The organism is Nocardia sp. NPDC049737, from assembly GCF_040674755.1.
Taxonomy (GTDB): Bacteria; Actinomycetota; Actinomycetes; order Mycobacteriales; family Mycobacteriaceae; genus Nocardia.
Genome location: NZ_JBFANH010000010.1, coordinates 1 through 115343, shown reverse-complemented (window position 1 = coordinate 115343; position 115343 = coordinate 1). Strand labels below are relative to the sequence as shown.

Here is a 115343-nt window from a genome sequence, read left to right as displayed (position 1 = left end):
GAGGACCTCCATCTCTACCAGCCATCCGTCCTCGATCGGCTCCATGGAGGTGACTCCCTCCACATGCTTCGAGGTCAGTTCCACGAGGATCTCGATCGCCGCGGCCGAGGCCTGCGCCGCGGTGATGGGGGGCGGTTCGTCCGGCGCCGCGTCGACATCCTCGGGGTTTTCCGGAGTGGTCATGCGTGCCACGCGAATCACTCCTTCCGTTTGGTCGCCGTCGCGTCGTCCGAGGACGGGAGTGTGCGATCGAGGACGGCTTGCTGCGCTTGTTTCCGCTCTTCTTCGGACAGGCGACCGGCCGCGGCGGCCTCATCGATCTCCTCGAGTTCGCGCCGCACTGCCGCGGGACTTTGTAGCTGCTGCTCTACCTGGTCCTGGATCAGTTCGCCCAGCCAGATCACGCCGCGCACCGGTGCGAGCGGCAACGACAAGATCGCTGAGACCAGACCCATGGTTCAGCTCTCGGGTGCCTGCTTGGTCACGAAATCGTAGGCTGCCATCGGTCCGAGCAGGGTCAGTTCGACCCGGTCGTCCCAGTCCCTGGCGAGCCGGCGCAACACATCCTCCAGATCGCCTTGCCGACTCGTGTCGACCAGAACCGCGACGTGCACGGCGTCCTCCTCGTGGGTGGGCTGGCGCTGGTTGACGAGCGGGTCGAATTCCTCGAGTTCGGAAATCACCCTGCGGGTGTCCTCGGCGCGTTTGGCTTCGATCGCCTGATTGATCATTTCGCCCAGTGCAATCCGGGCATCGCGGGTGGCGTCTTCGGGTTTGTCGTGGATCTCCTCGCGTAGCCGGGCGACTTCGGCGTTCTCGTCGATGAGTTCACGCAGCACGGCATTCTCGACGTAGCGTCCCTTGATCACGAACTGCGCACGACCCTCCAGTTCCGCCAGCGCGGCACGGAACTCGTCCTCGTGTTCCCCGAGCAGCTCGTTCTCCACCGCCTCCGCATCGGTCATCACCGCGCCGAAGCGCAGCGGCAGCACCGGAACGACGGCCGCCGACTCGTCCAGTAACTTGGCGTGCGCGGCGAGGTCATCGGGATCGCCGAGCCGGCGATCGGTGGCGACGTCACTGACCAGGGCGGCGATCTCGCCGTGTCGCACCACTGCGACATCGCCGGGGGGATCGCCGACACCACTGGCATGCGGCTGCGGCTCCACATCCGCGGGGACGATTCCGTAGACGTATAGGGCGTGGTCGGTAGCCATTATTCCTCCCTGCGCCGCGAAGACCGGGGTGCTGTTTGGCGCTTGTCCTCGACGTCGTCGAGGAAGCCCTTGACCTTCTCGCCCGCCGCTTCGAGCGCACCCTTGGTCTTGTGCTTGCTCGCGCCCTCGGTAACGTCGCCGACGATATCGGTCAAGCCCTTGGGTTCACTGGTGGAAATTTCGAGTCGGTTGACGGCCTCGGCAAAGCGCAGATACGTGTCGACGCTGGCCACGACGACGCGGGCGTCGACGGTCACCAGTTCGATGCCGACCAACGAAACGCGCGCGAACGCGTCGATGACCAGCCCTTTGTCCAGAATCGTGTCCACAACGTCGGCAAGGCTGGAGGAATTCGGGCGCGCCATCGTGCCGGCTCCACCACCGCCACCGCCTGCGGGTTCGATCGTCATGTTCGTGCTCTCCTCTCGCTCGACCGGCGAGCTGCCGTGGTGCGGCGCTGCGAGCCCGATCGACGACGGGGCGGCGCGGGCGCGGTCTGCTCGTCCTCGTCTTGCTCGTCCTCGTCGTACTCGTCGGACTCGTCTTTCCGTTCCTTTTCGTCTCGATCTTCGTTGTCCGCGGTTTCGGCCTCGGCGCTCTCGTCCTGTTCCTCGCGCCGCGCGGTCTCGTCGTCCTTGACGACCTTGCTGTCGTGGATCTCGCCGTGCCAGCCCATGACGTCGTCGGGATGCAGCACAGCCTCGGTCATGACGTGCCGCTCGAATTGCTTCAGTTCCAGGCGGCATCGGCGACCGGCCGCGCGCCACAGGTTGGCTGTCTTCTCGAAGACTCCGTGGGGTCGGTACTCGAGCACCACGATGATGCGGGTGAGATCCGGCGTGATCTCGTGGAAGCTCACCGCCCCGTCGATGTAGCCCTTGGCGCCTGAGGAACGCCAGACAATTCGCTCGAAGGGCACCTGCTCGAGGATCGTGGATTTCCAAGTCCGCCTGGACCAGAACACCTTGCCGGTCCAGGTGAGTTTCTCGTCGGCGACCTGCTCGACCTGCTCGACCTTCTTGGTGAACTTCGGAAAGTCCGCGAACTGGGTCCACTGGTCGTAGGCAAGGTCGATCGGGACCCCGAGATCGAGCTGCTCGACGATATTGGTCGCTTTGCGCTCCTTGCCACCCCCATTGCCTTTGCCGCCGGTCATGGACTCCTTGACCGATTCGAAGTTGTCGCGAACGGAGTGCTTCACCTTCTCCATGCCCGCACTCATCGTCGCTCGCAGCGGCGAGGCGCCTTGGCTGAGTTTTTCCACTCCCGTTATCGCCGAAAGCAGATTTCCCCCACCGTCTTCCGCGTATTGATTAAGCCGGTCGGCGGTCTTCGATACCGTGCCCGAGAGCCCGGAGACCGCGCGTTCAGCCAGGGTTGCGGTGAGATTCTGCACCGATTGCTGCAAGGCGCTGGTCGGGACGGCTTTTTGGGTTTTCCGCTGGATGGTCGATCCCGCACGGGTGGCGGCTTTAGTAGCCCGCCCCGTGGAGTCGGCGGCCTTCTTGCCGACTCCGGTTGTCGCATCACGCAGTGTTCTGGCCGCCATCGGCCTCATCTCCTCGTGCGTCGCACGGGCGCTTCGTCGGATTCGTCGGTATCGACGCGACTACGGCGTCGGCGGGCCGAGGGCGCCTTACGCTCGGCGGAGCGGGGCGCACGGTCCGAGGTCCGAGAGCCCGTCCCACGGGCGGCGGTCCGCGTCCGTCGTGCCCGGGGCCGCGCGCTGGTCTGCTCGGAGTCCTCGTCGTACTCGTCTCGGGTTCGGCCGGAATCGTCCTCGTCGTAGGCGTCCTCGTCGTCTTCGTCCTCGGCGGGTTCTTCCTCAGCCGATTCGCCCTCGGGCCGTTCGTCCTCGGCCAATTCGCCCTCGGGCCGTTCGTCCTCGGCCAATTCGTCCTCGGGCCGTTCTTCCTCGTCTGAATCCGGCTCCTGCGACTCGCCTCGATCCTCCTGCGAGTCGGGTATCGCACGCTGCTGCAACCGGTCGTTGAGCGCGTCGATGCGGTTGCTGGCCGCGGTGACCGCTGCTGAGCGCACAGCGCCCAGCAACTCACCCTTGACGGTATCGGTGATCTGGGTCAGCTCCTGCGACGATTTGAGCAACGATGTCCCCCGCTCGAGCAATTCCCCAGTCATTCCCGTCGACCCCCTCGACATCGCCGCACCCGCCAGCGCCAACGCGAACCGCATCTTGCGCGTGCGCCCCAGCAGGTACCCGACGCCCACCCCTATCGCAATTCTTGCTCCACCTTGCACGGCTCACTCCTTGCTCGCCTCGACATCCGAACGCATCGGCGAAGCCGGGACGTCCGACATACGACGCCCAGAGTGGGATAGATCGGACGCAAAACATTCGGCAACTTCAGCGTATTCCTGGTTACCGGATAGGTCCATGGGTGCGGCCCGCGAAGAGCGGTCGGACTTCGCGGTTCAGGGGACGGCCGTGAACAGTTCGTAGCTGTGGCCATCGGGGTCGCGAACATATACCCCGCGCCCTCCGGCGAGGTGGTTGATATCCCGGTCCCAGCCGTTCTCGGGACCGGAACCGTAATCGACAGCAGGCCAATTCGACAATCGGTGCAGCACTGCGTCGAAGGTTTCGTCATCGACGAGGAACGCGTAGTGCCCTGGTTCGACACTGCCACGGTCGTCGAAGTCGAGAGTCAGATCGTCGTTGACGGTTACCGGCACGAACGGTCCGTTCGGAGCCGACACCGACCGACCCATCAATTCGGCGAAGAACGTGGCCGAGGTCTGCTTGTCGGTCGCGGGCACGATTGTGTGGTTGAGAACGATTGGCATTGCGACCTCCTGTGTTCGACCCGACCCGAGCCAATTTGTATGCGATACGCACATAAATATACGTGTGCATCGCATACAATGTCGAGGGTGAATGTCAGTGCTGCGCGAAATCATGAGACCGCCGAAGGTGGGCCGGCGCTGTTCCGGCTGGTCCGCTTCTGGTCACGGCGCTGGGTCAACCAGGCGCGCACAGATACCGCGGCAGCCCAGGACGACGACATGCGCCAGGTCCAGCACATCCAGGTCGTCGAAGCCGTCACGGCCGGGCTGCGGACTTCCGACGAAGCCACCGTCTCGACAGTCGCCGATCAACTCGGCCTGGACCACTCCGGCGCCAGCCGCATGGTCCGCGACGCCGTCGCGGCGGGCTACCTCACCCGCGTCGACTCCGCCCACGACCGGCGACGAGTGGTCCTGGAACTCACCGACAACGGTCGAGACCTGCTCACCGCATCCCGCGACTGGCAACGCCGATGCTTCGACCGACTGACCGCGTCCTGGCCCGACCGCGACCGCCACCAATTCGCCGCCTACCTGCAACGCCTCGCCGACGAGACCACCCGCAACGGCGCTGAGTAGCGTCGACCGGTATGGCTACACCCCAGCATCCGGTCGCGACGGCGGGTACGCGGAAGTTGGCCGCGGCCTGCCGTGCGGAGATTCCAGTGCTGACCCGGCGGTTGCTGGCGGCGATTTTCACCGATAACCCGGAGTGGACGGATTACACCTCGGTGCCGCGCAAGGAGTTACGAGAAGGCTGTCGGCAATATCTGACCCGGATTTTGGATCTGCTCGGTGGGGCGGCTACCGATCCCGAACACGATGATGTGGCCGCGGCGATCGGTAGGCATCGCGCAGCGCAAGCGGTGCCGTTGGAGGCGATGTTGCGCACATTCCGGCTCGGCGGCGCGATCGTGTGGGAGGCCTTGCTGGACAAGGCCGATGCGATCGACGCCCGGGAAGTCCGCGAGGCCGGCACCGCGATGTGGACGGTGATCGATGGGTTGTCCTCGTCGTTGGTCACCTCCTATCGCAATGCCGAGCTCGAACAAGTGCGCCGCGACGAGCGCCGCAGGCATGCCCTGATCGAGGATCTGCTCGCCGGTCGCGCCCATGATGCGACCTTCGCCGCACGGGTGGCGCGCGAGCTGAACCTGCCCGTCCAGGGTGCGTATCTGGTGGTCGCGGTCCGCGGCGGCGAGGGGCGGCCGCTGCGCACGGGCACCGAAGCCGCGTTGGGCGCGTTGGGGATTCGGTCGGTATGGCATGACCGGGTGGATGCCACGATCGGGCTCGTTTCACTAGCCCGTCACGACAGCGCGACCGTGCTGGCTCATCTTCGTCCCCAGATACGCGGACTGGCCGGTGTCTCGCCGGCTGTCGCGGGACTCGCGGATGTCGATACCGCGCATGCGCTCGCTCTCATAGCGATGCAGACAATGCCCAGGGAGGCAACGGGATTGGTCGCTCTCGACGAGCGTTATCCGGAAGCGCTGCTGGTCCGCTCGCCCGACCTGACCGAGCTGCTGGTCACCCGCACCCTCGGTCCGGTGCTGGCGCTGCCGGTCAAAGAGCGCGACTCACTGCTGCAGACCCTCGCGGTGTGGCTGGCGGAGAACTGCTCGGCGGCCAATGCCGCGCCGCGCCTGCATTGCCACCGCAATACCGTGATCAACCGGCTGCAACGTATCTCGACCCTGCTCGATCGTCCGCTCGAGGGGCAACGCTCCTACCTGGAGCTGTCACTCGCGCTCGCGGCACTCCAACTCGGCGAGTCACACTACCGATAGGCACCGGCGGAATTGGGCGCAGCGCCCATTTTCCAGACCGATTTCCTGGGCTTCGGAGTGATTGTTTGTGCGCAGGGTGGTGACGAGACTCGTCGATGATGACTCGCGCCATACCCGTGTCGAGTCGAAATCGTTCGAGACGAGGAGCACCACGAGTGCCGGACTTCGATCTTCTGGTAGTCGGCGGCGGCCCCGGCGGCTATGTGGCCGCCATCCGCGCGGCCCAGCACGGCTTGACAGTCGCCCTGGTGGAGAAGGAACGGCCGGGCGGGGTCTGCCTGAATTGGGGCTGCATTCCGACCAAGGCCATGTTGCGATCCGCGGAGGTTTTCCAGACTGTCAGCGCCGCAGCGGATTTCGGTATCTACGCCGACAATGTGCGCTTCGACTTCCCGGCCGTGCGCCAGCGCAAGGACGGCATCGTCAAGGAACTCACCGACGGTGTCGCGGGATTGCTCGCGGCCAACGGCGTGACGGTCATCGAGGGCCATGCGCGCTTCATCGATCCCACCACCGTCGAGGTGCACCAGGTGGGTCCCTCCCCCATCGGCCCGGAGGGCCCGCGCTACGCCGCCGCTCCGACCACGCCGATCCGACAGGTCAGTGCGCGTGATGTGATCATCGCGACCGGCTCGGTGCCCGCTCGGCTGCCGATTCCGGGCGCTGATCTGCCGGGCGTGATCACTTCCGATGGCGCGTTCGGGTTGACCGAGGTGCCGAAGCGGCTCGTGATCATCGGCGGCAGCGCGGTCGGCGCCGAATGGGCCAGCCTGTTCGCCACCTTCGGCGCCGAGGTCACGATCGTCGAAATGCAGGACCGGCTCGTTCCCGCGGAAGACGCCGATATCGGGACCGCGCTGGGTCGCTCCTTCAGCAAGCGCGGCATTGCGGTGCTCACCGGTTCGACAGTGAAATCCATTGCACAAGAGTCGAATCGGACACTGCGAGTGTCCGTCGACGGCCAGCGGGCGCGCGAGCTCGATGCCGACGTGGTACTGGTCGGTGTCGGTCGGCGACCCAACACCGCCGACCTGGGCTTGGACATCGCCGCAATCGCCACCGACGACCGCGGATTCATCACTGTCGACGAGCAGCTGCGTACCGGTACCGCGCATGTGTACGCCATCGGCGACGTCACCGGTCGGGCGCTGCTCGCCCACGTGGCCTCCCACCAAGGCCTCACCGCCGCCGACGTGATCGCCGGACGTCAGGCGCATATCGATTACACGGTGATCCCCGCGGCCACCTTCACCCATCCGGAGATCGCCAGCGTCGGACTCACCGAAGCGGCCGCCCGCGCCGCCGGGCACGAGGTGATCACCGCGCGCTTCCCGTTCGCGGCCCTGGGCCGAGCCAAAACCTTCGGCGAGACCGAGGGGTTCGTGAAAATAATCGCCGGGCAACAGCATCAAGAGGTTCTCGGAGTGCACATCATCGGCCCCTCGGCCAGCGACCTGATCACCGAAGGCGCACTGGCGATTTCGCTCGAGGCGACGCTCGACGAGCTGGCCGACACCATCCACGCCCACCCAACCCTCGGCGAGATCGGCATGGAGGCGGCGCTGGCCGGACTCGGACTGCCCGTACACATCGCGCCACGCAAACGCTGAGGAGCCACCGTGACCACGACCACCGCACCCCGGAAATTCACGTCGAAGGCCGCAGCCCGCAAGGCATTCGCCGGCACCGATCCCGACACCCTGCGCAGCTACTTCCGCGACATGCTGTTCGTGCGCCGCTTCGAAGAGCGCACCGCGCAGGGCTACACCCAGGCCAAGATCGGCGGCTACTGCCATCTCAACCTCGGCGAGGAAGCAACCGTCGTCGGACTCGCCGCGGCGATGCGCCCGACCGATTACCTGTTCACCAACTACCGCGAACACGGCTACGCGATCGCCAAAGGCATCGAACCCGGCCGGGTGATGGCCGAGCTGTACGGCCGATCCACCGGCACCTCCAAGGGCTGGGGCGGCTCGATGCATATGTTCGACACCGCGACCCGACTGCTCGGCGGTTACGGCATCGTGGGCGGTCAGTTGCCGCTGGCCGTCGGCGCCGCACTGGCCATCGACTATCGCGGGGGCGACGATGTGGTGGTCTGCCAAATGGGCGACGGCACAACGAATATCGGGGCATTCCACGAGTCGCTGAATATCGCGGCGCTGTGGCATCTGCCCGTGGTGTTCGTGGTGATCAACAACCAGACCGGCATGGGCACCACCGTCGAACAGTCCTCCGCCGAACCCGACCTCTACAAGCGGGCCAGCGCATACCGGATGCGGGGCGAACGAGTCGATGGGACCGATGTACTCGCGGTGCGGGATATCGCCATTGAACTGGTGGAAGCCGCTCGCCGGGAGGGAAAGCCGGCCCTGTTGGAAGCCGTCAGCCACCGACTCAAGGGGCATTCGGTGGTCGATCCCGCGAAATACCGTAGTGCCGAAGCGGTTTCGATCGCGCGCGAATCCGATCCGATCGCGCGGCTACAGCGGGAGCTGATCGCCGCCGGCTTCCTCGACGACGACACCGTTGCCGCTATCGAAGCCGAAGTGGGCGAAGGGGTCGACGCGGCCGTGGCATTCGCCGACGCCAGCCCGCACCCCGAGCCGACGAGCCTGTTCGACTACACCTACGCCACCCCGGTGGCCGGTGAATCTCGACGGCTACCCGCCGATCCGCTGTTCTGAAAACACTTCCCGCGACCGCTGAGGACACCACCGTGCCTGTCATGACCTATCGCGAAGCGCTGCGCGAAACCCTGCGCGAGGAGATGCGTCGCGATGACGACGTCCTACTCATCGGGGAAGAGATCGGCGTCTTCGAGGGCTCCTACAAGATCACCGCCGGACTGCTCGCCGAATTCGGCGACAAGCGGGTCCGCGATACCCCGATCGCGGAAGAGGGATTCGTCGGCGCGGCCATCGGTGCGGCCATGCTCGGCCTGCGCCCCGTCGTGGAACTCATGACGATCAACTTCTCGCTGCTGGCCTTGGACCAGATCGTCAATCACGCGGCCAAGATCTACGGCATGTTCGGCGGACAGACCAGCGTCCCGCTGGTGATCCGCACGCCAGGTGGTGGCGGCCAGCAATTGGGCGCGACGCACTCGCAAAACATCGAGCTGTATTACGCGTTCGTGCCCGGCCTGAAGGTCGTCGCGCCGAGCACTCCGGCCGACGCTCGTGCGCTGCTGCGCGCCGCGATCGAGGACGACGACCCGGTGCTGTTCCTGGAAAACCTCGCCCTCTACAACACCAAAGGCGAAGTGCCCGAGGATCTTCCGCCCGCCCGAATTGGCAAGGCAGCGATCACACGTGCGGGCACCGACATCACACTCATCGGCTACTCGCGAATGGCGACGATCGCCACCCAGGTCGCCGAACGCCTTGCTGCCGAAGGGATCTCGGCCGAGGTCATCGACCTGCGCAGTCTGCGCCCCTTGGATCGCGACACCATTGTCAACTCGGTACGCAAGACCGGCTGCGCCGTGGTGGCCGAAGACGACTGGCTCACCTACGGCATCGGCGCGGAAATCGCCGCCTCCATCTCCGACGGCGCCTTCGACTACCTCGACGCCCCCGTTCGGCGAGTCGCCGCAGCGGAAGTGCCACTGCCCTACGCCAAAACCCTCGAGCAGATCGCGCTGCCGTCCGCCGAATCCCTGTACACCGCCGCCGCGGAGACACTCGCGGCCGTCGGCCGACGCCGCTGAGAGGACATCACATGCCCGACATCATCATGCCCCGCCTGTCCGACACCATGGAGGAAGGCGTCGTCGTCGCCTGGCTCAAGCAGGTCGGCGACAAGATCAGCCGCGGCGATATTCTCGCCGAAATCGAAACCGACAAAGCACTGATGGAACTCGAGGCCTACGAGGACGGCATCCTCGAACAGATTCTCTTCGAGCCGGGCTCACGGGTCCCGATCGGCAACACTATCGCGCTGATCGGCGACGGAACCGGGTCAGCGGCGGGCGGATCGAACTCTGCCGCCGAAAGCGGTGCGGCATCGAGTGATACGGCAAAGGACCGTGCGGCCAGTTTGCCAGCGCAATCGGAACGCACTGGTAGGCAAGATAATCCGATCGAAGCGGGCGGAACTGCGCCCGCCGTTTCGACGACAAGAGGGGTCGGAGCGCACAAGAAGTCCTCACCGCTGGCCCGCAAGATCGCCCGCGAACTCGACGTCGACCTCGCCACCGTAACCGGCACCGGGCCGGGCGGACGGATCACCCGCAACGATGTCGAATCCGCCCACCGCACCATCGCATCCACGCCTGACCTACCGTCAGCAGTCCAGCCCGCGGCATCCGCAACCTCCGCGGCTCCTCCCGCAGGCGACTACGACGAGATCCCGCTCAGCACCATCCAGCAGGTTTCGGCCAAACGTCTCACCGAAAGCAAACAGCAGGCCCCGCACATCTACCTGACCAGCGCAATCGACGTCACCGACCTGCTGGCCTTCCGCGCGGAGATCAACCGCACCCTCGAACAAGCAGGCAAAACCAAGGTCAGCGTCAACGACCTACTCGTCAAGGCGGTCGCCACCACACTGCGCACCGACCCCGCCGTCAACGTCTCCATCGCCGACGACAAACTGCTGCGGCACCGCGGAATTCACCTCGGCATCGCCGTCGCCACCCCCGCCGGGCTCCTGGTTCCGGTCATTCGCGACGCCGACCGCAAAAGTGTCTCCGAAATCGCCACCGAGACCCGCGACAAAGCCGAACGCGCCCGCGATCGCAAACTCCGCGCCGACGAGATGAGCGGCGGCACCTTCACCATCTCCAACCTCGGCATGTTCGGCATCGAACAATTCACCGCCGTCATCAACCCACCCGAATCCGCCATCCTCGCCGTCGGCGCGGCCAAGGACGAACTGAGCCTCGACAACTCCCGGGTCGTGACCCGCAGCATCCTGCGCGTCACCCTCTCCGCCGACCACCGTGCGATCGACGGCGCCACCGCCGCACGGTTCCTCCAGCAGCTGACCGAAGTCCTGGAACACCCCCTGCGCATCATCACCTGACCGGCCTTCTCGCTGAACGGAAGGACCGGGCCACCTCACCGCCCCAACCGGCTACCGTTTTCCGCGTCCACTCCAACGCGACGAAGGAACACCAGTGAACTCACCGCTCATATCACTGGCTCTGCCACTGGCTTTGGCCGTGATCATGTTCGGACTGGGTCTTTCGCTCAGCGTCGACGATTTCACCCGTACCGCGCGCCAACCCAGGACGGTCGCCATCGCGCTGGTATGTCAACTGCTCGTGCTGCCGGTAATCGCGTTCGGTCTGGTCCTGCTCTTCGATCTGCCGCCGACCCTCGCAGTCGGCATGCTGCTGCTCGCGTCATCGCCCGGCGGCACTACGGCCAACCTGCTCAGTCACCTGTTCGGCGGCGATGTCGCACTCAACGTATCGCTCACGGCTGTCAATTCGGTCATCGCGGTCGGAACAGCACCTCTGATAACGAACTTCGCGATCGACTACTTCGAACCCGAAGCCGGTGCGAGCGGACTCGGTCTGCAGTTCGGCAAGGTAGTCCAGGTATTCGCGATGATCCTGATCCCGGTCATCATCGGCATGCTGGTGCGGCGGCTGTCCGCCGATTTCGCCGACCGGATGGACCGGCCGGTGCGCATCGGGTCGGCGCTGACCCTGGTACTAGTCATAGCCGCGAGCGTGATCAGCGGTGCCGCCGACCTGCCGGGATATCTCCTCGATGTCGGCGCGGTCACCTTTGTTTTCTGCCTGCTCAGCTTGTCGGTGGGCTACTTCGTCCCCCGTTGGCTCGGCGTCGATATCCGCCAGGCGATAGCATGCTCGATGGAGATCGGCATCCACAACAGCGCCATCGCCATCACCATCGCCATCAGCGTTCTCGACAGCACCGAAATAAGCGTGCCCGCAGGGGTTTACGGTGGAATTATGCTGCCGGTCGCGGGCGCTGTCGGTTGGCTCATCACCCGACGACACACCGTGGCTCGGACTGAAGAGGGTGCGGGACTCAATCGCCGAATTCGGCATTGAGGCGGTGTAGGAGTTCGGCGAGTGTTGCCAGGTCGGATTCGGGCCAGCTCGACAGTCGTTCGTGCAGCGCTCGACGGCGAGCCGCGCGGGTGGCGTCGAGCCGCTGTTTGCCGAGCGTGGTCAGTGCGAGCAGCTGGGCGCGACCGTCGTCCGGGTCGGGTTGCCGATCGATGAGTCCGAGTTCCTCGAGTGCCGAAAGTTGGCGGCCGGTAGTGGCTTTCCCGATGCGGAAATAGCTGGCCAAGTCGCTGGGACGGCTGGGGCCGATCGCATCGAGCCGCATCAGGAAAGCGTAGGCGGCGGGTTCGAGACCAGGATGGACGCGTTCGGCGGACTCGAACGAGGTCCTACGGCTGCGCCGCAGCGCCACAATGAGCTGTTCCTCGATCTCGTCGATCGTTTCGTTCACCGTCTTACCCACCTCCACAGCGCCGCGTGAAGCATACGGGTTACTCAGCAGTGGCCGACTCTACTCTCGGACGCGGACCCGGCTGCTTCGACTACGGGGTCGGGGGCAATTGTGGTGCGCAGCGGGACCTCCCGGATGAACAGGACAGCGATCAGCGCGAGCACCGCCAGGGGCGCGGTGTAGAGGAAGGCATCGGCGACGCCGTGTCCGTAGCCGTCTTCCACTACGGAGCGGACCGGAGCCGACAGCGCGGGCAAGCTGGGCAGTCTGCTACTCGAATGTGCGCCGCTGCCGGAGATCCCCAGCCGAGCCAACCCCGATTCTGTGTAGCGGGTGATGCTGTTCGCCATGACCGCCCCCAGTGCGGCAACACCGATCGCTCCGCCGAGAGATCGCATGAATGCGACAGTCGCGCTGGCCGCGCCGATCTCGTGGATGCGCACTTGGTTCTGTACGGCGACTACCAAGTTCTGCATGATCATGCCGACCCCGGCACCGACGCAGAACATGTACATGGCCAGCAGACCGTAGGGTGTGTCGGCGCGCACAGTCCCCAACGTGGTGACACCGACGACCATGAGCACACTGCCGATGACGAGGACGATCTTCCAGCGACCGGTCCGGGAAATCAACCGCCCCGACACGATCGACACGATCGCCAGCCCGAAGATCATCGGCAGAGTGAGCAAGCCGGCCGCGGTCGGTGACGCATCCCGGGCGAGTTGAAAGTACTGGCTGAGGAAGGTGGTGCCGGAGTACATGGCTACACCCGCGACCAGGGATCCGATGACGGCAAGCACGATGGTGCGATTGCCGAACAGGTGCAGCGGGATGATCGGGTCACTGGTCTTCGACTCCGTCAGCAGCAACAGCGCGACCAATACCACGGTGCCACCGAGCATCACGCCGGTCTGCCAGGACAGCCAGGCGTACTTGTCACCGGCGAACGAAACCCAGATCAGTAGCAGCGAGGTGGCGGCGGCCACGAAAAACGCACCGAGCCAGTCCACCGTCGTCTGCCGCTTGACCATCGGCAGGTTCATCGTCTTCTGGAGCACGACCAGTGCGACCGCCGCGATCGGGACGCCGATAAAGAAGCACCACCGCCAGCCCAGCCAGGAAGTATCCACGATGGCACCGCCCACCAGCGGTCCGACGACCGTTCCGACGGCGAACAGACCGCTCATGTATCCGCCGTAGCGACCGCGCTCACGGGGCGAGACCATGACCGCCATGATGGTCTGGGTCAGCGCCGTCATGCCGCCCGCGCCGACACCCTGAATCGTCCGCGCCGCGATCAGCTGTCCCGTGTTGGCCGCCAGGCCCGCGATAATCGAGCCGACGACGAAGATGACCAGGCTGATCTGCACCAGTAGTTTCTTGTCGACCAGATCCGACAGCTTTCCCCAGATGGGAGTGGTCACCGTCATGGCGAGCAGGGTCGCGGTGATCACCCAGCTGTAGGCGGTCTGGCCCGCATGCAGATCCGAGATGATCGTGGGCAGCGCGTTCGCCACGATGGTCGAGGACAGGATTGCGACGAACATGCCGCTCAACAGTCCGGCCAGCGTTTCCATGATCTGACGGTGGGTCATCGGGGTGCTGGGCTCGGGGTGCTTGTTCAGGTTCGGTGCGGCGCTCTGCTGGTCGGCGTCCTGTAATGGCTGCTGCGACATGGCAGGCCTCACTCTCTCGCGGCGCTAGTGCACGCGGCACCGAATTGCCCGCTGAGTGGATGTCGCCGCGGACCCCGTCGATAGTTGCTTGGGGCTACCATATCAGATTAGTTGCCCAAGGCAACTAGTCGGAGCCTCTCGTCGGGCCGGCCCGAGGCTTCGAGCTACGACAGAAGCCGTCCGGCTGCGTCGACGACGGGCGTTTCAGCTGCGGCACGTCGGGAGAAATCGGCCGCACCGGGCAGCCACGGTTTGGTTGCGCTGAAGAAGATCGAGGTGTTGAGGACCACCAGCAGCAGGCACAGCGGCGGAACCGCACCCACGATCGCTTTCGTGGCCAGCGAGAGCTCACCGGGATTCGTTATGTTGAACGCGTTTCCGACGACGCTGGCGGCGACACCGCTCAGCAGCAAAACCCCGAAGTACAGTCGGATGATTCCGGTCCGGTACGGCAATGTTCCAACCATCACGTAGCAGTATGCGATCTGAAAGACCGTGAGGCCCACCACAATCGGCCAGAGCCACGCGATGATGGACGGCGTTCCGGCCAACCGTGCCAGATGGTGTCCGAACGTGAAGGATGCGACCGCCGCCACTGCGATCAGGACCGAGGCGGACACAACAGCGACCCTGTTGACGCAGAGTCGCTCAGTCCATGGATTCATCTGTTCCTCCAAAGTGAGAAAGCTTGCGAGTGGCGGAAATTCGTCGCCGCCGAAATCGAGCGTGCGGCCAGGCAATAGCAAGAGTCGAACAACGAGGCTCGTTGCTTCCGGTCGATGTAACGAACCGATCGCTGTCCCGGGCAATCCAGGTTAGAGAAAAGCTGTGCGCGTGAACTTTTCGACGCGACTACCGCCGCGCGGGTCGGGATTGTTCGACGAGCTGTTGCGGCAGAATCGGTTCGGCGCTACGCGGGTAGTCCTATCGGCGACAGAGCTCGCTGCGCCGACGCCGCAGGCACGCGTCGCGCTAGGCCGGTTGTGTAGCGAGTTGGGCGATTTCGGCAACAACGAGCGACGATCGCACTGGTCACAACGGGCCCCTTCGGGTCTTGTCTCTCCTCGATGCAGCTTTGCCTGGCAAGTATGCCCCCACCGGCACACCGACACGCGGAATACCGACATCCACTGGCCACCGCACTGGATCGCGATCAGTGCTCTTCGCCCTGAGTCGCGACGAGCAAGGCGGCGCAGCTTCGCGCTGCGTCGAGCGCGCTCGGTCGAGGTGCGGATCCTCCATGTCGACGATTCGCTCACCCAGGTGGGGGGCAAGCCGGCCTGGTCGAAATGACCATGCCGCGACGTCACTTGCTGGCGACCGGCCAACTCCGCGACGAGATCGATCGCGGGGTGAACCCAGCTGTTTCGGGTGCGGTGGGCCGGGAACGCCCAATGTATGGAGAAAGTAGTGGAACGCGAAAGCAAATGGGAGGTCGACGGGGTCTTTACACTTCCGCCATTGGACAACCTGGCCTCCGACAGTCGTGTCGAAAAGACATCGGTCGAATTGACCAGCACCTATTTCGACACCCCCGAGCGAGACCTGCTCGCTCACAATCTCACCTTGCGGCGGCGCGAAGGCACCGACGAATCCGGTTGGCAGTTGAAAGTTCCCCATCCGAAGGGTCGCACCGAATTGCATGCCCCGCTCTCGGAGGAACTGCCGCCCGAGTTGATCGAGGTGGTCACCGGCGCGGCGCTGGGCAAGCAACTGCACGCGGTTACCACAATTCACACGCTGCGTAATCGCCACCGCGTACTCGGGCCGGACGGTGAATTGATAGTCGAAGTCGACGATGACATCGTCGATACGACACCGGCAGACAGCGGTTCCGTCGCCTGGCACGAGATCGAGGTCGAACTCGGCCCGCGGACCGACGCGGTACCCGCGGCGCTGGCGGACAGCCTCGCCAAGGCGGGCGCACGCAGGTCGGAGTTTCCCTCCAAGCTGTCTCGCGTGCTACCCGCGCGGTCCGGCCCGGACACCGACACTGCCGCGGAGCGCGCCATCTATAACTACATGACCGCGCAGATCGATATGATCTTCGCTGGCGACGTCGCTTTGCGCCGCGGCCAGGATCCGATCCACGACACCCGCGTCGCGACGCGGCGCCTGCGCAGCACCCTCCGCGTTTTCGGAAAGCTGCTGGACCGTTCCGCCATCGGTGCCATCGAGGACGAATTGAAATGGTATGCGGGGTTACTCGGCGATGTGCGCGACTGCCACGTCCAACATCGCCGTCTGGCCGACCAGGTGAACAAACTGCCGCCCGAACTCGTTCTCGGCCCGATCGCCGCGCGCATCGACAGCACGATCCTGGCCCGACAGGTGCCCAGCCGCGACGCACTCACCGCGGCCATGGACTCGACCCGCTACTTGAAGTTGCTCGCGACCCTGCATGCCTGGCAATCGCAGCCACCGTTCGACCGACGAGTTCGCCGACGTGAACTCGTGAAACGGACACACAAAGCCGCGCGCAAAGCCGATCACCGGCTCACGACCGGCCTGCACAACCAACGGCACGCGTCATTGCACCGAGCCCGCAAAGCCGCCAAACGAGCCCGCTATGCCGCCGAACTGCTCGAGCCCGCGGGAAAACGCAAGCAAGCGAAGCCGAACATCAAGTACTACAAGACGATTCAACGCGTGCTCGGCGACTACAACGACGGCATCGTATCTTCACAATTCCTGTGGCGCACCGCGACGACCGCAGGCACAACAGCGGGCGAGAACGGCTTCACCTTCGGCCTGCTGTACGCAAACGAAATGCACGCCGCCGACGATGCCCGTCGCAAGGCCGCCACAATCGCCGCGAACAGATATTCGTGACCTGAATTCAGTGATGAATCACTTTCGGCGGATTGAAAGTCGTTGCAGCACCGGCTAAGTCGGCCCCACTCCGGCCTCGGTCGCCGCCAGCGCGGCAACAACCTCCCCTGCGGTGAGCCTCGGCAGCCAGTCGCGGCGCTGCGCGGCGGTTCCCCACCGATCCAGCGCGGCGGCGACCATGCCGTGCACCGTGACCAGCGATCTTAAACTCGTGCAGTGTTCCCCGAGCGTCGCGGCGATCCGGCCGAGTTCACGAGCATCCCGACCCGCGCCACCGAATGTCACCGGCCGATCGGCACCCAGCAGCCCGGTCCGGGCCGTGAGCGTGATCATTTCGTCGGGCAAGCACGCGCGATCCCACTGGGCCGCATCCGATTCCGCGGCCACGACCCGTCCCGGACTGCTTGCGCTCGGCGAACTCGGCCGCGCGGGCCGCGGTACGGAAGTTGTCGAGATCGAGATCCTCGACACCGACCGAGATCCCGTAGGCCCGCTCGACGTCGACGATCTCCAGTGCCCGTGGGGAATTGATCAGCCCCAGCGCGAAAGTATCGTCGTCACTGCCTAATTCGACGGCGGCGATCGAGCCGAAGTACGCCCCGCAAAGAATCGAAAGTCTCACTCGCCGAATACAATTCGGAAATGAAATCCTGCCATGCCGGATCACAAATGTTCTTCGCATATGAACGACGCAAATGGCCCCACCCGGCACCGCAAATCGTCCCAATTATGGCGATAGGTATTGCAGCACTCCGGGTTCAGAAAACCCGACGAGCCACATTACGCGCCCGGTACGTCGAAAGCGCCAAGTTCGCAGGCTGGGGGGCGGATCGGTGACCGTGGACAGAACGCGGCAGATGCGGCATCAGACGCCGCCGGGCATGTCATGCAATTCGACAGAGAGCCGCGGCCCGGTTCACCAATTATTTAAAATCATCGGTCGCCGATGGGGGTGGACAAATGGACACAAGAGCGAAAGGCTGTTTGTGAAGTGCTCGCCGGAGGGATCCAACACCCCTCGGTGCGGGACCGAGCTCAACCACTTCGAAGCGAGCGACGATGGATCAGAACCTCGGAGCGAGCACACCCGGCGCCGGTGTCGCCCGCGCGACGGCAACGCGGACCGCGTTGACGACTCTGGTTGCCCAGTTCGCCGGGGACTGGAAAGCATCGAGCGAACCGCCCGATCTGGCGACCCACCTCCCGGTCGAGCCCGCGCTGCGACGGACCACGTTGATCGAGCTGATCAAAGTGGATCTGCACGAACGCTGGCAGCGCAGCGACAACGCGCTGCGCCTTGCCGACTATCGCGAACAGTTCCCGGAACTGGGCACCGCCCCGCTGCCGCCGGATCTCATCTACGAGGAGATCAGTGCCCGCAGCTGCCGCCACGACATCGACCTCACCGAGTACGAGCACGACTATCCGGCCCAAATGGCCCGCATCACCGAGACTTTCGACGTTGGCGGCCTGCGCAACACGCTGCTGGCCGACCCCAGGGCGCTCGACGCCCTCGACTCCATCAATACGGGCGCCTCCGTCGACGATTTCGATCTGCTGCTGCCGCTGGGCAGCGGCGCCTTCGCGCGCGTATTCCTGGCTCGGCAGCGATCGATGAGCCGACTGGTGGCGGTGAAGATCTCCCGCGACCGGGGCACCGAACCGCAGACGCTGGCCCAGCTCGACCACGACTACATCGTGCGCGTCTTCGATCAGCGTCAACTCGCCGAACAGCATCTGAAACTGATGTACATGCAGTACGTACCCGGCGGCACCCTGCTGGGCGTGCTGCGCTTGCTGCACAGCACCCCACCGGTCCGACGCGGCGGCAAGCTGCTGTTGCAGGCCATCGACGCCGCCACCATGAGCGGCGGCGTTCTCCAGCCGCAGCCCTCGCCCGCGCGCGCGGAACTGGAACAGCTCACCTGGCCAGAAACCGTCGCCTGGCTGGGCGCTCGGCTGGCCACCGCGCTCGACTACGCCAATCACCACGGTGTGCTGCACCGCGACATCAAACCCGCGAATGTCCTGCTGACCACCGACGGCCAGCCCAAACTGGCCGATTTCAACATCAGCTTCAGCCGCCACCTGCCCGGCGCGAACCCGGTCGCCTACTTCGGCGGCTCGCTGGTCTACATGTCCCCCGAACAACTCGAGGCCTGTCACCCCAACCTGGCCACCACCGCCGCCGATCTCGACACCCGCAGCGACCTCTACTCGCTGGCTGTGGTCCTGTGGGAGCTACTCACCGGACGGCGACCGTTCGACGACGGCTACGGAGCCGGCGAATCGGAGCAATCGTTGCAGGCGATGATCGATCGACGCCGCCGTCTCGACGATACGACCCTGGCGGGCGACCTGCCCCCGGACTGCCCGGCCTTACTGCGTCATGCGCTGCTCACCTGCCTTGCGCCCCACCCCGCAGATCGCTACCCCGGCGGCGCCGAACTGGCCCAGCAGCTGGAATTGAGCCAGGACCGGGCCGCCCGCGACCTGGTCGACCCGCCCGCACACAGCCTGCGAGCACGGCTGCGCATGCGGCCGATCCCGGTGGTGATTCCGGCAAGCATGTTCGGCCAAGTCGCGGCGGGACTGTACCTGTCAGCACATAATGTCCGGCTGATCCAACTCCAACTGGGCTCCGAGGCTGCCGGGCGGCTTACCCACCTGGGGTACGTGGTGATCGCGATCTCCTATCCGGTTGCCATCGCCGGCCTGCTGTACTGGTGCCGCAACGTCTTCCTGGTGCCCGACGGCCTACGCCGGGGCAAATGCTTCGACGAGGCCACCCTGGCCCGGGCACGCGCCGACACCCTTGCGTGCGGCGACCGGATCGCGGCGGTCGCGTTTATCGGATGGATCCTGGCCATGGGTATCTTCGCGGTGAAGCTGCTGTCGCTGGGGCCCATACCGGGCGGGCTGCTGGCGAATCTGATTGTCTCGAGCCTCGTCGCGGCCGCGGTGGCGGTCGTGTACACGTACTTTCCGGCCACCTTTTTCGTCTTGCGCTGGTACTACCCAGGTTTGGTCGCTGCCGGTGGCATCTCCCCCGACGACGCCCCCCGACTACACCGGCTGATCCGGCGCAGCCGCGTGTATCTCGGTGTGGCGGCATCGGTTCCGCTGATCGGCGTGTCGTTGGGGCTGATATTCCTTACTCCGCACCAGCAGCACACGGTGATCGGCTCGATCGTAGCGCTCTGTATCGGTGGGCTTATCGCCTTCGCCGTCGCCCTGCGCACCTTCTACGCCCTGCAATCGGATCTGGCGGCCCTCGAGCGCGTCGTAAACCCCCGTTTCCGATCCCACACCTGACGGCTGCAGGACCTGCCATCGATCGCTGACCGATGAGGTGATATTTATGCGAACGGACGGAGACAGCTGGGACATCGTTACGAGCGTGGGTCTGACCGCCCTGGGCGTCGCCACATTTCGCGCACTCGAGACGCTCGATCCCGAGCCGATGATTCACGACGACTACGCGGCATGGTTCGTCCAGGCGGCGGGTGAACCGCACTTCCTGCGGAAACTGGACGACCCGGCATCGGCGGGCACAGTCGGACTGTTCGGGCGCTTCATGGGGGTTCGGACAAAGTTCTTCGACGATTTCTTCGCCGCGGCATGGCAGCGGGGTGTGCGGCAGGCAGTGATCCTGGCATCGGTTACAGCGGGCGTCCTACATATCCGCCGAGAAGCACCAGTGAACCCACAGGAGCAGCGTCACGAGGCGCCCTAGCGGATTTCCCACGCACGCAGACCCGCGGGCTGGGACCATGGATGGGTGCGGCACGGCGAGTGCCGCGTTCTCTTCCCGTTGTGTTCAGCGATTCATCCCCGCTACACAGGAGGAACCGAGATCCATGACGACTACTCGGAATTGTCGGCGCACCACCCGTGTCGCGACCGGCTTCGCAGCGATGGCGACCGCGCTGGTTGTGACGGCTGCCCCCGCTCTAGCCGCGGCGACCATCGACATCTCCCGCGCCGGACCGACCATAGTTCAAGTCACCTATAGTTGCGACGACTCCGACGGAGTCGCCAGTATTCAGGCGATGATGGGCGAACCCACTGCCGATGGTCCCGCCGCCCAGGGCATTCAGAACGCCGTCACCTGCGACAACGCCCAACACGACGCGAGCATCCCGATGACCGCAACCGCTGGCCAGCCACCCCTGGGTTCGGGCCAGGTCCAGGTGCGAGTCGCCCTCGTCGACCGCAATGACACCGTTGTATCCGGACAGGCGAAGCTATTCAGCGTGTCATAGCGGAACAGCCGGGGCGAGCCCTACGCGGCATCGAGACACCATGTATCCAGCAACCGGTGAGTGACCCGCCCCGGATGCGACCCATGTGACGTCATGACGCCGGTGCCTGTGATTTGATAGGGCAGAAATACTCCAAAATCGATTCCTTCTCGCTTTGTTCGACACTGGTCCGCCAATGGTGCCAGGATCCGGCCGGGTTCGTGGGTTTCGGCTAAACCTGTGGGCTCGACGCGAGAGGACTGTAGTACTCGAATGGATAGGGTTCGTCGCACTGTTCGAGGTCGAATTCGCCGCAGATCGAGTAGCCCGCTCTTCATGCAGTTGTTGGCCGCGGCGGTCGAATCCGCGGCCGACTCGATCGCGATCAGCTACAACCCGACCGGCGAACCGGCTGATCAGCGCGAACTCACCTACACGCAGCTGGACGAGTCCTCATCGCGACTGGCACGGGAACTGATCGAGCGGGGCGTAGGCCCCGGCGACGTCGTTGCCGTCGGCTTCACCCGCTCGATCGAATCGGTGCTGGCTGTATGGGCCATCGCCAAGACCGGTGCGGCCTACGTGCCGGTCGACCCCACCCTTCCGCCCGAGCGCAGCGCATACATAGTCGCCGACTCGCGGGCGGTGCTGGGGCTCACCGACTCGACGCATCACTCGCGGCTCGGCACCGAGATCTACTGGCTCGACATCGATGATCCGCTGCACCGGGAGCGGATCGCGGCACGACCCGGCCATCCGATCTCCTACGTCGATCGGGTGGGGACACCGACCGAACAGCATCCGGCCTACGTCATCTACACCTCCGGCTCCACCGGTCGCCCGAAGGGCGTTGCGGTGACCCACGCCGGTCTTGCGATGCTGGTCAACGCTCAGCGAGAGCGTTATGCGGTCGATGGCGATTCGCGGGTGCTGCACGTTTGCTCGCCGAACTTCGACGTATCGGTGCTCGAACTGCTGCTCGCTTTCAGTTCCGGTGCCACTCTCGTGGTGTCCCCGCCGACGGTGTTCGGCGGCGCCGAACTGGCCGAGCTGCTACGTCGTGAGCGTGTCACGCACATGCTGATCACGCCCGCGGCGCTGGAGTCGGTGGATCCGGTCGGACTCGACGCGTTGCGGGTCGTTGTCGTCGCGGGTGATGCGTTCGGCCCCCGGCTGGTCGAGCGGTGGGCGGTCGCCGGGCGGTCGTTCTACAACGCTTACGGGCCCACCGAGGTCACCATTCTCGCCGCTGAAAGCGCCGAGTTGGTGCCTCGGCAGCCGATCACCATCGGTACCGCCTTACCGGGAGTCGGTGCGGTGGTGCTGGATTCGCGGTTGCGCCCGGTACCCACCGACGTGATCGGCGAGCTCTACCTTTCCGGCCCCGCGCTGGCGCAGGGCTACCTCGGGCGGGCGGCGCTCACGGCGGAACGATTCGTGGCCAATCCGTTCGGCGGGGAAGCCGGTTCTCCTGGCGTACGGATGTATCGCACCGGCGATCTGGTGCGGCGCCGCATGGTCGATGGCGCGATCGAATATCTGGGCCGCTCGGATTTCCAGGTCAAGATCCGCGGCTTCCGTATCGAGCCAGGTGAGATCGACGCCGCACTGACCGCTCATCCCGAAATCGAATACGCCGCGACTCTCGGCAAGCTCGCGCCCTCGGGCGCGACCGTACTGGTCTCCTATGTGCTGCCACGCAACGGCATTTCCATCGACGCCGGAGAACTCCTGCGCTTCGTCGCAGGCTCATTGCCCGGCCATATGGTGCCGTCCGCGATCGTTGTGCTCGACGAGATCCCCTTGTCCGCCAATGGAAAGCTCGATCGGCAGGCGTTGCCCCAGCCGGTGTTCGAGGCGGCGGTGTCGCGTGCTCCGGTGGGCGCCGTGGAATCCCGGCTCGCCGAGTTGTATGCCCAAGTGCTCGGTGTGCGGGTCGGGGCGGAGGACTCGTTCTTCGCCGCCGGTGGAGACAGCATCCTATCGATCCAGCTGGTGTCGCGGGCCCGTGCGGCAGGGCTACTGTTCACCCCCCAGGATGTATTCGAGCAGCGCACCGTGGCCGGGTTGGCCCGGGTCGCTGTGATCGGTGCCGAATCCGCGCCGAGGCTCGCGGAGTTGCCCGGCGGCGGTGTCGGGGAGATTCCGTTGACACCGGTGTTGGCCGCCCACCTCGTCGGAGGGAGGTCGTTCGGCCGGTTCACCCAGCAGATGGTGCTGGCCCTACCCGAGCACATCGACCGGTCTGGTTTGGTGGCCACGCTCGCCGCGGTGCTGGACCACCACGACATGCTGCGCGCACGGGTGTGGTCTGTCGACGGGCGATGGGAGCTGCACACTCTGCCGCCGGGCGCGGTGGACGTGGACGCGCTGCTCACTCATATCGACGTGGCCACGGGACTGGACACCGATGCGTTGTGCGTAACCGCCAGTGCGGCAATGGATTCCGCCCTCGCTACGCTAGATCCGGCATCGGCCCGGATGATCGCCTGCACCTGGCTGTCTCGGCCGGACGGCCGGGATGCGCTGATCATCGCCGCGCATCACTACGTGATCGATGGCGTGTCGTGGCGCATTCTGATCTCGGACTTGGTGACCGCGTGGGCGCAACGCGACGGTGGACATCGGATCGCCCTGCCCGGCGTCGGCACGTCGTTCCGGCGGTGGGCACACGGTCTGGTCGAGGCGTCGACGGCCGCGGACCGTACCAGCGAGCTGCCGTACTGGCGACAGGTTCTGACCGTCACCGATCCGCTATTGGGCGCGCGGGCACTCGACCCGGTCGTCGACACCGCGGCAACGGTGCGACATTTCACCGTCACGGTGCCGGCCGAGGTCACCCACGCGGTGTTGACCGAGTTGCCGACGCTGTATCGCAGCGGGGTCAACGACAGTCTGCTCGCGGCGTTGGCGCTGGCGGTGCGCTCGTGGCGGGCGATAAGAGGGGTCGATGCCGCGGCCACACGAATCCGGCTCGAGGGCCACGGTCGTGAAGAAGCCGCCGTCGCCGGCGCCGACCTGAACCGCACTGTCGGCTGGTTCACCAGCATGTATCCGGTGGTGCTCGATCTGTCCGGCATCGACGCCGACGCCGCATGGAACACCGCCGACGCGACCGCGGCGATGCTCAAGACGGTGAAGGAGCAACTGCTCGCGGTGCCGCAAAAGGGCATCGGTTTCGGCATGCTGCGTCATCTCAACACCGATACCGCGGGCCAACTCGGCGGTGCACTGGGCCAGATCGGTTTCAACTATCTCGGTCGGATTTCCGCGAGCGACGTGCCGGAATCGCTGACGGATCGAAGTTGGCTGCCGACCGCCGACTGGGGCGCCCCGGAAGCCGACCAGGATCGGGCGATGCCCGCAGCCGCCGTGGTGGACATCAACGCGATCGTTACCGATACCGACGCGGGCGCGCAGATGAACGCGTCCTTCGCGTACGCGTCCGAGATCCTCGACGAGGCCTGCGTGCGGGAGCTGGCCGAGTACTGGGTCGCCGCACTGACCATGCTTGCCGGACATGTACACGATCCGGCGGCCGGTGGCCTGACGCCGGCGGATGTCCCGCTCGTGCGAATCACCCAGGGTGAACTCGATATCTGGCAGCGGGAGCACCCGGGTCTGCTCGATGTCCTGCCGCTGTCGCCCCTGCAGCTCGGATTGCTTTTCCTGACACAGCTTTCCGACGATTCGGCAGATCCCTATCTGCTGCAGTTGGCGGTGGAGTTGTCCGGCGTGATCGATCTGGATCGGCTGCGGCGGGCGGCGCAGGCGATGTTGGATCGGCATGTGATCCTGCGGGCCGCGTTCCGAACTTCGGCCGAGGGCACCCCCGTCCAGGTCGTTGCCGAGGGTCTGGCGGTCCCGTGGCGGATCGTCGACACATCCGACACCGATCCGGCCTCGCTCCTGGCCGCGGAAGCACGTCTCGGGTTCGATCCGACGGTGGCCCCATTGCTGCGCTTCACGGTGTATCGCACGAACTCCGGACGCGTGCATCTGGTGTTGACCGCGCATCACATCCTGTTGGATGGCTGGTCGATGCCGTTGCTGATGAAGGAACTGCTGGTTTCCTATGCGGCCGACGGTGATTCGACGCCGCTGCCGCGAGTCAGGCCGTATCGGGACTATCTCGCCTGGTTGGCGCGCTACGACCGCGACGCTGCCTTGCAGACGTGGCGCGCAGCGCTGGCGGATCTGACGCCGACTCGACTGGCCCCCACGCTGCCGCCGCCCACGACGGCCGCCGACGGCCACGGGGTCTGCGCGGCCGAACTGTCACCTGCCGAAACAGCGGAGCTGCTCGCGTTCGCTGCCGCAGCCGAGGTCACCGTCAACACGGTACTCCAGGCGGCCTGGGGTCTGGTGCTCGCGGCCTGTGCCGGCGGCGATGATGTCGTATTCGGCGCGGTGGTTTCCGGGCGGCCGCCGCAGGTCGACGGGGTCGACGAAATGGTCGGCCTGTTCGCGAATACCGTCCCGGTTCGGGTTCGGTTCGACTCCGATGCGCCGGTGCGGCAACTACTGATTCGGCTTCAGTCCGAACAGGTTTCGTTGCTCGACTGCCATCACATCGGGTTGGCCGATATTCAGCGCGCCGCTGGTGCGGATGAGTTGTTCGATTCTCTGGTGGCCTTCGAGTCGTATCCCGTCGACACCGATGGTTTGCGGCAGGCCCACGCGAGCATCGACGGGCTGGAGATCGTCGATCTACAAGGTCGCAACTTCACGCACTATCCGGTGGCTGTAGTGGTCGAGTTGGGCACCCAACTGCATGTACAGGTGCAGTACCGGCGCGACATGATCACCACCGCGACCGCGCAGGCGCTCGCCGCGCGGTTGCGGGTGCTGATCGGTGAATTCGTCGCGACGCCGGAGCGCACGCCGGCGGAAATCAATCGGTTCTTCGATGATCGCGGCGATCTGATCTCGCAGACGCGCTACTGGCGCACCGCGCTCCAGGGTCTGCCGGATGAGCTGAACCTGCCCACAGATCGCCCACGGGTTGCGATGCCCTCCCTTGCGGACTCGTGCGTCGAGTTCGAGATCGGTGCGGATCTGCGGCACCGTCTACACCAGCTTGCGCGGACACGCGATACCACGGTGTTCACCGTTGCACACGCGGCATTCGCGGTACTACTTGCGCGACTATCGGGGAACGATGACATCGCGATCGGCACCCCCGCCGAGATAGCCGGAGCGGTCGACACCGTGGTACTGCGCACCAGGGTGCCGGGTGGAATCTGCTTCGATGATCTGCTCGCGAACGCGAAAGACATTGCCCTACAGGCATTCGCACGAGCAGACCTGCCGTTCGACGAGTTGGTGGCATTGCTCGATCCGGCCCGGTCGCTGGCACAGGTGATGTTGTCCGTCGGTGCTCGGACTCCGGTCGCACGCGGGCCGTTCGATCTATCCCTGCACATTCGAGAGAACCCGGACAGCGCCCGCATCGCCGCGAACCTCTCTTTCGCGAGCGATCTGTTCGACCGGCGCACCGTGGAGATTTTCGCCGAACGATTCCTCCGGCTGCTGGCGGCCGCCGTGCACCGCCCTGGGGACCCGATCGGTGACCTGCCGTTGCTCGGGGATGACGAATTGGCCCTGCTGACCCGGGTCGACGACGATGACGCGCGGGAACCCCGGTTGCTGCCCGATCTGCTGACTCGTGGAGTCGCCTTGGGCAGGGACCGGGTTGCGGTGCGATACCGGGGTCGGTCGATCAGTTATGGCGAACTCGACGAACAGTCGTCGCGGCTGGCGAGAGTCTTGATCGATCGAGGTGTCGGTCCCGAACTGCCGGTCGCGGTGTCACTGCCCCGCTCCTACGAGATGGTGCTGGCGGCAATCGCGATCGCCAAGGCCGGCGGTGCGCACCTACCGGTCGACCCGGCTCATCCCGCGCATCGGGTGCGGCACATGCTGACCGATTCCGGCGCGGCCCTTGGCATTACCGGCTCCGACCAGGTCGACCGGCTGCCCGATGAGGTGGATTGGCTGGTGCTGGACGCACCGGCGACGGCGGTGTTGTGTGCCGGCAAATCCGCCGACACGGTTACCGATGCCGAGCGGATCGTGCCGTTACGGACGCAACATCCGGCGTATGTGATCTACACCTCGGGCTCGACAGGCCTACCCAAGGGAGTCGCCGTAACCCATGGCGGGTTGAGCGATCTGGTCGATCATTCGGTCGGCCAGTACTGCCTCGAGCCGCACCACCGGTACCTACATATCTGTTCGCCGAGTTTCGATCCGTCGGTGATGGAATGGATGTGCGCGTTCTCGGTGGGGGCGACGTTGGTGGTCGTGCCCTCGGATGTCATGGGCGGAACGGAACTCGGTGAGTTGCTGCGGACCGAGGGGGTGACGCACACGATCATCACTCCGGCGGTGCTCGGCACGGTCGATCCGGCCGCTGCGGACCGGATGGAAGTGCTTTTCGTGGGTGGGGATGTGCTTACCCCGGAGCTGTTGGCCAAGTGGCAGCCGGGCCGCCGGTTGTTCAACGCCTACGGTCCGACCGAGGCGACGGTCATGTCGTCCAATGTGGAACTGGTTGCAGGGCAGCACATCACGGTCGGTAAGCCGATTCTGGGTAGCTCGGCGTTCGTGCTGGACTCGCGATTGAATCCGGTACCGCCCGGAGTTACGGGTGAGCTGTATCTGGCCGGCGCCGGGTTGGCTCGCGGCTACTGGCACCGTGCCGGGTTGTCCGCGCAGCGGTTTGTCGCCAATCCCTGGGGTGGGCCGGGTTCGCGGATGTATCGCACCGGCGACCTCGTGCGCTGGTACGCGGCCCCGGAGCAGCGGGCAGGCAATCTCGCCGTTGCGTCGGCGGATTGGCAGCTCGACTATGTCGGTCGCACTGATTTCCAGGTGAAGGTCCGTGGTTTCCGTATCGAGCTCGGCGAGATCGATACCGTGCTCGGGCGACATGCCGATGTCGATTTCGTGGTCACGCTGGGTCGCGAAATGCCCGGTGGTGCAACGGTATTGGTGTCGTATGTGCGGGCGGCGCCGGGACGGGTCGTGGATCCAGCCGGGCTGCGAGAGCATGCGGCCGCGATCCTGCCGTCGCATATGGTGCCCACGGCGATTGTGGTGCTGGACCGGGTTCCGTTGACTTTGAATGGAAAGCTGGACCGTAAAGCGTTGCCGGAGCCGGTGTTCCCGACGTCTGCGTCGCGTGCTCCGGTCGGCACGGTGCAGGCACGGCTTGCCGAACTCTTCGCGCAGGTGCTGGGTGTGGAGCGGGTCGGGGTGGACGATTCGTTCTTCGCGGTCGGTGGTGACAGCATCATGTCGATCCAGTTGGTGTCGCGGGCCAAGGCGGCGGGAATGGTGTTCACCACGCGAGATGTGTTCGAGCAGAAGACAGTCGCGGGGTTGGCTCGTATTGCCGTGGTCGGTGCGCAGTCGGCGGCGGTTTTGGCGGAGTTGCCCGGCGGTGGTGTCGGCCCGGTTCCGTTGACCCCGGTCCTTGCTTGGTTCCTCGCCAACGGTTCGTTCGGTCGGTTCGCCCAGAGCATGGTGCTCGGTTTGCCGGAGGGGATCGATCGCGCGGGTGTGGTGGCCACCGTCGGTGCGGTGCTCGATCATCATGATGTGCTGCGCTCGCGGGTGTGGCAGGTGGACGACTCGTGGCGGTTCGAGGTATCGGCTCGTGGCGCCATCGAGGTCGACGCGCTGGTGGCCGAGATCGAGGTGCCTGCTGGTATCGACGAGGCCGAGCTGAACCGGATTGCCAACGCGGCCATGGATTCCGCGCTGGCCAGGTTGGATCCCGCTGCGGGCCGGATGATCACGTGCACCTGGCTGCGCAGGCCCGACGCGCGCGACGCTGTCGCGGTCGCGGTCCATCACTATGTGACCGATGGTGTCTCGTGGCGCATCCTGATCCCGGATCTCGTACTGGCGTGGGCACAGCGCAGCGCCGGGCAGCCGGTGGCATTGCCCACCGTCGGCACCTCCTTCCGGCGCTGGGCGCACGGTTTGGTGGAAGCGGCTGCCACACCGGACCGTGCCGAGGAACTCGGTTATTGGCAGCGGGTTCTGGCCACACCGGATCCGCTGCTCGGCACGCGCGCCTTGGACTCGGTCGCCGATACCTTCCAAACCAGGGGTGTGTTCGATATCCGGGTTCCGGTCGAGGTCGCCGACGCGGTACTCACCAAGGTTCCCGCGCTATACCAGGGCAGTGCCAATGACAGTCTGCTCGCCGCGCTCGCGATGGCGGTGCGTTCCTGGCGGGCGCGCCGCGGTATCCATGCTCCGGTCACTCTGCTGCGACTCGAGGGGCACGGGCGCGAGGAAGACGCGATACCCGGCGCCGACCTGACCCGCACTGTGGGTTGGTTCACCAGCATCAGTCCGGTGGCCATCGACCTGTCGGGCACCGACACCGAGGCCGCCCTCGCCGGTGGCGAGGCGACCGCCGCAGTGCTGAAATCGGTGAAGGAGCAACTGCTTTCCGTACCGGATCGAGGCATCGGTTTCGGCCTGCTTCGGCATCTGAATCCGGATACCGCCGACGCGCTGGCTGGTGATCTCGGGCAGATCAGCTTCAACTACCTCGGCCGCGTCTCCGCGGCCGCGGTGGCGGACATCGGTTCGGATGCGGGCTGGTTGCCGACCGGTGACCTGGGAACCGTTGCCGCTGAGCCGAATCCGGACCTGCCACTGTCCGCGGTGATCGACATCAACACGATCGTCAGCGATACCGAGGATGGCCCGCGGATGGTGGCGTCGTTCGCCTTCGCCGCCGCCATCCTCGACCAAGCGGCGGTGCGGGAGTTGGCCGAGGACTGGCTGGCCGCGCTCACCGCGATCGCCGACCACTCGAAGGATCCGGCCGTCGGCGGTCTGACTCCGTCGGATGTGCCGCTGGTGCGGGTCTCCCAGGTCGAGTTGGACCAGTGGCGGCGGAACTATCCCGGCCTGTCGGATGTGCTGCCGCTGTCACCGCTGCAAGGCTCGTTGCGGGTGCTCATCGAACTACTGGACGGTTCGGTCGACGCCTACATCATCCAGCTGGCGGCGCGGCTGACCGGCGAGCTGGATATGGGCCGGTTGCGCCGCGCCGCGCAGACGATTCTGGACCGGCACGCGAACCTGCGGTCGGCCTTCGTCCCCACCGCCGACGGGACGTCGGTGCAGCTGGTGGTGGACGGGGTCGAGGTGCCGTGGCAGGTTGTCGACGGCGTGTCCGAGGCCGAGCTGCCGGACCTGCTGGTCGCCGAGCGGCGACGCGGATTCGATCCGGCGGTGGCGCCGCTGCTGCGATTCACGGTGTACACCAACGACTCCGGACACCAAAAATACAGCCACCTCGTGTTGACCGGACACCACATCCTGCTCGACGGCTGGTCGATGCCGCTGTTGATGAAGGAGCTGCTGGTTCTGTACGCGACCGGCGGCGACACATCGCTGCTCGCACCGGTCCGGCCCTACCGCGACTACCTGCGCTGGCTCGCGCAGCAAGACCGGGAGGCCGCGGCGCGCGCCTGGTCGGAGATGTTGACCGGCGCCACCGCGACCATGCTCGCCCCCGAACTGGCATGGCCCGCACCGGCCGGCGACGGGTTCGGCGTCCGTGAATTCGATCTGTCGACCGCACAGACCTCGGCGCTCACCGCGTACGCGGCTACGGCCGAGGTCACCGCGAATACGGTGATTCAGGCGGCGTGGGGTCTGGTCGTCGCCGCTAGCACCGGACGCGACGACGTCGTCTTCGGCGCCACCGTCTCCGGCAGACCACCGCAACTCGACGGTATCGGCGACATGATCGGCCTGTTCGTGGATGCCATCCCGGTACGAATCCGATTCGATCGCGGCACGACGGTGCCGACCCTGCTGGCGGGTTTGCAGGCCGAGCAAGCGTCGCTGTTGGACCATCACCACCTCGGACTCGCCGCGATCCAACGCCTCGCGCACCCGCTGCACTCACCCACCCCGCCGACTACGCAGGCTCCCTCGGCTGCCACCCCGCTGTATTCACCCACCCCGCCGACTACTCAGGCCCCGTCGGCTGCCACCCCGCTGTATTCACCCACCCCGCCGACTACGCAGGCTCCGTCGGCTGCCATCCCCCGTGACGAACTGTTCGACACGATGCTGGTCTTCGAGTCCTACCCGGTCGACGCCGAGGGGCTACAGCAGGCCGGCGGCGCCATCGACGGGTTGCGGATCGAGCAAATGCGCGGGGCCGACTTCACGCACTATCCGATCACCGTTGTGGTCTTCCTGGATACCCGGACGCTGGTGCAGGTGAAGTACCGGCGCGATATCGTCGCCGACGAGACGGCGCGGGCCGTGGCCGATCGGCTGCGCAGCGTGCTCAGCGATCTGCTCGCGACACCGGACCGTACCGCCGCCGATATCGCGCTGCTGTGCGCTACCGAATTGGACGACCCGATAACCAGATCTCGATACTGGCGCACGGCATTGGCGGGCTTGCCCGATCGACTGGAGCTGCCAACAGACCGGCCGCGCACGGCGGTGCGGTCCGATGTCCGTGGGCAGGTCGAGTTCTCGGTGCCGAACGAGGTACACCTGGGCCTACGACGGCTTGCGCACACGGCGGGCGTGACATGGACCGCGGTGGTGCGCACGGCATTGGCGGTAGTGCTCGCGCGGCTCTCTAGCTCCGACGACATCGCGATCGGCACTGCGGCGCCAGGTGGCCATCGAACCGAGTTGGTGCTGCGTCACCGCGTGGATCGGTGCGCGCGCTTCGCCGACCTACTACCGGAGGCACACCAGCGTGAGCTGCAAGGGTTCGCGCACGCCGGTATTCCGTTCGACGAATTGGCCGATCTGTTGGGAGCGCGACGGTCGCCGGATCGACATCCCCTGTTCCAGGTGGCTCTGTCGTTCCAGAGTCCACCGGATGCGGTCGGGGATCTGGCACTGTCGATCTCGGCCGCGGATGGTGACTCGGACCGGATGCACGGCGAGCTGTCTTTCGCGCGGGATCTTTTCGATGACGGTACGGCGCAGATGTTTGCCCGGCGGTTCGTTCGGATGCTGGCGGCGGTCGTGGACGAGCCCGCGGCACAGGTCGGCGATCTGCCGCTGTTGATCGACGACGAATACGAGCAGCTGACCCGAATCCGCGGCGGCGCTCCGGCTACCGTCGGGATGCTGCCGGATCTCCTCACCCGGGGCGTCGGATTCGGGCGTGATCGAGTCGCGGTACGCGACGCGGGGCGGGCGTACACCTACGGTGAGCTCGATGAGCTGTCGTCGCGTCTGGCGCGCGTGCTGATCGATCGAGGTGTCGCGCCGGAGACAGTGGTTGCGTTGGCGATGCGACGTTCGTACGAGATGATCGCGGCGGTATGGGCGGTCGCCAAGGCGGGTGGCGCGTATCTGCCGGTCGATCCGAACTATCCGGTGGACCGGGTGCGGCACATGGTGGCCGATTCCGGTGCGGTGGTGGGCATTACAGTTGCTGAGCAGGCAGGGCTGCCCGACACGGTGGATTGGCTGGTGTTCGACGATCCGGCATTGCTCGCGCGCTGCGCCGCCCACACGGCGGCCGCGGTAACCGACGCGGACCGTCGCGCGCCACTGCGCATGTCGCACCCGGCCTATGTGATCTACACGTCGGGGTCCACCGGATTGCCCAAGGGGGTCGCCGTCACCCACGCCGGGCTCGGTGGACTCGTCGGCCACACTGTCGACCTGCTCGGACTCCGGCCGCAACATCGGATGCTGCATGTGTGTTCGCCGAGTTTCGACCAATCGGTCGAGGAGTGGTGCAGCGCCTTCTACAGCGGTGCCACCCTGGTTATCGCCGCACCGGATATCGTCGGCGGCAGCGAACTGCATGACCTGCTGCGCGGCGAACGGGTGACCCATACGATCATCACTCCCGCGCTGCTCGGCACCGTCGATCCCGCCGGTCTGCACGACTTGGCGGTGGTGTCCGCAGGGGGCGAGGCCACCACTGCCGAACTGCTGGCCAGGTGGCAGCCGGGTCGCCGCTTCATCAACGGATACGGTCCGACCGAGGCAACCATCGGTGCAACCTATACGACTCTGCTCGCGGGACAACGGATAACGATCGGAGGTCCGGTACCCGGCGGGTGGGCGGCGGTGCTCGATGAGCGGTTGCACCCGGTGCCCGCAGGTGTCATCGGTGAGCTGTATCTGGCGGGCCCGGCACTCGCCCGCGGCTATCACGGCCGTTGCGGCTCGACGTCGGGACATTTCGTCGCGAATCCGTGGGGTCCGCCGGGCGACCGAATGTACCGGACCGGTGATCTGGTCCGATGGGTCGAGGTACCGGCTGCCGCGACTACCCGTTGGGAGTTGGAGTACCTGGGCCGCACAGACTTCCAGGTGAAGGTACGCGGCTTCCGCGTCGAGCTCGGGGAGATCGACGCGGTGCTTGCCGCGCACCCCGACGTGGACTACGCGGTGACCCTTGGGCGCGAAAACCCCAGCGGGACCACGATTCTGGTGTCGTATGTGACGGGCCGGTCGCTGGATCCGGATCAACTGGCGCGGTGGGCAGCGCGGAGCCTGCCTTCGCATATGGTTCCCACGTCGGTCGTGGTGCTCGACCAGATTCCATTGACGGCGGTCGGCAAGCTCGACCGAAATGCCCTCCCCGAGCCGCAGTTCGCGGTGCGCACCTACCGGGAACCGTCGACAGTCGCGGAGCAAGCCGTGGCCGCGGTCTTCGCTGAGGTGCTGGGCATCGAGCGGATCGGCGCCGACGACAATTTCTTCGAGTTGGGCGGCAATTCGCTGCTTGCCACGCGGGTGACGGCCCGCCTCGGCATGGCGGTGGATGCCCGTGTTCCGGTGCGTGTGCTGTTCGCCGCGCCCACCGTCGCGGGTTGCGCGCGGGAGGTGGCCGAGCTCACCGGTACCGGGAGGCGCCGCGCCGTGGTGGCGGGCCCGCGGCCGGAGCGTATTCCGCTGTCGCCCGCCCAGCAACGGATGTGGTTTCTGAACAGGTTCGATACCGAGTCGACCGCATACAACATTCCTGTCGCGATCCGTTTGACCGGCGATCTGGATATCGCCGCGCTGGCGCAGGCTTTCACCGATGTCGTTGTGCGCCATGAGATCCTGCGAACGGTGTATCCGCAGCCTGCAGTGGATGAGTCGGGTGTAGCGGATCCGGTGCAGGTCATCCTGCCTCCCGCACACTCCGACCTGCCGCGGCTGGAGGTCCGGAACGTCGGCGCCGCTGAGGTCGAATCGGCTGTACTGGAACTGGTTTCGACAACTTTCGACGTGACTGTCGAGGTGCCCGTCCGCGCCGTACTGTTCCGGGTCGCGGACGGTGAATTCGTGCTGGGGATGGTCGTCGATCACATCGCGGGTGACGGCTACTCCGGTGGCCCGCTCACTCGTGATCTGGCCGCGGCATACGCGGCTCGTACGCTGGGGCGGGCTCCGGATTGGTCACCGCTCGCCGTGCAGTACGCGGATTACACGGTGTGGCAACGTGCGTTGCTCGGCAGCGCGGGCCAGCCGGGGTCGCTGGCAGCCGAGCAGATCGCCTACTGGCGGGGCGCCCTTGCCGACCTACCGGATGAGCTGGAGTTGCCGAGAGACCGGCCGCGTCCGCCGGTACAGTCGTTCGTCGGCGGCCGAGTTGAGTTACGCATCGATGCGCGTGCGCATACGGCGCTGACGAAGTTGGCGCGGGCCGAGGGCGCCACGCTGTTCATGGTTGTGCATACCGCATTGGCGGTGTTGCTGGCTCGCTTGTCGAGCACCGACGATATCGCGATCGGTACACCGATAGCGGGCCGCGGTGAGGCGGTGCTGGACGATCTGATCGGCATGTTCGTCAACACACTGGTGTTCCGTACCCGGGTGGACGCGGGTACGGGTTTCACCGAGTTGCTTGCGCGGCAACGCGATATCGACGTCCAAGCGTTCGCCCATGCCGATGTGCCGTTCGAGCAATTGGTCGAGGTACTGAATCCGGTGCGCTCGACGGCGCGGCATCCACTGTTCCAGGTGGGGCTGTCGTTCCAGAATCTGGCCCCGGCCAGGATGGAGCTGCCGGGCTTGACCGTCACGGCATTGGAAACGGATCGACAGCTGTCGCAGTTCGATCTGCATGTGATCATGGCCGACAGCTATGACGAGGCCGGTGTGCCGACGGGTATCGGTGGCTTCTTCACCTACGCCGCGGATCTATTCGACGAGTCGACGGTGCGCGGTTTCGTGGACCGGTTCGTGCGGGTGCTCGATGCCGTGGTCGCGGATCCGCAGGTCCCGGTCGGAGCTATCGATCTGCTCGCGACCGAGGAAAGTACACGGATCCTCACGGAGTGGAATGACACCGCGCACCAGGTGAATACGGCCACCACGTTGGTGTCGCTACTCGATGAGACCGTCGCTGCCACACCGGAGTCGACGGCGCTGGTCGCCGCCGACGGGACTCGGACCACCTACGGTGAGCTGGATGCGCGCGTGAACAAGGTTGCGCGGTACTTGATTTCGCTTGGTGTGGGCCTGGAGTCGCGGGTGGCGTTGGCTATTCGGCGTTCGGTGGACTTGGTAGTCGCGATGTATGCGGTGAGCAAGGCCGGCGGTGTCTACGTGCCGGTCGATCCGGATCAACCCGCGCAGCGCAGCGACTACATACTGGAGACGGTGGCACCGGTTTGTGTGCTGACGAACGCCGATGCGGGTTTCGGGACCAGCGCTGCGCCGGTGGTGCCGCTGGATCGACTGGACCTGTCCGCGGTGGACGCGGCCCCGATCACCGACGCAGAGCGGATCGCGCCGTTGCGCCCCGAGCACGCGGCCTATGTGATTTTCACGTCGGGTTCCACGGGACGCCCGAAGGGTGTCGCGGTCTCCCACGGTGCGATTGTCAATCAGTTGCTCTGGAAGACAGCGCAATTCGGATTGACCGACGATGACGCGGTGTTGCTGAAAACGGCGGCGACGTTCGATTTGTCGGTGTGGGAATTCTGGTCGGCCGCGGTCTGCGGCGGCCGCCTGGTAATCGCTGCGCCCGACGGCCACCGCGACCCGGCATACCTGAACGAACTGATGACTCGTGAGCGGGTGACCACACTGCACGCGGTGCCATCGATGCTGGACGCATTGCTGACGGGTCGACTGCCGGACTCGTTACGCCGGGTGTTGGCGATCGGTGAGACTTTGCCCGCCGCGCTGGCGCGCCGATTCGCGGCGGTGGCGCCCGATACGTCGCTGTACAACCTGTACGGCCCGACCGAGGCGGCGGTGTCGATCACCAGCCACCAGGTGCGCAGGTTCGATGAACCGGCCGTGCCGATCGGCGGACCGGCGTGGAACAGTCAGGTATACGTACTGGATTCGCGGTTGCGCCCGGTTCCGGTCGGCGTCACGGGCGAGTTGTACTTGGCCGGAGGGCAGTTGGCGCGGGGCTACTTCGGTCGCGCTGACCTGACGGCGGATCGTTTCGTCGCCAACCCGTTCCAGCCGGGTGCCCGGATGTATCGCACCGGCGATCTGGTGGCATGGAATGGCGACGGCGAGCTCGACTATCGGGGCCGAACCGATTTCCAAGTGAAGGTCCGTGGCTTCCGAATCGAACTCGGCGAGATCGACGCAGTACTTGCCGCCCATGCGGCAGTGGATTTCGCCGTCACGGTCGGCAGGGAGAATTCCGCTGGGGCAACGGTTCTGGTGTCGTATGTGGTGGCCGCCCAAGACCGGGTGATCGATCCGGATCGGCTGATCCACTGGGCCGCACGGACCTTGCCGTCGCATATGGTTCCCACGGCGATCGTGGTCCTCGACGGTGTCCCGTTGACCCAGGTCGGCAAACTCGACCGCGCGGCACTGCCCGAACCAGAACTCGGGACCCGTGCCTTCCGCGCACCGACAACCGCGCTCGAGACCATGGTCTGCGAGATTTTTGCGGATGTACTGTGTCTGGATCGCATCGGATTGGATGACAACTTCTTCGAACTCGGCGGCAATTCACTGATCGCCACCAAGCTGACCGCTCGGTTGACCGATGCGATGGCCGAAACGGTTCCGGTGATGTGGGTGTTCACCGCACCCACCCCCGCGGGCATCGTCGCGGAGTTGCGTGCGCGCGGCGCAGAGGGCGCCGGTGCCGACGCGGCATTCGATGTGCTGTTGCCGCTGCGTGTCTCCGGCGCCGCCGAGCCGCTGTTCTGCATCCATCCGATCGGGGGTATCGCGTGGTCGTTCGCCGGGCTGGCAGCCCATCTCGATACGGATCGGCCCATTTACGGACTCCAGTCACCCGCGCTGAGTTCGGCGGACCCACTGCCGGATTCGATCGAGGATTGGGCGCGGCACTACGTCAAACACGTTCGTGCGGTACAACCGGAGGGCCCCTACCACCTGCTCGGTTGGTCACTCGGCGGTGTGCTCGCCCATGCCATGGCCGTCCAACTCCAGGACGAGGGCGCACAGGTGGCGCTGCTGGGCATGATGGACAGTCGACTACTCGACACCGCCGCCGCAACCACCCTCGCGGGGATCGAGGTTACGGTGCCAGAACTGCTCGGTGGACTGCTCGGTGATCAAGCCGCGGAATTCGGCCTGGACGAAACGGTGGAATTGTCTCAACTGGCACAGCGGTTGAGCACGCTCCCCGAGCCGTTCGCATCCTTCGGGGCCGCGCGGATCGAACGGGTCGTGGCCGCAGCGATCGGTTCGGCGGCCCTCAACGCGGCATATCGTGCGCGGTCCTTCGACGGGGACCTCGTCTACTTCACCGCGGTCCACGACGATCCGACGGGTTGGGTCGGCGCCGCGACCTGGACGCCCGCAGTAGCGGGTTCCGTACACAACCATCCGGTGGCCACCACCCACTGGCGGATGACCACCGATGCGGCGCTCCGGTGTATCGCGGAGGTCTTGCACGAGTGGTTGTGACGCGACGAGCCAGACGTCGGTTCGCCATCCTGCGCCGCTGGTGACAAACGAGCCGCAGTGGGTGAAAACCATTGGCGCCGTGGAGTGAACGCGGTCTACTGAAGGCCGCTACCCCTGAACCGACGGCAGGACAACTCTCTGCGACGGCGAACATCCGTGCCGTGGCGTGCAACAGTCAGCGCGGTCCTGAATGACCGGTGAGGATGGCGGAACACAGCGCGGCGTAGTCAGCAGCGCCCGCACTCCTGTCGTCAAGTGAACTTGGTACTTCTCGCACAGCCAATCGACGAACTCCACGCGATAGTGATCAAAACAACCTGGATCAGGCGACAATAGTGGCACCTACACACTGCACACCACCGCCGCAGCAGCAGAGCGAAGCTCTCGCGCCCGCCCGTCGCGGGCCGGTTCGACACCCCGCTGGCCACCATGGCCGACCTCGCTCGTCTGCACAGAGCGGCTTTACGCAGGAAAGGTGAGGTCAAATGACCAACCAGGAGCTCCGCGCGAGCCTGCCAGCTGAGCACCGGCTGCTGGCGGCATTCCATGCGGGCGAGTCCTGCCGCCTGATAAGTCCCGAAGATTGCCCATCGCCCGAAGTCATCACCGGATGGCGCGACCCCGATCGTGAGGTTCGGGCGGCGTTCCTGCGTGAACTCCTCCTTGCCGACGGAGCCGACTCTCCAGAGATCGACCTGAGGGGCGCGATCATCACCGGGACGTTGGACCTCAGCGGCATCACCATCGAACGCAGCCTTGCCCTGGGCCGATGCCTCATTGCCGGCGACATCATCTGGAACCGATCGCGATTCAATCGCGACGTTACCGCCACTGTCTGCACGTTCACCAGTGACATCCGCTGCGCGGACGAAACGGTTTTCAAGGGGAAAACAAATTTCGACACCACCCATTTCCTCGGAAATCAGACCAATTTCTCGGCCCAATTCGCAGGCGAAACAACCTTCGACAACTCCCACTTCACCGGAAATGCTTCCTTCAACTCAGCCTCCTTCTATCGCAACTGCAAGTTCCGCAAGGCCATATTCGAGAAGAGGTCGTTCTTCAAAAGAGTTCAGTTCTGTGCGGATGCCGAATTTACGGAGGCAAAATTCGCACTTTCCGCCGACTGGTCCGATCTACAATCCGACCAGAGTGCAACGAATTTCGATGCTGCAATCTTCGCAGGCGACGGAAGATTTGAAAATTGCCTCTTCAATCGAAAGGCGGCGTTCAATTATGCCCATTTCGAAGGGACGGCAATCTTCAGCGCGGCGACATTCAAGCACTTAACTGAATTCGCCCGGAGCAAGTTCATACGTCAACCTCTGTTCAGATCGGCCGCATTCTGGGGTTCCGCCATTTTCGGAGAGGCAGAATTCTCACAGGGAGCAAATTTCCAGCGGGCCCTATTCGGCAGAAATGCCAATTTCTACAGCACTACGTTCGCCGGCGAAGCACACTTCGAGGGCGCAGTCTTCATGGGAGATTATGAAGCAAAGCTTCAGGATAACAGAGCGGCGATGGGCGACGCCCATCCTCGCGGCGACGAGGGCACAGCGACAGTCAACACGACCGGCAACTGCGGATTCTTCAAGCAGGCCATATTTTCGGATATCGCCCGTTTTACCGACGTCCTTGCAAATGATTTGCAATTCACCGAATCCACGTTCCGCTCGACTTTGCTGATCCGAACCATGACCGCGAAACTCGACCTAAGAGATTCGGTGTTCTATGAACGACCACAGGTGATCGTCGGAGCCTCGGAAGTGGACTGCACATCCATACGACTACATGCAGGAGCAGAGTTCCGGTTCTGCGCAACGACGATCAACCTCACCAACGCTGAATTCAGCCGTATCTCCACGATTTCCGGTATCGGACTGCAGGACGTATACACTTCCAACCCAGTGGAACGTCCGCCCTACACTGAAACGCGAAACGACACTCTCCACGCCGCACACAGAATGTACAAACACCTCCGAGAGTCAGCGGCAGGTCCGACGCAACTCTCATCTCTCCGCGGCGCCAGCGTAATAGATGCTCTCACAGTTTCAGATCTGGATCTCACGATGTGCCGATTCGCGGGCGCACACGGCATCGATAAACTCCGGATCACCCCGACCTGCACCCTACGTAAACGACCGACGACGAAGCATTTCCGCCTTCCGCTTTGGTTCACTCAACGTAGCGTCCTCTACGAGGAGGAACTCTGGCGGCGCGATGTTGCACCCCAATTCCACCGTCGAACCAGCACTCACGGACAAGATACGACCCCATCTGCCAACGAGCTCCCAAACCATGCCGAGTTGGCTCGGATCTACCGCGACCTCCGAAAACGGCTCGAAGATGTGAAGGATGCCCCAGGTGCTGCCGACTTCTACTACGGAGAAATGGAGATGCGCCGCCTCTCCGGCCGCAAGCCGATCGACGGATGCGAAGGCGGTAAACAACGGGGTGTGTGGGAACGGGGTTTGCTCCACCTGTACTGGATGGGGTCCGGGTACGGACTGCGCGCGTCGCGCACACTATTGTGGCTCATTTTGGCACTGATGATCGCCACCGCGATATTCGCAACCGTTGGAACCAAAGACGGGCCCATGAAGGGATCCCTGCCGCAGTCCGTCGCACTGCCCACAGGCAACATCAGCTATCCCACCTACGATCGGAGCGTCGCCTCGGCTCTCTCGTTTTCGGTACACACCGGCACCACGCTTTTGCGATACGGTCCTATTCCACCATTGACGATAATAGGCGAAATTACCGATATCGTACTGCGACTGGCAGTTCCAATTCTGCTGGCGCTTATCGTGCTGGCTATCCGAGGCCGAATCAAACGATGACCCCGCATCAACAATCACGAGCACGCCACCGTTGACGTGGTAGCGAGATGGCCACACTGCGTGGCATCAGTCCCCTCTCACGTCCATTCGATTTCGTGCCGCCTTCGCCGTCAACAGCAGCACTATGGCGCCGGGCGGTAGGTGTCGAACTCGAAGCCATAATCCGCCAGGTCGTATTGGCGACTCGTTGTCGGCACTTGGTGTGCCGTGCGTCCAGTTCGGGTGAGCAGATTCACGTAGCGCGGTCCGGCGTAGGCGATCCCGGTTCGGGAGAATTGCCCGGTTTCCGTCGGTCCGGTCCGTACCCGCGATTGCCCGGCCGGGTCGTGGCCAGCAGACCGGGGCCGTCGCGTCGATGCATCGCGCTTCGGCTTTGGACCGGAGGCGTATCGCGGACATGATCGCCTCGGTGGGAGCGTCGCGATTCGCCGAGCCGGTTCAGGTAGTTATGCTGGGAATTTGCGAGATTTCATCTCAGTGTCTGGTCTACTTCTGAGCGATACCTGATCACCTCGCGATGGCAAACGAATACGGTTCAGATCAGCTGGTCATCGCGACTTACCCGGCAGCTGCCCTGCCGGGCTCTGAAACTTGTTCGAGCATCGCCACGAGTTTGCGCAACGCTGTCCAAGGAAGCAATGCGAGCAGGAGACCGGGTGGCAATCGCTAGGCGACGTCGTCGCGCTCGGCGCTTTGCTGTCCGCGACCGCACCCCCGCGCTAGATCGGCAACCTCACAACGATTAGGAGACCATCCATGCTGCTGTCCAGTTTTCGCCGCGCGTTCGCCATTCCGGTAACCTGCGTACTCGCCGCGACCGGCACGTACTTGGCCGCCGGCTGTGGCAGCCAGCCCGGCACCGACAGCACGGCAGAAAACCATGCTTCGGCTTCGACTCCTGCGTCGCCGCAACGGCCGGCCTTCACCTTCGGCGCCAGCTACGGACCGACCGTTGCCGCCGACCAGGCCGGACATCGATGGGCACCCGCCGCCGCCGCCGCAATCACCCCTGGGATACAGACCTATACCGAGGGCGCGGTCCAATGCACGGCGAACTACGTCTTCGTCGATGACACCGGCCATGTGTACATCGGCCAGGCGGCTCACTGCGCCACCACGGGACTGGTCACCGATACCGATGGCTGCACCGCCGGTAGCCTTCCCCTCGGGACCGCCGTGAGTTTCAACCGCAACTTATCGCCGGTCTCCGGGGCGACGACCACCACCACCGGTCAGCTCGCATATAGCAGCTGGCTGACCATGCAGGAAATTGGTGAGAAGGACCGCAATACCTGCGCCTACAACGACTTGGCGCTGGTGCGCCTCGCGCCGGAGGCCGCCGCTGAAGTCAATCCGAGCCTGCCGCACTGGGGCGGCCCGGTCGGCATCAATACCAGCGGCACGAATGCCGGCGACCGCCTCTACAGCTACTGGAACTCCCTGCTGCGTGGCGGAATCGCCAGCCTGTCCCCTCAGATCGGTGAAAGCAAGATCGACGATATCGCTGCCGGTGGCTGGACCCACGTCTTTATCGCGCCTATCCCCGGCATCCCGGGCGACAGCGGCAGCGCCTTGCTCGACCGCGATGGCTACGCGCTCGGCACTCTGTCAACGCTCGCCATTTCGCTTCCCATCGTCAACAACATCGGTGACATCAGCCACGAACTGGCCTACGCGCGAGCGCATTCCGGTATCTCGGGTCTGCGCTTGGTGCTCGGCACCGAACCGTTCACGCCGGACCGCTGACCTGCCGATCTCGAATGCGACGACACCGGCCGAGCCGTCTGCACAGCGGCTCGGATCGGCCCACTGGCTTATCCTGCCTCGGGATTCGCTCTAGAATTGCTGAATATCCGACGCTCTACCTGATCGACGGCGATTTTGCACCCGTTGTGTCGAGGGTGCGGTGAGCAGTGCGCGTGGCCGCACGGCGGCCTTGCGCGGAACTTCAACCCGAGGGCGGCGCTCCATGACAGACGTCGACTATTGCGTAGTTGGTGGCGGGTTTGCTGGATTGACGGCCGCGCTGCGGCTGAAACAGGCGGGTCGAACGGTTTCGCTGCTGGAAGCTCGCGACCGGTCCGGCGGGCGCACGTTCACCGAGATGCGCCCGGACGGGGCCTGGATCGATCGTGGTGGCGCCTGGATAGGGCCGGGGCAGAACCGGATCTATGCGTTGATGAACGAGTTCGGGGTATCGAGTTACAAGCAGTACACCGACGGCGAGGCCATGATGGTGGTCGACGGCAAGCAACACCGCTACACGGGCACGATCCCGTGGACGATGAGCCCTTGGGCGGCGATGAACCTCGGTGCGGTGTTTCTCGAGCTGGGTCATATGTGCAAGTCGATTCCCCTCGAAGCTCCGTGGACAGCGAAAAATGCTGACAAGTGGGATCGGATCAGCCTGGCGCAGTGGCTGGATAGCAACACCCTGTCCAAGCCCGCCCATGAGCTCCTCGAGACCGCGATAGCCGGCTGTTACACCTCCGACGCCTCGGAGGTGTCGTTGCTGTTTGTGCTGTACCAGATGGCGTCGGGGGGCGGGCCCGGCTTCGTCTTGGGAGTCAAGGACGCCGCCGAAGATGCGCGACCGGTTGGGGGCATGGGTGCCATCTCTGGTCCGATGGCGGCCGAGATCGGCGACTCGATCCACCTGTCACAGCCCGTCCGGCACATCCATCAGGACGCCGACGGAGTGACGGTACGCTCCGACGAGTTGACCGTGCGCGCACGCCGCGTCATTGTGGCGGTTCCCCTGGCGATTGCGAGCCAGATCCTTTACGAGCCGATGCTGCCGGTCGACCGATCGTTCCTGCATCAGCGGATGCCGAGCGGCTCGATCGTCAAGATTGCCGTCGTGTACGACGAGCCGTTCTGGCGTGCGGACGGGTTGTCGGGACAATCGGCCGCACCGGGGTCGCCCGCAACCATCACCATCGATGCCTGCACCGACGCTGGGCGGCCCGGGGTCATGTGTGTCATCACCGAGGGACCCATCGCGCGGCAGATCGGACGACTCGATGAGTCCGATCGAAGGAAGGCGATACTCGGTGCACTCGTGGAGCGGTTCGGTGAAAAGGCCAGCGCCCCCATCGACTACATCGAGCAGAATTGGAGTGTCGAGCGCTACTCCGGCGGCGGGATGCTGAGTCACGCACCCACCGGTGTCCTCAGCCAATTCGGCCATGCTCTGCGTGAACCGTGCGGCCGCATCCACTGGGCCGGAACCGAGAGCTCTGCCGTCATGTGCGGTTGGGTCGACGGAGCCGTTCGCTCGGGAGAACGGGCGGCAAGTGAAGTGCTCGAGTACGAGACCGCGGGCGCGGTATGACATTCGAGACTCCTCGAGGAGGCTGGCGATGACCGAAAGCCCACGATCGATCGCCGAAGTCCACACAACGCTCCCATCAGGTGAGGAACAGGAGCGATTTTCCGGCTACGGGGTGATGGGGATGCCATTCGTCAGCGGCCACTACTTGGCGCTTCGGCACTTCCCTGCCAGCTCGGTCGGCGCAGGGTACGACTCGGTGTGGCATCGAGACCCGGCCGGCGAATGGGTGATCTACAGCAATATTTCCCCGGAGGCCAGCTGCGCCCGCTATTTCGGCTCAGCCCTCGAAGACGCACGGGTCGAACACATCTCGGTGACGTGGACGGGTCCGTCCGCGTTCACAGTGGAGGTGCCAGACAGGCTTGTGTGGGATCTCGAACTGGGACGATCGGCGGCGACGGCGGCGATGACGGGTCTCGGTCGCATACTGCCCGCGCCTTTGTGGCGACGCCCTGCCGTCCTGGCGCTCATGTCGCGGGTTGCGGGTCCAGCCCTCGGCGTCGGGCGAGTCCGGCTCAGCGGGACGTCCCCGAACGGTCAATGGTTCCGTGCCAACCCGCGGATGCTGTGGACCGTCGAGAACAGTGCTGCACGGATCGACGGCATCGATATCGGTCCTCCTGGGCCGCTGGCCGAGCAGGCGAGGTTGGGTGACTTCTGGCTGCCGCAACGCGGAATGTTCATCGTGGGCGAGGCATATTTCGAGCCATACGATGCGCTGCGCCATCAGGCGGCCCGCTCCGGCTCATGATGACCACGATCAGGACTGCGTGAACCGCTCTTACGCACACTGGGGCATGCAGCCATGAGTCCGTTCAGAAATCGCGCCCAGCGCGCGGCCCGAAATGCCGGTTCGCCGCCCACCTCCAATGCGGTGGGTCCGCACCTTGTCTGCTACAGGTCGCACTGGCCACTGCGATCGCGAAATCCAGAACTTCTTCCAACCCGGACCGGGTAATGGCCGCCAACTGCTCTCGACGGGATCTACCCAGTAACCCGGCTCCGCCGAGTGCGTCGAGAAGGCCCGCTGTGAAGGCGTCGCCCGCGCCGACGGTGTCCACCACGCTGACCTGCGGGGCAATCCGCGTCACCGCGAATCGCGGAGTGCGGGCGTAAGCGCCGTCGGCGCCCAGGGTAACCACAACGAGCGCCGGCCCCTTGGCGAGCCAGTCCCGCGCTACGGTGCGCGGGTCCGTGCCCGGATACAGCCATCGCAGGTCTTCCGCGCTGACCTTGACGATGTCGGCAAGGCCGACTTGGCGCTCGACCCTGGCGCTTTCGCCGTCGATTGATCCCAGTAGGGAAGGGCGAATGTTCGGGTCCAGCGATATCGTCACCGAACCACTCCTTCGCTGTGTCCGCATCAGGTCTTCGACAACGGCTGCTCCGGGGTATAGGGCGGTTGCGATCGATCCGGTGTGCAGGCATAGGCAATCCGGCAGGATCCGCGGCGGTTCGGTGACATCCCAGGCGATCCGGAAGTCGTAGGTGGCGCCGCCGTCGTTGTCCAACGCAGCGAGGGCGATGCTGGTCGCCGACGACTGGGCGGGCAAGCGTTGGACAACCACATCGTTTGCCCGCAAATGCTTTCCCACGATGCGACCGGGCAGGTCGTCGACCAGCTGGGTCGCCAAGGTGACCTGCGCTCCCAGACGTGCCAGTCCGACCGCGACGTTCGCCGGGCTGCCGCCAGGGCGAGATGCGAAGACCTGCCCATCCGAGTCGGCGATGAGATCCAGCAACGCTTCGCCAACCACTGTGATCACCGGTGTGGTCCTCCTTGTGCCGGGTATCAGGCCGCGATTCGCGTTCCGTTCACGGGATGGAACAGATGTACTGCGGCGGGGTCGTTGACCTGGAGTGTTACCGTCTCAGCGAGTTTGGCCGGGGCACGGCTCGCCGAGCGGGCGACGAAGGTGAACGGCTCGCCGTCGAGGCCGGTGATCGGCGCACCGGGTATGCGCGCGTACACATACGATTCGCTGCCGAGTTCCTCGACGAGTTCCACGGTGACCGTGAAACCTGTTCCGTCGCGGCGGAGTTCGAGCTGTTCGGGCCGGATGCCGATGGTCACCGTGTCCAAGCTCGCTTCGGCGAGCCGGGTCATCTGCTCGCGCGACAATTCCATTGTGGTGCCTGCGATGTCGACGCCACCGGAGGTGAGAGGCACCCGGAACAGGTTCATCGACGGTGATCCGATGAACCCGGCGACGAACGCGTTGGTGGGCCGGTCGTAGAGCTCGGCGGGGGTGCTGAACTGCTGCAACCGGCCGTCACGCAGTACCGCCACCCGGTCCCCCATGGTCATGGCCTCCACTTGGTCGTGGGTGACGTAGACGGTGGTGGTGCCCAGCCGTCGCTGCAGCGCGGCGATCTGGGTGCGGGTCTGCACGCGCAATTTGGCGTCGAGGTTGCTCAGCGGCTCGTCCATGCAGAACACCCGCGGCTCACGCACGATCGCGCGCCCCATCGCCACCCGTTGCCGTTGTCCGCCAGACAGTTTCGCAGGTTTGCGGTCCAGATACGGGGTGAGACCGAGTAGTTCGGCGGCCTCGGCGACGCGGCGTTTGCGTTCGGCCACCGGCACTTTCATCATCTTGAGCGCGAAACCCATATTTTCCCCGACGGTTTTGTTCGGGTACAGCGCGTAATTCTGGAACACCATGGCGATATCGCGGTCCTTGGACGACACACCGACCATGTCCTGACCGTCGATGCGGATGGAGCCGCCATCGATCTCCTCGAGGCCTGCGAGCATTCGCAATGCGGTGGATTTGCCCGAGCCCGACGGCCCGACCAGGACTATGAACTCACCGTCGGCGATATCGAGGTCGAGCGAGTCGACCGCGAGCGTCTCCGCGCCCGGATAGACACACGATGCGGAGTCGTAATGGATTGTGGCCATGAGTTTTTCCTTACTTGATGGCGCCGAAGGACAGGCCGCGCACCAGCTTGTTCTGTGCGAGCCAGCCGGCGAGGACGACAGGCAGGGCGCTGAGCACCGCGGCTGCGGACAGCCGCGCCCAGTACAGGCCCTCGCCGGTGATGAAGCCGACCAGGAACACCGGAATCGTCTGTGCCTGTACGGCGGTCAGATTCACCGCGAAGAAGAATTCATTCCAGGAGAAGATGATGCAGATCAGTGCGGTGGCGGCGATACCGGGCGATACCAGCGGCAGGATCACCTCGCGCACCGCGGTCCACAGGCTCGCCCCGTCCATGCTCGCCGCCTCGAGCAGCTCGCCGGGCACCTCCAGGAAGAACGATCGCATCATCCACACCGCGATCGGCAGATTCATCGCGGTATAGAGGATGACCAGCGCCCAAATATTGTCCAGCAGCCCGATATTGCCGACGATCACATACAGCGGCACGATCGCCGCCACGATCGGCAGCATCTTGGTGCCGATGAAGAACATCAGCGCGTCGCGGGTATTGCGCACCGGACGTAACGACAGCGCGAATGCCGCCGGAATTCCCAGGGCCAGAACGAGAATCGTCGACATCCCGGTGGCGAAGGTGGAGTTCAGCAGCGTGGTGCCGATACCGCTGTCGAGGACCGCGGAGAACTGGTCCAGGGTCGGGGTGAAGAATAGCTTCGGCGGATCGGTGTAGGCGTCGCCCTCTTGTTTGAACGCCGTCAGCACCATCCACAGCACAGGGAAGAACATTCCGATGCCGATCACCCAGGCCAGCGCACCCCACAGCATGCCCGCTCGGTTGTGCCGACGACGTATCGGAACCTGCTGTGCCGCAGTGGGTTTGTCGGCAAGCGCATGCGCGTTCATGCGGCTTCCTCTTTTCCGGTGAAGGACTTGAACAGCAGTCGCAACGCGAACGTCGCGACGATGGTGGTGGCGATGACGGTGACGACACCCATTGCCGCGGCCTGACCGATATCGAAACCGAGGAAAGCGCGCTGATAGATATAGAAGGGCAGATTGGAGCTGGCGATGCCCGGCCCACCCGAGGTCATCATGTACACCGCGTCGAAGGTGTTGACCAAGTAGATCGCCCCCAGCACGGCCCCCAGTTCGATGAACCGGCGCAGATGCGGGAGGGTGAGCTCACGGAAGATCTGCAAGGAGTTCGCGCCGTCGACGCGGGCGGCCTCGACGATATCGCGTGGCATCGATTGCAGCCCGGCCAGGATCAGCAGCATCATGAACGGCGTCCACTGCCATACCAGGTCCGCCATCACCGCGGGCAGCGGATACTTGCTCACCCAGTCGACCTGGCCGGCGCCGAACGGTTTCAGTACGAAATTCACCAGTCCGAACACCGGATCCAGCATGGTGGTCTTCCAGATCAATGCCGCCGCGACAGGAGTCACCAGAAACGGTGTGATCAGTAGGGTGCGGACGATGCCGCGGCCGAAGAACGCGCGATCGAGCAGCAATGCCAGCAGTAGTCCGAGGATCACCGAGATGATGACGGTCCCGACGATCATTATGACGGTGTTGAGCGCCACCTGCCGGAACTGGCTGTCGCGGAAGACATCCGCGTAGTTCTGCAATCCGATGAAATGGCGCGAGCCCGGCCGGACCAGGTTCCACGATTGCGTCGAGTAGTACAACGTGAAGACGAACGGCACCTGGGTGACCACAACCATGAAGATCAGGGCGGGTAGCAGCGGACCGCGCCTGCGCCAGCCTTCGGCTTGTGCGAGCCGGTCGTGCCGCGCGCGGATCGGCGGTGGTGCTTGTTCCGTAGTCGAGTCGGAAGCTGCTGGCGCTGTGGTGGTTTCAGACATAACTACTGGTTCTCTCGATACGACCGGCCGACCGCGTCGGCATATTGCTGGGCTTGGTCGAGTGCGTCATGGACGCTGGTCCGACCCGCGACGGCGGCGCTGATCTGCTGGCTCACTCTGGTTCCGAGGTCCTGGAACTCCGGAATGGCGAGGAACTGAATTCCGGTATAGGGCACCGGCGCCACGGTGGGATGTTCCGGATCGGCCCCCTGCATCGACGAGAGTGTCAACGGTCCGTATGCCTTCGACGCCGCGGCGTATTCGGGGATCTGATAGGTCGACATCCGGCTGCCCGGTGGCACGTGTGACCAGCCGAGCTTCTCGCCGACCATCCGGATGTAGGGCTTACCGGTCATCCAGGAGATGAATTTCCAGGCCGCATCGGGTTTTTCACTTGATTTGGGAATCCCCAGCGACCAGGTGTACAGCCAGCCCGAGTTCGGCTTCTGCATGACCGGTGCCGGCGCGTACCCGATCTTGCCGACCACCTTGCTGGATGCGGGATCTTCCAGCACCGAGACCGCCGAGGTCGCGTCGTACCACATGGCGGTGTTGCCTTGGGAGAGCTGCGTGGCGCATTCGCTGAATCCGCTGGCGGCCGCCCCGGGTTCACCATGTTCGCGCACCAGGTCGATGTAGAACTCGACGGCACGAACCACTTCGGGACTGTTGAGCTGGGCGTGCCAGTTCTCGTCGAACCAGCGTCCGCCGAAGGTGTTGATCACGGTATTCAACGGTGCGAGCGATTCACCCCAGCCGGGCTTACCGCGCAGGCAGATACCGGAGCGACCACCGGCGGGATCATCGAGTTTCGCGGCGGCCTGGGCGATTTGATCCCAGGTCGGTTCGGCGGGCATGGTCAGCCCCGCTTGTTCGAACAGATCCTTGCGGTACATCAGGAACGAGGATTCGCCGTAGAACGGCACGGAGTACATATCACCCTGGTAGGACAGGGATTTCTGCAGGGAGGGAATGAAATCTTGCGCCTCGTAGCCGGGCGTCTCGCGCTCGTAATCCGACAGGTCGACCAGCCAGCCGTTCTTGGCCCACTGCGGTGTCTCGTAGTTGCTGATCATCACCACATCGAATTCACCACCGTGGGTGGCGACCGAGGCGGTGATCTTGGCGCGGGCCTGATTCTCCGACAGCGAGACGAATTTGAGTTCGATTCCCGGATTTTCGCGTTCGAACTCACCGGACAGGGCGATGGCGTCCTGCATCTGTGAGTTCGAAACCATCGCGATGGTGACGGTATCGCCGCTGGAGGTGAACGATCCGGCGCCCGCGCAGCCGCCCACCCCCATAACAACCGCGACAGCCAGCGCCGCAGCGGCCTTCGCATGGTGTCCATTCATCGGCCAGAACTCTCCTTCTTTTCCAGCAGCCACCGCGCACACTCGATATCGGTGACGAGAATGGTGGCCAGTCCGCCCCGCAGCGCACCGAGGACGGCTTCGTGCTTGGACTCTCCGCCGGAAATCAGCAGCGAGGTCGGGCAGGCCCGGATGGCGTCGAGTCCGACCGAAACCGTGCGTGCGGCAAGGGATCCCGCGACATCGCTGCCGTCGGCGCGGAAGAATCGGCCGCCGATTTCCCCGACCGCGCCCAGTTCGCCGAGTTCATCGAGGATCGCGGTGTCGAGATAGCTGCCCTCGAACAAAGTGGTGGCGGTGGAGACAGGTCCGACACCGAACATCATCACGTCGGCGTCTCGCCCCAAAGACATGGCGCGGCCGAGTAGCGAATCCTGTTCCAGCGCGGTCACGGTCGCCGGATCCGCGTAGAGCGGTGCGTGCAACCGAACGGGGGTGGCCTGCAATTGAACGGCGCAGCGGCCGAGTGTGTAATCGACGCCGGTTTGGTAGTCACCCGAGGTCATCGAACCGTCCAGCTGGACAACGGTCGCGCACCGTGCCGACTTCGTCCACAGCTCATGCGCGACCGCGATGGTGTCCGGGCCCCAGGTGAATCCGAGGGTATCCGCCGGCCGTAGTCGACGGTGCAGGACGCCGACCGCGGCGCGACCGAACGGGAGCAGGCTCGCCTGGGATCGATCGGGCACTTCACCGAGCACGACCGCTTCGGTGAGCCCGAACCTCGCCTCGAGTTCGCTCTCGACATCGGCGTGCACAGCCGAGCGCAGCTCGTCGGGGACGTTGATCTCGATGCGCACCAGCCCCTGCGCCCGCGCGCGGGCGATGAGCCGCCCGGCGGTCGGGCGGGAAACACCCAGCTTGGCGGCGATTTCCGCCTGGGTGGCGCCCTCGAGGTGATAGAGCTGCGCAGCCCGCAACGCCAACCGGACATCGTCCGGATTTCCCGGCCGGGACGCTTCGGTAGCCACTGTGCTCCTCATCGATGCCTGATCATCTGCTCAGCGTGTGAGCTATTGTTCAAGAGGCTACCATCGGAGTGTGACGTACACAACAGTCGAAGGGTCGTTATGAACGGGGCCACAACCACGGCGTTACGTGCCGCCAGGATCCACGGGCTCGCCCCGGAAGTTTCGGTGCCGGCCTACGACCGCACCCGGATCCGCACCGGGATAGTCCATTTCGGCGTCGGCGGGTTCCACCGCGCCCATCAGGCGATGTACATCGATCGGCTACTGGAGCAGGGCGGCGCGACCGACTGGGGTATCTGCGGAGTCGGAGTGCTGCCCGCCGATCGACGCATGCGCGATGTGCTGGCGGCGCAGGATGGCCTGTACACCCTGTCGGTCACCGAGCCGGACGGTACCTGGCGTACCCGTGTGATCGGCTCGATCATCGAATACCTTTATGCGCCAGACGATCCGGAAGCGGTAATCGAGAAGCTGGCCGATCCGGCAATCCGGATCGTCTCACTGACCATCACCGAGGGCGGATACAACTTCTCGGCGACCACCGGCGAATTCGACGCTGCCGATCCGGCGATTCGGGCCGATCTCGCGTCGGGCGGTCTGCCCCACACTGTATTCGGACTCGTGACCGAGGCGCTGGTGCGCCGCCGGGCGCGGGGCATCACGCCGTTCACCATCATGTCGTGCGACAACATCGAGGGCAACGGACATATCGCGCGAGCCACCTTCGGGGCGTTCGCGCGGCTGCGTGATCGTGAGCTCGGTGATTGGGTCGAGCATGCGGTGCGGTTCCCCAGCTCGATGGTCGACCGCATCACGCCGGTGACATCCCCCGACGCGTCCGCCGAGCTCTCGCGCCGCTATGGCCTGGAGGATCGGTGGCCGGTGGTGACCGAGCCGTACACCCAATGGGTGCTGGAGGATTCGTTCACCCTCGGCCGTCCCGACTTCGATGCTGTAGGGGTGCAGCTCGTCGCCGACGTCGCACCGTATGAGCTGATGAAACTGCGCTTGCTCAACGCGAGCCACCAGGCACTCGCCTATCTGGGATATCTGAGCGGCTACCGCCTCGTGCACGAAGCGGCCCAGGATCCGGACTTCCGCCGATTCCTGTTGCGCTACATGGACCGTGAGGCAACACCTACCCTGCGCCCGGTGCCCGGCGTCGACCTGGACCGCTACAAGCACACGCTCATCGAACGGTTCTCCAATCCCGCGATCGGCGACACCATCGCCAGACTGTGTGCCGAATCGTCGGACCGCATCCCCAAATGGCTGCTGCCGGTCATCCGTCAGCAGCTCGACACTCGCGACGGATCCGGCGAGATCGACTGTGCCGCGACGATCGTTGCCGGTTGGGCACGCTATGCCGAAGGCATCGACGAGCACGGCGAGCCGATCGAGGTCATCGACCGGCTCCGCGACCAGCTGACACCGCTGGCCCGCCGCCAACGCGACGACCCCACCGCATTCCTCAGCAACAGAACAGTATTCGGCGATCTGATCGACCGGCCCCGATTCCTCGACGCCTATGTCACGTCACTGCGTGCACTGCATGCTCGTGGCGCCCGGGCGACGGTTGCCGAGTTGGCACGCGACGAAAGGCAGTGACACTATGCGCTCAGCGGTCCTGGAAGCCGTCGGAAAGATCGCGATCGAGGAACGTGCCGTGCCCGAACCGGGTCCGGACGAAGTGCTCGTCGAGGTCAGCGCGGTCGGCGTATGCGGCTCCGATGTGCACTACTTCGAGCACGGTCGGATCGGCCACCACATCGTCGACCAACCGTTGGTGCTCGGCCACGAAGCCTGCGGCGTGGTGGTCGGATTCGGCACCGGTGCGCGACACCATCACCTCGGGCAACGAGTCTCGCTCGAGCCCGGGGTACCGGACTTCACCTGCCGCCAATGCCGGGCCGGCCGCTACAACCTGTGCCCGCACATGCGGTTCTTCGGCACACCCCCGATCGACGGCGCATTCTGCGAATACGTGGTGCTGCACCAGCAATTCGCCCATCCGGTGCCGGATTCACTGACCGACGAGGCGGCCGCCCTGCTCGAACCACTATCGGTCGGCGTATGGGCATGCCGTAAAGGTCGGGTGAGTGCGGGCGACCGGGTATTGGTCAACGGCGCGGGCCCGGTCGGACTCGTCACCGCACAGACCGCGCTGGCTTTCGGCGCCTCCGAGGTCGTGATCACCGATGTGAACCCGCAGCGACTGGCGCTGGCCATCGAATTGGGCTGCACACAAGCCGTAGACGTCGCCGGCACCGCACTGCGCGACATCGGATTCGAACCGAATGTGCTGCTGGAATGCTCCGGACACCCACGAGCAATCAGCGACGCGATACGCACTGTGGCCAGGGCCGGACGGGTGGTACTGGTCGGCATGGGCGGCGACGATATTCCACTCCCCCTGCCCTACCTTCAGGAACACGAACTCGAGCTGACCGGAACGTTTCGCTACGCCAACACCTGGCCAACCGCGATCGACCTCGCCGCCACCGGACGAGTCGATCTCGACCGCTTGGTCACCGGCCGCTTCGGCCTCGATGAAGTCGGCGCGGCATTGACCAGCGGCCGCCACGACCACAGCTCGATCAAACCGATTGTGTTACCGGGCCGATAACCAGTTCCGCCGAACGTGCCCCCTCTTATTCATGGCGTTGTCAGTTGTACGCGCACTTAGCCGGGGGCGCCCGGCGGTCTGCTCGTCCACCAGTCAAGCGCGTAACTGACGTATAATCCCAGCGCCGTGCTGACACGCCCTTTACACTCGCGAAGTAACCTTCGCCGATCGGACAACGCGCTGGATCGTGAAACCCCGGGAGTAGACGATGTTTTCTCGATGGAAAAACACCGCCGCATGCGCGGCTGCCCTGGTGAGCGCCGCCCTTCCGGTCGGCGTCGCCACAACCGCACAAGCAGCCCCGCAGCAGTGCCCCCACATGTATGTCGTGGCCGTTCCGGGCACATGGGAAACCTCGAAGTCCGAACCGGGCCGAGGGATGCTCGCCGCCGTCGCCGACGGCTTGCCCGGCGACGTCGAGACCGACTACGTCGCCTACACCGCGACCGCGTTCCCCTGGGAAGGCGAGGTGTACGGCCGCTCCAAACGCGAAGCCCTCGACAACACCCGTGGCCTGGTCAATGCGATGGCGCAGCGCTGTGGCGCAACTCGCTTCGCGCTGCTGGGCTACAGCCAGGGCGCCGACGCCGCCGGTGATCTCGCCGCCGAGATCGGCACCGGGCTGGGCGTCGTAGCGCCGGACCGCGTGGCATTGGTCGGGCTGATATCCGATCCCCGCCGCTCCCCCACCGACAACCTGATCGGCCCTCCTGTCGTGGGCGCCGGCGCCGGTGGTCCACGCCTGGGCGGTTTCGGCTGGCTCACCCCCAAGACCTACACCTTCTGCGCCCCGGGAGATCTGTACTGCGCAACCCCCGACGGCGACTTCGCCGCCCGCATCGCCGGATTCTTCGCCCAGATCTCCAACCCCGACCCCACCCAGATCGGCCCCTATCAGCAGCAGGCGGGCAACCTCATCGCCGACGCCCTCGCCGCAGGCGGTCTCGGCCTGCTCCACGACCAGCTCAACAACTCCGCCTACGAAGAACGCAAAAAACAGATCGACGATTTCCTGAAGTCAGGGATCCACCAGAGCTACCCCCACTACGCGATCGACCCCGGCGGCGTCACCCCTCTCACCTGGCTGCGCCAACAGCTGATCGACGCCGCACGCAATTAGTCGCTTGCGCCCCTAACTTCCCGGACATGTCCCACGGTTCTGCCGGACGCCCGGCGCTCCATCTACCCGTTGGCATGTGCGCTCGTCTGGAGCTACTGATGGCTGCACGGCCCACCGACGCGCTCGCAGCAGACCGCATGTCGGTGATTCCCGCCAACCCGCGTAGGCACAAAAGGATCTCGACGAAATAAACCGGCAGACCCTAGGCGCGTGACAAGGATCGGGTCGTCGCTCTCATGGAGCCCGATCAACAGGGCATCAGCTGAGACCGCGCGCTCGAACCACTGGACGGCTCGGAGGGTTCTCGGGATCCGGAGCAGCGTACGGAAGCGCGAGCCGAGTCGGGCGCGTTCGGTGTCGACGTCGAAGTAGAGCACGCCGGTGTCGCGGCTCAGGGATCCGGCGTTGCACCGTCGAGTAGGACACCCCGGTCTCGGCGGTGAGTTGGTTGCCCCGGGGCCCGGCCATCGGCGCGCAGCAGAGCGAGGATACATGGGTCGACATCGTCCCAGCTCGGTGTCGCGCCGTCGCGCCGCGCGACACCTCGCCCGGTAACGCCGGATTCGCCGTCGTCCGACGGGCCCCCGAGCGCGTCATCGGCTCGAGTTCGCGCCGGGCCGCGAGCGAAGGTCCGCTGCGAGATCGGGTACGCCGCATGCCGATTCGCGGCACCGTCGAATAAATCAAGCGAATTTGATCATCTAATTCGCATGAGCGATAAAGATCAAATTGCGTCACCTAGGCTAAAGATAGTGTTTGCCTATTATTAACCGTGATTATTTGCACAATAAGAAAAGTGGATTTGCAGATCACTTCTTAATAACATTTGGGGTGTGCGCCGTGATGGCGTCGTTATCCATCTGTGAAAGGAAGCTCCGTACATGGTCTCTCGCAAGGTCTTTGCCGCCGCCGCCACCGTCTCCGCCGCCGCCCTGTTCTTCGGCCCGGTCGCGGTCGCCTCCGCCGCTAACCCCGCCGCTAACTCCGCTGCCACCGGCTCCGCTGCCACCGGCTCGGGCTCGGGTTCGGCCGATGGTGGCTCATCCACGGGTTCGGCTGGCTCGTCCTCCGGTTCCGCCATGCTCGACTCCGGCAGCTCTGCCCTCGACGGCGGCACCTCCGCCATCCTCAACATCATCGATGCGATCACCGGCGTCAGGGATCTCTCCCAGCCCAAGCCCGCCTCCTAATTCGGGCCTCGGTAGATCACCGCTTCGTCCGGGTCGCCTCACGGGGCCGGATTTCTTTTGTGCCGCTCCGCCTCACATCGGCGGGCGCGCGCTATTGCAGTGAATTTGCCGGTATCCAAGCGATAATTCGCTGTGTCGAGTAGCCACAGCCTATAAAATCTGACGATTCCGTTTGCCTGCCAATGAGATAGCTCTCCGCGCCGTGCGTCCTGGGCTTCCTTGAAGATCAGGTCTTGTGCCGTTCGGACAACTCGCCGGACGGCACAAAAATTTCCGGAAGAGTTCGAGACGCAACCGTCGTGGCGGCAGTGGCACCCGAAGACCGAACTGGTCTACGGGCTGGGCGCTCGCCTACAGCACCACCATCTTCCGGTCCGTGCCTGTGTCGGCCGTACCACCTTCGACGGTCTCCACATTTACTTCGAGAGCGATCTCGTCGCCAGCCTCGAAACGGTCGTCCGCTTGGCTCGCAGTCACGATGATGACGGCCTTGTGCTCGATCCCGTCGCACGTCGGTTTCGCATTGCCGATGCCTACCAGGATATCGGCGATGCGGACGTTGACTCCGAGGTGACCTTTGCCGTCTTTTGCGTGACATGTGTAGCGCAGCGGAACACTCAACTTCTCGCCTGTCGCATCAGATCCGACGATTGCCACGCCGTCGGCGTCGATCTCGATAGTCGTCGGCTGGGTCGCCTGCGCAACGCCGGAGACGATGAACGTCGCCGCGGCGGCCACTGTGAGCGCGACAACGGGGGTCCGAAAAGGAGCAAACATGTGTCCTCCAAGAGCATCGGAATTCTGGCAGGCACAAACAAGAGCAGTCCACGGAAGCGGTCACACCGCTCGCTGCGGCGGCATCACGTTAACCCCAGTCGCAGCACCCGCCTCTTAACAACACCCGATGGCTTCGTTACGTGTGCCGATGCTCTAGTGGCCCATTGCGGGCCGTCAGCCATATCGAGAAGCAGGGAGCATCTCGCGCCCCTGCCCCTCGTGCGCCGCGCCCGGGGCGGGATTGACCAGACACGGGCACTAGCTATCTGGTTCCCAGACCCGTCATCGGCCCAGGAACCCGGACCACGGCGTGGCTCTCGGCGACCCGTCCGGCGGTGGCGTCGAACGCGAGAACGCTTCGGGTATCCGGAACCCGCTTTCGGCGACCTCGGCGCGCAGAAGCGCGAGATGTTCCCCGCTTCTCGTCGATATCTCGCCGACGCCCAGCGTGATCGCCGCACGCATCCGGCCGGAACCGGCTACGCCCCATACGGCCAGACACATGCCTGCCTCGTCGGCTCGCCGCACGAAGCCCTCGGACAGCAGTGGGTACGTGACCGCGAGACCGGTAGCCCCCACGCGGCGCACATCTTCGATGATGGCATCGATGTCACTGGCACCCGGCCGCAGCGCGCGAGCCATCCACCCGGTGGCGCCATGCATCCCCCTCATGGCCACCGTCAGCGAATTGATCCTCGCCACGCGCCGACAATCCGGTGCCAGCTCCGTGGCCGTTGCCAATACTCGCAGGTCGACCGCGTGTAGCTCGCCGCGCACGCCGTGCCGCTCCAGCATGCCCGCGATCGCTCCCACCTGCGCGCGGACCTCCGAATCGGACCAGGCGGGCCCCGCGGGCACCTCCACCGACAGCGCCGCATCCGCGAAGGCCGCCGACCGGCATACGGCGTCGAGAGCAGCCACGTCGGCGGCGGCCCGGCCCACCTCCACGACGACCGCGTTCACTCCCAGCGCGAGCGCGTCGGTCAACGCCCGCCCGTCATCCGCTAGCCCGCCTCCCCCGAGGTGTACTGCGATCCTGATGTCCACACGAGCCGCATCGGGAGCTCTCGCTGCCGCCCTGCCGGGATCGGCTGGACGCGTCCGCCGTCCACCAAACGGATCGGTTGCTCCTACTCCAGCGGGTTCGTCGAGTGCCGCGGCCAATTGCGGCGCACGGCGATCACGCGCGGCATCGACCAACACGGCACGAATGCGATGCATCGCTGTCGGATTCTCGACGGTAGGCCGATGCTGCTCGGTAGGCACCTCAGCACCCCGGCCGGCAAGGCACCACGCGACGTAACGCAACGATTCCGTGGGCTGCGCGGCACCTACCGATGAATACTGCAGGTACTCGCCATGCCCGTCGAAGGGAGCCAGCGAGTGCGGGAAACCGCGTTCGGCACGTACGCGCGTCGCATTGACGTCCGTTGCCGGATCGGTCCCGAGCCCCAATGGGCCGTCACCGAGCAACCGGCCACGCATTTCCGGTGAATCGCCGCCCAAACCGGTGACCGGGTCGTCGGATTGCGCTAGCACCCAGGTATTGCGGCAACTGGCATCGGTCGCGCTGTCGTAGCGTCGGCCACGCCCGGGCGACCCTACGATCGCGCGGTTGCCGAACACGCCATCCAGTCGCCCACCGACGGTCGCGTCGGACACAACCGGGGTTCCGTAGCTGTAACCGAGCACGGAAAATTTCGCCTTGCTCACCGCGCGGAAGGCCAGAACATCACGCGCGAACAGCCTCCCACCGGCCTCGGCGAGCTCAGGCCTGGCAGCCCACGCTTCCTTGTTCTTGGCAGGGGCTTCGTAGCCGATCCAGCACACCACCGCGACCTTGGTCGAGCGATCCGCCCGCACCAGCTCCTCGTACAGATTCCGCGCACTCGCCAGCCGGGCCGGTGCCGACTGCAGCCGCGTGTTGACGCCATCCACGTACCAGACCACGTGTTCGGCGTCCTCCAGTCGGCAGTTGCCGATGACGAACGTGCCGGATCCGTTGCCGCCGAACGCCTCCGGGTCCAACCTCACAGTCGACACGATCGGCGCAGGGATGTCGCGGTGCACCGTGACCGAGCGCGTGAGTGCCTCGTCGACGGCGTAGAGGTTTCTGAAAATCTGGCGCTCCGTCCGACCGGCTTTCCTGCTACCTTTCGCGTGGATAGCCGAGGAAGTGGCATATCGCCAATAATCGTTCGCGTAGTTCGCCACCTCGGACGGAATGCCCGGGGCATTGCCTATGATTTCGGGATGCCTCGCCACGACTGCGCGCTGCTCGTCGTGGTGCAGTGCGTTCCACCACCGCATGTTGTCGACGGCAAGCCGGCTGGCCCTGGTGAAATCGTCCGGCAGACCTCTATGCAGTAGGACATCGGGCCCCAGATCCCGACCGCCGCGCTTCGCGATCGCGCTTCGGGCGAGTGCACCGTCGCCACCGGTCTCGACCAATGTGGGCACGTCGGTGTTCGGATCGCGCGGCAGGATATCAATATAGGCGGACTCGATCTGCTCATCGGCGGTGCGTGCAATGAAGTCGGTGAAGCGCACCCGCGCACCTTGCGCGTCATCATGCCGCGCGACCCGATCCGGGCAGCCGGCAAGAATGCGGCTCATATTGTCCAGCGACTCCGTGGGCACCTTGGTGCGGTCGTCGACATACAGGAGGAATTCGTCATCGATCGGCTTGCCCGCCTCGAATGGCTCCTTCTCGTATCTCTGCGCCATATCGCGCATATCCTTCAGAACGGAACCGGTATTTCCCGCATCACCGGTCGGAAACCGGCACGTGAATTGCACGCCTGGCAAATCCATTGCTTTTGCGGAGCTCCTCGCCGGCGATGCGATTCCGTAGTACACGTCGGTGGACGATGCGATATCCGCCAATGCGTCACGCATCGTCCCGAGATTCGACTCGCCGCACACCACCACCGTGTCGACCGTATGAGCGGCCGACTCGTGTATCAGTGCCTGCTTCGCGGGCCGACCGCCGTTGCCGTGCACAACCAGCTGGCGTTCCGGCCGAATCGCCGGATGGGACGCAGCGTCGGTGTCCATGTCGGCGTACAGTGCCGCCATATCCCCGGCCAACCGGTGACCATCAGTCCCGGACCACACCACCACCCTGACGGGGCGATCCGGGTTTTCCCGTACGGCCGCCTCATAGTGATTGCACGCCAACTGCATTCGCTGATCCAGGCGGCGCAGGTCGCCGGCGGTGCCGTCCACGTGCCACGCCTCCGCCACGGGATCTTCGCTGCCGAACGAGATGATGATCGAGCCGGCGCCGAGCCGGTCCGCATCGAACTGCTCAAGCAGCACGGTCGGTACCGGCACTCCGGGAGTCTCGACCGTCGCGGCCCGCTGGCGCGCCCGGATCAACAAGTCCTCGACATTCAGCAGATACTCCCGCAGCGCCCGCTGCAACGCGGTTGGCCGGATCGTCGCCGCCGTGTCGCCGAGTGCGGCCCTCGTTTTCGCAAACGCCCACCGATTGGCCTGGTCGCGTACATCTCTCGGGAATCCGTCCGCTTTGCCGACAATTTCCGACCACACCCGCACCAGCGAACGCAGCTCGTCCACGCTCAGACGCCGCGCGAGCCGCGCATTCTCGGCTGCGTGCTCCGCACGTTCCCGGACGGCAACCGCACGGTTCGCGGCCGCTCGCCGCCGCCGCCATCGGTACACCAGATCCTCCGGGCTCGCCCCGAATCCCAGGTGCTCACGCAACACCCGCTCAGCCCGCATACGCAGGTCCGCACCGGGCGGCGTGTAGGTCGGCAGCCCAGCACGCGCATCGACCGGCCCGATGAGCTCGACGCGACCATCCGCTCCGGCACCTGCCGGCTCCTGCGGCCGCACCGGATCGGCTGGCTCATCACCGCCACCGGGCCGGCTGCCGATGAATCCGTCAGGTCCGGTGGTTCGTCGGATGTTCGATTTCCCGGAGTCTCCCGTGCTGTCCGTCCGGCCCGTCTCGATCACCTCGGTCCCGCGAGGGAGGAGGGCTTGGGCCAAGGACGTGACCGTTGGTGCGAGGTCCGGCAAGTTCGCGATCGATCGGCGTCCGGCACCCACGGCCCGGATCCGATCGGTCACGATGCCGGTGACCACGGAGGCGAGCAGGCGGCCGGTGCGTGTGTCGATGGAACCGAGCGCCCGGGCGAAGTGCTCGGCGAGCATGGACCGGTGCTGGTCGTGTAGCGGGCGTGCCCCGAGACCAGGAGCGAGCAGGTCGCGGTGCAGGACACAGGCCTCGTCCGGATGCTCGGCCAGGGCGGTGAGGTAGGCGCGCATGGCGGTCTCCAGCCGCGACCGCACACTGCCGTGCCGCTCAGGCATGTCCGGCATCGCCGCGTCACAGGCGGCCCGCACGCGGTCGATCGCCGCCGCGCAGGCGGCCTCGAAGCCGCTGCGCTTACCGGAATACATCCGGAAGTACGTCCGGCGCGTCAGCTGGGCGCGCTCCAGCACGGTCTCCAGCGACATCGCACCGTATCCCCGGTCGGCCGCGACGGCGAGAAACTGCGTCAGAAGGTGTTCCCGTCGGTCGTCTCCCGGCTGTTCGGACGAGTGGCCGGTCGGCCGCCGGACGGCTCGGACCGGATCGCCCGAGCGGCCGGACATGTGGCCGGTGAGGGCCGGTTCGGTGAGTCGAAGTTGCGGGAAATCGCGTCCGAGCAGTGGTAGCAGGAACCCACCGACCATCACGGCGATCTTGGAGCCCGACGTCTGGCGGTACGCCTCGACGTCGAATCCCTCCAGTGACTGCCGGAGCCGGTCGGTGGACGCCCGGGCTGCTCCGGCCGGATCGAACGTGACGAAACCCGGGCACACGCCCCCACGGTCGGCCGCGCGTGCCTGTTTCGCCGATCCGGTGATCGCGACCGAGGTGATCGTCTGGTTCGCGCGGTCGAATTCCACAGCGAACCGCGGCGGGTCGCGCGGCTCGGTGAAGTCACCCAGCGTGGTGAAGGTGACTCCCGCCAGCACACTCAAGCGGCTGGCGAATTCCAGGACGCCGTGCTGGATGCTGGCCCACGGCCAGCCCTCGATCACGTCGGCATGCTCGGCGAGGCTCTCGAGGTAGCCCCGCAGTACGATCTGCACGCTGCCCATGTTGGTCGCGGCGCTGAGCACCGTATTGTTGCCCGATATCGAGAATTCGTCGACCGAGTGGGCGGGTAGGTCGAGTTCAGCTCGTCGGTGCGGCGGAATCGAGTTCAGCATCGGTGCCCGGTCGCGGGAGCGTTCATCCTTGATGGCCGCGAGGTCCTGCCATACCGGCTCGTCCACCGAATTCCAGACCGCGGTCAGATGCTCGACTGCCGCCTGCATGAACGCATGCTGGCCGCTGTCGCGGGGGTATCCGTCGCGGCCGTGCATGACGTAGTCGTCGTCCAGCCAGGACGCGAAATAACCCGGCTCGACCTCCGAATACGTTGCCCGCAGTGCCGCGGTTACTCGCTCTGGGTGGCTCATCATCTGCTGCAACGCTGTCTCGGTCAGCTTGTACTGCAAGCATCCCGACGCGATCGACCGCTCCAGCGAATACTGCAGATAGGCAAGCTCATCCGGCGGGAACAACTCCGTCAGCCGCCGCGTGACACCGCCGACGCGCACCGGGAGATCCGTCTCTGCGAACCGCTGGCCGATCTCGGCGATGACCGCCCGTGCCCGCGCCGGTTCCGCGAGCACTCGCGTCATGCCCTCCTTCGACAGCCCGCGAATCAGCGACACGACCGTGCGCGGCACCTGCGCCGACGGCAGCCAACCGGGCGGCGCATCGTCAGGCGGTGCGGTCCCGGGGATCGAATCGCCCAGCTCGCGGTACTCCGGCCCGATGGCGCCGGGCTCGGGTTCGGCATCGGATCGGGGAACCGATTGCCCACCAATTGGTCTGGTGCCGGCGGGCGGGGGGTGGCCCGAAGCAGTTGTCCGCACGCCATGTCCCACGAGATCGGCGATGTGTCGGCGCAGCGCGCTGCCATCGCCGGATACGGCCCAATCGGCGAGGATGCCGTGAATGGCCGCCACCAGGTTCCAGCGGCCGGGCGTGGGCGGCTCACCGAATGCGGTCGCCACCGTGTCGGCGATGGCTTCCGTTACCGCCTCGTAGCTGCCCGGTCGTAGCGGGTCGGCGGCGAACTCCTCGGTCAGCAGCCGCTCCAGAACCGTGCCCGGTCCCGGGCCCACCAGCACCTGCTGCTCCTCGTCCCGATCCACCGGTAGCAATGCGGCCAGCTCCGCTCGCAGCGCCGATCTCTCCTGTGGTGTCAGCACCGGCGGTGCCGAATCGGAGGAGTCCGTCGGGCGGCTGCCTATGTAGCCGGGTCCAACAGTGGCGGTTGCGGGTGCGGCGCCCCCTCGGCCGTTCAGCTGCCTCCAGATGAGGTTCAGCAACCGGCGGCGGCTGCCGGCATGCAGGTGCCGGCACCAGTGTGCGATCACATCGCCCGGGTAGAAGTCGGAGTAGGACGGCACCAGCAGACGCCACCTGCCCGATGGGTCCTTCCCCACCGTGACACGCGCCGACATGACACCGAGGTCGAGCACTTCGCTGGAGCGTTCCGCCAACGGTGCCGGTTGTTCCAGGAACGGCGCGGGGTGGGCGACATCGTCCGGGGCTTGAAGGACCACCCGGCGCAGCGCCGCCAACGCACTGTGCGGATCGCCGGACTCACTCGCCCGCAGCGGTCGGCACCCCTCCTCGACCGCACGGTCGGTCAGAATATGGCCGTGGGTGGTCATGGTGTAGGACGAGTCACCGGGGCCCTTGAACACGCTCGGCGGGAGCCCCTGGATCCACTGCTCGAAGCTCGGCCGTTTCGGTGATTTCCCGGGCCTTGTCCCCGGCTTATCGAGCGCTCCCGCACTGGACAGACGCAGATACTCATCCAGCAGCCGGCCCGGGATCAGTTTCCGGCTCGGATCGGCATTGTCGGGCTGGAGATGCGCACTGCGAACAACCCCATCGACCCGCAGCTCAACATCGTCGTAGGCGATCCGCAGGCGGCCACCATGGCGCGGCATCGTGTCCAGCACGTCCGGGTGTTCGGTGAACAGCTTGCGCAGGACACGGCCGTGCCCGCCCATGCTCGCGACTCTCAGACCGATCGGATTGTCGCTCCGGTCCACCTGTAGCGCCACCTGCGGGTGTCCGACGATCGGCACCGCCCCGGGCAACCGCAGCGCCTCATCGATCCATGTGCTCGACACGGCGGCGTCGACCATCTCGACCAGTCGCGTCGGCGCACCCGCGGCGCCCTCGGCCCGCTCCCACTCGTCGAACGCGGCGGTCAATCGCTGTACGTCGGGCCGTCCTCGCACCCATTCGGCCAAGCCCGGGAATTCACGGCGCCAATTCTTCTTGTTGAACGGCCGCAAGGCCCGCGATTCCCGGCTCGGTGGCACTCGCAGCTCCCCGCCGATCGCCGGTCGCTGTGTCCACGGACCGGGTCCGAACTCGACACGTACCGTATGCGACCAGTTCGCCAGCATTGCGTTGCTGATGTCCGCGATTGTCGTGACTTCGACCCCGCTCAATCTGGTCTCGCCGCGGCGCGGCTGTGCCAGCAGCCAAGAACAACGGGCGCCGAACGAAAGCACGGAGGCAGAATCAGCCGTCCGATCGGCTCGGCCGGCCGCCACCGCGACATGCATAACCCGCTCGACTCCGCCCGGCTCATCGCTGCCGAACCACATCACCACGTCACCGGGCTGTGGACGTGACCCCGTGTCCTGGTCCGATAGCAGCTGCCCTCCGGCCGGGACCAGGAGCCCGGGGAGTTCGTGCACCCAGCGCCGGGAGAAGTCGTCGGGGTCGGCCCAGTTATAGATCGCGCGGACCTGCTCGCGGCCGAGTGCACCGACGGCGACAGCGGCATACACCACCATGTCGATGCAGCTGAGCGGCAGGTCCGGCGCCAGGGCGGGAAGCTGTTCGTCACTCGACCAGGCCCAGTCGGGGAAGGGACTGTCCGGCGTCAGCTGGCACCAGTAGGCCATGTCTCTGTGGGTGAAGTACCCGAGCAAGCGCTCCACGATACGGGCCGACGCGGATGCCGCACGGGATCCCGCCGTGCCGGACGCGACCATCTCGGCCGTTTCATCCTCGCCGCCGACACCGCCGTGTGCGTCACCGTCCGAGAGCCGCGACCATGGCGTCGTCTGCGGCGTCTCCTTCGCTGCAGGCCTACGTGAAGACTCATTTGGTTCGGATGGTCTGCTCCCGATGAATCCGCCCGGCCTGGGCGCGCCCTCGCCTGGCGCGGAATCGTCGGGCGCCACCGGTGGAGGATTCGCCGGCTGATCGGGCTCCGCCCTCGCCTTGCTCCACGGCGTCGGCCGCGGCTGCTCGCTCGCGGTGGGGTCGGCCGGTTCACGATGGTCGAACGCCCCGCGCAATCGGGCCATCACGTCGGCGAGAACGTCTGCCGCGGCAGCGGCGGGCAACCCCAGCCGTTCGGCGGCGCGAGCCAAGGGTGTGCCCTCGACCAGATGAAGCATGACCAGCCGCTCGGCAGTGGCGGGGTCGGCCAAACCGGCCAGTGCGGCGCGGACCGTCATTGCGAAGTCGGTGTCGGAGAACCCGGCGGCAACCGGATCGGCTACGTCCAGGTGCCGCGACCTGTCTTTGCCGCTGATCGGGGCATCCAGCCGCAGGGTGGGCCGAGCCAGGATCTCCCGAGCCAGCGCGACATCGGCCACCTTCAATCCCGCTCCGCGCGCGATCTCGGTGTCCTCGAGCGCTACACCCGCTGCAACCATCCTGTGGATCTGCGCTTCGACCGTGCTCACGATCTTTCGTGTGCGGGTGTCGAGATCAGGGAATCGGAGCGCGAGACGGTACCGGAACACCGCTGCGCGGCAACTGGCCCACGCGTGGGCAGCGAACGACGCAGACGGAACGTGGCCGGCGATCGCGCCGAGCATCCCGATCCACGCGGCCTGTACCGCATCGTCACGAATATCCGGAGGTTCGCGACGTGCTACCGCCTTCGGGACCCAGGCGAATCTCTCGAGAATCTCGTTCTGGACCTCTGCTTCTTCGGGCGAACGCACCCGAGTCACGACATACCGTTTGAACAGTTCTTCTTCGTCTCGATAGCCGGACCGCTCGTATCGATCCGCATAGAATCGCTCGACGATCTCCAGCAACAACTCGCCACCGACGCCCTGCGCTCGACACAGTTGCCGCAATTTGCTCAGCCGCGGCAGATAGCGATTGTTCTCGATACTGGAAAGTGTGCTGCGAGGTATCCGAATTCGCCGCGCGAGCTCGGTCGCCGATATTCCGTCATCATAACGTAGCGCCGCGATCCAACGTCCCAATGATTTGTGCGAAGCGGGATCGATATCGGCGGTGGTATCCGGGTAGAAGTCCCGCACCGCGTGGATCAGCAAGCCACCCGAGATTCCCAGCGCCCGACAGATTTGCCGGAAAGCGCCGAGCCGCGGACGCCGATTCTCGGTCTCGATCTGTGCCAGGTATTTCGTGGACAGACCGGTTACACGGGCGAGTTCGGCACGGCTTATATCTCGGTCGTTACGCAGCGCGGTAATCCAGCTGCCAAGGTCGTGTGCCGCCGGCTCGAGGTCGAGATCGATGTGCGGATAGAAGTGACGGGTAGCCGCCCGCAGCAGTCCGTGGTCGATTCCCAATACCTCGCAGATTCGCCGGAAAACCGCGAACCTCGGCACATAGTTTCCGGTCTCGATATTGGAGAGCCGACCCCAGCCGGGCCCGATTGCTTTCGCGAACTCGATTTGAGGCAAATCCCGGTCGTGCCGCAGCGCCACGATCCAACTGCCGGGTGACGCGGGATCGTGCGCGGCCGGATCGAGATCGAGCTCGAGATCTGGATAGAAATGGTGCGTCGCCACGCCGAGGAGTTCCGGCTCGACACTCAGTGCCCGGCAGATCCGCCGGAAGATGATCGAGTTCGGAGTATATTCTCCGCCTTCGATTCCGGCGAGATATCCTGCCGACGTGCCCGCGGTCCGGGCCAGCTCGGCCTGGGTCATATCCCGGTCATGGCGCAGCGCCATGATCCAGTTACCGGGTGACGCGGGATCGTGCGCGGCCGGATCGAGATCGAGCTCGAGATCCGGATAGAGGCTACGGGTCGCCGCTGCCAGCGCTTGCGGACCTACGCCCAATGCTCGGGCAATCCGCCAGAACGTTTTCGGCGGCGGGCGATCGCCGTTCTCGATCTCCGAAATCCGCGTCGGCGTCACACCGACCGCGCGCGCGATGTCCGCCTTGGTCATGCCCTTGGTATTGCGAAGAGCGGCAACCCAACCACCCGGCGAAACATGCGCAGCAGCATCGGTTTCCAGCTCGGCATCCGGGTAGAACCGCCGAGTAGCCTCGGTCAGCTCTTCGGCCTCGACTCCCAATGCGCGGCAGATCCGCTGAAAAGTGCCGAGCGACGTCGGTTTGCCGCTCTCGATCTTGGACAGTGCCGCGTTGGTCAGGCCTGCCGCTTGCGCAACTTCCTTCTGCTTCAGCCCCCGTTCGAGCCGCAGGCCCTTGAGCCACGCGCTCCGCGAGGCGTCGGGCACCGACAGTGCGGAATCGGCCTGTCCGGACTCCTTCGACGGCCCGCTGCCGATCAAGCCCGAGGGACCTGGGCTGTCACCCGTTGCCGGACTGCGGAACACGACCCAGACGGCCGGGTCCTCCAGCACGGTCTCCGCGGAGAACACGCCGCTTTCCCGCAAGCGCGTCTGCAGGTCCCGGCCCTTGACGGCAACCTGAATGGGCTTCTGCGCACCCAACTCCGCTAACCGCTCCGCAAGTGTGCCCACGGCATCCGTGTTCTCGGTCGAGCTGAACGGGTTGTAAAAGTAGAATGCTGTGCCGTCGGAAAGATCGACATCGAGTGCGTCCTCGTTGACGAAGGACACGTGTGATAGGCCCAGCGCGCGGGCGCGCGCATCGGCATACTGCGCGTATGCGGGCTCTATCTCGATCCCGACCACCCGTCCGACCGAGGTGCAAGCCCCGAAGAACAGGCCGGATTTACCGAGGCCCGAGCCGATGTCGTACAGCACATCGTCGGCGGTCAGGTTCAATGCGTTCGCTACCGGCGTGAGGTAAACCAGTCGCGACGGCTCCGGCGCGTGAACATCCGGCCGGTCTGCCATCACCGCAGACAGCCCGTCGAACGGCGCCAGCGGCCGCCCTACCGCCGGTGCATCGTGGTACCGATAGGGCGGCAGGCCCAAGACACGCTCGAGATGGCGATCCGCCTGCGCACCGTAGCCGAGCTCTGTCAATTCCATGAGCTCGCGCCCCCAAGCTTCGCGCGCAGCGCGATCGCTGCGGCCGAACAGACGTTCCCGCATGTCGAGGAAGACCGGTTCTGCCGCATCCTCCGTCCGCAGCACAGCATGAGGATCGTCCGCGCCGACGGTCGACGAGCCCCTTACGTCGAAGGAAGCGGCGTCGGCCCGCCGCTCAGCCGACTCCTCAGGCCCTGTGTCCGGACCTCCATCCCGCGAGGCGCCCGGCGACGGGTCGGACTGCTCCTGGTGACGGCTGCCGATGAATCCGTCGTTGCCCGTGTCCGGCTGGCTCTCGACTACAGTCACGGGTCCCGGCGACAGCCGCAGCACAGTGCCGAGCCGATCGATAGCCAGTACTTCGCGTAGGTTCGGGATAGGGTGCCGACGCAGTGCCAGACTCAATTCGACCGGGTCTGCGGCCGAGTCGGCCAGGTTCACCACGACACGCTCGGCCTGGCGTTTCACATGCACCTTGCGGCGGATTTCGAAGCAGATGTTGCTGACCCTGCCGGTAGCCGGTGAGTAGCAGTCGAAGATCCGTCCCTCGATACGGAAGTCGGGCAGACGCGCGCCGGATTCGACAGGGTGCTGCTCGACCCGGAAGCCGGCCTGAGCAAGGACAACCGCCGCCTCGTTCTGGCGCTGCAAGCCCCGCTGTTCTTGCAGAAAACCCGGCGGTCCCTGGCCGCCGCCGAGGACCGGGACGACGGCCTCCGATCCGAATGGCACCGCGCCGGGATCGGGCGCACGAGACGGCCGGGTCAGGTCGGCGTCGCCCCCCTGCGGGTGCGGGGCCGACGCCGAGGTGAGTTGATTCTCCTGCGCCTTGGGATCGATGTATAGGTCCGGCGTGATCTGCGGTGGCCGACCGGTGGTGACGTACTTGTGGATCGCCCACTGCGGTGTGCCGATCGGCACGCCATGGATGTCCGCCTCGGCGAACCCGACGGCGAGGGCCTCGTATTCACGCAGCTGCGCCTTGGTTTCGTCGACGAAGGCGTACACGGGCAGTCGCGCGAGCCAGGCCTGCTCGGGTTCACGGACCAGGCCCAGTTCGTGGAGCCGGGACCAGGTGTCCTCCAGCACCTGCCGCAGGGTCACCGACAGGAGCTCCACGGCATCGATCGCGTGGACGAATTCGTGGACAGCATCATGGTAGAACGGTTTGTCACCGATCGGATTGATACCGCGCTCACGCATCTCGATACCGCGTTCGACAGTCCATACCGGCCTGCTCACATTGCGCAGGCTGAACTGTATCCCGACGGTTCGAAACGTCGATTCGGAATCGCGCTGGGCGAAGGATGCGGCGCCTGCGTCCTCGTTACCCAGATAATCGATCCACAGTCCCCGGATGTTGGTACGGCCCGGAAACCTGGTGAGCATCTCGTCCAGTGCGCCGATGATCTCCTCGACGACGTGGGCCGGTACATCCGGATGTTCGAACCCCGCTATGGTGATGTGCGGGTAGTCGAGGTTGAATGCCTCGACCAGCCGCGCTTTGGCCTGCGCTTCGACGTCGAGCCCGGCACGATGCGAGGTCTCGCCCCGGGGGCGGGCGGCGTGCCACTCGGCCTCCGCCAGCGCCTCCATATACCGACCGTGTATGTGGTTCAGCGTGGGCTGGTACTTCTGCGGTACCGGAAGGTTCGAGATCCACGTTTGAAGGTAGGCCACCCGCTCCCGGATGGTCGCCAACTCCGATCTCGGTAGGCCGTGGTCCTGCCACACCTCACGGCCCTCGATACGCCGCACGAACATCGCGGCGAACACCCCGGCCGGCGTCGCATCGATCACGGACGGGGCGCGTCCACCCACAACCTCGTTATCCGGACCCACACTCCACTCTCGCGCGCCGCGGTTGGTCCTGGTCACCGCGTCGAACAGGCCGAGTCGCCAGGCCGAGCGCGAACCGAGAATTCCGCGGTCCCGGGTCCGCGGGCTGTCTCCGGGCTGCCCAGGAGTGATTTCGCGATAGACGATGCCGTCCTCCAGAATGAGGCACGCGCGCCCGACCGGCGCGTCCATGATCGCGGCGACTTCCCTCTGTAGCACCTGCTCGAGAGCGGCTACCGGGTTGTGGTACGTCTCCGCGAACGCGCGGGTGCCGTTTCCGAAGGTCACCGACTCGACCCGCACCCCCGGCGCATCCTCGACCAGCGACCGTTCCGCTATTCCGGACTCCCTGCCGGCGAGTACCAAGCCCTGGAAGTCGCGAACAGCGGACGCGCCCTCGCCGGATGAAGCGTTCTCCGGTGAGGACACGGCCGGTTCGCCCTGTGACGGTTCGCCCGGCCGAGGCGTGGATTCCCCTGGGCGGCTGCCGATATAGCCGTCGAGCCGGCCCGGTCCGGTAGGCGGGTGTCCGGACGTTCCACCGGTGGCGGTGGCCGCGCCGATGTCGGCGAGGAGACCCTGGACCGCGGCCGTCACCGTCGGGGCGAATTCGGGCAGGGTCGCGATGCGCTCGGACTCGGCGTCGGCAGATCGTCGGTTTCTGGTCCTGGCGGTCCGGCCGGAAAGGATCCGATCGGTGACGACTCCTGTGACGGCGGAGGCGAGGAGCCCGCCGGTGCGGGCGTCGACCCCACCACCGACCGCCTCGGCGAGGTGCGCGGCCAGCATCGCCCGGTGCGGGTCGTACAGCGAGCTTGCCCCGGGGCCTGGTGCGAACAGGTTCAGGTGCAGGACACGGGCCTCGTCCGGATACTCGGCGAGGGCGGTGAGGTAGGCGCGGACGGCGGCCTGCAACCGCGACTGCACGTCGTCGCCCGGGGTATCGGGCATGGCGGCCCGGGCGGCGACGCGCACGCGTTCGACGGCTGCGGCGCAGGCGGCCTCGAAGCCGGTCCGCTTGTCGGAGAACAACTTCCGGTATGTCCGGGGCGATACCTCGGCACGCCGCTGGACGGTCTCCGGAGACATCTCGGTGTAGCCCTGTTCGGCCGTGACCTCGATCAGCTGCGTCAAAATCCGTTCCCGCTCACCCGGTTCCGCCCGTTCTGCCGGGCGGCTGTGCGGTTCCCGGGGTGACTGCGGAAGGTGGGCCGCGGTGTCGGTAGCGGCGGAGTCCGCGGACGCTGTCGTCGTGCCGTTCCGAAGCAGATCGGCGAGATCTCGCCGGAGGGCAGGCACGGCGGTGGGGTCGCCGGTCGCGGCCCAGTCGGCGAGCATGCCGTGGGCAGCTGCCGCCAAGGCGCGACGCGCCCGCGTCGGCGTGATCGGCTCGTCGAACACGGTCGCGAGCGTGGCGGCGATCTCGTTCGTCACGTCCACTCCGAGTTCGGCGCGCCCTCCCGGGGCTGCGGCGAACCCTTCGACCAGCAGCATGCGCGCCGTGGCCGGACGGGCGGCCAGGGCGCTCACATACGTGTTCACCGCGGTGGCGACGCGGGCGGCGCGGTCCGAAGCCGGCACCGCACGCACCTCGTCGACGACCAGTTCGTTCAGATTGCTCAGGACCTCCCGGTGCGCATCGACCAAGGCGCTGTAGGTGGTCGGGAATTGGTCGCGGAAGGCGTCCCGGCGGATCCCCGCACGCCGGCAGACGTCGTCGATCGTGGTTGCGCCGAATCCCTGCCTCGACACTGTCGCGACGAACGCCTGTAGGATGCTCGCGCGCGGATCATCCTGCCGCACAGCGGATCTCACGGACAGATCGAACAGCCACTCGTCGACGTCCGCCGCCGCGAGCCGGATGGGCAGCGGGTCCCGCGACGGTGCGAACTCGACGACGGTGCCGCCCATGACGGCCCGCCGCACCGCGGGATCGGTTTCCATTGCATCGGCCACGGCGAGTATCCGCTCGTAGTCGGTCTCCTCGCCGCGCGCCACCACGTGCCCGTTCTCTATCGCCACCTCGGTCCGGGACGGCCGGATCGCCGGGCGAGGATGCGGGTCGGTGTTCAGGGTGGCGTGTACGAGCATTTTCGCGCTGCGTTTGCGGGTGAATGGCCGCAGCAGTTCCTGCAATCGACGGGCCGCCGCCCAGGCGCCGGGTACGTCGTCGAGCACGGACCCCAGCGCCGCTGCCCAGGTGTCGACCACCGGCGCCGCACCGAGATGCTGTTCGACCAGGTTGAATCGTTCCGCTTGGTCGCGGTACTCGGCGAGGTCGGCGAGGAACCGGCCCACTCCGCTGGAGGACGGCACGGCGACCGGCACACCCTGCTCGATCGCCTCGGTGGCGACCAGACCGAACCCCTCGGCACGCGACGGCATCACCACAAGCGTTGCCGAGCGGATATCCGCCTGCAGCGTCGCGCGATTCGATGTCCGCGGCGCAACCTCGACCGCATCCGGGTCGCCAACCAGCCTGACCAGCTCAGCGCGGGCCGACTCAACGCCGCGTCGCGGATAACCCCGCACCATCAGCCGCACATCCCGCCCGCGAGCCCGCAGCTGCCGCACCACGCGGGCGGTTTCCACCACGCCCTTCAGGGGGTCGTCCGGCCGGCCGAACAACAGAATCCGAGCCGGGTCACCGGGAGAGGGAACCGGCGGCTGCTCGGCCATCACCAAGCCCGGCTGCAGTTCGTGCACTGAGCCGTGCCCCGCCATGACGGCCGCCGACAGCGCGTCCGTGGCAAGCACCGGCCCCAGTCCCGTCACCAGATGTGCCCGCCGCGCCAAGTAGACATCGGCCGCGACCTTGGCGCGGCCACGTTCCGGATTGTTTCCGAGCGTTTCCCGCAGCATCGGTGTCAAATGGTTGACGCGAACGAGTTTCGCACCCGGATACTTCTCCGTAGCCGCGAGCGCGGCCGCGAGGCCGTCCGCCGCACCGTGCACGATCACCAGATCCATCGATTCCGGCAACTCATCCCAGTCGGACAGCATCCGTTCACGCGTGCCGGCGAACGAACCGCTGTCGCGGTGACCGACCACCGTGACTCCAGGAATTCGGGGGGCGCTGCCCACCTGTCCTGCCCGGACGATCACCTCGTGCCCGGCCTCGGCCAGGGCCTGGCACAGCGCCACGGTCAAGGTGCCCATACCGGATCCACTCGTCCCCCACTCGCCGCAGCAGACCAGAATCCTCTGCCTGGTGAAGTCGAGCCGGAGACGATGCCAAACCTGCCCTTGCGGCAAGGGATCGGCGGTCTCGACCTCGATCCGGCAATCCACCTCGGCCAGCTCGCGACGCAGATCCTCCACCGTCGCACCCGGCGCTGGATCCGCCTCGTCCGGCCTGGTGAAGTCCAGCTGCGCGAGCAGCCGGGGTCGGCCGTCGGTGTCCTGAGACGAGGTCACAACGAATACGGCGTCGTCCCCGGCGCAGGATCGGGCGAGATTCGCCATACGCGGTATCGCATCGATGATGTCCCGAGACATCCCCGAGCGTTCCGATTCCGGCAGTCGCACCGCGACCGCATCGGCGAGGGCGATCGCGTCCCATGTGCTGGGCCGGATGACCAGCTGCCAGCGGAAACCGCCGTACTCCTCCTGCATCTCGGCCGCATGCGCCCGGGCGTCGCGATAGGCGTCCAGCGGCGTATACCCCGAATCGCTCGCCAAACGGTCGGCGATCTCCCGCAGCTTCGCGGCATGGTCACGGCGTATGTCCCGGTTGGCCAGCAGCCACCCGTCCGGCGGCCGGTATCCGCTGTCGGGGTGAACGAAGCGGACACTCCCGCGCAGATGGTTGATGAACGCTTGACGCACAGTGATGTGACTGTCTTCGGGCATCAGGCGCCCGAACCGGTCCGCCAGCCGCAACGCCTCGTCGACGCTGTTGACCCGAGCACCCCATTCGGACACGACCCGCCCGAATATGCGTGCCGGGTCGAAGCGCCGCGACATCAGGTCCTCGAGCGCCAATTCGATACTCCGGACGACCGCGTCGGGCTCCGACAATCCCTGCAGATCCGCCGCGGCGACCCACCGCGCGATGCGCGTCGCCTTCGCGAATTCGCCGTCGGTCATCGCCCACCGCGTGCGCATCTCCTCGACCGCCGCGGGTGCCGCGATCATCTGGGTGCCGATCCGCTCGTCGAATCCGGTGCCGTTGATCGCGAACGCAAGCGTCCGAGCGGTGCTCGCGTCACAGCCGTGCGACAGGGCACGGGCATGGAGCAGTTCCGCCGAGGCCAACTCGTCATAGCGCTGCGGATTATCGCGGCGCCGCCCGCCACCGTAGACGGTGTCACTCCAGGCATCCGCGGCCATCGCTGCCACGATCTCGCGCGGGTCGGCGCCCTGCAGCGCACCGTTGTCCACGATGCGGCGCAGGTCCTCGGCCACACTCATGCCGTTGTGATAGAAAGCCGCCACCCCGAACTCGCGCAACTCGAAGGCATCGTCGTAAAGATGGTTGATGCGACCGACGTCGGGATGCCCGTACAGCGTCCGGTTGACGAAAAGTCCCTCGGCAGCCAGCCGAATCACGCGCCGGATGGCGGGATCGCCGAGCTGTTGCCGCGGCACCCGCGACTGCAGGATCTCGGTCACCTCATCGATCTCGCGCGCGATCACCTCGGCGGGCAGCGGCGGACACACCGGACTCAGCAGGTGATCCTTGATCCAGTCGACCGACGCCCGGTCCTGCGTCTCCTGCATCCAGGCATAGACATCGGCCAGCAGAGCGACCTTCGATCCACCCCCGGCAGGCTGCCACGACCGGCCGGCCAGGTCCTCATGTGACACCATGCCGGTCCCGACACCGGGCCAACCCACCGACACCCGGAACCGGCCGCGCACCAATACCGAGCGCTGTTCGTCGTCCGGCGCCCAGTCTTGGGACTCGCACTGCCGGTACACCCACTCCGGAACCGACAGTTCGATGACATCCTGGCCACCCGACAAATCTGAACCCAATACCCGCGCCGCCGCCGCACGTCCCACCACAACGCCGTGCTCGGCCAGCACCCCGCCGAGCTCGCCGACGTCGATCGGCCGACCCGATTCCGGCGTACCGGTCTCCGCCGTTCTCCGTTCCGCGCCGCCTACCGGATCGGAAGGTGGCCGACTGCCGATGAGACCGCCGGTGCCGCGTGGCCCGGCGCGCTGTTCCCGCTCCTCGAGGGCGCCGACGAGGTACGCGCATTGGGTGACGTTATAACCGTTGAATTCGGTATCCCTCGGATCGACCGGTACCGGAGTCAGTTTCCGGCGCTCCGCCGCCAGATGCCCGAACAACACGGGGCGATTCGTCGCGGCACCGCCGGCGCGGCCGTCGATGACGATGGCCAGGCGACGACCACGGGCCGCGGCGATCCCCTGCGCCCAGTCGGTGAATTTGCTATAGAAATCTGCGACGGAGACGTGGTTGATATACGTCTCCAACGGGTTGAGACCGCGTACCAGGAGAATGGGTTCACCGGCTGCGCTGGTGGTCTCGATAAGGAGACCGGCCCCGGCCAGCGCGGTGCGGCCAGGGTCGTCGGGATTCCGGACCATGATGACGGCCGTCATATTCGGCATGGCCGCGGCAACCGACGGATACTTACCCGCCCAACAGGCGCTGGCGATATGCCCGGAAAGTTCGAGCAGCGAACCCCGCGTCGGAACGAACTGCAGCCGAGTGGTGTCGCTCGAAACTCCGACGCCCTGGGTGCGCAATATTGCTTCGTCCAACGCCGCGACACTGGTCATTCTGCGGAATATGTTCGCGCCCTTCCGGTTCGAGAAATAGTGTGCGAAAACCTCCTGGTTGGTAATGTGCTCCACGAAATCCCGGACGAGACTGACGTCCTCCAGAGTCGGTTCGTCGGACCGGAGATTTCCCAGTCTGTCGACCCATTCCGGGTGCTGACGCATCGCCCATGCGAAACAGATCGTCCGCAGGTCGTCATGCAATTCGCCGATACGTGCCAGTTGCTGAAAATTCTGTTCGAAATCCCGTAGCGAACGCAGCGCCGGGAATTGCTGCGCGCCTTCGGTCTCGGGTGTGATGAGTTCCTTCAGCTCCTGCGACCGGGCCACCATATTCCGGCGCGCGATGCCGTTCATGGGCGAACCGTCGGCCAGTACTCCCGAGCGGAGGGAACGCTCCAATGCCTCGATGTGCTCGGCGATGCCCCGGCCGAGCTTCCCGAGCAGATAGGTGAACGGCCGCGGTACGCCGGTCAGCGCCGAGCGTGCGTCCTGCAGATTCTCCGACAATCTGGCGAAGCGTGTCAGTAGATCTTCGGTCCATTGCGGACGGGACTCGGTGTCGCGAGTCCGCAGTTTCGCGACCTCGAGCACGCCGCTGGGTCGATATTCCGCGGGCATCGGTGCGATGCGGCCTTCCGCCGCCGCCCGATTGTGGTAGCCGAGCAGTTCACGTAGAGACGCGATGCCACGGGGCCCCCACCCGGAAGTGTCGTAGTGGGTGACGTCGGTCAGCAACCGGGCGAGGAATTCCGAAGACTGCACCTTCGCGAGGCTTTCGGCCGATATGACCGCGCTCTTCACTTCGGTGACGAAGGAGCGCGCGATCTCCTTCAACTCGCGGAAGCCCGCGTCACCCGTGTGCCGCAAGCCGAGCGCCTGTCGCTCGGCTCCGTGAGCGCCGTCTGCCAGCAGATCGCGAAGGCATCGGGCGAACTCCGGCGTCACCTCGCGGACGAACTCCATCGCGGTGCGTATCGTCGGCGGGCGCTGGCTGGGAAGTTGCTCACCGACCTTCTCCACGTAGTGGGTGAAATCGCCGCCGTGCGGCCCGCCGAGGTAGATGTCTTCCACGTCGCGCAGCCGCTGCGCGGTGAAGGTCACCTCCGAACTCACATATTTCGGGATATTCGCGATTTGGCCCGCCTCGAGGAACAGGTCCGCGAACTTCTGCCGGGCCCCACCCGGGGAGAAATCCTCGAGAGTGAGCAGGAATTCCCAGGCTCGGTCTTGGACGGTCACTTGGTCACCACTTGACGAGCCGCCCGCAATCAGCTGGTGGATGTCAGCGAGCTGAGTCGGCGACACATATCTGCCGAACCCATCGAGCAAACGTGAATCCACAGTGTCGGCCGGTATCTCCGCAATCCGGCGCAGCTCCCAACCGACGCGGTCGAGATCGGTCGCAATCGGTTTCGACATCCTTCGTGCGACATACGGCGCGAAGTGAGAATTGCTTCGATGTATCTTTCGCAGCGCGGCGGCGATCTGAGGTCTGACCAGGAATTCGATAGCGTTTCCGATGGTGGCACCGGTCCAGTGCGGGCTGTGCACGATTTCGAACAGGATGACTTCCGACATCGGAGTCAGAATCGCGTCCACGATATCGGGATGAGCGGCGAGAGCGATCCGAACCTGCTGCATGCGGAGACAATTGTCGAGCCGGTCGCGGTACCCATCGTCGGCGTAGACCTCGGCCGTCATCTTGTTGATCTCGAAGCTATCGGCGAGGTCGCGAAGATAACCGACGATCTTATCCTGGTCGTCGGCTGGTCGCCTGACCATCCGACGGGTCAGCCGTTCGACGTCATCGTTACTCAAAGAGAGGCGGGATCCCAGCCGCGCGACTTCTGCCGCGGCGCCCGCCGGCGCAGGCACCCGATCGAGCGCCTCCAGACCGGCGGAAAAGCTCTGCGCGAACTCGCCGTGCACCTGCCGGTTGGTGATTCGAACGTCCAGCTCACCGTGGGTCAGCCACTGGGCGTCGGTGAGCTCGCCCCTGTCGGCACCCGCACCCGTCCGCTCGGACGCCTCGACAACGGCGATGCCGGCTTCGGTGCTGTGGGACACAGTCGTGGCCTGCACATTCAACGCCGCCGCCTCGCGCGCGGACGGCAGTCGCCACAAGCTCGGCCCACCCCTGGCGGAGACATCCTTGACCGCCAGGAACCGCTCGACACCTACCGCATCGACATGCCTCGCCAGCACACCGGCATCCGGCGACCGGATACCGGGAAAGCGCTGCCCGACAAGCCCGCCGACGTCTGCGTCGGAGCGGACACCCGGATCCGATGGTGGTCGGCTGCTGTTGGGAACGACGTGTCGCCCCGACCGCGACACGGCCTCGGGCCCCCGCTGGATTTCGGGGGTGGGAGTGTTCGCGCGGATACTCTCCGGAGCCCCACCGTCACCCGGCGCGCGATGGCCTGCCAGTGCGAACCGGCCCCGTCGAAGAGGTGGCGCACGGCTCGACCACAGCGATGGCGAGGACAAACCGGGGCCCTGAGAGGAGACGACCGGGCGTTGCGTCGTGGACGGGCGGGCGAGGGGTTCGCCCGTACTGTCGAATTCGATTGCGAAGATGTCCCGGTCCGCCTCGTCGAGCTGGTCGATGAACGGCTGCTGTTCGCGCTGCCACTGCTGCAACGGGACGGCTTTGTTCAGCAGCGCGCGGGGTTCAGCCAGATCGGCGGGAGTGAGAGGAGCTTCTCCGGGGGCGGCCGCTATGTCCAGGACAACCAGTTTCGGGGCATCTGCCCGGTCACTGTCGTTGACCAGCAGCACCAGGTGGCTTTCGACTGCCCCGTTGTTCATCCACTTGTAGACCAGCGCCTGGCTCCCCCCGGGCCACTCTTTCAGCGATTCGGCGGCCTCGTCCAGCGAGCCGAATGCCCGGAAGGCACCGCCGAAGGCCCGCTCGGCGGCTTCGGCGTCGTGGCCCCGCAGTGGCATGTCATCCGGCATGTGGTAGGCGTGCTCGTTGTCGGGATACAGCACTCGCATCATCGTCACGCCGTTGTTGACGCAGCTCTTCGGGCTGCGCTGGTGGATGGCGGCGGTGAGGTCGAGCAGGGCGGTGACGGCCAGGTAGGTGGAGGCGGCGAAAACGAGGACTTCGGCGGCCGGGTCGTCGACAGTTTCGGTGGGGGCGAGCAGGCGGGCAACCGCGCTGGCGAGCCCGTCGCGGGCGGTGGCGGCGTTCACCTCGGTTTCGGGAACGTCCAGCAGGTCCGCCAGCTCTTTGCGGGCCGTGTCGAGGGCGGTGCCGACCTGGCGCACGCCCTCCGCGCCGGCGACCTGGGCGGGTTCCCAGCCGAGTTCGGCGGCCAGCCGGTTGCGCTGCGGTGTCAGATGATTCAGCGCTTGCTCGTCGGTGAGGGCGTCCGCCCGCATCACCGCGGCGGGCGGGGCGAAGTCGAGGTGCTGGTTCAGCGCTTCCACGGCAGCGGAGGAGATGCCTGCTCGTTCCAGCAGTCGGCTCAACGGGTCGTCGTCATCGTCGGTGTCGAACACGGCCGCGGCCGCCTGGACCGATGCGGGGACCCCCAGCCAGCCGGCCAGCCGCGCGAACCGGTCCCCGCGCAGGTGCGGTTGGACGGCGTCAGGCCCGGCGTGCACGGCCTCCATCGCGGCGCGGTCCATATCCGCCCCGGCGTGGCCGGCGTCCGAACTGGTCTGGCCAGTGTCTGCTCTGGCCTGGCCGAAACCCGCCGCAGTACGGGCAGTGTCCGGCCCGGTGTGGTGGAGGCCCGCAGCGAGGGTGGTCTGGGGCGATGATGCGGCATCTCCTGCGGACGGGGGCGCGTGGGCCTGGTTGGCGCGGCGCATCGCACGCTGCAGATACGTGCGGTCGGCCGCGTCGTTCTGCAGAGGGGACGTCAGGCTGCGCATCTCCCGTTCGGCCGCGGCGACATCGGCCGCGGTGGCCGCGACCTTGGTCCGCGCCACCTGCACGCCCGGTTGAACCGCATCTGTATTGCCCAGCTGACGGGCGACTTCGGTGTATTCGGCGGTGGCCTCGGCGTGTTTGGCCACCGCCGCGCGATAGTGGGTAATTGCGACCCGCGCACCGTGATGCTGCGCCTCGCTGTAGAGGCGGTCGGACGCGGCGACGTTGAAACAGAAGCTGCCGTTGCGGCCGTTGCGGCCGGCGCGCGCCGACCGCTGATGGTCTTCGTCCGGATTGGTCGGCGAACGACCCAGCATGTGCGCGTGCACTCCGCCCAGCTGATTGACCTCGTCGCTGATCGACACGTCGAAACCTCGGCCCAGCATGCCCGTGCCGACGGTCACCGCGCCCCGAACCCCCGCGGTGTCCTTGACCGACAGCAGGTTTTCCTCGGCGGCATTGTTGTCGCGGTGCTCGGCGAACCACCGGGCGTCGATCGCATTGTGTTCCACGTCCGCCTTGGTGAGCATCAGCGAGAATTTCCGAGCCAGATCGTTGAACGGGCAGATCACCAGTACCGGCCGTCCCTCGGCCTGCAACTGCTGCACCCGGCTCACCGCGTCCCGCAATTTCTCCGGCTCGGTGAGGAATATCCGATCGTGCTCCCCCACCAGTTTCGACCGGCCGAAGTCCTCCACCTTCGCCAAACCACCGTGGACCGGAAAATTCTCCTTGATCTCCGCCGCGCTCCGCTCCAGCGTGCCCGACATCAGATGCAACTGTTCGTACCCGCCGAGGACGTCCTCCACGGTGACCTGTTTCGATTCCGTCCCATCGGAATACACCGGGGCACCGAACATTGCCTCCACCATTTTGTGGCGGCCTCCGAACCACCGGCTCTCGGTGCCGATCTTCGGATCGCTGCGCGGCTTCCCGTACTCATCGAGAATCTGTACCTTTTTCTCGAAATCCTTTCCGAAGATCTGGAAATCCCGATTCAGTTTCAACCTGCCCGCCCTGACGTCCAGGAAAGCGCGGGCCATCTCGGTTTCCTCGGCGGTGAATTTCCGCCCGGCATAGCTTTGCCACAATCGGCTCGCCGTGTCGAGGCACTGCTCGGGTTGCTCGCGCAGCGACCGCGCCGTGAGCGTTCGTGCCGCCCCGATCTCCTCCGGCGACAGCGCCCGTACCGCCCCTGCCTCCGCTGCCGTCAACGGCCCATCGTGGAGTGCCTCTTCGAGATGGACCGACAAGTCCTTCGCCGCCGTGATTCTGCTGCGCAAGACGGCCTTCAAGAAGTCCCGCACCCGGTACACCCCGGCGGCCTCCACCTCTGAGGCGATTTCCCGCTGCCCCTCGGACTGGTAATGCACCGTTTGGTTGTGCACCAGCACCGCGTCCGCCTCATCGATGGTCGCGGTCTTTCCCGGCGGCGGCCGGTCGAACAGCTCGGCGGTCGCGCGCTCGTCGTAGGTCATGTAGTACACGGTTGGGTGTTCTGCCTCGCCCGGAGGATTGTGCGGATCCCAGCGCGCGACCTCGTACCCGAGACTGCGCAGCATCGGCGCGAATTCCCGGACCCCCTCGTTGGCCAGCACCTCGGTCGTGGTGATCACATGATGCACCCGCACCGACTTGCCGTTCGCCAGCTCCACCGGCTCCCCGCGCGACAACTGCCCCAACGTATCCAGCGCACCGACCATGGACTTGCCCTGCCCCGTACCCATCTGACGCATGAACCCGTGCTCGCCGAGCAGGAACGCCTTGATCTGATTCCACCGTGGCGTCTTCCCGGTCCCCTCACGCACCGCGTCGATGTACCGCAGCAGCGACTCCACCCGATCGCCATGCTCCATCGCGTGCCTGCGCTGCCCCCACGACTCACCGGCCAACTCCTCCTGCCGCAGCCGATACAACGCCAGCGCCTTCTTCGCCGCAGCCTTGAACTGCGTCTGCTGCTCGGCGGTTAGGTCCCGCTTCGTCGCCGGATCCGCTGACGGCAACCCCACCAGCTCCTGTGCCAGCTCCTCCACCGGGCGGTGGGATCCGTCGGACCCGGACGGAGGCGCGTCAGCGGGCACCGCATCCTCGGCGTGCTCCACAGACGGCGGCTCGTGCGCCGGCGGTATGTCCGCCTGCTTCGGTGCCGCGACCCGGGCCGGTCCCTCACCACCCGCACCGTGGCGGCCGGACGCATCACCCACCTCCACCGGCAGATCGACCTTCGCCGACCCACGCCCCGGCCGCGCGACCGCCGGCTCGTGTCCAGTCGGGCCGTCGCCGTCCGGAGCCCGGGCGCTCCGGACGCCACCGACCGCATGCGCGTCGTCCGCGCCGTGATCTGCCGATTGCTGCGGTTCCGAACCGGAGTGGTCGCCGCCCGCGCTCGACAGGACCACACCGGAAGCCAAACCCCAACCCTGCGTACCATCACCGGACTGCGCATTGCCACCACCGCCAGCACCGTGAACCCCACCACCGGCCGGCCCATTGCCAGCTTGTGCACCGTCGCCACTACCGGCCTGCCCGCCGTTCCCGGTTTGCGCATCGCCGGCGCCACCAGCCTGTGCCCCACCGCCATGCGCGCCAGCACCATCCTGCGCGCCAGCCCCGGCGTGCGCAGGATCACTGGTCTGTGCAGTGCCATTACCGCCCTGCACACCCTCACCGGCCTGCGAACCGCCACCAGCGGGCTCATCAGCACCGGCGGGAAGGTCTACACCGGGCTCTCGATCGCCGGCACGGTCTGCCGTCGCGCGGTCGCCTTGCCGCGCAGGCGAATTGGGCTCGCCCGGTTGTCTGTCCGCACTCGCCTGATCGTTCGCGTCTTCATCCGGGGCCGGCGCCTGCGCACCCGATGCCGAATCGGCGAGGCGCCGCGCCAGGTCTCCGGACTCGTCCGGCTCGTGCTGTCCATCACCCGTCGCTCCCGTCGGCCCCGATGAAATCGGGTTCCCTCCCGGCTGCGATGCTCCGGTGGCCGTGGCATGGCCGGGCGCGGCCGAGTTCGCGGGATCCGGGGTCGTTCCGCCATTGCTGTCCACCGGGACAGACGGAGGAGGCGTCAGCGATTTCGTACCCGGGGGAGCCCCCGCCAGCCGCATCACGGCATCCTTGCTGAGACTCACCGTGGAAGGATCCGGAGCGACGTAGGCCCCGCTGCCGTCGACCACTTCCCCGGTCGGAGAACCGAGATCCGAGTGGGCGCCACCGTGGACATCCACTACTCCGGCGAATCCGCCACTGAGCAGCGACGCCAGAACATCTTCGAAGTTTTCCGGCCAGCCCGTGATCAACGCCGCCGCACCCAGACCGGACACCGCGCCCGCAACCCCCTGCACCAGCCCGAGCACCGCGCGGTTGGTCTCCAGACGGGGAAAGACCTTGGGCGCCAACATGCCGCCCACCGCGCCACCGGCGCCCGACACTCCTGCGGCTTCGATCGAATTCACGTCGATACCCGTCGGGTTCTCCCCGCTCGGGCCCTTGACAATCGTGTTCCGGTCGCCGGACAAGACCTGCATCAGCTGAACCCCGAGATCCGCACCCGCGGGCAGCGCGGCGGCCTTGCCGACCGCGAGCGCCAACCGGTACGGCCCCAACGCCGAGAGGCGGGCCGCCGTCTTCGCCGCGCCCACCTTGTAGGCCTGCTCCAGGCCCGCGCGCATCAGCGCGACCTTGCCTCGGCCCTCGATCAGCATCGAATCCACCACGGGAGCCGCGGCAACCTCTCCGGCCGGGCCGGCCGCGGCCGCCGTCGACAGCATTTTGATGATGCGCCAGGCGAGTTCGATGCCGAACACGAACATCACGCACAGCGTCTTCTCCGCATCGTTGGCGGCCGCGTGCGCTTGATCGGCCAAAGCCAGCGCTTCCTCCCGCAGCCTCGCCGCGCCCTCGTGTTGCAGATGCAATACCTCGCGCACTCGGTCACCCAGCGCGCCGAGCGAATCCTCTTGCGCCAGTAGTTCTTCCGCGTCCTGCGCGTGACCGTTCATGGCGGCGGCCTTGGCCCGCAGCTCCGCGGCCATCCACCGCATCCCGGACACGTCGGCGCGCGGCAGGTCTCCCCCGAAGACCACCAGTTCGATCGGGCGCCGCACCACGGTGGGCAAATCCTCGAACAACTTGCGCAGTTCAACGACCGGGTTCAGCGCCCACGAACCGTCCACCGGCACCGCCTACCGCGACGTCGCGTCGACCAGCACCGCGTGCAGTGCTCGCGCCTGGAGACTCGCCTCGTCTCCACGCAGCACGACATCGGTGAACGCGGCGCCGAGGGCCCTGCTCACGTCGAACCCACGTGCGTCCGCGGCGTCCCCGGTCAACTCGGCACGCCAGCGCCGGTAACCGCTCACTACCTCGGCGAGTGTGCTGTTGCGTCCAGCCTCCAGACACAGGTACTCGGCGATCAGGACGCGCTGTGCCCGCCTGCGTGCGATACCGCCACCGGCGAAGTCGAGTGCCCGGCCGAATTCGCGCAGCGTCGCCTGATAAATTTCCAGCTCCACCGATTCGGTGTCGGACTCCGCCGATCCGGTCGCTCGCGTCGGCTCCTGCGCGGTCCGCTGGTCGAGGGTGATCGACCGGCCGGCGCCCGTGCCCCGTGTATCGCGCGGTTCGAGACGCCAACACACCGGCCCCGCTTCGACATCGAGCTCCGCCACCGCGACGACATCGAGATCGATAACTGGGTAGTCGGTGAGTACCTGGTCCACTGCGGCCACGAATTCTCGTATAACCGGCACCTGCAAGCCTGGGGTATCGAATCCGGTCACCCGCACGTCGTGGTTCTCGGCCAGCGTCCGCGCCAGCCAGCCGACCACTGGGTCGGTAACCGGGCGCGCGCCGGAGCCCCGCCGATCGCGCGGCAATTCATCGGCGGGCTTCTGCGTCCGCGGCGAGGAGGGCAACCGAGGACCAGGGGGTCTCGGCGCGGCACCGGCGGGTGGTCCGGCCGTTTTGGGCGGCTGCCCGGACCACGGCGTATCTCGCTGTCCCGCACTACCCGGTGGGCTCGCCCCTGCCGGCCGCCCGGCTGCGGCACTGGGTGAAGCCCGGGTAGCGGCCGGGGGCACCACGGCCGGTGATGACACTGCGGCGGCCGGCGGGAACACCGCCGCGGCCGGAGGACGGCGACCGGAGTCTCCGGCAGGCTTGGAGTTACCACTGCCCGGTGCGTCTGATCCCCGCTCCACCTCTCGGCCCACTGCCCGATCTGAAGGATCCCGCTGCGGACCGCTCTCCGGCGTGGAGCGGCCCGCGGACGCGTCCGGTGTCCGCGACCCGCCGGGGATGGATCGTTCGGTGGGGTCAGCCCGGTCCGTGGGATACACCGGAGGACCCGCTGCCGGAAAGGTCGCCGCGGGATCGGACGTCACGGGCGGCTGTGTGCCCGCGGGTGAGGACGTGTTCGCGCTGCCATCCGGCCAGGGCGGCGGCGGCTCGCCGATCGGGTCCAGGTCGTCGGCAGTAGTGCCGACCCGGCTGGCGCCGAACCTGTCCTGGACTTCGAATTGGCTTGCGGCGTCCACCATTCCGGCGGCCGTGCTGTGCAGGCTCTCCTCCATCGCCCGAAGATTGGCCAGCAACTGGTCGGCATGCGGCTTGAACTCCCTGGCGAACGCGACACCCAGATTGTCATCGCCCCAACTGCCTTCGGCGTGCGCCAGGGAATCGCGCAGTCCCGCATAGGTTTGCCCCACGCGGTCCCCGAGTTCGGCCAGCCGCGCTCCCCGATTTCGCAAGTGGTCCGGATCCAACCGAACTTCATCGTTCACGTCGCGCCCCCTCCGAGGAGGCTCGGCCGTTGCCGCGCAGCCGGAACCGTCGCTCGAAACCGGGGACGAACACCGACAACGGCACCGACGTCGTCGAGCGCTCCACAACGCCATCGTCGGCGACATAGAAAACCGCACGGTCCAAAGCAATTTCGCCGTCCGGCACCGGCGAACGTACCATCCAGCCCACACTTATGCGATCGGCCCGCAGCGTCGACAGCGGGTAACCCGTAGTGTCATACCCCTGTCGTCGGATGTGATCACGGACGAGGTCGAGCGCATCCGCTTCGCCGATCCCTTCGGTGTGGTTCGCGTCCAGATCCGCGAGCATGAACTGGAACATCGCACCATCGATGTCGGTGCCGTCGCCGACCCCGAAGACCTGCACGATCGCCTCGCGAGTCACGGCGCCGGCCTGCGCAGCCGACACCAATAGCTCGGCCACGCCCGACGTACCACCACCCGACTGGTCGTCCAGCAGGGTGCTGACGACATCCGCCACGGTGCCGACCGTCCACACTGCGGGCAGCGCCGGCGCGCACTCCGGTATCGGCGCGGACTCACCCCGGTACCACTGGCCGGCCTCCCACCAGTAACAAAACGACAGCAAACCGGCTGCCGCCCGCGGATTGAGTACCGGGTCGGCCACCCAATCCGGTGCTCCCGCAAACAATTCCGGCATTGCCGCACCCGCGTTGTACGCGGCGTCCAGAACCGACGCATCCCACACACCACCCGATAGCACGGCCCGGTCACCGGGTAATAGCGTCAACGTCGAACCGCTACGTCCGGCGCCTTCGAAGATGCCCACCGACGGACCGATCCGCGGCCCCTGCCCCGACCCGACCGCCACGAAGGCTGCCGCCAGCACCGCCCACCGGGCCCACAACACGGCCAGCTCCGGCAGTTCGTTATCCACGGCCACCGCCCGCAGACCCGCACGCTGGTCCGCCCGCGTCGCGTCGGCGGCGGCGCGCGGCGGCCGAGTCCGACGTTCGCCGCGCCCGAGGTAGGCCGCCAGCCACACCGGCAGCCGATCCCGCGGATAGCGTTCCAAGTCGGCGAGATAGGCCTCCGGTGCGAACAATTGCTCGCCGGGGAACGGCACGGCACCGTGATCAGCAGCAGCCTCGACACGGTCCGCGTCGATGCGCACCAGCAACCGCCACCACGGGCCGCCCTCGGCCCTTGCCGACACCTGCCGATGCCGGCGCACCGCAGCCCACACCGCATCTGGTACGGGGCACCGGAACGACCGGATACCGTCGTCGACCACCAGCAGCGCCGATTCGGCGACCACGGTCATCGCGAACCACGCCTCCAGCCGCTGCCACCCGGGCGGGGCTACCTCACGCAGCCCATCCGCGATTCGATCGACCAACCCCTCGAGATCCTCATCCTCGGCCTGCGTCACGGCGCTCTCCATGTTCCAGGAACGACAAAAGCGCCGAAACCCCGGAGGCGCCAACGCGCGACCTCGACCGCGAGCAGTTCACGAACAGTTCCCCCCAAAATCGCCTGGATCGGTTCGTCGTCAGGATTTGGAATGTCCAAGGCTGAAGATTTCGCACTTCGCGTCCCTGCGCAATGCTGGTATTTACCACCCATGGCAAGCCCGCCGGTCAGCGATCCCCGTCATAACGCGCACTCGACATCTATAACCTACCGAAGATCCCGGGCGGAGACATTTCTCGATGTCGATGTCGAAACCGCGGCTTGCCGTTCGACTTAGGGGTGAATCAGGGTTGAGACCGTCCGCGCACGGTGGGTCCGCGGCCCCCCGATCCGCAACGGTGTCGTGAGGTATGGCCGTTGTGCACCGCCGAGGACTTCGTCGAGGCGTCGACACCCGAGCTGCGTGAGGCGACCGGCCGATAGGGCCCGAAGGCAGCGCGTTGGCGAGATTCTCGGGACGGTATTTGCGCACGTCCGCACTGGCCGCCGTATCCAGATACTCGTCGAGGCGAGTGAACGCGCGCTCGAGCGATACTGCACTACCGCGAACATCTGGCCGAGGTCATCGGTATCAGCCAGGCGGCCATGATCGACCCCGCGTTCGCGGCGCGCTGGCGCGAAATCCACAGCAGCGCAAATACGCTCATCGCTCGCGATATCCGCGCGGCCCAGGCCGCGGGCTACTGTCCCGGGCTCGATCCCGAGATCGCCGCATCGGCATTGACCGCCATGATCGAACAGTTCTGCCTCACCTGGCAGTACCAGAACGACAGTCCTCACATCGAGCTCACCGACGAGGCCGCCGTCGAGGCCCTGTGGCAATTGTGGGGCCACGTGGTGTATTGGACCGACCCGCTTCCGGTGAGCACATCCGACCAGTGACGCCCGGTCGACCGGCACGTCCGTCCTATGCGGTGTCGAGTTCCGAAGTCGTTGGGGCCGTGGCGGTCTCGAATGTGCCGGGTTGCCGGCGGACGAATATCGCGACCGGGACCGCGGTGATCAGCAGCACGACGCCGGCGACGGTGAGGGCGAGATGGGTGGCGTCGGTGAACGCGTGCTGGATGGCGTTGCGGACCGGTCCGGCGACGGCGGGCGGGAGGGCAGAGCTGTGCTCGCCCGCTGCGGCGGCGGACACGACGGCGTCGGTGAGCGGCCGAGGCAGGTCGGCAGCACGGAGTTCGTCGCGGAGGTTGTCGGCGAACCGCGTCGTCAGGATGGTGCCCAGAACGCTGGCACCCAGTACATTGCCGACCTGACGGAACAAGTTGACCGTGGCGCTGGCCATACCTGCCTGGTGTGGTGCGACGCTGTTGACCGCCGCCGCGGTAGCGGGTGCGATGAGCATGCCGCTGCCGATACCGGCGAGCAGTAGTCCGGGCCAAATCCGTCCGAACCCGGTACCGGGTGGACTGGCGAGGAGCGCGAAGATGCCGGCGGCCATGACGACGAGGCCGAGTGTGAGCATCGTCGTGAACCCGATGCGATGCACGATACGGGCGGCGACGGCGCTGATGAGGACGAAGGGGCCGAACATCACCAGGAGCCGCACGGCGGCGGCGAGGACCGTGGTTCCCTGCACGTGCTGCAGGTAGAGCACGGTGACCAGCGCGGTGCCGGTGAATCCCAGCAGGGTGACCGCGGCCGTACCCATCACGGCGCTGAAGGATCCGGACCGGAAGAGCTTCACGTCCAGCATGGGATCGGGATGGCGGGCTTCGTACCGGATGAACGCCACCAGTGACACGGCCAGCACAGCGTAGGCACACAGGATGCGGACCTCGGTGTATCCCAGTGAGCCGCCTTCGATCACCGCATAGGTCAGTGCCGCGATGGCGAGGGTGCCCAGCACCATCCCGACGGGATCGAGTGCCCGGGTGGGGAGTCTGCTCTCACGAATCAGTGTCACCGCGCCGAGAAGGGCAACCACACCCAGTACGACATTGATCAGGTAGATCGCATGCCAGGAGAACGCACCCGCCAGCACCCCCGCTCCCAGCGGACCGATCGCCAGGCCGATTCCGGAACTTCCGGCCCAGATACTAACGGCCTCGGTGCGTTCGCGCATATCGGTGAAGGTGTGGCTGATGATGGCCAGGCTGGTGGGCAACACCATCGCGCCGCCGATTCCCATGATGGCCTGGGCGGCAATCAATACGACCGTGTTGTGCGCGGCGAATGCCACAGCACTGCCCGCCGCGAAGACGGCCGCGCCGGTGGCGAAGATCAGCCGCCGGCCGATGAGATCCCCGATGGTCCCGCTGCCGAGCACCAGACTGGCCACGACCAGGCTGTAGGCACTGGCGACCCAGACGGCCATCGACGACGAGGGGTGCAGATCGGCCTGGATGGTGGCGAGCCCTCCGAGGGTGGAGGAGACATTGACGAAAGCCATCATCGGGCCGATGCACACCACGGCCAGGATCCACCACCGACCACGGGACGTTGCGTCGTGATCGGCGGATGCGGTCACCTCATTACGTGTCACGGCATTCCTCACTGAGTCGAAATCTGCTGGTCGATGAGTGCGAAGAGTTCGTCGGCACTGGCCGCCTCGACGGCGGCGCGATCGCTTCCGGCCGAGGATTCGCCGTCGTGGAGTGCTTCGGCCAGCAGCGAGCGGATCCGCTCGGCCAGACGTGCCTTGTCCCGATCCGACGTTATGGTCGCGAACAGCGATTGCAGCGAGTCGATCTGGTCGTCGACCGCCGATGTGGTCGATGTGGCCGCCCACCGCGACCCCAGCAGCTTCGCTACCGCGGCGGCGGTTGGGTAATCGAACACCAGGGTCGACGGTAGTTTCATCGCTGTCTCCTCGGCGAGCCGGTTCCGCAGCTCGATACCCCCGAGCGAATCGAATCCCAGTTCGTTGAACGGGATTTCGGGATCGACGGCCGCGGCCGACGGATGTCCCAGAACCGCCGCGGCGAGTTCCCGCACGAATTCGAGTATCAGCTCATCTCGCTGATCCTCCGGCGCGGCGGCCACCCGTGCGGCGAACCGGCCGGTGCTGCCGCCCGGCACTCGACGCGCTCGAGCGGGTACCAGGCTCTCGAGCACTTCGGGCAACAGCCCGGTCCGGGCTTGCGCCGCCAGTGCCGCCCTGTCGAATTCGACACAGGCGGCCACCGGTTCGTTCGAGGCGATCGCGGCGTCGAACAGTGCGGTCCCGTCGTCGATGCCGAGCACCTTGATGCCCAGTCGTTCCCACCGCGTCAGCGCGGCTCGGTCCATCGCGCCGGTCATACCGACGTCTTGGTTCCACGGTCCCCACGCCAGCGAGAGCGCGGGCAGCCTCTGGGCGCGGCGGGCGAGTGCGAGTCCGTCGAGGAACGAGTTCGCCGCCGCGTAGTTGCCCTGTCCGGGTGCACCGAATGTCGATGCGACGGAGGAGAACATGATGAAGGCCGACAGGTCGTGTCCCCGGGTCAGCTCGTCCAGGTGCAGGGCACCGTCGACCTTGGGCGCGAGTACACGGTCGATCTGCCCGGCGGTCAGTTTCTCGAGCGTGGCGTCGTCGACCACACCCGCGGAATGAATCACCGCCGTCAATCGATGTTCGGGCGCGATCGAATCGAGCACCGCAGCGACATCGGCGCGATCACCGACATCGCATGCGGCAACACGCGTTTCGGCTCCCAGGGCGGTCAATTCGGCCACCAGGTCCGCGACGCCCGGGGCCGCTTCACCCCGGCGCGACACCAGCAGCAGGTGCTCGACACCGTGCGTCACCACCAGATGCCTGGCCAGGACCGCACCCAGACCACTGGTGCCGCCGGTGATCAATACCGTGCCGTGCCCGAACATCGGACCCCGGTCGAGCGACTGCGGTTCGTCGGTGACCGCACCGCCGGACAGTCGCGGTACGAACATCTGCGAGTCGCGGACCGTTGTCTGTCCCCGATCCGATTCGACGGCAGTGCGCACGACATCGGCGTCCACCATGCCGTCGTGATCGAGTAGCGCGATCCGACCGGGATGTTCGGACTGTGCGGTGCGGACCATGCCTGCCACCGCGGCGGCGGCCAGATCGACCGGCTCGTCCGCCACGGCCGTCGCACCACGGGTCACCACCACCAGACGAGCATCGGCCAGCCGCTCGTTCGACAACCACGACCGCAGCATCGTCCAGACCGTGTGAACCGAAGCCCGCACCTCGGCGGCACGTGCGCCGGAGGACGCGGTAGCGACCCCGTCGGCGAGCGAGTAGACGACCAGATCCGGAACCTCCTCGGCCGCCGCCAATTCCGCGATGTCACGATAATGCCGGTCGATCCCGGACACCCTCGCCGACCCGACTGTAGCCATGACGGCGGCGGTGGTGGCGGCAGCCCGATCCGCGCGAACCCATCGCAGGTGCAGCGGCGCCGCACGGCGAGCCGAGCTCACGGTCAAGGCCCGGACATCGACCGGCCGCGCGGTCACGGCATCGATTGTCAGCACGACCGAACCGGTGTCGTCGACGACGACCATTCCGATCTGCCCGCTGCCGTCGCGGACCACCCGCACACGCACCGCCCCGGCACCGGAACGCCACAGCCGCACTCCCGCGAACGAGAACGGCAACGGCACCTGCCCGGCGGCCAGGTCGTCGGACAGGCCGTCGATCGCCACGTGCAGACAGGCGTCGAGCAGTGCCGGATGCACGGCGAACGCCGAGGCCGAACCGCTCACCGAGTCGTCGAGAGAGACTTCGGCGAAGGTCTGCTCGCCGCGAGTCCACACCGCGGTCACACCCTGGAATACCGGGCCGTACTCGAAACCGCGCTGCGCCAATCGATCGTAGAAGGACGCATCGCTCGACGGCACCGCACCGGCCGGGGGCCAGCTCCGCTCGTCCCACACCGGGGCGACGCCGGCGGCAGCGGTCAGCACACCCCTCGCGTGCAGCACCCACGGATGCTCCGCGGCCGAGTCCGCCTCGGCGGCGGGGCGGGAGTAGATCGCGAAGGCGCGCCGTCCCTCCTCATCGGGTGCGGCGACACTCAACTGCAGATCGACCTCGATGCCGTCGCCCAGTACCAGTGGGGATTCGAGTAGCAGTTCCTCGATGACGTCCACCCGCAGTCGTACGCCCGCGCTCAACGCCAATTCCGCGAACGCCGTCCCGGGCAACAACACCGAACCGAATACCGCGTGGTCGGCGATCCACGGATGCGTCCGCAGCGACAACCGCCCGGTGAACAACCACTCGTCCCTGCCCGCTACCGGCACCGCATTCGCCAACAGCGGATGCCCGAATGTTCCGGTCACGACTCCTGCCTGTGGCTGCACCCAATAGCGCCGATGCTGGAACGCGTAGGTCGGCAATGCCACCCGATCCATGCCACGCCCGGCGAACACCAGCGGCATATCCGGCTCCAGCCCCGCCGCGTGCGCTTGCGCGAGGAGGGTGACGAACCCGACCGTCTCGTCGATCGTCCGACGCGACGACGCCGCCACCAGCATCGACTTCGTCTCCGCTCGCGGATGCTCGGCCAAACACTCGGCGGTCATCGCAACGAGCACCGCGTCCGGGCCGACCTCCACGAACCTGCGCACACCGGCACCGACCAGGGTGTCCACACCGGGAGCGAATCGCACGCAACCACGAACCTGCGCGACCCAGTACTCCGGATCGCACACCTGCGCACTCACCTGCGTGCCCGACACATTCGACACGATCGGCAACAACGGCTCCCGATACGTCAAACCCTGTGCCACAGCACGGAATTCGTCCAGCATGGGCTCCATCAACGCCGAATGGAACGCATGCGAGACCCGCAACCGCGTGGTCTTTCTCCTCTCTTCCGACAGCCGTCGCGCGATCTCGTCGATCACATCCGCGTCCCCTGACAGCACCACCGATTCCGGACCATTCACGGCCGCCAGCGACACGTGGTCGCCGAATTCGCCGAGCACGCGCATCGCCTCGTCCTCCGGCACAGCCACCGCCAGCATCGCCCCGTCGGCCGGCAACGCCCCCATCAACCGGCCCCGCCCCGCCACCAGCGCGCACGCGTCCTCGAGCGACCACACGCCCGCCACGAACGCCGCCGCCAGTTCACCGATCGAATGTCCCGCAACGACATCCGGCGACAGGTCGAACGATTCCAGCAGCCGGAACATGGCCACCTCGAACGCGAACAACGCCGGTTGGGTGAACTCCGTCCGATCCAGCATCTGCCCCGGATCGGCGAACATGACGTCCTTCAGCGACCCACCGAGCCGGCTGTCGAACTCGGCGCACACCTCGTCCAGCGCGGCCGCGAACATCGGAAACGCCTGATACAGGCCCGAACCCATCCCTGTCCGCTGCGCTCCCTGACCGGTGAACAGGAATGCGGTTCTCCCCGAACCCGCCATGCCGTCGACCACCCCCGGCAGCGGCGAACCCGATGCCAGCGCGGCCAGTCCCGCGAGCAACTCCTCCCGATCGCGCCCGACGACGGCGCCCCGCCGGTCCAGCCGTGCGCGCGTGTCCACCAACGAGCGTGCTACCGACCACAGATCGATATCCGGGCGGTCGGCCAACCATGTCCGCAACCGGTCCGCCTGTCCCCGCAGTCCCTGCTCCGACTTCGCCGACAGCATCAGCGGCACCACGAAAACATCGGCGACGGAAGGGCTTTGCCGCACATCGGGATCACCGCCGTGCTCCGATACGCCGGCCGGTGACGGCGCATCCGGCGCTTCCTCGACAATGACATGTGCGTTGGTTCCGCTGATCCCGAACGACGAGACGCCCGCACGCCGCACCCGGTCGCCGGTCAGCCACGGCTCGGGCTCGGTCAACACCCGCACCGACCCAGCCGACCAATCCACGTGCGGCGACAAGGCGTCCACATGCAGTGTCTTCGGCAACACCTGATGCCGCAGCGCCTGCACCACCTTGATCACACCGCCCACACCCGCGGCCGCCTGTGTATGGCCGATATTCGACTTGAGTGCGCCGATACGCAACGGCCGGTCCGACCGCTCCTGTCCGTAGGCGGCGATCAATGCCTGTGCCTCGATGGGGTCGCCCAATGCCGTCCCCGTCCCGTGCGCCTCCACCACGTCCACGTCCTGCGCACGCACGCCGGCATCGGCCAGCGCCGCCGCGATCACGCGCTCCTGCGAGGGACCGCGCGGCGCTGTCAGGCCATTGCTCGCGCCGTCCTGATTGACAGCGCTGCCACGGACCACCGCGAGGATGTTGTGTCCCAGCCGCCGCGCATCCGACAGTCGTTCCAGCACCAGCACGCCCGCGCCCTCCGACCAGGCCACACCATCGGCGGCCGCCGAGAACGCTTTGGACCGGCCATCGGGAGCCAGACCGCGCTGCCGGGAGAACTCCACGAACACCGTCGGAGTGGCCATCACGGTGGCACCGCCCACCAGCGCGAGGGAGCTTTCTCCCTGGCGCAGAGCCCGGCACGCCAGATGCAGTGCCACCAGCGATGACGAGCACGCCGTATCCACCGTCATCGCCGGACCTTCCAACCCCAGCGAATAGGCGACCCGGCCGGACACCACACTGCTCGCGGCGCCGGTGGCGACATAGCCTTCCACCTCGGGCCCACCCAGGCGGGTCAGGGCGTCGTAGTCCTGGTACATCACGCCGGTGTAGACACCGGTGTCGCTGCCCCGCAACGAGGTCGGGGCGATCCCCGCATGTTCCAATGCCTCCCACGACACCTCGAGCAGCAACCGCTGCTGGGGATCCATCGCGATCGCCTCACGCGGGCCGATTCCGAAGAAGCCCGCGTCGAATTCGGCCGCGTTCATCAGGAAGCCGCCCTCACGGGCGTAGGACGTGCCGGGATGGTCGGGGTCCGGATGGAACAGCTGGGCCGTGTCCCAACCGCGATCCGGCGGAAACTCGCTGATGGCGTCCGCGCCGGAGAACACCAGATCCCACAGGTCGTCCGCGGATTCGACGCCGCCGGGATAGCGGCACGCCATTCCGACGATCGCGATCGGCTCGTCGGCTCGCACCCTGCGCGTGGTCTTGCGCTGCTCCGGCGTGGACGAGTCCCCCATCCGGGACCCGATGAAGGCGGCCACTGCCCGGGTGGTGGGGTGGTCGAAGACGAGGGTGGACGGCAACCGCAGGCCGGTGGTCGTGGTGAGCCGGTTGCGGAACTCGACCGCGCCCAGCGAATCGAAACCCATTGCGCTGAAGGGCTTCTCGATATCGACCAGATCAGCCGCGGCATATCCCAGCACTGCGGCGACCTGACCACGGACGAATTCGAGTACCGCCGCGTCGCGAGCATCCGGTGCCAGCGACGCCAGCCGCCGCGCCAGGTCGCCACCTCCGGCCGCGCGGCGCGCGGACGGCACCAGCGACCGCAACATCGAGGGCAGCATTCCCGACCCGGCAGCGACGGCCAATGTCGCCGTGTCCAGGTCGACCGCGGCGACGAACGGAGCTCCGGCGCCACCGGCCAGATCGAACAATTCGAGACCGTCGGACTCCGACAGCGGGCGAGAACCCATGCGCGACAACCGGTCCAGGTCCGCATCGGTCAGCTCGGCCGCCATTCCGCTGCGCCCGCCCCATGGCCCCCAGGCCACCGACACCGCCGGCAGGCCCGCATTGACGCGGCGGAGCGCCAATGCGTCCAGTACCGAATTGGCCGCCGCATAGTTGCCTTGTCCCGACGATCCGACCACCGCGGCAACGGAGGAGAACAGGACGAACGCCGAAAGATCGGAGGTCAGCTCGTGCAGATGCAGTGCCGCATCGACTTTCGGTGCGAGCACCCGGTCGACCTGCTCGGCGGTGAGGGTGTCGACGGTGCCGTCGGCCAGCACGCCGGCGGCGTGGATGACCGCGGTCGGCGCGGGGCCGTCGGAGATGTCGTCGAGCAGCGCTGCCACGGCGGCGCGATCGCTCACATCACAGGCCGCCACCCGGGTCCGGGCCCCGAGTTCGGCCAGTTCGGCTACCAGTTCGGCGACACCCTCGGCCCGCTCACCGCGCCGCGACACCAGCACCAGTTCGCGCACCCCGTGCCTGCCGGCCAGATGCCGCGCCACCAGCGCGCCCAGCCCGCCGGTGCCACCGGTGATCAGCACCGCACCCGGGCCGAGATCGATGGTCCGCGCGGCGGCCGGATCGCGGCGGGTCAGCCGCGGCGCCAGCAGCGCACCCGCGCGCAGCGCCAGCTGCTTCTCGTCAGTGGCCATGGCCGCCGAGATCAGTTCCGGGGTCACCGCGCTGTCATCGTCGATGTCCAGCAGCACGATCCGGCCGGGATTCTCCGACTGCGCGCTCCGGAGCAGACCCCAGACGGCCGCGGCGGCCAAATCGGGGTCTTCGCCGGGCAACCCCGCACCATTGCGCGTCACCACCACGAGTCGGGCGTCGGCAGTGGGCAGGCGCAGCCAGGATCGCACCGAGGCCAGCACCGCGTGCACGCGATCTCGCACGATGGCCGCCGCCGACCGGGAACCGGCCTCGCTGTCCGCAGCGCGGCGGTCGGGACCATCGGCGAACCACACCAGCACATCCGGAGCTTCGCCGGTGTCTCCGGTCTCGGCAGCCAGGTCCGGGTAGGTCCGTGCGAATCCGGGCACGGCCACCCCGGCGATCAGCAGGCCGTCCACTTCATGGGACGCGTCGCCGGAGCCGACTCGACTCCATTGCACGTCGTAGAGCCCGCGGTCGGCAATCGATCGATCACCGCGCAGCGCCTGGCTGTTCACCGGGCGCGCCCGCAGCGATTCGACGGTCAGTACCGGAGCGCCGGTGTCGTCACCCAGTTCCAGCCGCATACTGTCGCCGACGCGCCGGATGCGCACCTGTGCGGCGGTCGCCCCCGGGCGATACAACCGGACGCCGCCGAACGAGAACGGCAGCGGCACCTGTCCGGGCGGCAGATCCGCGGCCAGATCCTGCACCCCGGCATGCAACGCGGCGTCGAGCAGCGCGGGATGGATGCCGAATCGGCCACCGTCCACGCCGACTTCGGCGGGCAACCGCACATCGGCCACCATGTCACCGCCGCCATCGCGCCAGACGCGGCGCGCCCCCTGGAATGCGGAGCCGTAATCGAATCCGCGCGCGGCCAGCCCGTCGTAAAGGACGTCGCCGGGGATCGCGTCGTCCTCCGGGTTGTCGTCGACCTCGTAGGCCGGACCCTCCATTTCCCCGCCGGGAGCGAGAATGCCACGCGCATGGGTTGTTCCACTCGCGCCCGCCGATTGTTCGCCGACGATCCGGGACGCCACGACGAATCGCCTGCGCCCCTCGTTATCGGGTTCTTCGACCGCGATCTGCACGTCGACCTCGGTCCGCTCGCCGAAACGCAGCGGCGCCTCCAGCACCAGCTCGTCGACGACCTCGACACCCAGCCGAGCGCCTACCGCCAGGGCCAGCTCCACGAAACCTGTTCCCGGGAGCAGAATCTCGCCGAAGACGGTGTGATCGGCGATCCACGGATGCGACGCCACCGACAGCCGACCGGTGAACAGCCATTCGTCCCTGCCCGCCACCACGATCGACCCGCCGAGCATGGGGTGGTCGACCACCGTCACACCGGCGCGGCCGACATCGCCCCGCACGGCGGTGGGTGCGATCCAATGGCGCTGATGCTGGAATGCATAGGTCGGCAAGAGAATTCGACGCGATTCCCGGCCCGCGAACAAGGGGCTCCAGTCCACGTCCAGTCCCGCGGCGTGCGCGGCGGCCAGGAATGTGGTGAACTGCGCGACTTCCGCACAACCACGCCGGGCCGCAGCGGCCACCACGGACCGCCCCTCGGTCCCGGGTTCCTCGGCAAGGCATTGCCGTGTCATCGCGGCCAGGACGGCGTCCGGGCCGACCTCCAGGAACCGCCGGGCCCCGGTCGCGGCCAGCGCGCGCACGCCGGGCTCGAACCGCACGGCCGCACGGACCTGGCGCACCCAATACTCCGGATCGGTCAGCTCCCGCTCCACCACAGCGCCGGTCACGTTCGACACCACCGGAACGGTCGGCTGATGATAGGTCAATCCCGCTGCCACCGAGCGGAATTCGTCGAGCATCGGATCCATCCGGGCGGAATGGAAGGCGTGGCTGACCCGCAGCCTGCTGGTCTTGCGACCCCGCTCGGCGAGCAGCCGTTGGACGTCGTCGACCGCCTCCGCGTCGCCGGACAGCACCACGGCCGCCGGTCCATTCACCGCGGCGACCGCCAGCCGATCGGCGTATCCGGCCACCAGTTCGATCGCCTCGCCTTCGGTGACAGCCGCCGCCAGCATCGCACCGCCGCCGGGCAGGGCGCCCATCAGTCGCCCCCGCGCCGCCACCAGCGCGCACGCGTCCGCCAGCGACCACACCCCCGCCACATACGCCGCCACCAGCTCGCCGATGGAGTGCCCTAGCAGCGCATCCGGTGTCACACCGAACGATTCGACCAGCCGGTAGGCCGCCACCTCGTACGCGAACAACGCGGGCTGGGTGAATTCCGTCCGATTCAGCAGGGCCGCACCGGCATCACCGTCGGCGGCGAACATCACGTCCTTCAGCGCTCGTCCCAGCAACGGGTCGAGTTCGGCGCATACCTCGTCCAGCGCGGCCGCGAACACGGGGAACCCCGCGTACAGTTCCCGGCCCATTCCGGGTTGCTGCGCGCCCTGGCCGGTGAACAGGAACGCCGTGCGTCCCGCGCCCACGACGCCATCGACCACGCCCTCCGACGAGGCACCGTCGGCAAGGGCCGCAAGTCCCGCCAGCAGTGTCTCCCGGTCACGGCCCACGATCGCTGCACGCCGGTCCAACAGCGCCCGCGACGTGATCAGCGAATGGGCCACATCCCATACATCCGCATCGGGTTCACCGATTAACCACTGCCACAGCCGATCCGCCTGCGCGCGCAGGCCGGGTTCGGATTTCGCCGACAGGAGCCACGCGACGACATCGGAGTTCGTATTCGGCGTAATCGTTTCGGCCGCCACCTGTTCCGGAGCAGTCCCGGCGACCGGTTCGGCGGGAGCCTCCTCGATGATCACGTGCGCGTTGGTGCCGCTGGCCCCGAAGGACGAGACACCCGCACGGCGCACCCGCTCACCCGCGGGCCACGGCTGCGCCTCGGTCAGCAGGCGCACAGTGCCCGCCGACCAATCCACATGTGGCGTAGGCGCATCCACATGCAATGTCATCGGCAACATCTCGTGCCGCATCGCCTGAACCATCTTGATCACACCGCCCACCCCCGCCGCGGCGGACGTGTGACCGATATTCGACTTGAGCGAACCCACATATAACGGCCCGTGTTCACGCCGCGCGCCGTAGACGCCGATCAGCGCGCGCGCTTCGATCGGATCCCCGAGCATCGTGCCGGTCCCGTGCGCCTCCACCGCGTCGATGTCGCCGGGTTCCAGTCCGGCATTGGCCAATGCCTGTGCGATGACACGCTCCTGCGACGGGCCGTTCGGTGCGGTCAGCCCCTTGCTCGCGCCGTCCTGATTGAGCGCGCTGCCGCGAATGACCGCCAAGACGTTGTGCCCCAGGCGTTGCGCATCCGACAGGCGTTCGACGACCAGCATGCCGATACCTTCGGAAAATCCGGTCCCGTCCGCGGCGGCCGCGAATGCCTTGCATCGGGCATCGGTGGCGAGCCCGTGCTGGCGGGCGAATGCGATCAGATGGGACGGATCCGACATCACCGTGACACCGCCCGCCAAGGCCAGCGATGTTTCGCCGTTGCGCAGCGCCTGGCACGCGAGATGCAGGGCCACCAGCGACGACGAGCACACGGTGTCGATCGACATCGTGGGCCCCTTGAAGCCGAATGTGTAAGCGACCCGGCCGGATACGACGGAGTTTCCCGCACCGAGATAGGCGTGGCCTTCCGCCTCGGCGGTCAGTGTCGGGGAGCCGACCCGAGGTCCGTAGTACTGGTGGAAAACGCCGGTGAAGACACCGGTATCGCTGCCGCGCAGCGACATCGGGTCGATGCCCGCGTACTCCAGCGCTTCCCAGGACGCCTCCAGTGCCAAGCGCTGCTGGGGATCCATCATCGCGGCTTCCCGCGGGCCGATCCCGAAGAATCCCGCGTCGAAATCGCCTGCCGAATACAGGAATCCGCCTGCACGGGTATTGGTCGTACCGGGAACGTCCGGATCCGGATTGTAGAGTTTCTCCAGATCCCAGCCCCGGTCGGTCGGGAACTCGCCGATGGCGTCGACGCTGGAGGCCACCAGGTCCCACAGTTGCGCGGGCGATTCGACGCCGCCGGGATAGCGGCAGCTCATCCCGACGATCGCGATCGGTTCCCGCGCACGCTCCTCCAGGTCCTGGATGCGCTTGTTGGCGGCGCGCAGGTCCCTGGCGAATCGCCGCAGGGACTGGGTGAGCCGTTCCTCATTGCTCATGATCGACCGAACTCCTCGTCAAGCAGATCCAATAGTTCGCTGCCGGAATGCTCGGCAAGGTCATCGTCGAATTCCTCGTCCTGCCATCGATCGCCGAAGTGCGACCGGAGGCGGTCGCCGATACCGAGCAGTGCGGTAGCGGCAGCGGGGTCGTCACCGGCCGCGGCGAGCGCCTGTTCGACCATCGCCTCCAGCCGGGCGATATCGACGGGTGCGGAAACGGCGGCCGGTGGGGCCGCAGGTGACGCCGAGATCAGCTGTTCATGCAGATATCGGGACAGTTCGACCGGGGTCGGGTAGTCGAACACCATCGTCGAGGACAACCGCAGACCGGTGCTCTTCGACAGCCGGTTGCGCATATCCACACCGGCCAGCGAATCGAAGCCGAGCTCGTCGAATCCCTTGTCGGCCCGAATATCCCCCGCCGAGGAATGCCCCAGTACCGCGGCAGCCTGCTCGAGGACCAGGTCCAGAACCGCGCGATCCCGCTCGGCCTCCGGTAGCCGATCCAGTACCAGACCCTGCGGTGGTCTTTCCTCCGCGGCGGCGGACCGAGAAGGCAGGGCGATTTTTCGCAGGACCGGGGGAATCGTTGCCATATGTGCTTCCCGCCGAAGGGCATTGACGTCGAGACGGAACGGCATGAGCGCGGATGCGCCCGCCCGGGTCGATCCGATCCCCACGGCGGTATCGAACAGCCGAAGGCCGTCCGCCGACGCCAGCGGATGCACGCCGAGGCGGGCCATGCGTGCGGCACCCACGTGATCCAGGGTGCCGCCCATACCGCCCGATCCGGCCGCGGTGGACTCCCACAGACCCCAGGCCAGCGCCACAGCGGGCAGCCCTTCGGCGCTGCGCCGCGCGGCCAACGTGTCCAGGAAGCTGTTGGCGGCAACGTAATTGGCCTGTCCCGCGGCGCCGATGACAGCGGCCATCGACGAGAACAGCACGAAGGCCGAGAGATCAGCGTTCCGCGTCGACTCGTGCAGATTCCATGCCGCGTCGACCTTCGGCGCGAGCACGCGGTCCAGCTGTTCGACGGTGAGCGTCGCGATCGTCGCATCGTCGAGCACACCCGCGGTGTGAACCACGGCCGTCAACGGCTGTTCGGCCGGTATGGAATCGAGCAGTGCCCGCAACGCGGACCGGTCCGCGACATCGCAGGCCGCGATGCGCGCGTTCGCTCCGAGCTCGCACAGGTGCGCCGCCAATTCCGTTGCGCCTGTGGCTCGCTCGCCACTGCGGGACACCAGGAGCAGGTGCCGGACACCGTGCTCGGCAACCAGGTGACGGGCCACCATCGCGCCCAGACCACCGGTACCCCCGGTGATCAGCACGGTGCCGGAGCCGAATGCCGGTCTCGCGCCGGCGATCACCTCCGAGCGCCGCAGCCGCGGCACCAGCATCGTGTCGGCGCGAACGGCCACCTGCGGCTCGTCGGCCGCCAGTGCCGACAACACGGTGTCGACCGACAGCGGAACGGACGTGGACTGCCGGTCGAGCAAGACGATCCGGCCGGGATACTCGGACTGCGCACTGCGAACCAGGCCCGCCACCGTGGCCGCCGCGAGATCCGGTGTCTCGCCGGGCATCCCAAGGCCGTTGTGGGTGACGACGACCAACCGCGACCGCTCCGACGGATCCTTGTCCAGCCACCCCTGCAGCAGGTGTAGTGCCGACCGGGCCCGCTCATGTGCGGCGACGGTGACATCGTCGTTTCGCGCTGCCGCGTCCGACCACACCAGCACATCGGGCATCGCACGATCCGATGTCAGACTGTCGAGGTCCGGATATCGTTCCCGCACACCGGCAATCGAAGCCGACCCCAGTGCGATGACCTCGTCGGTCACCGGCACGTCGGGTGCAGGGTGAACCTCCGCCCATTCCATTTCGTACACCCCGGCGTCACCGGCGAGCGGGCGTCGGAACTGGGTGACGTCATACGGCCGCATCACGATCTCGTCGAAGGAGACCACCGGGTTGCCGTCGCCGTCCACCGCCGCCACGGCGAGCACGTCCTCACCTTTCGCCACGGCGATCACCCGCAACGGACCCGGCCTGCGGACATCGTGGAATCGGGCGCCGCCCCACCGGAACAGCAGCATGCCGCGGCTCGGGTCGGAGCTGGGCTCCGGCCACACCAGACGGGCCATCCCCGCATGCGCGATGACGTCGATCAGGCCCGGATGCAGCAGGAAACCGTCCGATTCGACGGCCGGATCCAGCGCAACCTCGCTGAACACGGCGTCGCCACGCTGCCACGCGCGTTCGATGCCGCGGAAGGAGGGACCGTATTCGAGTCCCGACACGGCTTCGATATGCGCGGGTACCCATTCCGGGTCGATCGGGTCCGCATCCGACGGCGGCCACGGCTGCGCCCGAAGACGTTCCAGCAGCGGCTCCGCCGCCGGCCGGTCACCGGTCAGAATGCCGCTGGCGTTGCGTACCCACTCTCCCTCACCGATGCGGTAGTGCACCGTGCAGTGCCTGCGGCCCCTATCGTCGGCCTGGTCGACAAGCACCTGCAGATCGATGTCGGCGCCGTCCTCGGGCGGGAATATCGGGGCCTCCAGCGTGAGCTCGTCCACCCCGGCGCAGCCGAACCGCGGTCCCGCCGCACACAACATCTCCACCAGCGTCGTACTCGACACGACCATCACGCCGTAGCTCACGTGATCCGCGAGCCACGGATGGGTCCGGCGCGAGAGCCGCCCGGTGAGCATCCATTCGTCCTTGCCCGCGACCTGCACCACACCGGTCAGCACCGGGTGACCCGATACTCCCGGCGGCGCCCCACCGGCAACCGGTTGCAGCCAGTACCGCCGATGCTGGAATGCATAGGTGGGCAACGGCAACCGCGATACCGGACGATCCGCATACAGCGGCGTCCAATCCACACCGGCACCCGCCACATGCGCTTGTGCCAATGCGGACACCAATTGCAACGGCTCGCCGACCGAACGCCGGGCAACCGCGACCACCGTCGATGCGGCCTCCACGTCCGGAATCTCGGCGAGACACTGCCGGGCCATCGCGGACAACACGGCATCCGGCCCGATCTCCACGAACCGCCGCACCCCGGCCTCGGCCACGGTGGCGATCCCGGGCGCGAACCGCACACAACCGCGCACCTGTTCGACCCAGTAACCCGGATCGGTCACCTCGGCACCGGCCACGGCGCCGCTGATGTTCGACACGATCGGGATCTTCGGCGGGTGGTAGGTCACACTGGCGGCCACCAGCCGGAACTCGGCGAGCACGGGATCCATTCGCGCCGAATGGAATGCGTGGCTCACCCGCAACCGGTTGGTCTTGCGTCCGCGTCCGGTGAGTACACGCTCGATCGCGTGGATGGCGTCCGCGTCTCCGGACAGCACCACCGACGACGGGCCGTTGACCGCCGCGATCGAGACCCTGCTGCCGTATTCGGCGACGATATCCGTCGCGTCGGTCTCCGTGATGGCCACTGCCAGCATCGCTCCGCCCTCGGGCAGAGCTCCCATCAACCGACCGCGGGCAGCCACCAGACGGCAGGCATCGGGCAGCGACCACACCCCCGCCACATACGCGGCGGCCAGCTCACCGATCGAGTGCCCGATGAGCATGTCCGCGGCGATACCGAACGACTCCAGCAACCGCGACAGCGCCACCTCGAACGCGAACAACGCGGGCTGGGTGAATTCGGTGCGGTGCAGCAGTCCCTCGGTGTCATCGAACATCACCGCGAGCAGCCCTGGCGCGGAATCCGCTCCCGGATCACGCATCAGGAGAGCATCGAACTGGGCACACACCTCGTCCAGAACCTGCGCGAACACCGGGAACGCCGCATAGAGGTCCTTACCCATCCCCGCTCGCTGCGCACCCTGTCCCGTGAACAGCCACGCGGTCTTCCCCGTCGCCGCGACGCCCTCGACGGCACCGGAAGACACCTTGCCCGCCGCCAGATCCGCCAGACCGGAAAGGATCTCGTCGCGCCCCGTCCCGACGACCGCGCCCCGGAATTCCATATGGGAGCGGAAGGCGCTCAGCGAGTACGCGACATCGGCGATCTCTCGCTCGGGTCCGGCCACCAACCACTGCAGGAGCCGATCCGCCTGCGCCCGCAACCCTGCCTCGGATTTGGCCGATACCAGCAACGGCAACGGCAGGTCTGCCGGAGTTCCGTTGGGTGCCACCGGAATTCGTTGCGGCGGCGCTTCCTCCAGGATCGCATGCGCATTGGTGCCGCTGACACCGAACGACGACACGCCCGCGCGGCGAACACGCCCGTTGCGCGGCCACCGCTGCGGCTCGGTCAGCAACTCCACACCGCCGGCCGACCAATCCACATGCGGGCTGGGCACATCCACGTGCAGCGTCATCGGCAGAGTCTCGTTCCGCAACGCCTGCACCATCTTGATCACTCCGGCCACGCCTGCGGCGGCCGAGGTGTGCCCGATATTCGACTTCAGCGAGCCGATCCGCAGCGGCGCTCCCGGCCGATCCTGACCGTAGGCGGCGATCAATGCCTGCGCCTCCATCGGATCACCCAGTGTCGTCCCGGTGCCGTGCGCCTCCACCGCATCGATGTCGGCGGGCCGCAACCCGGCGTTGGCCAGGGCCGCCGCGATCACCCGCTCCTGCGACGGCCCATTCGGCGCGGACAGACCGTTCGACGCGCCGTCTTGATTGATCGCCGTGCCCCGCACCACGGCAAGAACGTTGTGGCCCAGGCGGCGGGCATCCGACAGCCGTTCCAGCACCAGCATTCCGACGCCCTCGGAGAACGCGACACCATCGGCCGCGGCGGAAAACGATTTGCACCGCCCGTCCGGGGACAGACCACGCTGCCGAGCGAAATCGACGGAGAGATAGGGATCGGCGTAGATCGTCGCGCCGCCCGACAACGCCAGCGATGCCTCACCCTGCCGCAGCGCCTGACAGGCCAGATGCAGCGACACCAACGACGACGAACACGCCGTATCCACGGTGACCGACGGCCCTTCCAGGCCGAACACATACGACAGCCGGCCCGAGATCACGCTGCCCTGGGCTCCGGTGAGCCGGTAGCCCTCGAACTCGGGGGTCACCCGGTTGAAATAACCCGAGAAGCACGCACCCACGAATACCCCGGCATCGGTGCCACGCAGCGAAACCGGATCGATCCCGGCATCCTCCAGGGCCTCCCACGATGCCTCGAGCAATTGCCGCTGCTGCGGGTCCATCGCCGTCGCTTCCCGCGGGCCGATCCCGAAGAATCCGGCGTCGAAATCCGCTGCGTCGTCGAGGAATCCGGCGCGGCGGGCGTATACGGTCCCGGGTTTGTCCGGATCCTCGTCGAACAAACGGTCCAGATCCCAGCCGCGGTCCGATGGGTACGCACTGGTCGCATCGATCCCCGAGGCCACCAGATCCCACAGTTCGTCCGGCGATTTCACCCCACCCGGGAACCGGCATCCCATGCCCACGATCGCGATCGGCTCATCCGCCGGTGTTCGGCGCGCGACCTTCTTGCCCGGTCCGCCCGTCGTCTTCGGCTCGTGCCTCGACAGCACGTGTTTCGCCACCGCGGCGGGAGTCGGATGATCGAACACCAGGGTCGACGCCAACCGCAACCCCGTGACCTTGACCAACCGGTTGCGGAACTCCACCGCCCCCAGCGAATCGAAACCGATCTCGTCGAAAGGTTGATCAGGCCGGATATCGGCCGCCGAATCGTGTCCCAGCACGGCCGCGGCCTGCCCCAGCACCATCTCCAGCACCACGTCGCCGCGCTGCGCGTGCGGCACCCGCGCCAACCGCTCACCCAGCGAACCCGCCGCGAAACTCGCCTCCGACCGGCTCGCGGCCGGCAGCGGACGCCGCACGAACCCGCTCAGCACCGCGGGGATCCCCACGGGATCCGAGACGCGCCGCAGCACACTCGGGTCGAACCGCAGCGGAGCCAGCCGCCCATCGTCGCTCGCGACCGCGAGAGCGGCATCGAAAAGGCGCACACCGTCGGCATTCTCGAGTTGCCCGAGCCCCCACCGGCCCAACCGCGCCAACGCCGCACCGTCCACCTCGCCGGCCATCCCGCTGCCGGCGTGCCACGGTCCCCACGCCAGCGATATGGCGGGCAACCCCGCGGCTCGACGCAGGCGGACCAGGCCATCCAGGAATCCGTTCGCCGCGGCGTAATTGCCCTGTCCGGCCGAACCCAGCACTCCCGCGATCGAGGAGAACACCACGAATGCCGACAGATCTCGGCCGCGCGTCCACTCGTCCAGGTACCACGCTCCGTCGACCTTCGGCGCCAGCACCCGATCCACCTGCTCGGCGGTCAGCGATTGGAGGGTGCCATCGTCGACAACCCCGGCCATATGCACCACGGCGGTCACCCCACCATCGGAGTCCATGGCGTCCAACACGTTCCGCACCGCGTCACGATCGGTGACGTCGCAGGCCACGACGCGCGCGTCGGCGCCGGCCCGCGCCAATTCGGCGACCAGCTCGTCCGCGCCGGGCGCCTGCGGGCCGCGCCGGGAGGTCAGCACCAGCCTGCGCACACCGTGCTCGGTGACCAGGTGCCGGGCAAACTCCGCGCCCAGACCACCTGTGCCACCGGTGATCAGCACCGTCCCCGCACCCGACCACAGCGACAGGGGATTGTCTTTCCGAACCTCGGTGCCGGTGCGGGTCAGCCGGGGAACCAGAATCCTGGTGTCGCGCACCGCGACCTGCGGCTCACCCGAGGCCAGCACAGCCGCGATCCGATCGGCGTCCACCGCTTCGGCCGGGTCTTCGTCGAGGAGTATGAACCGCCCCGGATTCTCCGTCTGTGCGCTGCGGACCAACCCCCACACCGCGGCGGCTGCCACATCCACGGCAGCGTCCTCGCCGGGGAGACCGACACCACCCGTGGTCACCACCACCAGCGAGGCATCCGACAGGCGTTCTTCGGCGAGCCATGTCCCGAGCACGGCCAGTGTGCTGTGCACCCGTGCCCGCACCCCACCCGGACCGTCGACGACCTCTCCGGCGATCGCCGGACGCCAGACGACGATATCCGGAACATGTTCCGCGGCAACGATATCGGCAATGGACCTGTGTGATGCCGCGATTCCCGGCACCACCGTGTCCGCGAGGACGGCCGACGCCGGCATAGAGCCTGAGACCGGAGGCGGGGCCGTGGTCTTCCAGCCCACCCGATACAGACCGGCGTCCTGATCATCGGACAGACCGCGTCGGAACTCCTCGACGTCGTACGGACGCAGCAGCACCGAATCAACCGATACGATCGGCCTGCCCTCCGGATCGACTGCCGCGACCGACACCGTATCCGCGCCGGTCTTCTCCGAGATGATCCGCAGGGCTGTCACTTCCGCGGGCATCGGCCGGTGGAGACGCGCACCGCCCCACCGGAACAGCAGCCAACCGGTATTCGGATCGGACTCCGCGAAACGGAATATGGATTGCGAGAGTCCGGCATGCATCACCAGCTCCAACAGCGCCGGATGCAGGTCGTGGCGACCGAATTCCGATACCGCGTCGGTATTCAGCGTCGCCTCGGAAAAGACCGTGTCGCCACGCTGCCACACCGCATTCACGCCGATGAACGCCGGACCGTAGTGGAGCCCCGTATCTTTCGCGATCTGCTCGGCAAGTGCCACCCGGTCGACATCGACGAGTTCGGCATCGGCCGGCGGCCACGCCCGCTCACCGAGCCGGGATACCAAGTCCGAGTCGCCATTCCACCGGGGCGCGAGGAAACCGGTCGCATTGCGTACCCATTCGTCGCCGGACGGCCTGCGGTAGAAGAACTCGAATGAACGCCGCCCGGACTCGTCCGCGGCCGCGACCAGGGCCTGCACTTCGATCTCGTCGTCACCGGGACGGATCGGCGCCTGCACGATGATCTCCTCGACCACCTCGCAATCGATCCGCCCGCCGGCGGCGAGCAGGAATTCGAGCAGCAACACGCCCGGAACCACCACGACACCATGGGCCATGTGATCGGCGATCCACGGATGCGTACGCACCGAGAACCGGCCGGTGAACAGCCACTCGTCGGTCCCGGCCACGCCGACCACACCGGTCAGGATCGGATGATCCGCCGACGCCGCCGCATCGGCACTGGGCTGCAACCAGAACCGGCGACGCTGAAATCCGTAGGTCGGCAAAGCGACCCGGCGCACCGCTCGCCCCGCGAACAGCAACGCCCATTCCACCCGCGCACCCGCGACGTGGATCTGCGCCAGTGCGGTGACGAACTGCGACACCTCGTCGACGGATCGGCGCGCCGCCGCCACGATCCGCGACACCGATTCGACCTCGGCATTCTCGGCGACGGTCGCACGCGTCATCGCCGCAAGCACCGCATCCGGGCCCACCTCCACGAATCGCCGCGCACCCGCCGAGACGAGGGTGTCCACTCCCGGAGCGAACCGCACACACCCCCGCACCTGCCGAACCCAATACTCCGGATCGGTCACCGCGTCCCCGGCGAGCTCTCCGGTTTCGTTCGACACGATCGCGAGGCGCGGCGATCGATACGCGATACTTCGTGCCACCGAACGGAATTCGGCCAGCATCGGCTCCATGAGGGCGGAGTGGAAAGCGTGGGAAACGTCGAGCCGGTTGGTTTTGACGCCGGTACCCGACAACGCGGACTCGATCGCCTCGATGGCCTCCAGGTCCCCGGATAACACTGCCGAGGAGGGGGCGTTCACGGCCGCGATCGAGACTCTTCCGGCGTGCTCGGCGATCAGTTCGGCGGCCCGCTCCTCCCCGACGGCGACGGCCAGCATCGCGCCGCCTTCGGGCAGCGCGCCCATCAGCCTGCCGCGCGCGGCGACCAGAGCGCAGGCGTCCTGCAACGACCACACCCCGGCCACATACGCGGCGACCAGTTCACCGATGGAATGCCCGAGCAGCACATCCGGGGCGATACCGAAGGATTCGAGCAGCCGGAACATCGCCACCTCGAAGGCGAACAACGCCGGCTGGGTGTTTTCGGTGCGCGCCAGCACCTCGGCGGAGTCGCCGAACATCAGGTCTTTCAGCCGCCGTCCCGACGCGAGGTCGAACTGTGCGCACACCTCGTCCAACGCCGCCGCGAACACCGGAAAGGCCGTGTACAGGCTCTTGCCCATACCCGCGCGCTGAGCGCCCTGGCCGGTGAACAGGAAAGCGGTTGTGCCCGCACCCGTGCGGCCTTCGATCGCGCCGGGCGAACCGGCCGCGAGATCGGCCAGACCGGCGAGCAGTTCCTCCTGGTCACGCCCCACCGCCACACCGCGCCAGTCCAGCAGCGCCCGGGAGGTCGCCAGCGAATGCGCCACATCCCAGGCATCCGCATCGGGGTCGTCGAGCAACCTCTGTCGCAGCCGGTTCGCCTGGGTTCGCAGCGCTGCCTCGGATTTGGCCGAGATCATCAGCGCGACGACATCCGACGCCACGGGCTCGGCCGTGACCACCTGCTCGGATTCGCCCGCCGACTCGGCGGCCTCCGGATCGGCAGGGGCTTCCTCCAGGATCACATGAGCGTTGGTGCCGCTGATTCCGAACGACGACACACCCGCACGCCGCACCTGCCCGCTCGCGGGCCACGGCTCGGCCTCCGTCAGCAACCGCATCGTGCCCGCGGACCAATCCACGTGCGGCGTGGGCGCATCCACATGCAGCGTCTTCGGCAGCACACCGTGACGCATCGCTTCGACCATCTTGATCACACCGGCGACACCCGCGGCGGCATTGGTATGACCGATATTCGACTTGAGCGACCCCAAACGCAGCGGCCCACGCTCACCCCGCGCACCGTAGACCGACATCAGCGCACCCGCCTCGATCGGATCACCCAGCTTGGTGCCCGTCCCGTGCGCCTCCACCACGTCCACATCCGACGGTGCGAGGCCCGCATTCGCCAGCGCCGCCGCGATCACCCGTTCCTGCGCCGGACCGTTCGGCGCGGTCAGCCCCTTGCTCGCACCGTCCTGGTTGATCGCCGTCCCGCGCACCAGCGCGAGCACGTCGTGACCCAATCGCCGTGCGTCCGAGAGCCGTTCGACGACCAGGATCCCGAGCCCCTCCGAGAGACCGGTCCCGTCCGCGGCTGCCGCGAACGCCTTGCACCGCGCATCCGCCGACAGCGCTCGCTGACGCGCGAAGGCGATCAGATGGGACGGGTCCGACATCACGGTCACACCGCTCACCAGAGCCAGCGACGTCTCGCCCCGCCGCAGCGCCTGGCACGCCAGATGCAATGCCACCAGCGACGACGAGCACGCGGTGTCCACGGACAACGTGGGGCCCTTGAAACCGAACAGGTAGGAGACCCGGCCGGACAGCACACAGCTCGACACGCCTAGAACGGCATGACCTTCGGCCTCCGCCGTCAGCGCCGGGGAGCCGATGCGAGGGCCGTAGTTCTGGTGGAAGACACCGGCGAAGACGCCGGTGTCGCTGCCTCGCAACGACTTCGGGTCGATGCCCGCATCCTCGAGAGCTTCCCAGGAAGCCTCCAGCGTCAGACGCTGTTGTGGATCCATCGAGGCGGCCTCGCGTGGGCCGATCCCGAAGAAGCCCGCGTCGAATTCGGGCGCCGAATGGATGAACCCGCCCTCACGCGTATAGATCGTCCCGGGCACACCGGGATCGGGGTCGAAGAGTGTGTCCAGATCCCACCCGCGGTCGACGGGAAAGCCGCCGACCGCGTCGGCACCGGAGGCCACCAGATCCCACAACTGCGCGGGGGATTCCACACCGCCGGGAAAGCGGCAGCTCATCCCGACGATCGCGATCGGCTCGCGCGCACCCTCTTCCAATTCCTGGATGCGCTTGTTGGCGGTTCGCAGGTCCCCGGTGACTTTGCGCAGATACCGGGTGAGCTTTTCCTCGTTGCTCATGAGCGACCGAACTCCTCATCAATCAGATCGAACAGCTCGTCGGGGGAATGTGTGGCGAGGTCGGCGTATTCGTCCTCATCGCCGCGCCACCTCCCGCCCAGGTGGGACCGAAGCCGGTCGCCGATACCGAGCAGTGCGGTGACCGTGGCGTCGTCGTCTCCCGCCGCGGCCAGGACCCGATCGACCATCGCCGCCAGATGGGCGATGTCGTCGGATGTGGTGCCGGCCGCAGCCGGCGAAACGGCCACCGCCGGGGCCAATCGCTCGTACAGATAACCGGCCAGTTCGGGGGCGGTCGGGTAGTCGAAGACGAGCGTCACCGGAATCTGGAGGCCGGTGGCTTTCGACAGCCGGTTGCGAAGCTCCACACCCGACAGCGAGTCGAGCCCGATCTCGTCGAATCCCCTGTCCGGCTCGATATCTGCGGCCGACGAGTAGCCCAGTACGGCCGCCACCTGTTCGAGAACGAAGTCCACGACGGCCTGCTCCCGTTCGGCTTCCGGTATCAGGCCCAGCTCCAAGCCGCGCGAGCGCTTGTCGCTCACCGTATTCCGCTCCGAATGTCGCACCAGACCCCGCAATATCGCGGGGACCGGGTCGGGCAGCGCAGTCCGGTCGAACCGCGCGGCAACCAGCGCGGACTCCTGATCCACCAGTGCCGCGTCGAACAGCGCCAGCCCGTCCTGTTCGCCCAGCGCGACGATTCCCTCCCGCCGCAACCGGGCCAGGTCGGCCTCGCCGAGAGCATCGGTCAGCCCGCTGCGCTGTTGCCACAGACCCCATGCCACCGATGTCGCGGGCAGACCGCTCAGGTGCCGGTGGTGTGCCAGCGCATCGAGGAAGACGTTGGCGGCGGCGTAATTCGCTTGTCCCCGAGTGCCGATCACGCCCGCGACCGAGGAATAGAGCACGAACTGCGACAGATCCAGATCCTCGGTCGCCTCGTGCAGATTCCATGCCGCGTCGACCTTCGGGCGCAGCGTCGTCGCGAGCCGCTGCGGTGTCATGTCGGCGAGCAAACCGTCGGCCAGCGCACCCGCCGTGTGGACGACGCCGGTGAGCGGGTGCTCCGGTGCAATACCCGCCAGCAGCTTGTCGAGCGCCTCCCGGTCGGCCACATCGCAGGCGACCACGTCCACCTGTGCGCCCAGCGCCGTCAATTCCTCCGCCAGGCCGGCGGCACCGTCGGCGGCGGGACCGCGCCTGCTCGCGAGCACCAGCCGCCGCACACCGTGCTCGACGATGAGATGGCGGGCCGCCATCGCACCCAGAACACCGGTACCGCCGGTGATCAGCACGGTGCCGTCGGGGCGCAGCGGGGTCGGAATGGTGAGCACGTTGCGGCCGATATGCTTGCCCTCGCCCACGAACCGGAACGCCTCCGGCGCCTGCCGCAGATCCCATCCGGTGATCGGAGGCGGTGCCAGTACCCCCGTATCGATCAATTCGACCAGGGCACTCATGATCTCGCGCAATCGATCGAGCCCGATCTCGTCGAGATGGAAGTAGCGGTAGTGCACGCCCGGGTGCTGCTCGGCGACCTCGCCGGGATCGCGCCGATCGGTCGCCACCATCTCGAGGAAGCGGCCACCGCGCGGCAGCAATCTCAGTGAGGCGTCGACGAATTCGCCTTCCAGCGAATCGAGCACGATGTCTGCACCACTGCCGCCGGTGACCTCGAGGAACTTCCGCTCGAAGTCGAGGGTGCGCGAGTCACCGATGACCGCATCGTCGAATCCCATGCCGCGCAGCACATCCCATTTGGAACGGTCGGCGGTGACCAGCAGCCGCAGACCGAGATGACGCGCCAGTTGCACAGCGGCCGTGCCGACACCGCCGGTGGCGACATGCAACAGCAACGTCTCCCCCGGCCGGGCGTCGGCGAGATCGACGAGGCTGTAGTACGCGGTAATGAACACCACGGGCACGGCGGCCGCCTGTGCGAACGACCATCCCCGCGGTATCGGAGCAAGCCGCCTGCTGTCGGTCACAACGACCGAACCGATGCCCTCGATCATCCCGAAAACCCGGTCGCCGATGGCGAATTCGGTAACGTCCGGCGCCACCTCCAGCACCACGCCCGCACCCTCCATGCCGATGGTGGCGTCCGGGTTCGGATACATACCCAAGGTGATCAGTGCGTCCCGGAAGTTGACGCCCGAGGCGCGCAGACCCACCCGAACCTGACCGGGCCCGAGCTCCTGCACGGCAGTGCGGGTTTCGACCAGAGCGAAGTTGTCACCGGTCAAGGAGCCCTTGCCGAGCTGACGCAACGCCCACGCCGAGGCCCGCAGCGCGTCACCGCTTCCCACCACGTCGCCGCGGTCGGATGTCAGCCGCGGCACGTAGGGAACGCCGGCGCGCACCGCGACCTGGGGCTCGTCCGCCGAGGCCAAGGCCGTGGCAACGGCATCGCGACAGTCGTCCCAGCGGTCCACGTCCACAACGGTGATCCGGTCGGGATGCTCGTTCTGTCCGCTGCGCAGCAGGCCCCAGACCGCCGCGCCGACGAGATCCACGGGCTCGCCCGCGGCCGTCGCGACCGCACCTCGGGTGACCACGACGATGCGCTGATCCTGGGCCAGCAGCTCCTTGCCGCGCGCCACGACCTCGGCCAGCCGACTCTGCACCGCATCCGGCACGTCCGTGTCCGCTGCCGCCGTGGCGCCGGCCACGAGACCATCGAGTCGAATCACCGTCGCGGGCCGGCCGTCAACGGTCACCGTCTCGCCGTCGTCCGTGCTCGCCCACCGCGTGGCCGCGGCCACGTCGTCCGGATTCGGCGCGGGCAACGGAACCCAGCGCAGACGGTAGGTACCGTCCGGCGCCGCCGCGCCCACCGCGCCGATCTGGATCGGACGCAGGGTCAACGCCGCGATCTCGGCGATCGGTGCGCCCTGAGAGTCGGTGAGCGTGAGGGTGATTCGCTGGTCCTGCGGGTCGGTCCCGGCCGGCGCCACTCGAACACGGGCCGACGCGGCACCGACCGCGTCCACGGTCACGTTCTCCCACGAATAGGGCACGAGGATCTCACCGGGCGCGGCAGGCGCACTCATCCCACCGAGGCCGATCGTGTGCAGTGCCGCGTCCAGCAGTGCCGGATGCACCCCGAACCGATCCGCCGACTGTGCCTGCTCCGGCAGCGCGACCTCCGCGAAGAGTTCGTCGCCACGGCGCCACAAAGCGGTCAGCCCCTGGAACATCGCCCCGTAGTCGTAGCCGCGCTCGGCCAACTCGGCGTAGGCATCGCCGATGTGTACCGGCAGCGCTCCGACGGGCGGCCAGCTCGCCGCATCGGCCCCGATCGGTTCGGGAGCCGAAAGCGGCGAGGCGACAACGGTTCCCGTGGCATGACGTACCCATTCCGAGCGCGGTGCGCCGGACGATCCCGGGCCGTCCTGGTCCGATTCGCCGTCGCTCTGCGGGCGCGAATACACCGATACGGCTCGTGCTCCCGCATCATCGGGCGCGGCCGCCATCACCCGCAGTTCAACGGCGCCATCGGCCGGTAGGACCAGTGGCGCGGCCACGACCAGCTCGGCCAGCCGGGGACAGCCGACCATCGTCCCGGCATGCAACGCCAATTCGACGAAGGCCGTCCCCGGCAGCAGGGCCGCTCCGTTGATCGCGTGATCGGCCAGCCACGGGTGATCCGCCAGCGACAGGCGCCCGGTCAACACCACCGCTTCGGAGTCCGGCATCCAGACCGCCGCACCCAGCAGCGGATGCTTCGCCTCGCCCAGCCCCGACTGGTACACATCCCGGGCGGCGCTCGGCTGCAACCAGTACCGCTTGTGCTGGAAGGCGTACGTCGGCAGATCCAACCGAGCGACGGGTCGGAGCGTACCGAGCGTCCGTGTCACGACCGGAGCCAACGCGTCGGCCGCCACGTCGACGCCGGCACAGTAGGCCTGCGCCAACGCGGTGGTGACCTGCAGCGGATCACCCTGATCACGCTTCAGCGTGCTCAGCACGGCCACCCGATCGGCCAGACCCAGCTCTCCCGCCGTCGCCTCGATCCCCATCGTCAGCACCGGATGCGGGCTCACCTCGATAAAGGCATTCGTCCCCGCACGCTGCAACGCCGCCACCGACTCCGCGAACCTGACCTGTTCACGCAGCCCCCGATACCAATACCCGGCATCCAAGGTCGCCGTGTCCACGTAATCGCCGGATACCGTCGAGAAGAACGGCACCGAACCCGATACCGGCACAACCGATTCCAGCTCCGCCAGCACCCGGTCGCGAACGGCCTCCACCGCCGCCGAATGCGA

The 115343-nt window shown here is 66.6% G+C and carries 47 protein-coding genes (1 of these 47 running past the window's edge); 22 read left to right on the top strand and 25 right to left on the bottom strand.

Annotation, left to right across the window (positions count from 1 at the left end):
• The 7 genes from gvpO to AB0J47_RS15655 form a co-directional block, all read right to left on the bottom strand.
• On the bottom strand, positions 1–183 hold the 5' portion of the coding sequence (gvpO, locus tag AB0J47_RS15685; protein WP_364346089.1) for a gas vesicle protein GvpO. It extends 144 nt beyond the left edge of the window; only the first 183 of its 327 coding nucleotides appear in the window; its start codon is at positions 181–183; its stop codon lies off the left edge, out of view.
• Between the two features lie 14 nt (positions 184–197).
• Positions 198–455 carry a gas vesicle protein GvpG gene (locus tag AB0J47_RS15680; protein WP_364345835.1) on the bottom strand — a complete coding sequence of 86 codons (258 nt, stop codon included), beginning with the start codon at positions 453–455 and terminating at the stop codon, positions 198–200.
• A gap of 3 nt (positions 456–458) precedes the next feature.
• Positions 459–1217 (bottom strand): GvpL/GvpF family gas vesicle protein, encoded by a 759-nt coding sequence (locus AB0J47_RS15675; protein ID WP_364345833.1) that lies wholly within the window; start codon positions 1215–1217, stop codon positions 459–461.
• Positions 1217–1627, bottom strand: a complete 411-nt coding sequence (gvpJ, locus tag AB0J47_RS15670; RefSeq protein ID WP_364345831.1) for a gas vesicle protein GvpJ — start codon at positions 1625–1627, stop codon at positions 1217–1219. Before gvpJ ends, AB0J47_RS15675 begins: the two co-directional genes overlap by 1 nt.
• Complete coding sequence (locus AB0J47_RS15665; RefSeq protein WP_364345829.1) at positions 1624–2766, bottom strand: SRPBCC family protein; 1143 nt, start codon at positions 2764–2766, stop codon at positions 1624–1626. Before AB0J47_RS15665 ends, gvpJ begins: the two co-directional genes overlap by 4 nt.
• Positions 2767–2771: 5 nt before the next feature.
• Positions 2772–3476 carry a hypothetical protein gene (locus AB0J47_RS15660; RefSeq protein ID WP_364345827.1) on the bottom strand — a complete coding sequence of 235 codons (705 nt, stop codon included), beginning with the start codon at positions 3474–3476 and terminating at the stop codon, positions 2772–2774.
• Between the two features lie 174 nt (positions 3477–3650).
• The gene (locus AB0J47_RS15655; RefSeq protein ID WP_364345825.1) at positions 3651–4022 is read right to left on the bottom strand and encodes a VOC family protein; all 372 of its coding nucleotides are present in this window, start codon (positions 4020–4022) and stop codon (positions 3651–3653) included.
• 87 nt (positions 4023–4109) lie between these two features.
• Here AB0J47_RS15655 and AB0J47_RS15650 point away from each other — a divergent pair, with 87 nt between their 5' ends.
• The 7 genes from AB0J47_RS15650 to AB0J47_RS15620 all read left to right on the top strand — a co-directional run bounded on the left by AB0J47_RS15650 (position 4110) and on the right by AB0J47_RS15620 (position 11843).
• Positions 4110–4601, top strand: a complete 492-nt coding sequence (locus AB0J47_RS15650; protein ID WP_364345823.1) for a MarR family winged helix-turn-helix transcriptional regulator — start codon at positions 4110–4112, stop codon at positions 4599–4601.
• An 11-nt stretch (positions 4602–4612) separates the two neighbouring features.
• The gene (locus tag AB0J47_RS15645) at positions 4613–5812 is read left to right on the top strand and encodes a helix-turn-helix domain-containing protein (RefSeq protein WP_364345821.1); all 1200 of its coding nucleotides are present in this window, start codon (positions 4613–4615) and stop codon (positions 5810–5812) included.
• A gap of 155 nt (positions 5813–5967) precedes the next feature.
• The gene (lpdA, locus tag AB0J47_RS15640; protein WP_364345819.1) at positions 5968–7422 is read left to right on the top strand and encodes a dihydrolipoyl dehydrogenase; all 1455 of its coding nucleotides are present in this window, start codon (positions 5968–5970) and stop codon (positions 7420–7422) included.
• A gap of 9 nt (positions 7423–7431) precedes the next feature.
• Entirely contained in the window at positions 7432–8499 is a 1068-nt protein-coding gene (gene pdhA / locus AB0J47_RS15635; RefSeq protein WP_364345817.1) for a pyruvate dehydrogenase (acetyl-transferring) E1 component subunit alpha, read from the top strand.
• Between the two features lie 41 nt (positions 8500–8540).
• The gene (locus tag AB0J47_RS15630) at positions 8541–9524 is read left to right on the top strand and encodes an alpha-ketoacid dehydrogenase subunit beta (protein WP_364345815.1); all 984 of its coding nucleotides are present in this window, start codon (positions 8541–8543) and stop codon (positions 9522–9524) included.
• An 11-nt stretch (positions 9525–9535) separates the two neighbouring features.
• The gene (locus AB0J47_RS15625) at positions 9536–10840 is read left to right on the top strand and encodes a dihydrolipoamide acetyltransferase family protein (protein WP_364345813.1); all 1305 of its coding nucleotides are present in this window, start codon (positions 9536–9538) and stop codon (positions 10838–10840) included.
• Positions 10841–10934: 94 nt separating this feature from the next.
• Positions 10935–11843, top strand: a complete 909-nt coding sequence (locus tag AB0J47_RS15620; protein WP_364345811.1) for a bile acid:sodium symporter family protein — start codon at positions 10935–10937, stop codon at positions 11841–11843.
• Here AB0J47_RS15620 and AB0J47_RS15615 read toward each other — a convergent pair.
• The 3 genes from AB0J47_RS15615 to AB0J47_RS15605 form a co-directional block, all read right to left on the bottom strand.
• Complete coding sequence (locus AB0J47_RS15615; protein ID WP_364345809.1) at positions 11821–12252, bottom strand: MarR family transcriptional regulator; 432 nt, start codon at positions 12250–12252, stop codon at positions 11821–11823. The genes AB0J47_RS15620 and AB0J47_RS15615 overlap by 23 nt on opposite strands.
• A 44-nt stretch (positions 12253–12296) precedes the next feature.
• Positions 12297–13928, bottom strand: coding sequence for an MDR family MFS transporter (locus AB0J47_RS15610; RefSeq protein ID WP_364345807.1), 1632 nt, complete (start codon positions 13926–13928; stop codon positions 12297–12299).
• Positions 13929–14092: 164 nt separating this feature from the next.
• Entirely contained in the window at positions 14093–14548 is a 456-nt protein-coding gene (locus AB0J47_RS15605) for a hypothetical protein (protein ID WP_364345805.1), read from the bottom strand.
• 790 nt (positions 14549–15338) lie between these two features.
• On the opposite strand from AB0J47_RS15605, the gene AB0J47_RS15600 reads away from it, so the two are divergent.
• Complete coding sequence (locus AB0J47_RS15600) at positions 15339–16760, top strand: CYTH and CHAD domain-containing protein (protein WP_364345803.1); 1422 nt, start codon at positions 15339–15341, stop codon at positions 16758–16760.
• Positions 16761–16814: 54 nt separating this feature from the next.
• Here the strand turns inward: AB0J47_RS15600 and AB0J47_RS15595 are convergent, their stop codons facing one another.
• Positions 16815–17093 (bottom strand): acyl-CoA dehydrogenase family protein, encoded by a 279-nt coding sequence (locus AB0J47_RS15595; protein ID WP_364345801.1) that lies wholly within the window; start codon positions 17091–17093, stop codon positions 16815–16817.
• On the opposite strand from AB0J47_RS15595, the gene AB0J47_RS15590 reads away from it, so the two are divergent.
• The 9 genes from AB0J47_RS15590 (at position 17080) to AB0J47_RS15550 (ending at position 44810) form a co-directional block, all read left to right on the top strand.
• Positions 17080–17328 (top strand): hypothetical protein, encoded by a 249-nt coding sequence (locus tag AB0J47_RS15590; RefSeq protein WP_364345799.1) that lies wholly within the window; start codon positions 17080–17082, stop codon positions 17326–17328. The genes AB0J47_RS15595 and AB0J47_RS15590 overlap by 14 nt on opposite strands.
• A gap of 491 nt (positions 17329–17819) precedes the next feature.
• Positions 17820–20075 (top strand): serine/threonine-protein kinase, encoded by a 2256-nt coding sequence (locus tag AB0J47_RS15585; protein ID WP_364345797.1) that lies wholly within the window; start codon positions 17820–17822, stop codon positions 20073–20075.
• A 46-nt stretch (positions 20076–20121) separates the two neighbouring features.
• Entirely contained in the window at positions 20122–20496 is a 375-nt protein-coding gene (locus AB0J47_RS15580) for a class I SAM-dependent methyltransferase (protein WP_364345795.1), read from the top strand.
• Positions 20497–20620: 124 nt separating this feature from the next.
• Positions 20621–21025 carry a hypothetical protein gene (locus tag AB0J47_RS15575; RefSeq protein ID WP_364345793.1) on the top strand — a complete coding sequence of 135 codons (405 nt, stop codon included), beginning with the start codon at positions 20621–20623 and terminating at the stop codon, positions 21023–21025.
• Between the two features lie 315 nt (positions 21026–21340).
• Positions 21341–37885, top strand: coding sequence for an amino acid adenylation domain-containing protein (locus AB0J47_RS15570; RefSeq protein WP_364345791.1), 16545 nt, complete (start codon positions 21341–21343; stop codon positions 37883–37885).
• Between the two features lie 485 nt (positions 37886–38370).
• Positions 38371–40725, top strand: coding sequence for a pentapeptide repeat-containing protein (locus tag AB0J47_RS15565; protein ID WP_364345789.1), 2355 nt, complete (start codon positions 38371–38373; stop codon positions 40723–40725).
• A 756-nt stretch (positions 40726–41481) separates the two neighbouring features.
• On the top strand, positions 41482–42471 hold the full coding sequence (locus AB0J47_RS15560) for a hypothetical protein (RefSeq protein WP_364345787.1): 990 nt from the start codon (positions 41482–41484) through the stop codon (positions 42469–42471).
• 223 nt (positions 42472–42694) lie between these two features.
• The gene (locus tag AB0J47_RS15555; protein WP_364345785.1) at positions 42695–44059 is read left to right on the top strand and encodes an FAD-dependent oxidoreductase; all 1365 of its coding nucleotides are present in this window, start codon (positions 42695–42697) and stop codon (positions 44057–44059) included.
• Between the two features lie 28 nt (positions 44060–44087).
• A complete protein-coding gene (locus AB0J47_RS15550; protein WP_364345783.1) occupies positions 44088–44810 on the top strand; it encodes a hypothetical protein in 723 nt (240 codons plus the stop codon).
• A 64-nt stretch (positions 44811–44874) separates the two neighbouring features.
• Here the strand turns inward: AB0J47_RS15550 and AB0J47_RS15545 are convergent, their stop codons facing one another.
• The 6 genes from AB0J47_RS15545 to AB0J47_RS15520 all read right to left on the bottom strand — a co-directional run bounded on the left by AB0J47_RS15545 (position 44875) and on the right by AB0J47_RS15520 (position 51156).
• On the bottom strand, positions 44875–45825 hold the full coding sequence (locus AB0J47_RS15545; RefSeq protein ID WP_364345781.1) for a carbohydrate kinase: 951 nt from the start codon (positions 45823–45825) through the stop codon (positions 44875–44877).
• Positions 45826–45851: 26 nt separating this feature from the next.
• A complete protein-coding gene (locus AB0J47_RS15540) occupies positions 45852–46964 on the bottom strand; it encodes an ATP-binding cassette domain-containing protein (protein ID WP_364345778.1) in 1113 nt (370 codons plus the stop codon).
• 10 nt (positions 46965–46974) lie between these two features.
• Positions 46975–47769: a carbohydrate ABC transporter permease gene (locus AB0J47_RS15535; RefSeq protein WP_364346087.1), complete on the bottom strand. Its 795-nt coding sequence runs from the start codon at positions 47767–47769 to the stop codon at positions 46975–46977.
• Positions 47770–47843: 74 nt separating this feature from the next.
• Entirely contained in the window at positions 47844–48812 is a 969-nt protein-coding gene (locus AB0J47_RS15530; protein ID WP_364345776.1) for a sugar ABC transporter permease, read from the bottom strand.
• 2 nt (positions 48813–48814) lie between these two features.
• The gene (locus AB0J47_RS15525) at positions 48815–50116 is read right to left on the bottom strand and encodes a sugar ABC transporter substrate-binding protein (protein WP_364346085.1); all 1302 of its coding nucleotides are present in this window, start codon (positions 50114–50116) and stop codon (positions 48815–48817) included.
• Between the two features lie 47 nt (positions 50117–50163).
• Positions 50164–51156, bottom strand: a complete 993-nt coding sequence (locus AB0J47_RS15520) for a sugar-binding domain-containing protein (protein ID WP_364345774.1) — start codon at positions 51154–51156, stop codon at positions 50164–50166.
• Positions 51157–51255: 99 nt separating this feature from the next.
• Between AB0J47_RS15520 and AB0J47_RS15515 the strand changes: the two genes are divergently transcribed.
• From AB0J47_RS15515 to AB0J47_RS15500, 4 genes are all read left to right on the top strand, one after another.
• Positions 51256–52764, top strand: a complete 1509-nt coding sequence (locus AB0J47_RS15515; protein WP_364345772.1) for a mannitol dehydrogenase family protein — start codon at positions 51256–51258, stop codon at positions 52762–52764.
• 4 nt (positions 52765–52768) lie between these two features.
• Positions 52769–53782 (top strand): NAD(P)-dependent alcohol dehydrogenase, encoded by a 1014-nt coding sequence (locus AB0J47_RS15510; protein WP_364345770.1) that lies wholly within the window; start codon positions 52769–52771, stop codon positions 53780–53782.
• A 208-nt stretch (positions 53783–53990) separates the two neighbouring features.
• A complete protein-coding gene (locus AB0J47_RS15505) occupies positions 53991–54902 on the top strand; it encodes a cutinase family protein (protein WP_364345768.1) in 912 nt (303 codons plus the stop codon).
• 881 nt (positions 54903–55783) lie between these two features.
• Positions 55784–56092, top strand: a complete 309-nt coding sequence (locus tag AB0J47_RS15500; RefSeq protein ID WP_364345766.1) for a hypothetical protein — start codon at positions 55784–55786, stop codon at positions 56090–56092.
• Between the two features lie 351 nt (positions 56093–56443).
• Here the strand turns inward: AB0J47_RS15500 and AB0J47_RS15495 are convergent, their stop codons facing one another.
• From AB0J47_RS15495 to AB0J47_RS15480, 4 genes are all read right to left on the bottom strand, one after another.
• On the bottom strand, positions 56444–56830 hold the full coding sequence (locus tag AB0J47_RS15495; RefSeq protein ID WP_364345764.1) for a hypothetical protein: 387 nt from the start codon (positions 56828–56830) through the stop codon (positions 56444–56446).
• Between the two features lie 321 nt (positions 56831–57151).
• Entirely contained in the window at positions 57152–83815 is a 26664-nt protein-coding gene (locus AB0J47_RS15490) for a helix-turn-helix domain-containing protein (RefSeq protein ID WP_364345762.1), read from the bottom strand.
• Between the two features lie 9 nt (positions 83816–83824).
• Positions 83825–85423, bottom strand: coding sequence for a hypothetical protein (locus AB0J47_RS15485; protein WP_364345760.1), 1599 nt, complete (start codon positions 85421–85423; stop codon positions 83825–83827).
• Complete coding sequence (locus AB0J47_RS15480) at positions 85413–86837, bottom strand: hypothetical protein (protein ID WP_364345758.1); 1425 nt, start codon at positions 86835–86837, stop codon at positions 85413–85415. Before AB0J47_RS15480 ends, AB0J47_RS15485 begins: the two co-directional genes overlap by 11 nt.
• A gap of 626 nt (positions 86838–87463) precedes the next feature.
• Between AB0J47_RS15480 and AB0J47_RS15475 the strand changes: the two genes are divergently transcribed.
• Complete coding sequence (locus tag AB0J47_RS15475) at positions 87464–87760, top strand: hypothetical protein (RefSeq protein WP_364345756.1); 297 nt, start codon at positions 87464–87466, stop codon at positions 87758–87760.
• 25 nt (positions 87761–87785) lie between these two features.
• Here the strand turns inward: AB0J47_RS15475 and AB0J47_RS15470 are convergent, their stop codons facing one another.
• The 4 genes from AB0J47_RS15470 to AB0J47_RS15455 form a co-directional block, all read right to left on the bottom strand.
• Positions 87786–89366, bottom strand: a complete 1581-nt coding sequence (locus AB0J47_RS15470) for an MFS transporter (RefSeq protein ID WP_364345754.1) — start codon at positions 89364–89366, stop codon at positions 87786–87788.
• A gap of 8 nt (positions 89367–89374) precedes the next feature.
• Positions 89375–100204: a type I polyketide synthase gene (locus AB0J47_RS15465; protein ID WP_364345752.1), complete on the bottom strand. Its 10830-nt coding sequence runs from the start codon at positions 100202–100204 to the stop codon at positions 89375–89377.
• Entirely contained in the window at positions 100201–111069 is a 10869-nt protein-coding gene (locus tag AB0J47_RS15460; RefSeq protein WP_364345750.1) for a type I polyketide synthase, read from the bottom strand. Before AB0J47_RS15460 ends, AB0J47_RS15465 begins: the two co-directional genes overlap by 4 nt.
• Positions 111066–115343, bottom strand: a 4278-nt coding sequence (locus AB0J47_RS15455) for an SDR family NAD(P)-dependent oxidoreductase (protein ID WP_364345748.1), incomplete at its 5' end; no start/stop codon positions are given. The genes AB0J47_RS15455 and AB0J47_RS15460, both read right to left, overlap by 4 nt.

Coding starts and splice junctions, on each gene's coding strand:
- AB0J47_RS15540 (WP_364345778.1), bottom strand. CDS start 46,964: ATGGCCACAATCCATTACGACTCCGCATCGTGTGTCTATCCGGGCGCG.
- AB0J47_RS15535 (WP_364346087.1), bottom strand. CDS start 47,769: ATGCTGTGGGGTGCGCTGGCCTGGGTGATCGGCATCGGAATGTTCTTC.
- AB0J47_RS15575 (WP_364345793.1), top strand. CDS start 20,621: ATGACGACTACTCGGAATTGTCGGCGCACCACCCGTGTCGCGACCGGC.
- AB0J47_RS15675 (WP_364345833.1), bottom strand. CDS start 1,217: ATGGCTACCGACCACGCCCTATACGTCTACGGAATCGTCCCCGCGGAT.
- AB0J47_RS15630 (WP_364345815.1), top strand. CDS start 8,541: ATGACCTATCGCGAAGCGCTGCGCGAAACCCTGCGCGAGGAGATGCGT.
- AB0J47_RS15530 (WP_364345776.1), bottom strand. CDS start 48,812: ATGTCTGAAACCACCACAGCGCCAGCAGCTTCCGACTCGACTACGGAA.
- AB0J47_RS15655 (WP_364345825.1), bottom strand. CDS start 4,022: ATGCCAATCGTTCTCAACCACACAATCGTGCCCGCGACCGACAAGCAG.
- AB0J47_RS15595 (WP_364345801.1), bottom strand. CDS start 17,093: ATGATCACGCTCACGGCCCGGACCGGGCTGCTGGGTGCCGATCGGCCG.
- AB0J47_RS15515 (WP_364345772.1), top strand. CDS start 51,256: ATGAACGGGGCCACAACCACGGCGTTACGTGCCGCCAGGATCCACGGG.
- AB0J47_RS15570 (WP_364345791.1), top strand. CDS start 21,341: ATGCAGTTGTTGGCCGCGGCGGTCGAATCCGCGGCCGACTCGATCGCG.
- gvpJ (WP_364345831.1), bottom strand. CDS start 1,627: ATGACGATCGAACCCGCAGGCGGTGGCGGTGGTGGAGCCGGCACGATG.
- AB0J47_RS15465 (WP_364345752.1), bottom strand. CDS start 100,204: ATGAGCAATGAGGAACGGCTCACCCAGTCCCTGCGGCGATTCGCCAGG.
- AB0J47_RS15645 (WP_364345821.1), top strand. CDS start 4,613: ATGGCTACACCCCAGCATCCGGTCGCGACGGCGGGTACGCGGAAGTTG.
- AB0J47_RS15505 (WP_364345768.1), top strand. CDS start 53,991: ATGTTTTCTCGATGGAAAAACACCGCCGCATGCGCGGCTGCCCTGGTG.
- AB0J47_RS15550 (WP_364345783.1), top strand. CDS start 44,088: ATGACCGAAAGCCCACGATCGATCGCCGAAGTCCACACAACGCTCCCA.
- AB0J47_RS15610 (WP_364345807.1), bottom strand. CDS start 13,928: ATGTCGCAGCAGCCATTACAGGACGCCGACCAGCAGAGCGCCGCACCG.
- AB0J47_RS15475 (WP_364345756.1), top strand. CDS start 87,464: ATGATCGACCCCGCGTTCGCGGCGCGCTGGCGCGAAATCCACAGCAGC.
- AB0J47_RS15665 (WP_364345829.1), bottom strand. CDS start 2,766: ATGGCGGCCAGAACACTGCGTGATGCGACAACCGGAGTCGGCAAGAAG.
- AB0J47_RS15585 (WP_364345797.1), top strand. CDS start 17,820: ATGGATCAGAACCTCGGAGCGAGCACACCCGGCGCCGGTGTCGCCCGC.
- AB0J47_RS15525 (WP_364346085.1), bottom strand. CDS start 50,116: ATGGGGGTGGGCGGCTGCGCGGGCGCCGGATCGTTCACCTCCAGCGGC.
- AB0J47_RS15555 (WP_364345785.1), top strand. CDS start 42,695: ATGACAGACGTCGACTATTGCGTAGTTGGTGGCGGGTTTGCTGGATTG.
- AB0J47_RS15510 (WP_364345770.1), top strand. CDS start 52,769: ATGCGCTCAGCGGTCCTGGAAGCCGTCGGAAAGATCGCGATCGAGGAA.
- AB0J47_RS15580 (WP_364345795.1), top strand. CDS start 20,122: ATGCGAACGGACGGAGACAGCTGGGACATCGTTACGAGCGTGGGTCTG.
- AB0J47_RS15460 (WP_364345750.1), bottom strand. CDS start 111,069: ATGAGCAACGAGGAAAAGCTCACCCGGTATCTGCGCAAAGTCACCGGG.
- AB0J47_RS15560 (WP_364345787.1), top strand. CDS start 41,482: ATGCTGCTGTCCAGTTTTCGCCGCGCGTTCGCCATTCCGGTAACCTGC.
- AB0J47_RS15565 (WP_364345789.1), top strand. CDS start 38,371: ATGACCAACCAGGAGCTCCGCGCGAGCCTGCCAGCTGAGCACCGGCTG.
- AB0J47_RS15680 (WP_364345835.1), bottom strand. CDS start 455: ATGGGTCTGGTCTCAGCGATCTTGTCGTTGCCGCTCGCACCGGTGCGC.
- AB0J47_RS15625 (WP_364345813.1), top strand. CDS start 9,536: ATGCCCGACATCATCATGCCCCGCCTGTCCGACACCATGGAGGAAGGC.
- AB0J47_RS15500 (WP_364345766.1), top strand. CDS start 55,784: ATGGTCTCTCGCAAGGTCTTTGCCGCCGCCGCCACCGTCTCCGCCGCC.